This window comes from Nostoc sp. 106C (assembly GCF_002154725.1).
In the GTDB taxonomy this organism is placed as follows: Bacteria; Cyanobacteriota; Cyanobacteriia; order Cyanobacteriales; family Nostocaceae; genus Aulosira.
Genome location: NZ_MTAW01000045.1, coordinates 1 through 94,258, shown reverse-complemented (window position 1 = coordinate 94,258; position 94,258 = coordinate 1). Strand labels below are relative to the sequence as shown.

The window sequence follows — 94,258 nt, the reverse complement described above, 5'->3', positions numbered from 1 at the left end:
TCTCGCAACCCTTGCTATGCATTGCACACGAATTTTGTCAAAGGGGGAAGTTCAGTTTAAGAGCCTCTATTTTGATTTTTGTAGAGATATCAGAGCAATATCTTCTTCATTTTTATATGAGCAATACCTGCTTCTATAAAGATTTCTCCTTCTTGTACGAAACCCATTTTTTTGTATAAAGCTTTTATATATTCTTGGGCATGAATTACAACTTCTGGAATATTTTTGGAGGCTATAACTTCCAGTGCTTTTTCCATAATTTGCTGACCTATTCCGTTTCCTCTAGCCGTAGACAAGACAGCAAGTCTTTCTACTTTTGCAGTTTTATTATCTAAATATCTAATTCTGGCAGTACCGACAGCTTCTTGTTTTAAATAAGCAATTAAATGTTGACATATTTCATCTTTGCCATCAAATTCTAAAGCTGTAGCTACTCCTTGTTCTTTCTGAAAAACGGCTATTCTAATTGCTTTAATCGCAGCAAATTCTTCAGGAAGCTCAACGATTTTAATGATTAAATCTCTGCTCACAATTTTTCTGCATTCTCTGCGGTTCAATGTCAAATTAAGGTGGGCAATGCCCACCCTACTTTGTATACTTTAATCTGCACCTTCAATTGGTGCAAAACCTTGGCGCTGAATATTTTCTGTGATCGTGCGCGGTTCTAGGAATTGAAGCAGGTAATCAGGGCCTCCTGCTTTAGAACCAACGCCAGAAAGATTGAATCCACCAAATGGTTGACGTGCAACGATCGCACCTGTAATTGTACGGTTAATGTACAAATTCCCAACTTCAAATTCTTGTTGTGCTTGCTGGATGTGGGATGGTGTTCTTGAGTAAAGTCCCCCAGTTAAAGCGAAGTTAGTACCGTTAGCGACTGCTAATGCTTCCTCAAAATCCTTCACTGGAATTACCGCCAGTACAGGGCCAAAAATTTCTTGTTGGGCAATTATGGCATTCGATGGTACTTCGCTAAAAATGACTGGGCCGATAAAATATCCTTGTTCTGGTGCTGGTAACTCTAGCGCTAATTGTGCTTCTGCTTTACCTTTTTCAATATACTCACGAATGCGATCGCGGGCATTGGCATCAATTACCGGGCCGACTTGGGTGCTAGGTAACTCTGCTTCTCCAATGTTCAAGGATTTTGTGGCTTCTACCAAGCGTTCCACAAAGGTATCATAAATCGATTGCAGCACAATTACCCTGGAACAAGCAGAACATTTTTGTCCGCTGTAACCAAATGCTGACTGCACTACTCCCACAACTGCTTGGTCTAAATCAGAACTTTCATCTACGATGATGGCATTCTTACCACCCATCTCTGCAATTACTCGCTTCATGTGCCTTTGTAAAGGTTTCAGTGTAGATGCTTCTGCGTAAATCTTACAACCTACTTCCTGAGAGCCAGTAAAAGCAATCACATGAGTATCAGGATGACTTACTAAGTAAGCACCAACTTGGGAACCTTTACCAGGTACATATTGGAAGACACCTTTAGGAATACCAGCCTCTACCAGAATTTCTGTGAGTTTTGCTGTAATTACAGAGGACGTTTCCGCAGGTTTGAGGAGAGTACAATTACCAGTAACCAACGCTGCAACAGTCATACCACAAGCGATCGCCAAAGGAAAATTCCAAGGAGAAATGACGACAGCAATACCTCGCGGCTGGTAAATATAACGGTTTGTCTCTCCAGCAACATCGTAATTTACACCTTTATCTAGCCGTTCCATTTCATCAGCGTAGTAGCGACAGAAGTCTATCGCCTCAGAAACTTCTGCATCTGCTTCCTTAACTGGCTTTCCAACTTCCAACACTATCCAAGCCGACAGTTCAGCGCGGCGTTGTTCCATCAAATCCCCAGCTTTCCGCAAAATGTCAGCGCGTTGTTTAACTGGTGTTTTCCGCCAAGCTGGAAAAGCCGCCTTCGCCACTTTCATCGCTTGTTCAGCTTGTTCAACACTGATGAGTCCAACCTTACCAATTACCTGACTGAAATTAGAAGGATTGAGAGAATCAATCACCTCTTGGGTATTCACATACTCACCATTAATCAGCGGTAAATAAGTCCTCCCCAGTTGTTGATGAACAGATTGAAAAGCTTGATGAGATTTCCTTCTCTCTTCCTCCTCCGCATAATCCGTATCCGCCACACCCACAAAACCTCTATTTTCCTCTCTGCGCCTCTGCGCCTCTGCGTGAGATAATTCCACAACCGGCGGCGCTAACAATTCCTCAATTGGCCTATTCTCCAAATTCTGTCGTAAAAACGAACTATTAGCCGTATTTTCCAACAAGCGACGAATTAAATAAGCCATTCCCGGCAATAATTCACCGTAGGGACAGTAAACCCGCACTCGGTAACCCCTATCCACCAACGCTTTCGCCAGTTTATCGCCCATACCGTAGAGAACTTGCATTTCAAACCGACGGCGAGGAACTTTTAAGCTTTCTGCAATAGCTATCGCCTTAGCTTGCGATCGCACGTTATGGCTACCAATGGCAGCATACACATATTGATGATTCTCTAGCAATAATTGAGTTATAGTTTCAAAGTTGGCATCGCTGGCTGCTTTGTCGTTGTAAACAGGCTGCGGCCAATGTTTCTGCGCTGCTTTGATAGTTTCCTGATCCCAATATGCGCCTTTGACTAAGCGGATTGTTAAAGGATAACCACGTTGCTTCAACCAAGAAATTACATCTTTGGCATCTTGCTCACTATCTCGCAGATATGCTTGAATTGTGATCCCAATGTCTGTACGTTGTCTAAATTCGTCTTCAGTTAATAATTTTTTAAGGATATTCAAAGTTATGTCTTTATAGGCATACTGTTCCATATCAAAATGCACAGCTGCGCTTAATTGTTGAGCATGACGCAACAAAGTACGAATGCGATCGCTAACTCTTTCCTCACTACCCTGAGCATCTAATGGGTCAAATTGGGAATAAAACGCCGTTAATTTCACAGAAACTTGCACTTTTGGTAGCTGTTCGCCATCTGCTTCGTCAATCGCAGGGATAGCTTTCCAATTCTTAGATGCTGCAACCAATTGCTGCATTAATTCTAAATAGCGTTCTAAGTAAGATTGTGCTTCTGCTTCTGTAATTACCGCCTCACCAAGTAAGTCAATGGTGAAAGCCATTTTTTCCTTACGTAGGCGTTCAACTGTTTTGATGACTTGTGTAATATTTTCCCCAGAAATATATTTATGAGCAAGAGTTTCAACTGCTGTCGCCACGGTTGTGGCTGCCACTTGTCCCGGCATAGAATCAGGGTTAGCAAAGTTGAGCATTCCCTTCAAAGTCGCGGGTAATTCTACAGATTCATCCCCGAGATATTCTTGTAAATGTGCGGCAATTTCTGATTTACTGCGTAAAGCGGGTAGTGTATCGATAAAGCGAAATAATTGCACCCGTAATCCAGGATTGCTCATCGCCCAAGCTAGTAATTTATCATCCCAGCGCATTTGATCGCGTAGAGAAGCAAAAAATGAGCGATTTTCTTGGGTTACTTCTAGAAGTTGTTTAGCAATTTCTTGAGTTTTAGCTTCGTAGGTGCTTGTTTGTACTTGTAATACCACTGATAGTAAACTCCTAATTCCAGGTAAGACTGCGATGCCTACGGCAACCCCTGTGGGGAACGCCAGCCTCTGTCTTCTATTTTGACTCTTTCATTTTGCTGCCACCATATTTTAAGAGTTCAAAATTCACAATCCCTGACGAAAAGCTGCCTACAGAAACGGTAGAGAGATAGGATATCCAATGATGGTAAAAATTGGTGATATTTTTAGCAAAATTATATGATTGACGACTACACAGTATAATTACCTTATTTTGACCAGTTATTTCAGGATTTAGAGCAAGACAACACTGAAGTAATTAAAGCTTTTAGTCTGCATTACATTAGAGCTATTGAGCTTTATAGATGAGCTTGCATCAGCAACAGAAAATTTAATCAGACGAGTATGTGATGCAGGTAAAGCCGCTGATGCACAAAGTATTTTGGATTTTGATTGTGAATTCGGTGGCACGATTGCCAGTTTAAGCGATCGCTTCAGCAATATGCTGATATATTCTAAACTTGATCAGACAGATATCGCAGCACAGGAGATTAGCTCAGTTATAAAATTTTCACAAGCATAGTACTAACGAATAATGCTTAAAATGGAATTTTGCCTTACAAGCTGAAAGATAAGAAATGCCTACACAAAACCTCATCGATATCTTATTATGGCGCTGGCAACAAACACTCCAATCTTTTAGCATTGATCAATTAGCTGCCGATCGGGCCTTTAATCACCTGGTTGAAGCTTATTCTAGCCTTGGTCGTTACTACCACACACTAAAACATATACACCACGTTCTTAGCACAATTGAGGTTTTAGAAGGTTATACCCAAGACTTAATTTCTGTGCAACTTGCGGCTTGGCTTCATGATATAGTTTATGACACTCAAGCTCAAGATAACGAAGAAAAAAGCGCGGAATATGCTTATGAGTTGTTGAGTAATTTAAAAATTCCACTTAATAATATTGTTACTGTTAACCGTCTAATTCTAAATACAAAACAGCATCAATCTGCTGCGGATGATTTTAATAGCCAAGTACTACTTGATGCAGATTTAGCAATTTTGGCTGTTCACCCAATTCAGTATCAGGAATATGCTAATGCAATTCGCCAAGAATATGCCTGGGTGCCAAAAGCAAAATATATTGCAGGTCGTCAGCAAATTTTAGAGCGATTTTTGCAGCGGCAACGCATTTATTTTACACCTTTGATGTTCGAGATGGCTGAAGAATCTGCTAGAGCTAATCTCAAAGCAGAAATTCAACTTCTTAACAAGCAAGAAACTCATGGTTAATACAAAAAACTATAATTATTTCTAACTAAATTGTGCATTGTAGATCAATACGGTTCAGTTAAGGTGATAAGACTTCTCATCTGTCGGACAAAAACCAAGATTTGGGGGAGAATCCCCCAAACCCCCGATTGGGGGACGGTTGCGTCCCCCAAGCCCCCTCCAAAATAATTGTTCGGTTTTTTGTTTAGTAAGTAGCTCAACATAATTAAACATCAAATGTCATTACGAGCGAAACGCAGTGTAGCGAAGTAATCGCAAGAAATCTATTTTACGTTTTTCAAAGTTGACCTACTTAATTATTTGTGAGGTTTGTTGTCAATAAATTTTCTTAACTGAACTGTATTGCATTGTAGATAGAAATTGCCGACCAGTTAGTGGGTATTTGGTATGAATACTTTTTCGGTTAAAAATAAGCAGCATAATCTTAAATACTGATATCAATGCTAGACAATAAATCTGTCAATATAACTGACATACAAGCAGCCCAAAAACGACTGTTGGGTATTGCTCACCAGACACCTGTGCTAACTTCTAGAACAGTTAATGAACTGACTCATAGCCAAGTGTTTTTTAAATGCGAAAATTTTCAACGCACAGGGGCGTTCAAGTTTAGAGGCGCTTACAATGCATTGGCACAACTACCTGAAGCACAAAAACAAAAAGGCGTTCTCACCTATTCATCGGGGAATCATGCCCAAGCGATCGCTCTAGCTGGACAATTACTAAATATCTCTACAACTATTGTCATGCCTGATGATGCGCCCGCAGTCAAGCAAACGGCTACTCGCAGTTATGGCGCTGAGATAATTCTATATAACCGACAGACGACAAACCGAGAACAACTAGCCCAAACTTTAGCAAGCGATCGCAGCCTGACACTGATTCCGCCTTACGATCATCCCCATGTAGTAGCTGGACAAGGTACAGCCGCTTTAGAACTCATCGAAGAAGTTGGCGAACTCGACTTTTTGTTAGTTCCTTGTGGTGGTGGCGGATTAATTTCTGGTTGTGCGATCGCAACTAAAGCCCTTTTACCAAACTGTCGGGTGATTGGCGTTGAACCAGAACTAGCCGACGATGCTACCCGTTCTTTTCACAGCAAAAATCTACAAACTGTCCACAATCCTAATACGATTGCCGATGGCGCTCGTACTCCCAGCCTGGGGAAAATTACCTTCCCTTTAGTACTGCATTATGTTGATGATATGGTGACAGTATCAGAGTCAGCAATTCTACGCACCATGTTTTTCTTATGGGAACGCCTAAAAATTGTTGTTGAACCTACAGGAGTAATAGCCGCCGCCGCTTTATTAGACAATGTGGTGATAGCACCAGTAGCGAGGATTGGTGTGATCGTTAGTGGTGGAAATGTAGATTTAGCACAAGTTGGTAAATTATTTTCTCTAGGCTGAAGTTTATATTTAGACTTCTTGCAAAAATCCGAATCAAAATAAAAAACCATAGATAAGTATCGGTGTTTATCTGTGGTTTGATTTTCCAAACATCGACTTATACAAAAAGTCTATTTTATACAAAAGCTTTCTTTGTGCTTGTTCCTGGTATTTTTTTCAGAAACCTATGATGCGCTGAACTTGGACGGTTACATCAGGAAAGGCTACGGGGGCAATAGTACCTGTGGTTAGTATCAATTCAGTTGTATATTGCCCATTTTTTAAGTCCTTAAATACTTGCAACTGCAAAAACTTCAGGTTAACAACCCAATATTCAGCAATACCTGCTTCTGCGTAGATATCTTTTTTTTCACCTAAGTCTTTGCTCAGGGTGGACTTGGAGAATTCGATCACAAAGAAGATATCTTCAGCATAGGGATGGTGCTTTAGGTAGATTTCCCCTAAAGGTTTGACAATTGCGATATCTGGGGCAGGTTCAGAGTCGTTGGGTAGGGTTATGGGTTTGGCATCGCGGATTTTTGCCCGTTCACCAAGCAGTATGCGAAGATAATCGGCTGCTTCAGTATTGTAGTAGGCATGAGGTTCTCGTTCTGGGGGCATAACGATGAGGTCGCCGCGTAATAGTTCAATGGACTGGTCATCAAAGATGCCTGCTTCTACTGCCCGGTGATAGCGTTCAATTGTCCACTTATAGGTAGTTACTGTCATGAGACTTGATTTAAACCTTTGTTCTACGCTGAGGCAAGAGGTTTAGTTTGATTTTAGTCTTTGGGGGAAGTTTGCGGTTAAATTGTGCGGGGTTTTATGTAACATCAGCTTGTACAGGAATTGCGATCGCAATTCCTGTACATAGAGGTTTTGCTAATATTGGTTACATAATTTAACATTATGTTTTTCATTTGGGCGCATACTTTAGCATGACTCCTATGCAAACTGTAATCAAATCCAATCAAGAACAAATCACGCGATTGTTTTCTAAGCTGGAATTTGATGGCAAGCAGCTAACTCATCAACCTGGCAGTGTTTTAGGAAGCACAGCACTGGTTGCAGGTACGACGGTTGGTGCGGGAATTCTGGCGTTACCTGCGGTAACTTTGCCATCTGGCGTTGTCCCATCTACAGTCTTGCTAATTGCTGTCTGGTTATACGCTTTAGTTTCAGGTTTATTGATTGCAGAAGCAACCTTGAACACCATGCGATTGGCAGGGCGTCCGAGTGTGGGGATGTTGGCCATGATTGAGAACACCCTTGGGTTTGTGGGTGCGCGAATTGCTGGCGGTACTTACCTGTTCTTACACTATGCCCTGCTGGTAGCATACACTGCCCAAGGAGGAGAAATTTTAGGATCTGCGATCGCCAATTTATTAGGTGTGCAAAACGCGATACCTGCATGGATGGGTACAACAATATTCACCCTCTTATTTGGCGGCATTATGTATTTTGGGCGAGACAAGTTTATCGAAAGACTCAATAGTGTTTTTGTCGCAATTGTCTTAGCGTCATTTGTCGGACTATTGTTACTGGCAGGAGGGCAGGTTCAGACTACACAATTTTTATTTCAAGATTGGAGTGCTGTCAGCAGTGCCGTATCGGTGATGTCTGTAGCGCTGTTTTACCATAACGTTGTGCCAGTAGTGGTGACTCAGCTAGAAGGTGACACCCGCAAAATTCGCCAGTCCATTTTTATTGGTTCTGTAATTCCCCTGATCATGTTTCTGGCGTGGAATGCCGTGATTTTGGGAAGTGTCAGTCCGGAGATAATTCAAAATACTGCTGATGGTAAAACTATATTTGATCCTCTGCAAATTCTGCGATCGGGTGGCGCGGGAGAATGGTTAGGAGTGCTAGTCTCAATTTTTTCAGAGTTTGCGATCGCGACATCATTCATCGGATTTGTCTATGGATTGCTAGATTTCTTCCAAGAGATTTTCTTCGTTACGCAAGTAAAATTTTCTAGTCGCCTACCGCTTTATTCGATAATTCTTTTACCTCCTATGAGTTTCGGCGTAGTAAATCCCAACATCTTCTTTACTGCCCTAGATTATGCTGGAACGTTCAGTATCTCAGTTTTAGGAGGCATCATTCCAGCGTTGATGACTTGGAAACAACGACAAGGACAGGAACACGCCAATAAAATTCATCAACCATTAGTCCCAGGTGGTAAAGCAACACTCATTGTGATGATTTGCCTTGCATTAGCCATCATCGGAAAACAGATTTGGTCAACAATAATTACTAATTCGTAATTCGTAATTCGTAGTTTGTAATTAAACCCAGGATCGTAATAAATGACAACTGACACGCGAAGCGCAGTAAAAGATATGGATAATCGCTTAATTAAAATCAGCAAATACCTGAGCAAACATCTCCGCCACCAACCAGATCGCATTGGTATTAAACTATCTCCTGGTGGCTGGGTGAATGTTCAAGAACTTCTCGCCGCCTGTGCCAATAACCAATTTCCCATCACTCTGGAGGAATTACAGGAAGTAGTCGCTACTAGTGATAAACAACGCTTTTCCTTCGACTCCACAGACACTCTCATTCGTGCTAACCAAGGACATAGTGTAAAAGTTGATTTGCAGTTGCAACCAGTTATTCCCCCACAGATGCTTTATCACGGTACAGGACAAAAGTCTGTTGAGTCTATTATGCAAACAGGACTTGCGAAAATGTCGCGTCACCATGTCCATTTATCACTGGATATTGCCACAGCCCAAACTGTCGGCGCAAGACATGGAAAACCCGTAGTTTTAGCTGTGAATGCTGCGGCGATGCATCAAGCAGGTTACCAGTTCTACTGTTCGGATAATGGTGTTTGGTTAGTCGATGCTGTACCCCCTGAATATCTGCAAAAGATTTGAATATTGCTCAGAGAACCAGCTTATATCTGTTTGCAAGGGGAACAACACAGACAACTGAATCTTGACTCTTACCCAATGACAAATGACAAATGACAAAAAAATTCATGATGTCTACTTATGAATCAAGTTACAAATAGCCGCACAGGTTTGGTTTGAAGTTGAGGAACAATCAATTTCACTCGCTCAACAACAGAAATCATATATTGATAATCCGGTATGTTCCCATTGGGTATGTACCCTACTTCTTGGGCTAAACTTGAAGGAAACTCACTCATGACTTTACGGATGTACTCTTGACGGTTCCGTTCGATATTCGGCCCAATCAAAACTACACCTGGTGGGACATAGTGTGGATCTGTGTAGAGTACGCGAAACTGGGTCTGCTGTAACTGGGAACTGTAGAGATTAAATTCGGCGATCGAGACAGCACCAGCAGTAGCTTTACCTACAGCTACCCATTCCATTACTGTTTTCGGTGTAGGTGCAGAAATTACCTCAGCTACTGTCAGACCATAAAGATTGAAGAGTGGAAAATAATATCCTGTTGCTGAACCTGCTTGACCTAACGCAACTGTTTGACCTTGTAACTGTTTCAATTCCAAAATTGGGCTATCTTTGCGAACTACAAAAATTGAGCGCAAATTACTCACACCCACTAAAGGAAAAAGTGGAACGTATTGATAACGTGCGATCGCAATTGCTGCTAAACCTGGTGGTGCAAATACCAAAGCCCACGCCCGAGCTTCCAGTCGTTCAATTGCTTTATTTTCATTAAAAGCAGGCTCTAGCCTAATGTGTGATTTGGTTTTTTCAGCTAAATAGCGATTGAATTTCGCGTATTGGGTAATGATTTCTTCTCCGCCACCATAGCTGATACTACCAATGGTTAATTCGCCATCAAACTGAGACTTTGGTTGGCAACCATTCCCCGCCCAAAACAGCATTTGTAACAGAAAAAAACGACGAGATAATTTCCAAGACATTAGTAATTTTATTTATCTAAAATAATCTGGATCTTATGCTTAAATATGGTAGAGACGATTAATATCGAACTAGTAAATTAATATTTGTTTACTTTTGAACTATCTGCTATAAACCAGCTATAAGTAAAATTAGCTAGGTTAAATTTTAGCGATTTTCTGTAAAGTTTTGTCTAGAGACAAGAATTATGCTTAAGAATTTAAAAGACTTTAAAATTGGTACTAAGTTTAACTTGCTTTTGATCGTAGTTTTCATCATTAGCATTGTAGTCAGTGGTACTGCATTATCAAGTGTACTCCAGCGGAGAGCGCAAAATGAAGTAGCGGACAAAGCACTGATTCTGATTAAGACTATGAGCGCAGTGCGAAAATATACACAAAATAACGTAAATCCCCGACTAGCACCTCAGTTGGAAAGCGAACCAGTATTTATCCCAGAAACAATACCAGCATTCTCAGCGACAGAAGTGTTTGAAAATTTGCGCAAGGATGATGAGTATAAAAACTTTCTTTACAAAGAGGCAACCCTGAATCCTACCAACTTAAGGGATAAAGCTGATAATTTTGAAACGCAAATTGTGGAGCGATTTCGTAACAATTCCAAGCTTCAAGAAATTACAGATTTTCGTGATGTTCCTGAAGGAAAAGTATTTTATATTGCCCGACCCTTGGCTGTTACACAAGAGAAATGTCTGCGCTGTCATTCCACCCCAGATCAAGCTCCTAAAAGCCAATTAACAACTTATGGCTCAAATAATGGTTTCGGCTGGAAATTCAATGAGATTGTTGCAGCTCAAATTATCTCCGTTCCTTCTGAAGAGGTTTTTAATAGTGCGCAAAAGACTTGGATTTTGATCATGGGACTGTTAATTGCTATCTTTGCGATTGTAGTTATTTTAATTAACTTTTTAATCAAGAAAACTGTAATTGAGCGTATTAAGAGAATAGAAAAAATAGCTCAACAAGTCAGTACAGGAGATATGGAAGCTAACTTTCATGATGATTATAAAGATGAGATTGGTGGATTAGCTGCAGCTTTTAATCGCATGAAGTATAGTTTAAGAATAGCTATGGATATGCTAAATCAGCAGGGTCAGTAAAAATTTAATTATTTGCAACTCTAAGAAAGTAGACGTTGCTGAAATTGCAAAGCTTTCTGAGGATCTGGAATTTGTGATGACAACAGCTTGACAAGCTCTGGATGAGAAATTTGGGGAAAAGATTTTATTGCTTTTTGAACTAGGAATGTACCAATTGGACCAATCAAATTAACTAATTCTTGCTCACATCGACGTACAAAGCTATCACTAATAGCTGGGGTTTCTGTCGTTGGTACAATATTTGGCTTAGATTCAGGTTGACTAGTAGTTTCTCGGAAAATTAACATTGACTTCTCCTGAAACTCAGTTCTTTGGTTCCCAGCAAGATGCTGTGTCAAATTATCTATTACATCTTGGTAATTACTTGCTGATGTTGCTATTTTTCTTAATAAAGTTGGTGCTAAAGGCCCTACTAGTTCCAAAAGCATCTTTTCTAAATGCTTGTACTGTTCTGGACTAAGGATAGAAGCTGTAGACTGCCCGGTAGTATTTTGTTGGGGTAATGTAGCTTGGGGTAACTGAATAACAGATAATGGGGGCTGAGTAAATTGATTGTCTATTTCAGTATCAATATCAATACTTTGTAAGGCCTCTAATACCTCTGTGGCAGACTGGTAGCGTTCTTTAAAATGGTAGAGCACCATCTTAGACAGTACAGATGCTAAACAAGGACTGATATTAGCTTCATGTTGCCAAAAAATTTCTCCTGTATTGGGATCTTCCTGAAGTTGTCTAGGATGCAAGCCTGTTAATGCTTGGATACCAATAATGCCTAAAGAATAAATATCACTGTTAGGGCGGGGTTTACCTTGCCCCTGTTCTGTGGCCATATAGCCAGGGGTGCCAATGGCAATCGTAGTTTCTATATGCCCTGAAATAGCTGTTCTTAGTTGAGTTTGGATTTGCTTGACTGCTCCAAAGTCAATCAATACTAACTTGCAGTCATGTTGTCTTCTAATAATATTGTCTGGCTTGATATCTCGATGGATAACTTTGTGGCTGTGAACAAATTCCAAGATACCCAAGACTTGTTGCAGTAGTTGAACAACTTGCTCTTCTGTCCAACGTCTACCTGGTAATAATTCCGCCTTCAGAGAATATCCTTGAATGAACTCTTGTACCAAGAAAAACTCTTGGTTTTCTTCAAAGTAAGCTAAAAGGCGAGGAATTTGGTCATGGTTACCCAACTTTTCTAGTGTTTCTGCCTCGCTAGTAAATAACCGTCTGGCGGTTGAGAGGAATTCAGGGTTTTGAGTGAAGGGTTTAAGATGCTTGACAACACACCTGGGGGAACCTGGTCGGTGAGTGTCTTGGGCAATGTATGTTTGACCAAATCCTCCTCCTCCGAGGACTTGGAGGACTTGATAACGCCCGTCTAGTAAACTTCCTAACATAGTATTACTCGTCTAAGTCCTCACCTTAATCTTTACATATGTACTAGCATTGGTAGATCCTCTTGAGTAACCAGCCCCAGATAAAATGAATTTGATGTTTAATTTTGGTTACCATTTCGTTAGTTGTCTTGCTAGTACCACAGCACGGCGTAAATCAAGATCCCATCAGTTGGGTTGAGCAATCTTCCTTGTAACTTCTCTTCCTTGTCCTGTCTCACCTTTCGCATTTACAAAACAGTACAAAAGCCCAGAATAAAGGTCTTTTGATTACTAGTTGTTTGAAGACAGGAAACGCAATAACCCAGTGATTTCACGAAGCAATACTACTTTTGACTTACTCGGTCGCAGTACTAGTGTTTTTTTGATTTCACTGATGACGCGCATTCATACCATGAGTACAAATAAAAACAAGCTGCCAGATGCAACGTCAATATCAATCATCTTAACCTCAATAATTTTAGATTGCGTTAGCTGAAAGCTTTGGCAGAGCCATCGCGTATTTTCCGAAAGTCATCAATTGTAGTGCTTAAAGCTCACTTGGCATTTGGAAACAAATAGCTAATTTTACGCATCTTATTCTATAAGGTAAAAGCTAGAAGCTATCAATTTAGTAACTAAAATAAATATTACTATTAACATTTAAATATGCTGAAAAATCACTACCAGTTTGAAATTGCTTCAGTCTTTTTTTAGGAAAATGTGCAGTCGTTGTTATATTGACTCAACAATTATAGTTACAAGCTAATTTATAAAAGTATATGCCTCCTTAACTGAGATATCAATTTATGCACGTACTATTAATGAAGCGTAGTTAAGAGTCAGCATTGCCCCTAGGCGGTTGGCTGGCTACAATGGTAAAGAATAGCCCTCTATAGCTATGGGTTACTTTTACAAGGGATACCTTTGATTGGAAACAACTCAAGACGACTAAGGATGCTGATAAGTTGAAGCATTGATTACATCAGGTACTCTGATTGAGAATAACTGAGCACGCTTAATTATGACATCAAGCTAAATGTCATCTTCTAGAGCTATATATTTAGCAATATTGGAGGTTAGTATCAGTTTTAATAGATAAAGAAATACGATACTATTACTAATAGATTATACATTTCAACATTATTTATGGCATACACAAATAGCAGTTCGCCTAAATAATATTTTTTGACTTTTTTCTGTATTGATAGTCTATTTTTAGGCTATAGCCAATTATTAAAGAAAAGAGTATCTTAACTTACAAAATTAAACCATTTGTTTCACACAAATAGTTTAGCTGATAAATTTTCCATAAAACGCCTCTGGAATTAGCATTCCAGAAATTAGCTTGCTATATTGTATTAAATAACTATTCTGGTGAGGTGGGGAAAACTGTGCGGGATGATTTACAAGGCTTGGAGATTAGTCCAAAAGATCTACAAAACCTGACTAATCTGCCAGTTAAAGATGAACTCGTAAATATTATTAATCCTCTGGGAATTTTTGTAAAACAAGTTATAGAAAAAATTAAAGGAACTGAAGGCGCCACCGTAGTTTTTATCAGTTTTTCTCTCTTAGTTGCTGCCTATCTAATATTTGATTTCATTCTCAAGCTATTTGATCTATGGTTAACAGTTCCTTCCTGGCTGGTGTTGATAGTTTTAGGCTTGTGGGCTGGGGGAGTTATACAAATAGGTTTATATTTAGCTTGGAAAAAACGCAGTAAGATCCTCAAAGCAAATATGACAAATTCTTTGCGGATTCTCATAAATGATGTTGATAGGTATAATGCAATTATCAAAGCAATAGATATTAACGATCAAATAGAAGATGCAGGTAACTCAGGTGTAAGTATTCGTGAACGACACAGAGTAATTGAAGCTCTTAAACTTACTAGAAATGATTTAATACGTGCTTTGAAAACAGAAAAAATATTGAGAGAAAATAAAAATTTTATTATCAGTAATAGCGAATTTTTTGCCAATAATTTAGCCACTTTAACAGCAATGCAAGTTACCGAACAGGCTACCGAGCATGGACGTATACTCAATGAAGCATTGCAAATTGCCTTAGATGTGCAACACGAAATGAAAAGGTTGCAGAGTCAATCTTAAAACTAGTACATCAAGGCAGTTCCAATGAAAAAACTTTCATTCTCATCTATGAAAAAGGGACAAGGTGAGACAGCGCTACTTGCTCTGGGCGTCTCAAGTCGGGGAACCGCAAGGGCGCAGTGGCTCCTCCGCAGGCGACTGCGTTAGCGAAGCGGTAGCGAGTCTTCGAGCGTCAGCAGTAGCGAGGAATGAGCGTCACCTGAAGGGAAGATAACAGAGCAGGAGAAGAAAGCTTTTGCATAAAATACTCCAGTACTGCGATCCTCGGTCTAACATAAAGATGTGTTAATTAAGCGATCGCCTATCGGCATGGACTGGAAAGAAATTCGAGGCAACTGGGTACTTATTCCCCGAAATCCCATCGGTATCATCCATTTCCTAGGAGGTGCATTCGTAGCTACTGCACCCCATCTTACTTACCGTTGGGTATTAGAACAACTGGCAACTAAAGGGTATGTTGTGATTGCCACTCCTTTTGTCAATACGCTGGATCATATCGCGATCGCTAAATCTGTACTGCTAAACTTTGAGCGCACTCTAGAGCGTCTACACGACTCTTTAGCATTACGCAAGCTCTACCTTCCTGTGTACGGTTTAGGACACAGCATGGGTTGCAAACTCCACTTACTAATTGGAAGCGTCTTTGACGTAGAACGTGCAGGTAATATTTTGATATCTTTCAACAACTACGCTGCTAGAGATGCTATTCCTTTAGTAGAACAGTTAAATTCTGCTATAGCAATAGAGTTTACCCCTACTCCACTGGAAACCAACAAGCTGGTGCAAGAACGGTACAATGTCCGTCGCAACTTATTGATAAGATTTAGCAATGATACCCTTGATCAATCCAGGGCTTTAAGCCAAATCTTACAAGAACGCTTTCCAGAAATGGTGACGGTACAGACCTTGCCAGGAACTCATACTACGCCTTTAGGGCAAGACATTAAATGGCAAACTGGAGCATCTTTTACTCCTTTTGATGCTTTTGGGCAATGGTTTAAGCAAGAAGCATATCGTGACTTGAACCAACTTAAAACTGCCATGCTCTTGTGGCTGAATCCTCTTTCGCCACCATAATATTTTATGGTTATCACAAAGGAATGAAGTCTGTAGACAGGAAATGGGTTAGTAGGATTGCATCAGCAAGCTTACTAACCCATTACTACTCCTTACCATATTTTTATTGCTGATTTATAGCAATTACTACCTAGTATTCCGCGCCGTTCCCTATGTTTAAAATTCTAGTAATTGATGACGATCTTTCAATATTAATACTCCTGAAAAGGATGTTACAAAAACAAGGTTATGAGGTAGTCACTGCTACTAACGGTGAGGAAGGAATTACTCAGGTACTAGCTTGCCATCCAGCACTAATTATTTGTGATTGGATCATGCCAGGGTTAAATGGTTTAGAAGTCTGTCATCTAATTAAAACAGATCCCAAATTATCTACAATTTTCTTTATTTTATTAACTTCTTTGGATTCAGTCGCCGATCGCGTCAAGGGTTTGGATGCTGGTGCAGATGATTTTATCTCTAAACCTATCGAACAGAACGAATTGCAAGCACGGGTAAGAGCAGGATTGCGCCTACACATTTTAAGCCGAGATTTGCAAACCCAAAAGCAGCTTCTAGAAGCCGAATTAGCAGAAGCCGCAGAATATGTGCGATCACTTCTACCTCTTCCTATCACCGAACCCTTGAGCATCAATTACCGATTTCTTCCTTCGCGACAACTCGGTGGCGATTGTTTTGATTACTACTGGCTCGATGCCGATTGTTTGGCAATTTACCTACTAGATACCGCCGGACACGGACTCAAAGCGACTCTTCCTTCGATTTCAGTGTTAAATTTACTGCGATCGCGTGCTCTTGGTAGCTTAAATTACTATCAACCAAGCGATGTCTTGAAAGCTTTGAATGATACTTTTCAGATTAATTATCAAAATGATAAATACTTTACTATCTGGTACGGAGTATATAACAGAGTTAAGCGCCAGTTAATTTATGCTAGTGCCGGACATCCACCAGCAATATTATTATCTAGTGAAAATTTGAAGAATACTGAAGTTGAAATGTTGAGAACCCCCGGTATGCCAGTTGGGATGTTTCCCGAGGCAAAATATATTGATGGGTTTTGTAATATTAAAACATGCAGTACTCTTTATATTTTTAGTGACGGCGCTTACGAAATCACTAAATCAGACGGCATAATTTGGAGCTTAGATGCTTTTATTCAGCTAATTTTAAGTTTACAGAATAAAGTTGATTTCCGTCTTGACCAAATCTTAAACTACCTAATGGCTTTGAATTCCCAAGAAGCTTTTGACGATGATGTCTCCATTCTTGAAATTAAATTTGATTAATTAAGCCTTAGAGAGTACTGTTTGGTAAAAATCATCTTGACTAGAAAATATTTCAAACACTTTATCCATACTAGTCAATTCAAATAATATCCTTACTTGCTCATTAATTGAGCAAAGTACAAGCTTGCTATTTGCCGCCCTCAAGGTTTTAAAAGCTAACACTAAAGCTCCTAACCCAGAACTATCCATAAACGTCACATCTTTAAAATCAACTAAAACGATTCTTGGGCTTTTTTCTATTAATTCAGCGAGTCTTTGACGTAATTCATGGGAAGTATCGGAGTTGATAATTCCACTCAGTTTAATAACTTGTACTTCTGTTTGTGACATAAAATTCCTTAAAATGTGTCAAAAATGATGTTTCTGAATATTGGCGTATTATATATCAATCCTTATTCATTTGAGAAATCATAGAGTCATGACAATTTATGAACTCTTAATCCTGACTGATGAGTTATAGATTATGAATGATGTATATCATTAAAATCTGAATCCATAACTACCAATTATTAACTAATAAATAACTTAGCTGGGCACAATAACTTTCCATCATCGGCTCTGGAAATCCGGCATGGAATAACATATAGCACTTCTTAGGTACGTAAATTACACTTTACTAAAGCAAAAGTCTTATTTTCTAGTACCTAAAGTTGTGTATACTAGCCAGATGAAATCTGCTGTAGTTAAGTTGACTATGTTTGATAAATAGCTTACAGCAGTTTTAATGCCTACTGAAGACATAGAACTCGCTTTTCTATGTCTTTTGCTTGTTGGTCTACCTGAAATTTGCCTGAGTTCGGCTGGTGTATTTTCTATGAAGGTTAAAGGGAGCTTTGAGCAACTTGCCACAGGCTAGGGGAACTGTCCCAAAGGTAGAAATAACATGTTAACAAAAGTTTTGCGTCAGTCCTGTCCATGCCTAAATTCCTGTTTATAGGGTTTTTAGATCAGAAACTCTTTGAGGGAGATAGCCTTTCATGTTAATAGAGTTCCCAAATCTTAGGGATCTTTTAACACCTGTGATAGAAATTACTAGATCTTGTCTCACCCTATTCCCCCTGCTCAAATCGGACCCACTTTAGCTCGATACAATAGCTTTTCTCCTTGTCGATAGCCAATGTAACGTACCTTAACTATGTCACCTGGTTGTGAATTCCCTTCCATTAATTGGTGCCACTGGGGATCGTAGGGTAGTTCTGCTCCCACAGGTGCGATCGCTTCTACTCCCCACCCCTGTAATAGTTTTTCTAAAGGCTTTTGCACCAACGGCAATATTTTAATGGCTGGTAGCTGCGGATTTTCCTGGGCTTTCTGCGCTGCTGTTGGCCATTGCAATAACAACGACTCTAAAAGTTGCAAACTCGTCTGCTGGAACTCTTGTTGTAATACCTCTCGCTGCTGTTCTAGTGCTAGCCGCGATCGCTCATATTCTGTTTTTAAATTCGCAACTTCTTGTAATAATTCTTGCTCATTAATTTTAAGGGCTGAGTGCTGCTGTTTTTCTAGCTTTGCCTTTTTTATCTCTCCGTCAGAACTCATACCTGAAAAAGTTGCTACTAATTCATCCAAATTTATCTGTAGCACTTGCGACAGCTTGAGTAGTATATCCACTCTCATCTGCTCTACCTTTCCCTGCCGGAGTCGCAAAATTTGACGCTCTGAGACGCCAGTAGCACGACTCAGCGCTCTAAAACTTGAAATACCCACTTGTCGCATTAAGTCTTGCAACAAGTGGGTGAAATTATGATTGGGCATGGAGCATGGGGAATTGGGCATAGGGCAAAACAGTTCTGAGTTGCGAGTTCTGAGTCAAGAAGTGAGTAACTCAGTACTGGGTACTCAGCACTCTTGAGGAGCAATAGTCAATAGTCAAGAGTCAAAAGGCAATAGTTATTTCTTTTACCCCCTACTTTTTCTACCTTGTCCCATTTCTCTCCACCCTCTCCCACACTTCCCACACTTCCTACTCTCCTCTATTCTTCCAGCAAACTTCTCAACATCCAAGCGGTCTTTTCATGTACCTGCATCCGTTGAGTCAACAAATCGGCTGTAGGTTCGTCGTTTACCTCGTCTACCACAGGAAAGACAGACCGTGCAGTTCGGACTACGGACTCTTGCCCTTCCACTAGTAGGCGAATCATTTCCGTAGCTTTAGGAACTCCTGGAGTTTCAGAAATTGAACTCAGTTTGGCATATTCGCTATAGGTTCCCGGTGCTGGATAACCAAGTGCTCTAATTCGTTCAGCGATTAAATCAACTGCTAGAGCTAGTTCTGTATACTGCGTCTCGAACATCAAATGCAAAGTTTGGAACATTGGCCCAGTCACATTCCAATGGAAATTATGAGTTTTGAGATACAGCGTATAGGTATCAGCTAACAACCGAGATAGCCCTTCAGCAATTTTAGTTCTACTGGCATCATCAATACCGATATTCAACGCTAGACTTTCTGGTTTAGATGGCATAATTTTCTCCTAATCAGTTATTTATTTAGTTGTCTGTTGTCGGTAATTGCTTTTTACATTAACTATTGACATTAACTCATGCTAAGTGCATCTTGAGAACGCTACGAGGAGCTTTGCGGACTCTAGCTAAGATTGTTTCTTTACCTAGACGTTGACATGCTTCATACCGATGGCAACCAGAAAAGCCATAATACAGTCCTTCTACTTCTAGGACATCAATCGGTTCTTGCTGCCCGATCGCCGCAATCGATTCCATTAAAGCCTGTACTTTATTCGGATCGTTTGTCCGGGGCAACGGCCGCTTAATCTGATTGAGTGGAATTTCTTGGATTTTAACCATAAGGGTTTCCTAACTAATTCCCTTTTTTGACCATATATAAATCATAGTCGTTATGACTTTATTTTGCAACTCTTGGGGCAAAACTGCTAATGGTATCATTGGAGCACTCATGCGACAAAACCACTACGCTACAAAGCAATTGGAGAATCCGCCCCAACGCCGCGCCCAGGGGCAGAATCAAGTTTCTCGAAAAATGTCGGACTGGAATTTTTCCCGGACTCTACTGACGGCATTCTGTCTATTAGGACTAACTGCTGCATCAGGCCCTGAGAGCAAAACTAAGGATGTGGTATTAAAAATTGGGATTGTACAAAGATTTGGGGAACAACCCACAGCCAAGCTGCAATTGGAACCAAGCAAAGGCGATCGCTTAAAGCTGAGATTTAAGACAGGTAATCGAGAGCAAACCCTAGTCACTCAGAACCCCCTGAAGCTGGAAATAGCCATGCAGGCTTTACCCCAACCAGCAGTTGATGAGGTGTTAGTTTTAGGTACTTACCGTACCTTTGAAACTGCCGAGGATAGTGCCCAACATTGGCGTTCTCAGGGAATAGAGGTAGAAATAGCCCAACCAGAACGCTGGCAAGTGTGGGCAAAACGAGATGTTTACAACACTCCTCTACTGCGGAGACTACTATTGCAGGGCTTACAAGGTTCTAGTCAGAATACGGCATACCTGGATACAAAAATTTCGCCAAAATTGCCGCGAGTCAGTTGGGTAATCAATGGTAAACACTACAGTCGGAATAATGTCAAAATTAGCACTGACAAAAACTTGATTCGGGTAAATAAAACCGACAAACCAGAGAATGCTCGTCTTTACGCGGGTCAGATGAACTTACAGCCCAATGCTTATGGTACGTATACTTTAGTTAATGAAGTGCCATTAGAAACTTACTTACGAGGGGTTGTACCTTACGAAATTGGTACGAATGCACCTACGGCATCTGTTGAAGCACAGGCTATTCTCGCCCGCACCTATGTATTAAGAAATGTACGTAGATTTGCTGTAGATAACTATCAGCTATGTGCTGATACTCACTGCCAGGTTTATTATGGGCTAAATGGCGTTGCTCCCAATACAGATCGGGCGATCGCGGCAACCAAAGGCATGGTATTAACTTATCAAAACCAGTTAGTAGATGCGCTTTATTCCTCAACCAATGGCGGTGTGACTGCTTCCTTCAGCGATATTTGGAATGGTGAGGATCGCCCCTATCTCAAGCCAGTAGTCGATGCTTCTATTAATATCTGGGACTTGTCTAGACAAAATTTAGCTGATGAAAATAACTTTCAGAAGTTTATCAGCTTACAAAAAGGATTTAATGAAAGCGACTGGGATCTTTTCCGTTGGCGGAAAGAAACCAGCATAGAAGATATTACTAAGGGCTTGCAAAAATTTTTGCAGGTGAAAAAAAGTCCTTACAGTAAATTTAAAACCATTCAAGCTATGGCCGTACTCAAGCGGTCTGATAGCGGACGTATTCTTGAACTAGCTGTAAAAACAGATATTGGTGTCTTTACTTTACACAAAGATGAAGTTCGTAGCGCCTTTGCTGCTCCCATCAGCACGCTATTTTATATCCAACCCCTCAACAAAGGAAAATCAAGTCTGTGGGGATACGCCTTTATTGGTGGGGGATTCGGACATGGAGTTGGCTTGAGTCAAACGGGTGCACAAAATTTAGCGAAGCTAGGTTGGTCAAGTCCAAAAATTCTGCAATTCTACTATCCTGGGACTCAAATCAAAATTCTTAGCAACGAAATTCAGCCTTAGCAAAAAGAGACAAGGGAGAAATAATGAATCTCAATAACCCTTGACCCAGAACTATTTGAAGACAGAAACGGGGGAATTATAAAGATATTAATTTGAGAAAATCATTAATGGTACTAGCACCACCACATAAATTCACTAATAAAGCAGGAACACACAATTGGCAGTGTTCCTGTTTTCAAGTCAAATTAGACTTTTTGCCAAATTAGTTTTAAAGAACACACAGTAAAGGAAAATTTTTTCCTTTACTGTGCTGCTTTGCTGTTATACACCATCAGTAACTCTTGCAAGAGATTTTATGATTGAGGTGCCTAATTCTTAGTAGAGTTCTTCTTCTTTGTGAGTTTCGATGGTCACATCAGAGGTGGGATAGGCAACGCAAGTCAGCACATATCCAGCTTCGATTTGATCGTCGTCTAAGAAAGACTGGTCAGATTGGTCAACGGAACCAGATACGAGTTTACCTGCACAGGTAGAACAAGCACCAGCGCGGCAAGAGTAGGGTAAGTCAAGGCCAGCTTCTTCAGCAGCGTCTAGAATATAAGTATCATCTTCAACGTCAATTGTTTGGTTTAGCCCTTCAGCCTCGTTGACTAATGTTACTTTGTAAGTTGCCATCTCAGTAATCCTCTCTTTTGCGAACGGCAGTATAAGTTATCCTAAAGCAAAGGTAGGCAAAGACCACGGCTACTCTTATGAGATTAGCCGCTGTTTCAAATTTGCTTCAATTCTGATACTACGAGAAAAACTAAAGGATGTAACTGGAAATCGGTCGCGATTAGTAATGAAATTTAGTTATTTAATACTAATAAGTTTTACTTATGTTTATGGTAGTTTATTAAGCCTGTTATTTGAAAAAGTTATAGAAAATTGCATTAAACATGAATAAGTGAATAAAACATTGTGATTTCAGATTTTTGTGCAATTCGCTTTTGAAGCCCGCCAAACCCCAGGGTATGGTATGTTTATTTCCGCGCCCGCTATAGTTAAGAATCTCTGTACGTAATGGCGTTCTGGGCTGAATGATTCCAGCACTCCTTGGGAGTACCCAAAGTGTAGGGTAGTAAGTGTCGCTTGTGGCATCTATAGCCTTAGCAGAGCGCTGTACAGTATAAGCAATTGGCTTTGCCCACACAGAAAACCTACAAACAGAACTAGAAACTGTCATGTATAATTCCGAGGCAACTTTAGAAACAGCAAAAGTGCGGGTGGGGTTGGTTGGTACTGGGTATGCGGCAAAGTTTCGGACTGAAGCATTGCTGCATGATGAGCGATCGCAGTTAGTAGCGATCGCGGGGCATACACTTGAAAATACGCAAGCCTTTGCCAAAGATTACCAAGCTGAGGCGATAAGTTCTTGGCAACAGCTAGTAGAGCGAGAAGATATTGATCTAGTGATTATCTCCACTATTAATCGAGATCATGGTGCGATCGCTCGTGCTGCACTTACACATGGCAAACACGTAATTGTCGAATATCCCCTGGCTTTAGATGTGGAAGAAGCAAAGGAAATCATCGCTTTGGCGAAAGCCCAAAATAAACTACTACACGTCGAACACATTGAAATCTTAGGCGGATTGCATCAAGCGTTGAAGCAACACATAGAAAAAGTAGGTGATATTTTTTATGTCCGTTACAGCACAATTTCACCCAGGTATCCTGCACCCCGTAAGTGGACTTACAACCATGAGTTATTCGGGTTTCCGTTAATGGGTGCGCTGTCGCGATTACATCGTCTGACTGATTTGTTTGGTGAAGTCTTTACAGTTAACTGCCATCAACGATTTTGGCAAATAGAACCGGAATACTATCAAACCTGCTTCTGTCTTACTCAATTATGCTTTACTAGTGGATTGTTAGCACAAGTTGTCTATGGCAAAGGCGAAACCCTCTGGCAGCAAGAACGCAAGTTTGAAGTTCATGGTGAAAAAGGTGGATTAATATTTGATGGCAATCAAGGATTTTTCATGCAAGCTGAGGAAACAACACCGATAGAAGTCGGTACTCGCAGGGGTTTATTTGCCAAAGACACTACTATGGTGTTAGATCGTATTTTTGATGGCAGTCCCTTGTATGTCACTCCAGAAGCAAGCTTATACACTTTGAAAGTTGCTGAAGCTGCCAAAAGAGCCGCTGAAACAGGCTTAACTATATTTATGAAAGATATTTAAGAGATAAATAAAAGTTTATGAAAACCGACACAATCGTTATTTTATCCCAACGAGAATTAGACAAGATGCGTAAGGCGGGACGGCTAGCAGCCCAACTCTTGCAGCATTTAGAATCAATGGTAAAGCCAGGGGTAAATACACTGCAACTCAATGATGAAGCCGAACGTTGGACTCAAGCACATGGAGCAAAAAGCGCACCTCTCGGCTACAAGGGTTTTCCGAAATCGATTTGCACTAGTGTAAATGAGGTAGTTTGTCACGGTATTCCTAATGCCAAACAAATTCTCAGGGATGGTGACATCATTAATATTGATGTAACGCCGATTGTTGATGGCTACCACGGCGATACATCCAAGACATTTTTGGTTGGTTCTCCTTCGCCAAAAGCGAAAAAGTTGGTAGAGGTGACCCAGGAGTGTCTGCGGCGAGGGATTGCTGAAGTTAAACCAGGTGCCCGCATTGGCGACATTGGTGCAGCCATTCAAGAGTATGCCGAGTCTCAAGGCTTTTCTGTGGTACGAGATTTTGTTGGACACGGCGTTAGTAATATTTTTCACACTGCACCAGATATTCCTCACTACGGTACACGCGGTAAAGGGAAGCGTTTGCGGCCGGGAATGGTGTTTACAATTGAGCCAATGATCAACGAAGGTACTTGGGAAGTAGAAGTTCTCAGCGATGGTTGGACTGCTTTAACGCGCGATCGCAAACTTTCGGCTCAATTTGAGCATACCTTAGCTGTAACTGAAGATGGCGTGGAGATCCTTACCCAAGCTGAAGGTGACTTTTCCCCTTAAGTCTGAAAACATCGAAATAGTAAGGGTTTTAAGCCACAATAAATTCTCAACAACTTATATTTAATGATAGTAGGCAATGAGAAAATAAGATTTTGGTATAGGAGTATCGTAAGCGATCGCTCCGCCAAAAAGATACCGGAGAACTCAGAAGCTGAAGGTGATTAAGATTCAAGGGAACTTAACTTATGGTTTACACTCTTGCTGCGGAAAAGATCACACTTGAGCAATTGATATTGCTTTATGGACTAGAGTTAGTTGATACGGAAGAATTCTTTCGAGAGTGGCAAGAGGACTTACCAGAACTGACAAATATTGAAAAGCAGCTATTAGATCAAATCAAGGCTGGTTACATCAATTTACGAAACTATCCACCGTTATTAGAAAATACAGTTAACACGATTGTTTTATCGCCATTGCTATTTATTGGTAAGTTTTATTTACCGCCTTTTCACATCAAAGTAGAACAATCTATCGAAATTGAAACACAAGATAAACAAACCATCATCAAAGGACGAATTGATTTCTTATTACTGAATCAAAAATTTTGGGTAACAGTCATTGAGTCAAAACAGGTTGCTTATTCTGTAGAGGCAGGACTTGACCAAATTTTGGCGTATATGCTCGCTGCTCCCCAATTACAAGATGTAGTATTTGGCATGATTACTTCTGGCGGCAGCTTTATGTTTATTAAACTGCTCAAAGGTAATCCTCCTCGCTATGCCACTTCCGATATTTTTGATGTCCGTAATCGTGGCAATGAGTTATATCATGTCCTCAGAATTTTGAAACATATTAGTCAATTGACAGCGAGCAATTGAATATATAGCGATCGCATATAAGTTGTGAACAAGGTTTTATTTTCATGAACCGCCAAGAACCCCAATATAGTTCTCCCTGGCAACGCCCACTATAGCAACTGCCTGATTATCTCCCCAATTTATTAGGAATACCTTCACAGCCACCAGGAATAGTACCTCTAGTTTTTTCCCCGCCCCAAGCACAGCAGTAATAACGCGCTGACTCAGACATACGTTGTACATCGGTAAAATCAGCATTTTCAACCACAGCACCAGTATGTTCACCAGTTTGATAGTTTGGTGGTGCAGTGCGGCTGCGGGGTGATGCTTTTTCCGCTGCACCATAAAATAGACGAACTCCATTAAGATCGGCGGTGCCGAGTTTGGCATCATAAAGGATGGTGCGGGAAAGGTTGGCTTTTACCAAGTCACAACCACTGAGATCGGCGCGGACAAGATTAGCTTCGCTGAGGTCAGTCCAACGCAAATCTGTGCCAGCCAGGTCGGCGCCAGCTAGCATCACGCCTAAATCGATGACACGCACACCTTCGAGGCGATCTTCGGCATAACCGCCTACACCGTTGAGAATCGCTCTTCCCAAACGGCGATCGCGTTTGAGGGGTGTGAGTAATTTAGAACGGGAAAGAAAGCGGAGAATCTTTGCTTTCCCGCTACCATCGACACTGCTCAAAATTGCTGCTGTGCGTCCTTCTGCAATCGACCGTTCTTGGGGCCAGTCTTCTAATAGTCCTTCTTCATCTAATACCAAGTCTGAAATGCCTTGGAAATAAGAATCTATTGTCTGCTGCTGGGTAATAATATTTTGTTGGACTGTTAGCAGATTTTGCTGAATTGTCAAGTCTTTAGAAATAACGTATTGTCGCCAAGCCACGTAAACAGCAATGATGGCGATCAGAATTTGCCCCAAAGCGCCAAACCACTCCGCCAATGTCCCAGAAGCATCCCAATTAATCTTGAGTCCCCAAGCAGACAAGCGATCGCCCAAACCGGAAAATTTCACTAAGCCGATAATGCCTACTAATAATCCTACAAAGGCAATTAACAGTGTTCTATCTTGGGGTGAAAACCATTCTCTGATTACAGTTTGCAACCAAGGCAATAGCATCGCCAGAGACAAAATTAAAGTTACTAAGGTGCCAAAAATGCCAATTAGCCAGTTATTTAGGGCAAGTCCGATGATTGTGATGGCGATCGCTAATAAAGTAATCAGCAATGCCCTGGGCTTTACCGTAACTACATTAATTATTGGTGATTTGAAGAAAGAACGGGCTTGTTTCAGAGTTGCTGTATTTTGTGGAGATTGCAAAGCAGCAATCGCAGCTAAGGCTTGTTGTGTAGCCAGCCCGTCTGGTGTTAGATTATGCTCACCTGTCCCACCATCAAAATCATCTGGTTGCGAGTCTTCTTCCGAGATGGGATCTGGGGTTGGTGAATTGGAGGAGTTGGATTCAATCGTCATTCTTTATATTGTGCCCCAGCATACTCAGTTCAACAGCTGTTTTATGTTAACTGCTAGAGGGTAGGCTAAGGCAATATGGCAATTCTATTCAAGTTGGGAAAATCATTGTTTTTCGAGGAAACAGCATTAGTATGCCCCTTTTTGGAGGATATGACGTTAAGGAAAATCAATAACTTCTCTCAGCAGGAGTTTATTTGGTTGGAGAACAATTTGGCAGGTCTCGTGTTAAATTGCCAACTCTGATATAAAAATAGGTGAAACTTAACATTGCTTGCCTTCAACAGCTTTTTTTTAAACACTCATCTCATAGTTTTAGTTTTTTGTTTTCTGATTGTTAACCAAAATTTATTAAGTCTAAAATTTCTGCAAATTGAAAACATAATATGCCTTTAGCAATCTACTTCTTAAGGTAGTTGGCGAATATAGTATGACCATTTTTTGGTGAGTATAGATATTAAACTAACGAATTTACTTGCCTTGTTAAAGCTTATTATGTTATCGTTTTATTATCTTTATGCAAAAATCAAAACTTAAAAAATCAAAGAAAAAATTGATAAAAATAGTGTAGTTTGATACTATTTTTTAAGAGAAATAAGTCTTAGCATCGTATTATGATTTCTGTAGGTACAGCATGGTCTTGTGGCGCTGCTTGATTGCCTCTAGCTTTATCACTTTCTCGACATTTGGCTGTAGTGATTGGGCAAATTCAACGGCAGAAAATACCAAACAAGTTGTACAGCAAAGTAATGTTGCCCAGCTTCTAATAAAAGCAAAATCACCGCAAAAGGCAGAGGATTTCTTAAATCAAGGTAATAACCTGCTAGATGCTCATCGCTACCAAGATGCGATCGCAGCATACGATAAAGCGCTCGCTCTTAAACCTAAAATTGCCGAAGCGTGGATTAACCGAGGCAATGCCTTAACGTCTCTACAACGCTACAAAGAGGCGATTACATCCTACGATCAAGCAATTAGCATCAAGCCTGATAAGGATATAACTTGGTATAATCGCGGCAATGCGTTAACATCTTTGCGAAGCTATCAAGAGGCGATAGTAGCATACGATAAAGCGATCGCTCTTAAACCTAGCAAGTACGAAGCCTGGATTAACCGAGGTATTGCTCTTACAAAACTGCAACGCTATCCTGAAGCATTGAAATCCTACGATACAGCGATCGCAATTAAGCCAGATAAGCATGAAGCATATTACAATAAAGCTTGTTCTTATGCTTTACAGCACAATGTAGAATTAGCAATTATAAACTTGAATAAGGCAATCAAACTAGCTCCTGGTAGATATCAGAAATTAGCAAAAACCGATTCAGATTTTAATAAAGTACGTAGCGATAAAAGATTTCAAAACTTGATTCAATAATTTAGCACTCCTATTTGATTTGTAAACTTACTCGTAGGTGTAGGAAACACACAGAAATTAGTAGGTTTGGCAGCGCTCTCCTATTACTGTATTCATATGTTTAAAAAATTGAATATAAATCTTCTATCAGGATACTATATTGTCTAGTTTATCTAGAAATAGAGCGTTTTTAAATAGATATGAAAAGATTATTAATTACTGGAGCCAGTGGTTTTTTAGGATGGCATATTTGCCAGATAGTAAAGCCAGAATGGGAAGTTTACGGTACTTATTTTTCTCATTCTCTAGAAATACCTAGCGTCAATACGATAAAAGTCAACTTGACTGATTTTCAAGAATTAAAAGATATATTTAATCAGATTAATCCCGCAGCAGTTATTCATACTGCTGCTCATTCTCAACCTAACTTTTGTCAAACTCATCCCCAAGAATCATACAAAATTAATGTGACAGCATCTTGCAATATAGCCGGACTCTGTGCCGACCGTGCAATTCCCTGCGCGTTTACATCAACTGACTTAGTTTTTGATGGCTTAAATGCTCCTTATAAAGAGACAGATTTAGTTTGTCCTGTAAGTATTTATGGTGAGCAAAAAGTTAAAGCTGAAACAGGTATGTTAGAAAGATATCCCAATACAGCAGTCTGTCGGATGCCATTAATGTTTGGTACAGCTACACCCACTGCTAAAAGCTTTATCCAGCCATTTATTGAAACCTTACAAGCAGGGAAAGAACTAAATTTATTTATAGATGAATTCCGCACACCAGTAAGCGGTACAACTGCCGCCAAAGGACTATTATTAGCGTTAGAAAAAGTGCAAGGATTGATTCACTTAGGTGGTAAAGAAAGAATTTCGCGTTACGATTTTGGTCAGCTACTAGTAGAGGTATTTCAAATTACTGGTGCTAAACTTCAAGGTTGCCGACAACAAGATATAAAAATGGCAGCACCTAGACCAGCAGATGTTTCTTTAGATAGTTCTAAAGCTTTTGCGTTAGGGTATGAACCTTTATCTGTTCAAGAGGAATTAGCGGCATTAGCTACTAGTCAAGATCATGATTCCAAAAATTAAACAGTAGCATTTTGAAACTGATCGTTTTTATTCTAGAAATGGGAAAGATATTAAATAAGTTGATATAGAAGACATATTTTACGGTAAATATGGTGTTAACCAATGTACTTGACCTCGCCAAACAAGGCAATGCAGATGCGATCGCAAGTCTCATTAGTTATCAAATGCAATCTCAAGGCATAACTGCCAAGGTTACTTTACAAGATAATTGCATATACGTGCTGTTAGAATCAGCCACAGTACCTGATCAAAAAACGGTAGCACAATAAGGTGTAGTTTGAGTAAGGAAACCCAACATTTGCGAAGCTTAATTTTAATTTTTGCAAGCAGTCTAATAAATAATACCAATTTGAAAAAAGAATGCGACAGACTGTAGGGGCACGGCACTGTCCATACGTGTCAACTTAATGTGAAACCCTTGTTATAAGGTGATTTTGTATTCACTCACCTACCATTACGATCCTCGTCACCCCACCCCAGTTTTGTCTAAAGCCAAAACTTCCCCTCCCCGCCTGCGGAGAGAAGTTGCGTGCGGGGGTTCCCCCCCGTTGAGCAAACTTCGGGGGAGGGGATTAAGGGGTGGGGTAAAACGTATGTGGGATAAGCGTTGAGCTTAAGTTGACACCAATGGGCACTGCCGTGACCTCTAGAATATATTGATGTGTCGCAAACATTATTTGAATTGGTATAAAATCACGCAAAAGCACAAAGTCTTTGCGTGATATTTAAATAGATATTATTTAGCAATACCTATTGCTGTGAATAAGCCTCCATTGGCAGACAAGAACAAACAAAATTTCTGTCACCAAAAGCAGCATCAATACGACCAACAGCAGGCCAGAATTTATGTTCGCGAGTCCAAGGTGCAGGGTAGGCAGCTTGTTCACGAGAATATGGATGATGCCATTCTCCAGTGATCAGGCTTTCGGCAGTGTGGGGTGCATTTTTCAAGACATTATCTTGTGCATCCACCTTACCTGATTCAATTTCGGCAATTTCTTGGCGAATCGCAATCAAAGTTTCACAGAAACGATCTAATTCTTCTTTAGATTCGCTTTCTGTTGGTTCTACCATGATTGTACCTGCTACAGGCCAAGAGACAGTTGGCGCGTGGAAGCCGTAGTCTATCAGCCGCTTGGCAACATCATCAATTTCGATACCCGCAGATTTTTTGAGCGATCGCAGATCTAAAATGCATTCATGGGCAACCAGACCATTTTTCCCTTGATACAAAACGGGATAATATTGCTCAAGTCGCTTGGCGATATAGTTGGCATTCAAGATTGCCACTTTAGTTGCTTCTGTCAAACCAGCTGCACCCATCATGGCAATGTACATCCAAGAAATTACCAAGATGCTGGCACTACCCCAAGGTGCAGCGGCTACCGCGCCAATGTGGGAGTGCTGAGTTGATTTATTGATGGAGACAACAGGATGTCCAGGCAGAAATGGTACAAGATGAGAAGCTACGCCAATTGGCCCCATACCAGGGCCACCGCCACCATGAGGGATACAGAAGGTTTTGTGTAGGTTTAAGTGGCAAACATCTGCGCCAATATCTCCGGGACGGCAAATCCCGACTTGGGCGTTCATATTCGCCCCATCCATGTAAACCTGTCCACCGTGTTCATGAACTACAGCACAGATTTCTTGGATTGCTTCCTCGAAGACACCATGAGTTGAGGGATATGTCACCATCAAGGCAGCGAGTTCATGACTATGTTTTTCTGCCTTTGCTTTGAGGTCATCGAGGTCAACATTACCTTGGGAATCACAAGCAACTGCTACAACCTTCATGCCGCACATCACCGCACTAGCTGGGTTGGTTCCATGTGCTGAGGTAGGAATCAAACAGACGTTGCGGTGTGCTTCTCCACGACTTTCGTGATACTGATGAATCACCAAAAGTCCGGCGTATTCACCTTGAGAACCAGCATTCGGTTGTAGGGAAATGCCCGCAAACCCAGTAATTTCCGCTAACCATGCCTCAAGTTGCTGGAACAAGATTTGATAACCCAGCGTTTGGGATGAAGGCGCAAATGGATGAATCTTGCCAAATTCCTCCCAGGTGACTGGTATCATCTCCGCTGTAGCATTCAACTTCATCGTGCAAGATCCCAAAGGAATCATCGATGTAGTTAAAGACAAGTCCTTAGTTTCTAGCTTGTGCAGATAACGTAGTAACTCGGTTTCTGAGTGATAGCGGTTAAAGACGGGATGAGTGAGGTAACTGCTGGTACGGGCAAAGGTTGAGTTTTGTAATGGTGATTGGCGCTGTGCTGCAATCAAGTCTCCAATTTCTTGAAAACTGAAATAAAGGGGATCGGAACCCGCAAAAATCTGCCAAAGTTCTACAACATCATCTACTGTGGTTGTCTCATCTAATGAGATACCAACGGCAGTTTCATCAAAAATTCGTAAATTAACATTTCGTGCTTGGCAACCTTCAAGAATTGTTTCTAGGTTGTGTGTTCCCAACTCTATCCGCAACGTATCAAAGAAAGGTTCAGAACTGATGCTGTAACCCAGACGCTTTAATCCTGCTGCCAACATTAAAGTTAGCTGATGGATATTCTCGGCAATATTCTTGAGTCCATCTGGGCCGTGATAAACCGCGTACATACTCGCCATCACAGCCAACAGTACCTGTGCAGTGCAAATATTACTTGTGGCTTTTTCTCGACGGATGTGTTGTTCGCGGGTTTGTAAGGCCAGGCGCAATGCAGGCTTACCCTGAGCATCTTTTGATACACCGACAATTCGCCCTGGAACTTGCCGCTTATACTCTTCTTTCGTAGCAAAATATGCTGCATGAGGCCCCCCAAATCCCAAGGGAATCCCGAAGCGCTGAGTACTGCCAATAGCAATATCAGCACCAAATTCACCAGGAGGTGTCAGTAAAGTTAAGCTTAAAGGGTCTGCCGCTACCGTCACCAATGCACCCTCAGCATGGGCTTTTTCTATAAAAGCGCGGTAGTTGTAAATAGTGCCGTCACTGGCAGGGTATTGCAAAATTGCCCCAAAAATCGGCTGAGTAAAATCAAAGCTTTGATGATCGCCAATAATAATCTCAATTCCCAGAGGTTTAGCCCGTGTTTGCAGGACATCAATGGTTTGGGGATGGCAATCACGAGAGACAAAATAGGCATTTGCTTTATTTTTGCAAACACCGTAGCTCAAACTCATTGCTTCTGCTGCTGCTGTGGCTTCATCAAGTAATGAAGCATTAGCGATTTCCAAACCTGTTAAGTCAATAATTAGGGTCTGGAAATTAAGCAGCGCTTCCAAGCGTCCTTGAGCAATTTCTGGCTGATAGGGGGTGTAAGCAGTATACCAACCGGGGTTTTCTAGGATATTCCGTTGGATCACAGGTGGCGTGATGCAATCGTAATATCCCATACCTATGAAGGATCGGAAAACCTGATTTTTCTCAGCAATTTTTTTTAATTGGCCCAGTGCGGCATACTCAGTTTGTGCATCTGGTAATTTTAGTGATCCTTTAAACCGAATTGTCTGAGGTACTGTTTTGTCGATCAGGGTATCAAGGCTAGAAAGACCTAAGACCCCAAGCATTTGCTGGATGTCATCAGAGTTAGGCCCAATATGCCTTTGTATAAAATTATTTAAATTTTGCTTCTTTTCACCCAGCACTTGGCGATCGCTAAACTTAAGAATAGGGGCTTTTACCACAAATTGCTCTCCCAATGGAACTATTTAATATTTTGCAATAAATATAAGGTATTGGGCATTGGGTATTGGGTAAGAAGGCAATAGGCAAAATGTATTAGTTATATCTCCTTTGTCCTCCTTTTCCCCTTCCCCATCCCCTACTCCCTGCTACTCCCCTTCCACCTGGGCGCGATATTCATCTGCACTCAAGGCATCAATTATTTCATCAGGGTCATTGACGCGAACTTTGAGAAACCACGCCTCGCCGTAGGGGTCTTCTGCGACTTGTTCTGGAGACTCAATCAATTCATCATTGCGTTCGATAACTGTGCCAGTAACTGGCGAATTCAGGTCTTCAACGGCTTTTACTGATTCAATCGAGCCAAAGGTATCTCCCTTGGTAATAGCATCACCAATTTCTGGCAATTCCAAGAACACAACATCACCTAATTGATCTACGGCAAACTCGGTAATGCCAATGGTAGCAATTTCACCTTCTAAGCGCACGTATTCATGAGTATCCAGGTATTTCAGATCCTGAGGATATTCAAAAGACATATGATTTCCCTCTCCACATCAAAAAATTATTTGCCTCAAGATTAATCCAAGGCATATTTGGTAATTAATCATACTTTGACACTTCTTCAGCTAAAGCACGAAGGATTCTAGCGGTTCGTTTTCACCCTCCAGCTTTAAACACGGAGGCTCTCAACGATGTATTTAGTAGATTAATTCACTCACAACACATCATTCCTCAAAAACCTTAGCAGTTATTAATTAGTAACGCGATTTTTTGAACGATAAAATGGTCTTTTAACCACAGATGTTGGGTAAGCTTTACCGCGAATTTCCACTTCTAGTTGCTGACCGACAGCAGCTAGCTGGGAAGGGACGTAAGCTAAGGCAATGGGATAACCGAGGGTAGGTGAGAGTGTACCGCTGGTAACTTCCCCTACTACTTTACCTGAAGATAATACTTGGTAACCATGACGGGCGATATTCCTGCCTGGCATTTGTAAACCTATCAACCGACGCTGCAATCCGGCTGCTTTTTGCTGTTCCAAAACTGCACGACCAATAAAATCGCCTTTGGTATCTAAGTGAACTAGCCATCCCAAACCGGCTTCTAAGGGGGTGGTGCTGTCATCGATATCTTGCCCGTAAAGTGCCATTGCTGCTTCTAGCCTCAGGGTATCTCTAGCACCTAGACCGCAGGGAACCACACCAGCATCATAAAGACGTTGCCACAATTCTCTGCCCACTTCTGGATCGACCATGACTTCAAATCCATCTTCGCCGGTGTAACCTGTACGGGCGAGGAAGCCTGTTTTTCCTAGTATTGGTGCTTGGAGATGACCAAAGGCTTTAATTGGGCTTAAATCTGCTTCTACAAAAGGCTGGAGATAGTTAATGGCTTTTGGCCCTTGTACAGCAATTAAAACTTTGTCTGGTGATATGTCTTGAAATTCCACTGCATTCAGGTCAAGGTATTGCAATAGCCAAGCTTTATCTTTACCTGTAGTTGCCGCATTGACAATAATCGCTGCCTTTTGTTTCCCAGTGGAGTCTTCACCTTGGTAATAAACAATAATGTCGTCAATAATTCCGCCCTGAGGATTTAGCAATACTGTGTATTGCGCTTGACCAGGTTTTAAGCGGTTTAAGTCTGAGGGAACTAAAACCTGAAGTTGAGAAATCAGGTTTTGACCTTGGAGAGTAAATTTACCCATGTGGGAAATATCGAACATTCCTGCTGCATTTCTTACAGCTTCATGTTCGCGGCTAATGCCACTAAACTGCACTGGCATTTCCCAACCACCAAAGCTAGTGAGGCGTGCTCTGAGTTCCACACCCAATTGATATAAAGGAGTCCGCGCCAAAGATTGGGCGATTTCTGATTCTTGATTAGCCACAGCTATTTTTGCTTTTGCGATCGCACTTTAACATTTATCTATCCTACGAGATGGCTAGAAAAGGATGAAGGCTAAAAATTTCATACTTCATCCTTCAGTGCAGTGAGGTTTAATAATTAATGGCACAAGTGTTGAGATTTATTAAGCAAAAATTATGAAATATTGGCAACTACTAGCTAGCTTTGTCTTAGCTATGGTTCTTTTTTTGTTTCCCCTATCAGCGCAAGCTGCAAGTTCTTCTAGTATTACCCGTTCTGCTGGCGACGAACTCAAAGGTAAGGATTACTCTGGTCAAAATCTCATTGGGACTGAGTTTACCAACGTCAATTTAGATAACGCTAACTTTACCAATGCTGACTTACGTGGCGGCGTGTTTAACGGTACAGTTTTGCAGGGAGTCAATCTGCATGGTGCCGATTTTAGTAATGGTATCGCCTATTTGGCAAAGTTTAGGGGTGCTGATTTAAGCGGTGCAATTTTAACAGATGCAATGATGTTACGTTCCACTTTTGATGATGTTGACATCACAGGTGCAGACTTTACAAATGCAGTCTTAGATGGGCCACAGGTTAAGAAACTTTGCGCTCAAGCCAGCGGCGTTAATCCTAAAACTGGTGTGGATACTCGCGAGTCTTTAGGTTGTAAGTAAAAAATTGCAAAGGCAGAGGGCAGAAGGCAGGAGGCAGAAGGGAAATACAAGACAAAACTTCTTCCTTATCTCCCTTGTGCCCCTCATCCCCCTAATCTTTCCCTACTCCCCCTGCTCTTTGCTCCCTTCCTCAAACCCCCCTGTTCCCCCCACAACAAGGGTTTTTACTAAGTATTTTTTCCTACTAATGGGGTGGTTTCGAGGGAAACAATCACCCCTAAAACACAAAAAATCCTGAAATCTATATAAATTAATGGTTTCATATATCCACATCAGGCTACAACACCTTAGAATGATTCATTGAAAAGTCGAGCCGATGGGATTTGCAGCCATTTTGAGTAAAAATGCTCCCAAAGGATGACTTTTGTATTCCTACAAACAGAGATTTCCGTAAGGATGCATCAGGGTGCATCTGTAGCGAATCTCAAGTAAACCTCAAGGAGTTTGACATGAACAAAGGTGAATTGGTTGATGCTGTAGCTGAAAAGGCTAGTGTTACCAAAAAGCAAGCAGACGCAGTTCTAACTGCTGCTTTAGAAACGATCATTGAAGCTGTCTCCTCTGGCGATAAGGTAACGCTGGTAGGATTTGGTTCGTTTGAATCACGGGAACGTAAAGCTCGTGAAGGTCGTAACCCCAAAACCAATGAAAAGATGGAAATTCCTGCTACCAAGGTTCCTGCTTTCTCTGCTGGGAAGTTGTTTAGAGAAAAGGTTGCACCCCCAAAATCATAGGTTCTGCCTCTAGGAACCTTTTTTTGATGCGGCAAAGAGCACATGGGGGCAATTTAGCTTGGGCAGCAGCACTAGCTGGCTGTCCCCCTGCTGCTATTCTGGATTTTTCTGCCAGTATTAGCCCATTGGGACCGCCAAATAGCGCGATCGCAGCTATTCAATCCCAAATTGGTAATCTTAGGCACTATCCAGATCCTAATTACAGTGAACTGAGGTTCGCTCTCAGTCACTTCCATCAACTGCCGTCTGAGTGGATTCTGCCGGGCAATGGCTCAGCAGAATTACTTACTTTAGTTGGTCGAGAATTAGCGCAATTAGCCGCAACAGTTGTAATGACTCCAGCGTTTGGCGACTACTACCGGACTCTCGCGGCGTATAACGCTCAATTACTGGAGTTTCCTGTTGATTTGGGATTTGAAGGTGATTTGTCATTAATCGTTGACAAAGCAGAAAACCTCAAAGACATTGGACTTTTGCTGAACAACCCTCATAACCCAACAGGAAAGCTTTGTTTACGGGAATCAATTCTCCCCTACCTGGAGCAGTTTGCCTTGGTAGTGGTAGATGAAGCGTTTATGGACTTTTTGCCTCCCGATGAGGAACAAAGTCTGATTGCGCTGGTACAGGAATATGACAATTTAGTAGTGTTGCGATCGCTCACAAAATTTTACAGTCTGCCTGGGCTGAGGCTGGGATATGCGATCGCTCATCCCGACCGCCTATCTAGGTGGCAGTTATGGCGTGACCCCTGGCCTGTCAATACGTTGGCGGCGGCGGCGGCGATTGCTGCAATCCAGGATAAGGAATTTCAAGAGCAAACCTGGTTATGGCTACCATCTGCAAGAACTCAACTCCTTCAGGGGTTGGCTGCAATTCCAGGATTAAAACCAAAAAACAGCGCTGCTAATTTTTTACTGATAGAGTCAAAACAGTCTATTTTGCAGTTGCAGCAGCAGTTACTAAAGGATCACCAAATTTTAATTCGCGATTGCCTGAGTTTTAAAGAACTAGGCGATCGCTTTTTCCGGGTTGCTGTACGTACTCAAGTCGATAACCAACGCTTACTCACAGCGTTACACTCAGTGATAAGTGCTGAGTGATGAGTGCTGAGTTCTGTGTCAGTTGTTAGTGGCCAGTTATTTTTGATTTCAATTGGCCACTAACTAATAACTTAATGACTAATAAGTAATGACCAATGACTAAGTAAATAATGACTAATGACTACGATATTGTGATTATTGGTGGCAGTCTTGCTGGACGTTACGCAGCCTTAGCGGCTACTCAACTTAGAGCTAAAGTTGCCTTGGTGGAACCCAAAATTAACTATGAGTTTCTGTATCACCACGCTATTAGCGAAATCGGCAACCTAGCGCACCATCTGCATGATGCAGTTGGTCTGAGTATTCATCCCTCACAGGTTGATAATCCAGAAAAATCACCAATATCTGTGGTATTGCCAGAGGCGATGCTATATGCTCAAGGCGTTGTCTCCAATGTGGAAGCACAGCATTCTGCCGCTAACCTAGCCGCCTTAGGAGTGGATGTCATTTTTGACAATGGTCAATTTCAATCTTCGCCCCATCTAGCATTTGCCGTTAGCGAACGTTTACTTAAGTCCCGTACCTATTTGCTAGCCAGTGGTTCACGTCCAGCAATTCCAGAGATTGATGGATTGTCAGCCACTGGCTACCTTACCCTATCTAACATTTGGCAATTCCTGTACGGGCGGGGCAAATCCATGCCAACACTACCTAAAAATTGGGTGATTCTTGGTGGTGTCCCTCAAAGCATTGAAATAGCTCAAACCTTGGCGCGGTTAGGTTGCGATGTGACACTCGTCGTTAAGCGTTCCCAGATTTTGGCTGATATTGATCCTGAAATATCCCAGTTACTTCAAGCACAGTTGGAGATAGAAGGTGTGCGTGTTATCACGCAAACACCAGTAACTCAGGTCATGCGAATTGAAGATAAAAAGTGGATTCAAGCAGGAGATAAAGCCATTGAAACTGATGAAATTTTAGTGGCAACTGGACAGCGGCCTAACGTTGAATCTTTAAATTTAGCAGCAGTAGACGTGAAATGGTATCGGCGTCATCTAGTAGTGAATCATAAACTACAAACCACCAATCCTCGTATTTATGCTTGTGGTGACGTTATTGGTGGCTATGACTTTACCAACGTCGCTAATTATGAAGCGAGAATAGCGTTAAACAATGCCCTATTTTTTCCGAGGTTACGAGTTAATTATCGGTGCATTCCTTTAGCGATATTTTCTCAGCCAATGTTAGGGCAAGTAGGTCTCACAGAGAAAAAGGCAAAACGCCGATACAATCATCAAGAAATTATAGTAGTAAAGCAGTATTTTAAAACAGTAGCAGCCGCCCAAATTCGCAGTGAAAATACAGGTATTTGTAAATTAATTTTGTTACGCAATGGCGAAATTTTAGGAGCCGAGATATTTGGCGCAGCATCTGGGGAGTTAATTAATTTGATTGCTTTGGCAATGTCCCAAAACATTAAAATTCAGCAGCTAGAAAACTTATCGCCTGTCTATCCTAGTTTTTCAGAAATTTTAGAACAATGTGTAAGAGAGTGGCACAAGCAAAAGTTAAATAGCAACATTGCTTGGCAAGAATTTCTGGAAAGTTTCTTCCAGTTCCGCCGCGATTGGAATATATGAAAATCTAATTATATAGCGTTTCTCGGTCTACCATATCCGGGTTTTGGTGGGCAATGCCTACAGATACTACTGAACCGTATTGATATATAAACATTTAATTACGAATTACGAATTATTAATTAAAACCCATACTACTCCTGCTGTCACTAGCGGAACGCTGAGGTTATCTGTACCATGAGGCGAAACTCCCTCAGCCAGCGTTGCCAAAGCACCACTAACAACAGCCGCCAACATTGCTCTATCAACACCATAAGATACTGCTAAAGGACTGAGCGATGAACCAGGTAGTAACAGTAACACGAAAAAAATGGCTGTCGTACTTGCTAGAAACATTGCTGATGAACCTTCCCAGGAACGAACAGAATTTCCTACCTGGTATTTATGTTTACCGAAACGTCTACCAATTAATGCCGCCAGTGCATCTCCCCAAGTCATGGCCATAACTCCAGCTACAGCAATAGGTACACTATCTACTGGGCCAGATGGTCGCCACAGCAACCCAAACAGCAGTGTTACAGAAATTGCAAAATAGACCGTACCTGGTGAACTGTCATCGGTATCCATTGCAGCGATAACTCGGTAACGGTAGAGCAAGTAGTTGACAGCAATAAAGCTAGCAAAAGGCACAATGCCAATTTCCCAGTGCTTAAAAAGCAGAAGTACGCCAAATACCCACATTCCTGCACCAACATGGATAATCTTACGAGTCAGGTTTGGCTTGACATGAAATAGCCGACCTAGCCCTTCACCAAATATCAGTAAACCAATGGCATAAACATAGGATGCTGCCAATCCAATAAAATCGCTATAGCCGATCCAGTCATTACTCATTGCCTAATGCCTTGATTTTATTTTGATTCAGTTGAAATCAATCAACAAAACACTTGATTACTTTCTCAAAATTGTATATTGCTTACTCAAAATGCCTTATTGCTTTCTCATTAAGGCATAATGCTTTCTCATTTTGGTGTTTTCCGCAAGTAAACAGGTAAATTGCCTTATCAATATAATTGAATGCTTCCTTATTCAATAAATTTACATGTTCATGACCGAATAGTGGTTTCAGGGTATAAAGATGTAGAGTGTAAGAAGAAGGGATGTAATAGCATCTCTATTCCCTGCTCCCTGTTCCCTTATTGTTCTTACGTTTCAGATTTTTTTCTGTTAACGAAACACTCCCAATTCCTTGGAGAATCCCGCGGCCAATTAAACCCAGACCACGACCGATGACTTGGGTGAGAATGAAAACAATCCCACTCCCAAAAATAGCTAATAGTGATTGTATTCGCGGTGCGATCGCATCGCGGAATTCTAGGAGTAAAGTCACTACCAGCGGTAGATTCGATAGTTGTGTTAACTCCTGAGCGCGAGGAGCATAAATTGACGTTTTAGCAATTCCACGAGGTGCAAAGACAAATATTTCATAACGGCTTTCAAAAATTGCCTTTGGCTCATTTATATAATTATTTAAACGGTATTTCCAAGATAAATTATTTCTAAAGCGTTCAATTTCCCTAGTTGAAATCAAACTCCGATCGTAATAACCTTGCTTAATCATTTCTAAATCTGCTAAGGAATTAAGTAGCGGCTGAACTACTCCATTCGCTAGCTGAATCAACAAGTTTTCTAAAATCATTAGTGCTTGTGACTGAGCTTCTGAGCTACCTGCTGGGTAAGAGGTGTTATCAACTTGCAAATCTGTTTGAAATAATAAATGTACAAACAACTCTATAATTAAAGGAATTTTATTAAGAATTTCTGTTTGGACTATTTGAAAATTTTGTAGTAATAATCTGACAATTTCTATTTGGCTATCGCCTACTTGTAACCGCGAAAATTTTCCGAAAAAATCTGTAACTGTCACTTGCCATAAATCATGTAATATTGGATTTTTTAAATCATATAAATGATTAATTGGAATTTGAGCAACCCGCAGTTCATCTAATTGTTGAGCCAGCTTTTGCAGAATTAGATAAAGCAATTCTCGCTTTTTATCTTCGCGCAAGATGTCAATTTCTAAAGGGATATCTGTGACATTTTCTAGAGGATATTGCAACTTAGTAATACAAGCTGCAAATAAATTAGATTGCAATGACCTTGGGCTAAGTAAAGGTGGTGAATTTTGTAGCTGTTGTAAGTCTGACGTGGCAATGGCAGTACTTGGGGAAGGAATTGTCGGTGGTAGTAATTCTACAAAAGCTGGCATAAATTGCTGCTGTTCTTGATGCCTTTCTTGTGGTAAAGCCAACATTCGATTTAGTAGCCAACGCGCTGCTAAGAGTTCTCGTTGCCGTCCAGCGAGAATTGCCCTATCCATTACTGGTAGTCCAGGCAGTTGCAATTGTGCCATTACTGAGCGGAGGGTGGCTTCAATGTAAGTAATTCCTGACAAACGCAAATTATTTCTTAGCCTAGCGAAGGGGAGTCTTGATTCTTGAGTCCTGAGAGCTGAGTCTTGAGCTTTGAGTGTTGAGTTCTGAGTGCTTATCTCCCCAAACCAAGCGGAACCACCTTGAGCTACTTCTTGCATAGCTGCAACCAATTCAGAAACTGAAGTTCCTTTGGGGCAGTAACCATCTATCCCAGCCACTCTTGCTGCTAAAAGTAGCCCTGGTTCTGTAACGGAACTGAGGAGCAGTACGGGCAGATGGGGGTATAAAGCTTTCAGTTGCCCGCAGAGTTGTAATCCTTGCTGTTGCAGCTTGGGGGAACGATTATTTCCTAATTCCAAAACCACTAAATTGATTTGATTAGGGTCTTGTTTGGCTAGTTCTGCTAAAACTTGTAAAGCAGCAGTATCTGTTTCTACCTCTGCTACTATGAGCAAATTAGGAATTTCTGCCAATGCTACCCGCAGTCCTAAGCGGAAAATCGGGTCTTGGTCAACTAACAATAATCGTAGAGGGCGATCGCTCATAGTTTGCTCAAAAACAGAAACCCTGTTCTTCCCCAGCTAGAAAAAAACTTTGATACTCTTCATTGTGACTTCTTTGCGCAACCTGAAAAATGGAGCATAATTGCCATAGACAGCCATTAACCTATGTAATTAAATGAACCTTCATATTCGGCATTGGTTAGCGGAAAACTGTATCGAAATACACAGTCTTAGTGGATTGTCAGTGGGGCAAATGGCAGGTGTTGCCTACCGTCTTATTCAGGACATGGAAGTTAAAAGCCTGATGCCATTTGATATTTGTACCCTAACAGAGGTATTTGAACTACCTCTAAAAGCTATTTGGCAAGAAATTACCGTTATTGCTCATTTGACTGAAAATCTACTGCGTTATCTCAGCCAAAAAAAACCCTTAAAACGTAATGAGGGTACATGGCTAGTATTTCAAATTGCCTATCTTCATGGTTTGCAACAAGTTCTAGATCAAGAAATCAGCCTGCAAAAACCTTGGTTAGATCGAGCAATTATTAATAATCAGGGTGCAACACAAAAAGCAGAATCTCTCCTCCAAAGCGCTCACCTGCATGAGTTGTTGAAAACTCTCAATCCAGGAAAACTAACTGACACTCAAGCAGAACAAGCACTTTCTTTGGTAGCAGACTCATTTTTGGTACAACAAATCAATAGTGTGGCTATAGGTTGGTTTGTTGCTAATGGTGCAGAGGAGGTTGAGGCGAAACTATTAACTCAGCGTTTGGCACACGCACTTCCTGGTTATTTACTGAAAGTTATTGCGGAGAATCCTGCGCCCCTAGCCCAACTACAAAAATTTGTCCGTTTAGGAAATTCCTTCCCATCCAATTCTGTCATCCTCGAAGCTGAAATAGTAGAAAGCTCTCCCAGCCCTACAATAGATGACAAAATTGATGCTTATAGAGAAAGTTACCGAGTTGATTTACTTCAAAGCCTCGGTCAACCGTTATTTATGGAATCCTTTGCTCTCAAGGATATCTATGTTCCCCTTAAAGGTTTGCCAATAGAGGAGGAAAGTAGTTTTGAGCAAGGTCAAAAAATTGGCTCTTCTATTGATTTACAAGCATGGGCGCAGCAGCAACTAGCTGATTTAGAAACTATTGCGGTAATTGAATCGGAACTTGGTTATGGTAAAACTAGTTTCTGCCAAATCTGGGCAGCAAAGGTAGCATGGGAACTTTACCCTACCTGGATGCCGATTCTCATTCGGCTGCGAGACATAATATACGGTCAAAGTTTAGTAGCAACCCTCAATTCAGTTTTTCCCCGGGATTTCCGGCTAAATTTTGCTAACTGGTTAAAGCAAGATCATCCTCGGTGTCTTTTGCTGCTTGATGGTTTAGATGAACTACCGCCAACAAAGCAGGGTAATAGGGCAAAAGAGCTTTTTATTCAAGAGTTGCTGAACTTGCAGTTGCAAGGACGACATAAGATTTTGTTGACGAGTCGGACAGAAACTTTACAGCAAATTGCTCCTGCATTACCGCAGCAATTGAAAAGAATTACCATCCAACCCTTGGATGTGGAGGATTTAAGATACTGGTTTCAGCAATGGACAACAGTACAATCTTTGCCCGTAGCTCAAAACTACTTTACGTTTTTAAAACAGGCAGGATTATTTCTCAGGAAATCAAAGTTACCACAACTCTCAGCCTTAGTCCGCCAACCTCTGATGCTGTATTTGTTAGGTGTGCTACACCGTGACGGATTGTTGGACGAGGAAATATTACAATTAGCTGCTAACACCCAACAAGGTACAAGCGCACCTCTGTTATGGGAAATTTACCATCGCCTCAATCGATGGTTATTGGGCTATCCACTAACAAGCGGTACAAAAACAATGCTACTGCGGTCTGGGTCGGCGCATATCCACCGTACACCAGAAGCGATCGCCAATTTACTCTCTAATCGCCATCCCCAAGATTTACTTGAACAAATGCAGGCGATCGCTCTCCAGATTTTACATAGCGATCGCCCAAAAATAAATTTATCTAAAGAATTACCTATTCAGACTCTACCGACTTTTTATTTTAGAACTCAGCACCCACTCAGTACTGAATTCACTCACCCTAATTTAGGGGAATACCTTTGTGCTGAAGCTATTGCTACCCAATTAAAAATCCTCACTCAGCGTCAAGAACCCGCTGATAGTAGATCTACATTCATTCTTGACTCTCCCTCTATTGTTGCCCAGCACCTTTACAACTTACTCGGTTACGGTATTCTCACTCAGGAAATAGAAGCACTCGCGATCGAAGGATTGCGCCGTCAGCAAAAGTGGCAGTTTTCCTTTGAAGTGTTGTTTCAACGTCTTGAGTCTTTCTGGCGTGACTATTGTCAAGGTCGTTGGTTAGAGGAAGGTATAGCACACAAAGCTTTAACTTATTTCCAGGCTCTGCAAAACCCTATCAATATCGAGCAGGTGAATGCAGTGGTAGGACTCAATGTATTTTTATTACTTTGTGCTTGCGATCGCCTAGCTAAAGTCTCTTTTTCACCTTGTGGAAATCATAAAAATTTAGCAGAATTTAATCCCCAAGCGCTGTTCATGCTAATTGGGAGAACAGGCGTTTTATCCATAAATGCTTTTGCAAAACGAGTCAGATCCCAATCCCTGGCTGGTATCAACTTATCAGGAGCATTTTTGTTACACGTGATGTTAGCTAGGGTAAATCTGAGACAAACTAATTTCGTGGAAGCAGCATTGATGGGTGCGAATTTAGCTGGTGCAAACCTTATAGACGCAAATCTAGCAAGTGCAAACCTCATCGGTGCGAATTTAAGTGGTGCAAACCTGACTGGCGCAAACCTCACAAGTGCAAACCTGACAGGCGCAAACCTGACTGGCGCAAACCTCACAAGTGCAAACTTCACCTACACCTGTTTATGTGATTCTCTTGTGTCGGAAGTGCAGAAAGAATATGCAATGTTAAATGGTGCTATTTTCTCTTTAGAAGAGTTTCAACGCTTGAAACGGTTCGTGTCAGAGAACTCTCCCCTAAGTAGCTTTAATTCTGCGGCAAACACAGATATTTATGGGGAAAATATTCTTAATATCGGGTTAATTGGAAGCCAAGAAGATGAACCGACTGTGCCTGTAGATTTACCTTAATTGTTTTTGCAATCAGCTTTCTTGCGCATGGCGGTAACCATAAAAATTAATACTGTAATCAGTAATCCGTACTCCTGTTTGCTGTTCAACTTGGCGGATAAATTCTTCTGGTAGTTCTATATGAACGTCGAGAATTTGATTGGTATCAACACAGTTGACATGACTATGAGAATCACTGATGTTACCGTATAAACGCCCGTCACAGCGTTCAATACACTCAATGATACCTTGACTAGATAATGCTTCTAAATTTTGATAGACAGAAGTATGACCGATATCTTTACCTTGCTGGTTCAAGCGATCGTAAATCTCTCTAGCAGAAAGATGTTCATTTGCTTGCCAAAGCAGTTCTAGAATAAAGCGACGCTGACGGCTGACACGCATTCCTAACAGTTGACACTGCTCAAGAGCATCTTCTAAAGAACGAATTGGTTTTGTAGTTATTGCTTGTTTTTGCATATTTTTAAGTTTGTTAATTGTTGAGGCAATTTTCCCAATTTTAGATTAATTGATTATTCTTACTTATATGTGAGGATATTACTACTATTAGCCCCAACCTGCGTTATTGCTTGCGATCACTGCGGGAATTACAGGTTAAGGTAAAGATTTTTTTGTTGAGGTCGTTTTGCTACTTCTTAATCTAAAACAAACTCATTACAACTTTAGCTTAAATTAGTTGGTAATGTCCACCTCAAAGCAGGTGTGTTCCATGTCCGAATGAAGCGGCTATTATCCAGTTACTTAAGTTGGGAATCCTTTCAGATGTAGTTGATGGGAAGTTACTGCATTGGGCAGATCTGCTGTGCTGAACTGACAGTCTTACCTCATCATTGCAATAACTTCTCAAGGTTTTCCTCATGTAATCTACCTTTTTCCCTTACTTGCATATCAGTTCGGTTGGCTAAAGGAAGCAAATATTGTGTTTAATAAATTACACATAAAATGATATAAATACTGTAAGTTAGAGTAGCAATTTATTTCCAACACCTGCAAAACGGAAAACCAATTAATTTATTAAGTAAACCTTAAGTAAATAATTTAGCGAGCGTTTGCTGCTCCGGACTAATTTCAAATTTTTTTAATATTTTGCAAAATCGGAAATTTACACAAAAAAATCTGAATATCTACTAATTTTTCTTTGCTTATTTTCCCCTGCTAGCCATTTGTAGTTACTTATCCGTCCAGATGTATAATTCATTCTCCGAATTTAATTAATCTAGAAAAAGAAAATAAGATTTTCTATCTAGCATCATCAAGCAAAAATCGTAATGGAATTAACACGGAAATCATTGCCAAAACCAGGGAAAATTCAGCATATTCACGTATTAACATACCGTCCGCAAATTTACATAATGTCTAACAGGGAAATACAGAAAGCTGAAAATTAAATTGATATTTATTAGAGCCAAATAAGATTTAGTTCAGTTTCAGTATTTACTGTGTAATTTTTACGGAGTAGGTAACTAGAGCAAACAAATTTACAAAGGATAAGTATATACAAAGCACAGAGTTTATACCTTTAGGTATGAACTATGAATGCATAAATGTTAATGGCATACGCTATAAGGGAAATACAAAGCGAAGGTGGCAAGATGCCATTCTTAGCCGTAGACTACCTAACTTTTCAACAGGAGGTCTAGAGGTGAAATGAATGCCAATAACTTTTAAGCAAATGAATTTCCTTTAAATTTCGGCAAATAGACAAAGACGTTATAGGGCGCGATTAATATCGCGTCTTTAATTTTGCCCGTTAGCAAGGAAGCAAATTCCGGGCAAATCTAGCGTCGCTTCCTGAAAGCTGCTACTGTGAATTGTCAAGCCTAGAGTTGAGCATAAAGAAAGTGGCTGCTGAGTCAATGACAATCACAATCGCAATCAATACTGACTCCATTAACAATCTGGATCTGTCGCCCGCCTCAACGGTGATTGAGAAATTGCACGAGGAAGCGATCGCATCCCACGAACAGCAACTGCGCTTTGATATCAAGTATGACCTAGAACCAGGGGACCCAAGGGAACTCTCAGAGGTTCCTGAAGTGCGGCTGTGGTTTGTCCGTCTAGATGCCAAATATCCTTGGCTACCATTTTTATTAGATTGGAAAGCTGGAGAATTTGCTCGTTATACTGCCATGCTTGTACCGCACCAGTTTAGTGCTAAAGAAGGCATTCAATTTAATCCTGAAGCCTTAGAAATATTTTTGATGCAAAAAATCTTTATTTTAAGTGATTGGCTAAAACAGCAGGGGCTACCTACTCAATCACGACTAAAATCTCTGGCACAAATACTAGGTTACGAATTAGATGACGCTTTCTTTGAAACTTTTTAAGTATTTCATGAGTAATGGAAATATTTAAAACTAGGTCATTTTAATTTTCCATTACTCCAAACCAATCTCATAAGTATTTTTGATATTACTTAAGGCGGCATATCAAGCTTAATGCGGTATTAAAAGCAAATTCCACTGCTTTCGATTTACTGGGTAAAGCAGCCTGCCATATACGATAATCGTTATATGCAATAATTAAGTTAGCTATATCATCAATTTGAATTTTATTGAGCACATCATATTGGGCAGATTCAAAATCTTTTGCTGTACCATTTTTGACTAAAATCTCTCGTGCTACTTGAATAAATCCATCTAAAGTTGCTTGCATATATTTTTTGCCCACATCTTCTGCAAACACAGATGAAGTTTTGAATGCTTTTACTTCCTCAAGCAGCAGATCGGCAATTTCTCTTCCTAATTGATTATTCCAATCATCAGGAAGCTGAATATCTAAATATTCGCATTCGTTATCTTTATATTTAAGATATTCATCAATATTTACAGCGACTTGAGGCAGCCGAAAACCAGCTAATAGTAGTTGCAAAGAATTTGTATTTTTATTACTAAAGGCATCACGGAATATTATTTCTTTGCCTTCTAGACATTCATATACAAGATAAGTCCAAATACCTGGCTCACAAGCTTCGTCTTTTTTCGCTTGATAGAAAGTTATAGTTCCGTCTGCTTCACACTCATAATAAGCATTATGAACATCGGCAAATTCGCAGCGATGTAAGCACTGGAAGTGTAAAATTCTTTTGAAAATTGCAGTTATATGATGAGGCTGGCTTTCAATCTGAATGAAACGCTTGGGACTGCTAAGAAAGCCATGCAATCGAATCGCCATTTATTTTTCCTTTTGATAGATCAACATAACTCACGGCAAATGCACCTGCCTAAAGACAATAGGCTAACTAAGAAATACTAATCGGGGGGTTAGATTCACTTATAGGCTGAACAAATTCGGTGATTTTAATAACATGCGATCGCCCAAAAGCCGAGTCTCCTCAGTCATTAAGCCTGAGGTTGTTAGTTTTTGTTTTAACTTAAATCTTTGACTGTGGTTAATTGATTTTCTAACAGCCTTACAAATTCCTTGTTTAAAGCAAATGTACCTCCAGGTTCAAAAGTTTGAGTAAAGTACAGATCATTGGAGCAATCCAAGTTGTATTTTTCCCAAAACTTTGGCGAAACTAACGATTTTTCGCAAAATAAATCTACTTTTTCTAAAAACTTTTTTCAGTAAATAAACTTAAATCCGCTAAGTAGCGGATTTAATAGTACAAAGGCGTAAGTTGTTTTGGCTGAGAGTTTTCTATATTTTGATCTCATAGTGAGATTGGCAGCCCAATGCATTCAGTAAAAAAGCGTTCAAGTCTAGTTTGTCGCTTATCCTGGCTGCACGGGTTTATGAAGATATATTAATACCAATTTGAAAAATGATTGCGACATATGGAAATCTGAAACGCTTATCCAATAGATGTTTCACAATCACGCCACTTGCTACAACGCGGCGGCACTTCCTACCCTGCGGGAAGCCACCCTCCGGGTGTCTACAAGTCGGCGGAGCCGCCCAACGGAGTGCCTTGGGAACCCGCGCAACGCAGTGGCTCCAAAATCTGTCTTGAAAAATTTGCTCAAGTCGGGAAACCCTTTCGGCAATTGCTCATGGGGGACTCGGGGTCCCCTCTGGGGATTGGGGGCGAACCCCCAAGACCGCATTGCCTCACCACGCAACGCCAGTTGCTTTAAGCCGGGAAACCCGTAAGGGCGCACTGGCTCAACTTTTCGCAAAGTCTAAAATCCAAAATGGTATAAGTAGGGGAACTCACCTACAAGGGTAGCTTCCCCTACTCAGAAACCGCAGAAGATTCGTAGGGTTTGGTTCTGTAGGCTTACAGAACAGTGCAAAAGCTCATAATAAATGCCTTTTGTCTGTAACCTTTTGCGTGGCTGCCGATTTATACCTTTTCTCTAAAATCTGGCTACAAATGAATCTTGCTGTCTTCCCGTCTCCGCGTCCCCGCGTCATTCATCATCTGTTGTCTACTTTTAGAGAATTGTTATTAGCCACCCCAGATTTTCTCTAAAACTACTTTGGGTGAAATATCTGCCAATTTACCTGTAGGAGATTTGATCGCCAAGAATTTCTCGCTGTTGGGCAATAACTGCGCTGGCTCTGTGGCTCCAAATAAGGCAATGGTATAAGTTTGAACTGCAACGCTAACTTGCAGGGCGACACTGTTAGTAGTCAAGATCAAACTTGCACCGCCAACGATCGCAGCCAACTTGCCGATATTATCTGGGGAAGTCACCTTAATATTTGGACAGGACTCCAAAAGCGATCGCACAATCTGTTCATCCTCAGGTTCTTGAACGAGTACTACAGGCAAATCTGGCTGCTTTTGTTGAAAGTCTTGAATAATTTGCCGCCAGTTTTTCGCAGGATAAATTTTATCTAAACCTTTAGCTAGGGATGATTGGCTAGAGCCAGGATAAATTAAGACATAACCTGTTTCATCGACTCCTAAGCGCTTTTGTTCCTTCTGTGCCCACTCAATATCTGGTTTTGGCACATTCACTGCTAATTCTGGGCAAGGGGAGTTAATGCCCAACTGTTGCAGCAAATCATGGTACACCGCTGCCAAATACTGGGAAGGTTTAAAAGCTATAGTTTGAGTGAGAAACACTGCTCCTTTACCTTGATAGCCAACGCGTGTGGGAATTCCCGTCAACCAGAGCAAAAGACCTACTAACCAGCTTTGTCCAACAGCAATGGCGACATCGTATTCGCGATCGCGAATCATGCCCACCAAATTACCCCAATCTGCCAAACTGTTACGATCTTTGTAATCAAAGGTCAGTACCTCGTTAATTGACTTGCTGACCCGGTAGGCAGCCTTTGACCGGGGTTCCACTATGACATCGATCTGAGCCTTTGGGTAATTAAGCTTCAGGTCGTCTAAAGTCGGAAACAAAAGAATTTGGTCGCCAATTCCGCCAGGTACAAGGGCTACTACTCGCATAATATTTATTGACGCTTACTCGCTCCCTATTTTAGGGGAAAATATATAGCCAAAAGATTGAAGAATTCTGTGTATTTACTAATTCCAGCTGCGGGTATAGGACGAAGAATGGGGAGTGACCGCAATAAACTCCTACTAACAGTGCGATCGCAACCAATTATTACTTGGACGCTCAAAGCCGCAGAAGCGGCAAATAGCATCAGTTGGATTGGGATTATTTCCCAACCTACTGACTGGGATGACTTAAGGGCAATTCTGGATAACTTAAAGCTGACTAAACCAGTGGAATTAATTCGTGGTGGCTCCACTAGGCAAGAATCTGTTTACAATGGCTTGCAGGCGCTGCCAACCGCCGCCGAGCAAGTTTTGATTCACGATGGCGCTAGATGCCTAGCCACACCAGATTTACTCAATTCCTGTGCGCAAGCCATTCGCCACTGTTCAGGTTTGATTGCCGCGGTACCCGTCAAAGACACGATCAAAGTCGTTGATGAACATGGCATAATCCAAAGTACGCCTGACCGAAGCCAATTATGGGCTGCCCAAACTCCTCAAGGATTTGATGTGAAATTATTGAAACAGTGTCACGCCGAAGGTGTGCGTCAAGGTTGGGAAGTAACTGACGATGCGGCTTTGTTTGAAAAGTGTGGTATCGAAGTCCGAATTGTCCAAGGTGAGGAGACAAATCTCAAAGTTACAACTCCCCAAGATTTAGCGATCGCAGAATTTATCCTCAAAAGCAGAGGTTTGTAACCTAAAAATCGGCGAGGGACGAGCCACAAAGGAAACTAGCAAGGTTCAATCAACCTTGACGTATTTAAATAAATATGATAATATCCCACACACTTGGAACTCGTCTTTCGTCAGGTGTCAGTTGTCAAATACAGATGACTAATGACTAATGACTAATGACTAATGACTAACGATTCATGAATACAGCCACAGCGACGAAGATAGAAGCAATTCTCTATTTAAAGGGTAAGCCCTTGTCGCTCGGTGAAATCGCCGAGTATGCCGCGTGCGATCGCGCTACGGTTGAGGAAGGCATCATTGAACTAATTGACGACTATGCCCGCCGAGATAGCGCCCTAGAAGTCGTAGAGACACCAAATGGTTATAGTTTGCAACTGCGGTCTGATTTTCACGACTTAGTGCAAACACTAATCCCTGTAGAATTAGGTTTAGGTGCATTGCGGACTTTAGCCGCGATCGCCCTCAATAGCCCCATACTCCAAAGCGACTTGATTAACCTGCGGGGTTCGGGAGTGTATCAACACGTTCCCGAACTTGTAGAACTCGGTTTTGTGAGAAAACGCCGAGACAGTGACTCTCGATCTTACTCGCTACAAGTAACACCGAAATTTCATCAGTATTTTCAAATCGAGCAGCTTCCTCAGATATTAGCTACAAATCAAAAAGAACAACAACTAGAGCTGGATTTAGAACTTAACGCCGAAGCAACAGCAGAAGAAATTGTGGGGTTGTAAGCTATTTTTTTTATAAAAAAAATAGCATTCGTACTTATAAAGTAAACAAAAGCCTTTCAACCCCGCTCAAGTCATGAGATCGTTACCTGACTACACAATCAAGCAAAGCTCTGCTAGCAGTGCTACTGAAGTATTTACTAAAATCAACACCAAGGCTAGCCAGTAAAGTTGAGCCTAAAAATCCTGATAAATGAGACTTTCTCTACTGTAAATCAGGTAGCAGCCTTCCCCAGGATAGAGTTCATGCCTTATACCAGTGGGGAATGCATTACCCTTGTACTATGGTTTAGAGTAGAATCAGCAACTAAGCTACAAAACACTGCCAATGGAGTTTAATCCTGACTTTCTCAATGACAACTCTGAAGAACAAGCCAACCAGCTTCTAAACGACTACTTTGAGGAAAATCCCAATCAGTTGCTCAAATATCTACAGCACCAGTCGCCTGAAGTTTTAGCTCGCGTTGCCCAGTCCGTAAGCCCTGAAATTAAGCAAATTATTTCGCAAAACGTCCAAGGGCTGGTGGGAATGCTGCCTCCAGAAAATTTCAACGTGCAAATCACAACGGATAGGGAAAATCTAGCGGGTCTTTTGGCTTCAGCGATGATGACGGGCTATTTCCTGCGCCAGATGGAACAGAGAATGCAGTTAGATCATTTATCGAGTCAATAGTCAATTCCTACCCAAAATTTTGGGGCATAGGTTCATTACTTACAACGATGAACTACTTCTTCGGAGGATAAGCCCCTGATTGCACTTTGAATATTTGGGTTTTGCTGTTGCGGCTGACTTCGATTTCTAATATGTCTCCAACTGAACTAGACTCTACTAGCCTCTGTACTTGGGCTGAGGTTTTGACTGGCTTGCGGTTAATTTTTTGAATCACGTCTCCGGGAAGCAGTCCTGCCCGTTTTGCTGGCGAATTGTCCAGGATACCCTTAATCACAACACCAGCATCCTGCTGGATATTGAGCTGATTTTCTTGATTAATCTGCTGTTTTTTAGCTGGAGAAAGATCTGTCATTTCCACGCCCAGAAAAGGATGTTCTACACGCCCTTTGGTAAATAGTTCATTTGCAATTCGAGCAGCAGTTTCAATGGGGATCGCAAACCCAAGACCTTGAGCATCAGCACGAATAGCAGTATTTACACCAATAACTTCGCCTTGGGCGTTTAACAAAGGTCCGCCAGAGTTACCGGGGTTAATTGCAGCATCAGTTTGGATAAAGCTAACTCGCTTTTCTGGAACGCCAACTTGAGCGCTAGTGCGATCGGTAGCGCTGATAATGCCAATAGTGACAGTATTATCTAAACCCAAAGGATTACCAATAGCGATCGCCCACTGACCGGGAATTAAGTTTTGCGAATTGCCCAGCTTTACCGTAGGCAATTTGTTCGCTGGAATTTTAACTACTGCCACATCTGTGATAGCATCCACTCCTAAAACCTTTCCCTCAAAAGTCCGACCATCCTTAAGGGTTACTTGTACTGTGTCTGTATCTGCGACCACATGAGCATTAGTTAGTAATTCTCCATTAGCGCTTAATATGAATCCTGACCCTGTACCGCGTTCAATTCGCTCTTCTGGAATTGGTTGCTCATCTTCACCGAAGAACCGACGCAGTAGAGGGTTTTTTAACGCGTCAGAGATTGGATTTGCTACTTTGCGGGTGGCATTAATTCGCACTACAGCCGGGCCGACTTTTTGCACAGCAGTAGCAATAAAATTCACATTATCGCCCCCAGTCGCGCCAACAGGGCCACTCACCGGATTGGAAGCTACGGATTCTGGAGGCAAAGCAGCTGTAACATTTTTTAGTTCCTGAAATGAATAACGTTTTGGCAGGAGATAGCGACTACCTAACCAACCTGCACCGCCACCAATTATCAGTAAAGATATATAGACGGCCAGTTGCTTTAAAGATAACTTCATAATAATTCCGCTTTAATGACAGCAATGCAGTTGCTAATTTCTAAGTTTAGTCAAGCAAACAGCAAGTGGACAGATCAATTTGACAGAACAGTCAAGAAAAACTGAAAAAGATTAAGTAATTCTTCTTTCTCTTCATAGCGCTTAAGCATACTTAGAGGGAACTACTAGCCCCCAGTCCGCTTCTACTCTCCAATACCCAATTTAAAATCTAGAATTAACGCTCTCTTTACTGGTACACATGACTCGTCCCTACCGTCTAGTGTTTATCTGTGGTTTAGTCAGCGCTTTGGGGCTAGGATTCATACTCCCAGACTTACAAAGTGCCAATGCTGCTGTAGAGAGTTGCCCGACTCCTCCTGCCCTATCTCGTTTCCAGCGCCATATAGTTGCTCGTGGCGAAACGCTAGAGAGTATAGCGCAACTCTATAATCTCAATCCTGCAACTATTATTAGCATGAATCCTGCTGTGAAAAACGGCACAGTGACTGTTGGCAGCGAACTTCAGATTCCTCCCTACAATGGAATTGTTGTAGAAGTGCCCCAGGGTCAAACGTGGCGACAAGTAGCAGCCAAGTATAAAGTTCGTGCTGATGCAATGTTTGAAGTGAATGGCTGTCAGCAAAACCCCAGAGTTGTGTTTGTTCCTGGGGTAAATGGCTTACCAAATCGTCCTTTAGCTGCGTCTCGCACCCCAACTCCATCGACTACTCAAATCAGTGGCTATCCTTTGCCAGCAGTTACAACTGTAGGCTTACCTTATGGCTGGCAAATTCATCCCACCACAGGTGAAGTCTTCTTTCATAGTGGGGTAGATTTGCTAGCAGCTGTAGGCACACCTGTGCAAGCGATCGCACCTGGAACTGTAGCCTTTGCCAGCGAACAAGGTACTTATGGCAAGTTAGTCATCATCAATCACGGTGGTGGGCTCCAAACCCGCTACGCCCATCTTGACAGTATCAAGGTGAGTGTTGGTCAGCAAGTGAAAAAAGGAGATTTGCTGGGAACAGTCGGCACTACTGGACAACCTGCTGCCAAACAATCACATCTTCATTTTGAAGTCCGTTCTACCTCATCTCTGGGTTGGGCTGCCCAAGATCCAAAGAGTTATCTCACCAAATAAGACTTATTTTAAAACGCAGAGTTTCGCAGAACAATCTCTGTGTTCCTCTGCGAAAACTTTGCGTTCCTCTGCGTTAAAAAAATGATTAGATAAAATCGGTAGATTTTATAATATGCATTCCTGCTGCTGCGAATCTGGCAAAGGCTGCATCTGCCTGTTCTGTGTAGTCAACAACGCCAGGAACAACAACAGCAGAGGTACAATCTTCTAACAGATAAACTTTTTTAGCCAAGTTGGCATCTATCTGTTTAATTTCTGTTAATAAATCGTCAATTGTCCAAGCTACACAATGACTTTTAGCTTGACCGCCAATAATTACAGCATCAAACTCTAAAAGTTGCTGAATTAAACGCGTGTTTTTTTGAGCAAGTGGATTTTGATCAAAACCTATTAATACCTCTGGGCGTAATACAGAATAATTCTCGGTTAAGGGATTATCACCTTTAATTTCAAATTGTGTTAAACTCTGGCGCGCAATGCAGTGGAAAAATATTGCTTCTTCTACTGATGAAACTAAAGCATGACCAATCCCGCCTAACATTGAATGGTAAGGCCAAACAGTGAGAGGGTATTTCCCGTCTTGACTTAGTTGCTTAACGTAATGATAAGCATGTTTTTCCAATAATTCATAATCGCCCTTAGTAATACTATTAGCAACTGCTGGGTTAACTTTCCAGATTCCTTGTTCTAGATCTGTTGGGGTAATGCTTGTAGCTGCTGGTGTCGGGTGCTCTCCAGCGGCATTTATCCAAAAAATAGGATGAAAAATTTGCATTGCTGTGTGAGTATCCATCGTTGGCGCAATTGTTGTAATTACTCCTAAATTACGATAAATAAATTCACACAAACGCTGATTATCTTCTACTGCACCCGTGCCAGATTTTCCACCTACAAATAATTCAAATCCAGGAATACAGAAAGTATTTTGGACATCAATTAAAAGTAAACAAATACGGCGTTTATCAAAAGCTGCTGGTTGAATATTGAGTTTTTGTGCCCATGCTTCAGCTGCCAATGCATGTTCTTGATAGGGGACGCGCCAGACTTCGCCCACTTTTTCCAAGTTGAAGTGTGGGGGAATTGGGAGTTGAGTTGTAGTTTGATTATTCATATAAAGTCAGTCCTTTATTTTTTAAATTAGTTCTTCAAATTCAATTTTGATTTATTTAAATTTCACGATAATCTAGAGTCAATAATAATATTTCTTCCTCTCCTAACTCTGGATTAACAACAAACTTAAATAAAATCCTAGTATTATAATTAATCGAGCATGACCATCTCCCTAATAAATCATCTTTTAGTTTATGACTACCTAAACTTTGTTGAAATGGATCTTCAACTATTTGCTCCAAGATTTCCTCAAGTTGAAATCGAAATTCAGGATTTTTATTAACAACATATTTAAAAGTACGAACAAATGTTTTACTCCAAACTAAATTTTTCACTCATCCAACTCCGCAATTAAATCTGCAATTGAACCACGCCGAACATTACCTTGAGCGTAATCATTCTCTGCTTGGGCAATTTGTTTTAATAAATTATCTCGTCTTTGCTTTTTAAGACGCTTTTGAATGATATCTACAAGCATAGCTTGAGCTTCAGGATCTAGTGCTTCTACCGCTTCTAAAGCTTTTTGGAATATTAATGTTTGTTCTAGCATAGGCATCAGACAATTTAGTAACAGATATAATAGCTTGATTGTGAGGGCGATCGCCTCTCATTCCTGTTACCCGTACATATTCTCAATAGTATATTTGTATTAATAAAATCCAGATTTAGCGATCGCCCTGATGAACCGGGATGAATTACTCAAACTTTACACAGCAAGCGAAAGAGATTTTTCTAGTGTTGACCTCAGCGATTTCAAACTAGATAGTATTGAGTTAATAAGTTGAAGAAATTTTTCAGCATTTGGACAAAGATAAAGAAGAGATAGTTAATTTTATGAAAGAATATAATTACTCTATATTAGATGACATAGATATTGATATTTTAATTATTAATGATGATAAAGAATAATTTATTCCTTTATTTCAGCCTTACCGATGGAGTTGGTTAATTATATACTCCTGAAATACCGTAGTAATCAAAGCCGCTCCTTGATGCATCTAATCGAGAAAAAGTATGAAAGCTGATTTCATAAAATAATTGGCGATAATGATAGCATTTGTCACTCAGTAACAGCGCGATCGCTACTTGGTAGCAAAAGCTAGTAAATCGTCTATTTTCGGTCAAGAGAAAAATCGATAAATCTCCTTTATTTCTGCTTTTTTCTCACTTTATGTTTTTTTTACTCCCTCATTGACTAAAATCGCCCCAGCTGTGGCAATCTGAGAAACAGAGATTTTGAAATTTGATATTTTCGCTACAGCAAATTTACCTAATGAGGTTATGCAAACTCTGCCCACAGTTACAACTGTAAACACCACATCTAGCGAACCTACCTTTGATACAACAATTAAGCGGCGTAAAACCCGTCCGGTAAAAGTAGGAGATGTCACCATTGGCGGTGGCTACCCTGTGGTGGTGCAGTCAATGATTAATGAAGACACGCTAAATATCGATGGATCTGTGGCAGCTATTCGTCGTCTGCACGAGGTTGGCTGCGAAATTGTCCGCGTCACTGTGCCAAGTATGGCTCATGCCAAAGCTTTAGCGGAAATTAAACAAAAACTCATTAAAACCTACCGAGACGTGCCCATCGTTGCTGATGTGCATCACAACGGCATGAAAATCGCTTTGGAAGTTGCCAAGCATATCGAGAAAGTACGGATTAATCCTGGTTTGTATGTGTTTGAAAAGCCAAATACTAATAGAAATGAATATACCAAAGCTGAATTTGATGAAATTGGCGAAAAAATCCGCGAAACCCTAGAACCATTGGTTGTATCTTTACGAGATCAAGGTAAAGCCATGCGCATTGGAGTAAATCATGGTTCTCTGGCTGAGAGAATGCTATTTACCTATGGTGATACCCCAGAAGGAATGGTGGAATCTGCTTTAGAGTTCATTCGCATTTGTGAATCTCTAAACTTTCACAATTTGGTAATTTCGATGAAGGCCTCGCGAGTACCAGTCATGGTAGCTGCTTATCGTCTGATCGCCAAGCGCATGGATGAGTTGGGAATGAATTATCCCTTGCATTTGGGTGTCACAGAAGCTGGTGATGGGGAATACGGGCGAATAAAATCTACAGCTGGCATTGCTACACTGCTGGCTGATGGCATTGGCGATACAATTCGAGTCTCGCTTACAGAAGCACCAGAAAAAGAAATTCCCGTTTGTTATAGCATTCTGCAAGCTTTGGGTTTGCGGAAAACTATGGTAGAATATGTCGCTTGTCCTTCCTGTGGACGTACTTTATTTAACCTAGAGGAAGTACTGCACAAAGTCCGGCAAGCAACCAAACATTTAACAGGGCTAGACATAGCAGTTATGGGTTGTATTGTAAATGGACCCGGAGAAATGGCAGATGCTGACTATGGTTACGTAGGCAAGACTCCTGGTTATATTTCTTTATATCGTGGCAGAGAAGAAATTAAAAAAGTCCCAGAAGATAAAGGTGTAGAGGAATTAATTAACCTCATCAAGGCAGATGGACGCTGGGTAGAACCTTAAAGTTTTAGTAACGGCGACCCTTATGGTCGCCGGATTGCCAAGTATTTTGTTGTAATAAGAATACATGCTCGTCTGTTACAGTGATACCCTGTGTTAGATTGAGCATACTGACTATACAAAATTTCTCCTCTGGCGCAGCTGTCATTATGGTGATTACAAAAAGTAAGCTGGTTTTGGGTGCTACGGCAGTGACGCTCTCAACTATTGCTATTACAAGCCTTGGCATTCACTCACGAGGTCAGGCTTTAAATAACAGTCCCAAGGAATTGATAGACGAAGTTTGGCAAGTTGTTCAGCGTCAATACGTAGACGGTACTTTTAATCAGGTAGATTGGCAGGCTGTACGGAAGGAATATCTAAGTAAGTCTTACAGTAATAAAGAGGAAGCTTATAAGTCCATCCGGGAAATGCTGAAAAAGCTAGATGATCCCTATACCCGGTTCATGAACCCAGAGGAATTCAAAAATATGCAAGTTGATACCTCTGGCGAGCTAACAGGTATTGGTATCACAATCAGTCAGGATGAAAAAACGAAACAGCTCGTTGTGATTGCCCCCATTGAGGATACTCCTGCATTTAAGGCTGGGATTTTAGCCAAGGATGAAATTCTCAAAATCGACGGTAACAGTACTGAGGGAATGGATACTAACAAGGCAGTATCCCTAATTCGTGGTGCAGCCGGAACGAAGGTAAAACTAACTATTCGGCGTAGTGGTCAAACCAAAGATTTTGAAATTCAACGGGCACGCATTGAAATTCACCCAGTTAAGTACTCGCAAAAACAAACCCCATCTGGGAATCTGGGCTATATCCGTCTGAACCAGTTCAGCGCTAATGCTGGCAAGGAAATGCAAAATGCCATCAAAAATTTAGAAACCAAACAAGTTGTTGGTTATGTTTTGGATTTGCGTGGCAATCCTGGTGGTCTACTATTCTCCAGTGTGGAAATTGCGCGGATGTGGCTGAATACAGGTACCATCGTCTCCACTATTGACCGCCAAGGTGAGCAAGAGCGAGAAATAGCAAATGGACGTGCTTTAACAAATAAGCCATTAGTGGTGTTGGTAGATAAAGGCTCAGCCAGTGCTAGTGAGATCCTCTCTGGAGCTTTGCAGGACAACAAACGTGCTACTTTAGTGGGAACTCAAACATTTGGTAAGGGCTTGGTACAGTCAGTGCGCCCCCTAGAAGATGGCTCAGGATTAGCCGTGACAATTGCTAAATACCATACCCCAAGTGGTAAAGATATTAATAAGCATGGGATTGATCCAGATGTGAAGGTGGATTTGACCGATGCACAAAGGCAAGAGTTGTGGCTAAACGAGCGTGACAAACTTGCTACTCTACAAGATCCTCAATTTGCTAAAGCAGTAGAAGTGTTAGGCAAACAAATTACTGCTAGGGGCACCACAACTACAGGTAAAAATTAAAAATTATAAATTTTCTAATTTATTGGGGTTGGCATTTGCCAGCCCTAATCAATCCGACACGACGGGCGATCGCCTCGTCTTGAGAAGTAAAAGGTCCCCACTGTTCTATGATGTCTGGATTAGCTTCCCCAGAAACTACATTAGCGACTATCTCGCAAGAACCAGCAGGACGCTTGACCACATACCAAATTTCTCTTGACTCAGTCATTGAACTAAAAATAAATTCAACAATTTACATGAATCATAGCAACCGACTGTAAGTCAGTATCTTCCATATAGCCCAATACAGTTCGGATAAGCACTTTTCATTTCCCTTGTAGTTTGGGCAAAGGGTAAGGGAAAAAGGGTTAAGGGTGAATTTAAACCTTTCCGCTTTTCCCTTTTCCCCTTAACCGAACCGTATTGCCATATAGCCACTATAGTTTCAATAATCTACTAAGTAAGATTTCTTCGCAAAAGACTTTATTCTCAGCTAGTTATAGAAGTGGGTCAGTATATTAAAAAGTTTATAATTATACCACAAAATGTTTTTAAATTACAAGCTTAAACCCGCTAAATCAGAATGTAATGCTCATCAGGTAGAGCTTGTAGCCCTAAGCATGTTGTAAAATAAACATAGAAGGATTCGGGGGACCATTTAACTGGTTAGAAACGCCTATAGAGACTATCTATGGAAATCTCCAAGGATTAAAGTCCAGCCAGCTGAAGCAACTACAGCGGCTATATCACCAGCGCATACCGGGCGATCGCATCAGTACGACCGAGTTTTCGCAGCGTCTGGCAGCAATTAGTACAGAAATCAATCAGCCTGTGTGTGCCTACCTCAACCGTCGCGGACAAGTGATTCGTGTAGGGGTAGGCACACCGCGTCAAACGCAAATTCCACCGTTAGAATTGCCCCGTTATGGTGCAGAAAGACTTAGTGGCATTCGTTGTATAGCCACTCATTTGAAGCCAGAACCGCCTAATGAGGCGGCACTAACAGCTATGGCACTGCAACGGTTAGACGCTTTGGTTGTACTCAATATTACGGGAACAGGATTTACACGCCGAGGAGGCGGCGCTGCTGGGTACGTCAAAGAAACGTATTTAGCTCACTTAACACCCCAAGAGTCTCACGCTTTGCTTGCCAGTGCAGCTTTATCTCAAGTCGGGTCGAGTGCTGTCCAATCTCCAAGCTGGAGTGTATCGTCACCTCTCAGTTTGGATGAACTGACACAGCAAGATTTTTTAGATTTAGTTGAAAATCTAGAAGCAGAATTTCAGCGAGAATTTGTCGCCCAGCAAGTAGATATTGACCACGATCGCGTGCTCATTGTGGGAGTGATGACAGATGAGATGACTCCCCTAGCATTCCACGATACCTTGGCGGAATTAGCACGCTTGGTAGATACAGCTGGGGGCGATGTATTGCAGACAGTACAACAAAAGCGATCGCGTATTCATCCCCAGACAGTAGTCGGTGAAGGTAAAGTGCAAGAAGTTGCCCTAACTGCCCAAACCTTAGGGGCAAATCTTGTCGTATTTGACCGTGACCTCTCACCCGCCCAAGTCCGCAACCTAGAAGCGCAGATTGGTTTACGGGTAGTTGATCGTACCGAAGTAATTTTGGATATATTTGCTCAACGCGCTCAGTCCCGCGCTGGTAAGTTACAAGTAGAACTGGCACAGCTAGAGTATATGTTGCCGCGGTTGACTGGTAGAGGTCAAGCAATGTCCCGGTTAGGTGGTGGTATCGGTACTCGTGGTCCTGGTGAAACAAAACTCGAAACTGAACGCCGTGCCATTCAGCGGCGCATTTCTCGATTGCAACAAGAAGTTAACCAGTTGCAAGCACATCGTTCCCGCTTACGCCAGCGCCGACAGCATCGGGAAGTTCCCTCAGTGGCTTTGGTTGGTTATACCAACGCCGGCAAATCCACCTTGTTGAATGCCCTAACTAATGCCGAAGTTTACACAGCAGACCAGCTCTTTGCCACTCTTGACCCCACTACACGGCGCTTGGTAATTCCCCATACGGAGACAGGTGAACCCCAAGAGATTCTACTGACAGATACAGTAGGATTTATACACGAATTGCCTGCTTCATTAATGGACGCTTTCCGCGCTACCTTGGAGGAAGTCACAGAAGCTGATGCTTTACTACATTTGGTCGATTTGTCTCATCCAGCTTGGTTGAGCCATATTCGCGCAGTTAGAGAAATCTTGGCCCAAATGCCAGTAACTCCAGGACCAGCATTGGTTGCTTTTAACAAGATAGATCAAGTCAATAGCGAAACCCTAGCTCTAGCTCGGGAAGAATTTCCTCTAGCAGTGTTTATTTCTGCTAGCGAGCGCTTAGGATTAGAAACCCTCCGCCATCGCTTAACCCAACTGATTCAATACGCTGTTGACTCTCGGTAAATACTAAAAAATAAAGTTTTGTGTTCTAGTTAAAATGCCGTAGTAAATATCACTACGGCATTTGCTATTAAAGGTAAAGAATATTTCTACTTCAATAGGACTTACGCACTCGTGACGAAAAACTAAGCCTTTGCGATTACTTCGCTTCGCTCGTAATGACGTAAAATCGTAGTCCTTGCGTAAGTCCTGTTCAATAAACTCAAGCTATCCCGTTCTCAATCCTAGTTAAAAATGATGACTACAGAACCTCAAATTTCAGTACAGCAAATAGAAGCAGTTCAACTTGCAAATATCGATGTTTTATCTTCTGAGTATCTACAAATAGATAACTTTTTAACATCAGATGAACATCAGCAGCTACTCAACTATGTTCTTGGAAAAGAAGCAGATTTTGTGTCTACCAGTACTTCCACTAACGCGATGAATTATCGTCAATCAATGGTACTCTACTCATTTCCTGAGTTCTCCCAATCGATTTTAAAGCGAATAGAAGCGATTGTACCTGATGTAATTACTAAATTAGGGCTATTGTCATTTCCTATAAGTTATATTGAAAGCCAACTAACCGCACATAATGATGGCAACTATTATAAAATTCATAATGATAATGGTAGTCCAGAAACTGTTCTTAGAGAAATCACTTACGTTTATTACTTTTATCGAGAACCTAAGCATTTCTCTGGTGGTGAATTGCTGATATACGATAGTCAAATTTCCCATAACTTTTATATAAATTCAGATTCCTTCAAAACAGTTGAGCCTCGTAATAACAGCATTGTCTTCTTCCTTAGCCGCTGTATGCACGAAGTCCTTCCTGTTAATTGCCCCTCTAAAGTTTTTGCAGATAGCCGCTTTACTATTAACGGCTGGGTTAATCGAAAAGCAAATTAAGTGTAAATACTATAAGTAGTTTGACTTTAAAAAAGTAATATATTTTCTTTGAAAGCAGAAAACAGAAAAATTTTACTCCACAATAAATCTTAGGTTAAATAAAGCTTACCTACTTAAATGAGTCTCTGAGTATTTAACTAGAAATGATTAAGCTATCTTTTTATAAGACATATCTTTGAAGATAAATTAATTAAGTTCAAAATAAATTCATCAAAAACAACAGCGAGATTTTACTGAGGTTTCAGAGTTGTATACTCACCGTGAAAATACCAAAATCTCAGCAATACACTATAACAAAACTAATATTTATTGCCCAATTAAATTTTAAATGAAGTTCTAGAATAACCGTAGACTGACTCAAATTTTTGTGCCAATTTATATTCAGAATTAGTTGTGCATCAAAACCAACTTTGAAAGATTTTAATACCCTCAAGCTACAACACAAAGGTTAAATCCGAATGTCTCAACCATATTCCAAGCAATTATTAGGTTATTTAACCTACTTCGTATCAGCATTAGCTGTGGTTACTGCTGGGCAAATACCCAAAGCAAATGCTGCCACTATGACTTTTTCAGCAACAGGAACTAACTCAAATTCAGGTGGAACTACTAACGCTCTGGGCGCAAAAGTTGTCTTTGATGACTCACTGATTAGTCAAGGTAAATTGCAAGTCACCTTAACTAATACAGGTCCAGGTGCTACAGTACCTTCTGATATTCTGACAGCCCTGTTCTGGGATATTACAGGGAATCCCACAGGTTTATCCTTGTCTTCAGCAATAGCTCCAAAAGTAGTTGCCGACAATGGTGCTAGCACTACAACTAATGTGGATCTTAAGAGTCTTGATGAATGGAAATTGCCAAATACTGGTAATGGCTCAGCAGCGCTCCCTGGGATAACTCAAAACTACGGTATAGGTACTGCTGGCTTGGGTATTTTCCAAGGGGGTGGGGGACAGCAATTCAATTACGGTATTATCAGTGGTTACGATAGTCCAAATCCAGCCGTAGCAGGGGGGACGTTCGTCAAAGATTCTGCCACATTTGTTTTATCAGGTCTGTCTACTAACTTTAACATCCAAAACATTAACAACGTTCGTTTCCAGTACGGTACGGCTTTGAATGAGCCTAGTATTACAAAAAACCAAGGTACTTACTATACTTCACCACCACCTCCACCTCAACAAGTGCCTGAACCTGCTACAAATGCTGCTCTTGGTTTATTGGCAGTGAGCGCACTGAAAGTCTTGAAAAAAAAGGCGCTAGTACAAGTTTAAATTCTACTCTCTTACAGAGAGACACTATGAAGCACCGGATATAGGAGAGTCTTTAACATAAATTCATAACATGTTGAGCCACCTTATCCGGTGCATGTTGCTAAATTTTGGAAATAATCATCCATTAAGTTGATAAAACTAATTTTTTGAATAACTAATAATATAACAAGAATCCTGCTTGCCTTGGTACGTTGGAAAGAAGCAAGCTATACCTTTTACGGTTAGCTAATTCCATTGTTAGTAGCGGTTAATACTTAAGCATAATTTGAGAGCAGAGTAATCACCGTATAGTTGCTGAGGCTACAAGTATTTAAACTGGAATAATATCAGTTGATTAAGGAACCTGGTGCAAACATAACATTAGTCAAGAGTCTATAGCTAAAAGTCTATCGACTATTGACTAACCTTTATTTGTGCAGATCTGTTAGGGTACTTTTGAAATTTAACCCAAAATTTAATAAAGCAACTACAGCCAGTGCCAACGTTCTAAAATTAAGAATATTAAATCAAGTTGAGGACGTTATGGCAGCTAAAGTAGAAATTTATACCTGGAGGACTTGCCCATTTTGTATCCGGGCGAAAAATTTGCTGAATAATAAGGGAGTAAAATTTATCGAATACAGCATCGACGGAGATGAGACAGCGCGGGCTAAAATGGCTCAACGAGCACATGGAAGACGCTCTTTACCACAAATTTTTATCAATGACAATCATATTGGTGGTTGTGATGATATTCATGCTTTAGAAAGCCAAGGCAAGCTAGATGAGCTACTAACTTCTAGCAATAGTGTATAGAAGGACAAATTATTAGAATTACGCTTTTTGACAATAGAAGTAATTGTAAATCAGCTGAAACATCAGGGGATAATCTAAATTGAATAACGTTAATTTTCCTGGTGATTGAGGCAAAAAGCGTGAAACTAGCTTTTATCATTGATCCCATCCATCAGCTTGATCCATGCCATGATACTAGTGTTGCCCTAATGGAAGCAGCGCAAATACTAGGACACGAAGTTTGGGTAACGCAGGCCAATCTGCTGAGTGTAGTAGAGGGCAAAGCCTGGGCTATTTTACAGCGAATAGAACTTATACCAGTGCAGTTGGTTGAGGGACGCTATTTTGCAGTTAATCCTTGGTACAAGTTGAGCGACGCCCAACGTTCTTTAACTTGCCTAGAAACAATGGATGCTGTATTTATGCGGACAGATCCACCAGTCAACGATTCCTACCTCTATGCAACCTACATTTTGGATTACATCGACCAAAACAAAACCTTAGTAATTAACAGTCCAAAGGGTATCCGAGGTGCAAACGAAAAAATGTATGCCCTCCAATTTACCAATGTAATTCCAGAAACCATAGTGAGTGCTGATAAGCAGGTTATCAGGAAATTTGTGGAAGCAAAAGGGGCAACAGTTCTTAAACCATTAGGCAACAAAGCTGGGGAAGGGATTTTATTTTTACAATCAAGCGATCGCAATTTCAACTCCATTGTTGAACTTAGTACTTTTCAAGGACGAGTACCAGTTATGGTACAAACCTACTTACCAGAGGCAAAAGACGGAGATAAAAGAATTATCTTACTTAATGGCGAACCGATTGGTGCCCTCAATCGCCTGTCTAGTGGCAGTGACTTTCGCAATAATATGGCAGCTGGTGGTACAGTTGCTCAAACTGAAATTACCTCAAGAGAGCATGAAATTTGTAACCAAATAGCCGAAAACTTACGCCACGACGGTTTAATTTTTGTAGGTATTGACGTTATCGGCGGCTACCTTACCGAAGTCAACGTAACCAGTCCAACTGGAGTTCGCGAGATCGACAGATTAAATGGTACTAGCCTTGGTCGTCGTGTCCTGGTATGGGTTGAGCAGACTCTACAAAGTAAAAAATAAAAATTATTTACCTTTTCTAATTTCTTTGCCTTCTACCTAAGGGAAGCCTACACCTAGTGTAATGTTCCTAACACCCTCGCCAACTTAAATAAGCAAGTGCAGCCTTCGCTGGGTTAGTCTTCCCATTTTTAAGACAAATGCTAACAGGAGTAAAAAAGCAATGGTATTATTCAAAACCTCGATCCTCACAGTTTTGTCCCAAACGCACCAGAGGACATCTGAGTTCAAAAGACTCCTGCCCAAGTTCATGAGGTTTTGTTTTTAGTGTTGAAGAGTTTCGTCAGTGATTAGCTATATCAGCGATGAATCCGGAATTGCTGACTCCTGCCCTGAAGAAACTCAATACCCAGCAGTTTGTATACAGCGCTCAACCAGATCTGAAAATTCCATCTCAAATCCACAATTCTGGCACCACTTAATTTTTTGGTGGGGTACGCCGCCGTTGGAGAAAATCAGGAATATCTAATACAGGTTTTTCTTTTGGCTCTGCAATTGGTGTTGGAGGGCTAGCAGCAGGTGGCTGTGATACAGGACGCTTTGGTGGGGGTGCTGTAACTCTTGTATTCGCTACAGTTTGTTGTGGTGCTGCTTGTAGCTCACCTGTAAACCCAGTTGCAATTACAGTAATCCGTACTTCACCCTGAAGCCTGTCATCAATCACCGCACCAAAAATAATATTGGCGTTGGGATCAACCACTTCATAGATTGTTTCTGCGGCAGCGTTCACTTCATGCAGGGTAAGGTCACTACCACCAGTAATATTAAAAACAACTCCTCTGGCTCCTTCAATAGAACATTCTAATAAAGGTGAAGAAATGGCCGCGATCGCGGCTTCTCTGGCTCTTGATTTCCCAGAACTAACTCCTATTCCCATTAATGCTGATCCCGCATCTGCCATTACCGCTCTGACATCGGCAAAGTCAACGTTGACCAAACCAGGGATTGTGATGATGTCAGAAATACCTTGCACCCCTTGGCGCAGTACATCATCCGCATAGCGAAACGCTTCTTGCACAGGCGTTTGCTCCGGTATCACTTCCAAAAGTTTATTGTTAGGAATAATAATCAGCGTATCCACCCTACTTTTTAACCCTTCAATGCCTTGCTCTGCTTGACTAGTACGACGGCGTCCCTCGAATACGAATGGACGTGTCACAACACCTACAGTGAGAGCACCCATTTCTTTTGCTACTTCTGCAACAATTGGGGCTGCACCAGTTCCCGTGCCACCTCCCATACCAGCGGTAATAAATACCAAGTCAGCACCTTCCAAAGCTGTAGCAATTTCATCTCGTGATTCCTCAGCTGCCTTTTGGCCAATAGCAGGATTACCACCTGCACCTAAACCGCGAGTCAGTTTCTGCCCTATTTGTAACCGACTAGGAGCACCTGCTAGAGTTAAAGCTTGAGCATCAGTATTAATTGACCAAAACTCCACTCCACTGACATCTGACTCAATCATGCGGTTAACGGCATTACCACCACCGCCACCCACTCCAATCACTTTAATGTTGGCAACTCGACCCGGAACAATCTCGCCAATTCTGTTACTTTCAGCAGTAATCTTCTTACCATCATGATTTTGTCCGAAATTAAGCCCAGAGTGATTAAAAGGATTACTCGAGTTAACAGCCAGTGAGAATCCTGACTGTCCCACAGATTGGGAATTTTTGTAGGTAAGCCCTTGGTTATTATCAAGTGTCATTGGATTTGTGAAAGGTAGATAAACGACTTTTTCAGGTGTTATTCACCTAAGAGTCAACTATAGTGTGACACTGCCATAGATAATGACAGTGTTCTTTATTGTTCTCACTACTTCCAACCCTAACAGGATTGTCAGTGCAAAATTTCGCTACAGCATCAGCCAAGAAGGCAGCCGATCGTACAACTAGTTCTAGAGAAGTATACCTATATTTACTTAAAAATGATCTGTATAACCTCAACCAAATATTAATAGCTTCACTATTAGGCTGTCGATTTAGCTTGAGTTTTATTTGGCATTTCCAATGTTCTTCCTCTGTTATTACTAATGATTTAGATTGGTCACTAATTTTACAACTAACAGTATTGATTTTTTTTGCTTTTCTCGCCACTCTTAGAATGTTAATTTTGTATATTTTATAATTTTCCTCCAAAGAAAAATCCTGTAGATTGAAATTATTGGTAATACTAAATCTGGCTTCACGGCAAAGCTTTACGTGCTTAAATATACATTTACCTACAGTACAAGTAACTCTACACCCAAAATTACACTCAGATTGCACAATTTGTAAAGACGCGTTACGACGCGTCTTGTTTACTGCTTTCAGAATATGGTTAATGGGTTTCACTAATGGATATGGTCGCACCTTATTACACAAAATTTGCCCTCTACTTACCTATCTGTAGGTTTGGGTCAGAAAGAATTTGCTTGTGGATTTATACAACAACCCTAATTAATGAGCTGTTTGGTTCGCCTTAACGGAACATTGGTTGGACAAATATTCTACCCTATAGAAATCTGTACTGGTGTCGCTGCAATACACAGACGGGTTACAGTCAACAAAGAACAATGCTAACCTTCCAGAAGCAATGCTTACCGAAAATATGGCAAAATTCCTCGTTATGCCAAGGAACTTTTGCAACCTGTCTTTGGAATTATCCTCGACACACTATTGATAAGATTACTAAGCATTCATCTTACAGCAAGCTAAGATTTGGCTCTCTACACCAGTATGCTTGTTTTATAAGTTAGATATTAAAGAGAAACTCACCATTTTTTGTTTTACTATCTGGGTTAGGTTGAAAATTGCTTACGCAAAGAGCGTTTCCAGACTAGAAGACATCATTAGGTTTTCTAAAAGCTTGCACCCTATCATTAAATGTAGAGTAAAAACTGAGCTTCTCTTACTTAATTTAAAGGAAATTTTGTAAAAAATCCCTTAATTTTAGCCAGAAGTTAACGCCTATTTTAGTATTGAGTACTGAAAAACTAAAAAAATAATAAATATATTTAGTAGCATAAACTTCTTAAATTGCTAAGACTTTTGGATACATTAAGCCTGCTGGACCTTTCTAGGGAGTTCGAAGATTAACTTTAATTTTTTTTTGGTTCAATTGTACTAAGGGATTTTCAGGATTTTGAAGATCAATATATTCTATTTGGCTAGAATTTAATTTGCTGGGTAAATGGCGCATTTGAGCCAGGATCTTCATTTGTTCAGATAATTGAGAACTTGGTGGACCAAGATGGACATTGCCTAGTTCCGTTTTCAAAATTAAATTGGTTGGATCTTGGCAATCAATTTCCATTACTTTTACGTAACTTTGGCTCACTGATAGGTACAGTTGAGTCCAATAAGGTAGGTATTGCTCTGGCGACCCAATTACTTTAAGAGTGGGCAATTTTCCAGTAGGATTCAGTGATATATATTTTTCTAGAGGCATCCAAACTCCACTTGCATCTACTAAACCCATAGATACTTGTTTACTCATACCGTCTGTATTCCCACCTTTAGGAAGTTGAACAATCGCTACAGGTACTCTTTCCTTGATTTCAATAATTAATCCAGGCGGAAATAGACGACGAGTAACGCTCGCCTGTGCAATCATTGGTTGTCGCTTTAAAGAGTCAGCGATAATCGACGGTTGAATCCGCCATAAAGACTGGGGATAGGATAACATTAACAGTGACTGAATCGTCTCATCTGAGAGTAATTGGTTACCTGATTTCATTACAATTTGTTTGGGAGCATTTAGCACCCACATTGGTTGGATTGCCACCCAAAACAAACATCCTGCCAGACTACTAATAGCAAAGGTGCGCCAGAGAGCCTGAATAATTTTCATCTGTTGCTGTCTCCGTAATTTTCTACGGCGTTTGGCTAAATCCGTGCGGGAAACTGATAGTAGTCCAGCCATTTACACCTCTTTCTGATTTCAGTTCAAGTTGTTGTTACCCTCGGCTCGTTAAATAATTTCAGTAAACTATGTCGGGATCTTCTAAACTCTCTTCTCAATACTATTTTCAGTTTTTAGTAATCACTTTACAGCAAGTACACCAGGATTGTGGCGCCAGGAAGTTTCGATGAAAAGTTAGCGATGTCTATTGTAGACCGTATGTAAAATTTTATAGTAGCCTGACAGCCATTATTAGCCACAAAAGCTACATTGAATGACTTAAAAAATACAGTTATTTACGTATATTGAGCTTAAATATGGCATAGTACTTATACAGTTATAACTTGGGAGCGATAATTGTATCTTTGCAAGATCTGAATCATAGCAAAATTAAATATTTTGCCAAGGATCAAACCTGAGTGCTCCGAAGATAAACCAACATAGGAATAAAAATCAGCAAGAAAAATTTGTCTAAAAAACTTTATAATGCTTTGTTTGGCGGTTTTTGTGTCTAACTCAATCTTTAATTCAGTGCCATTTCTCTAAACATCTCCAAGTGTCATTTACAACAGACAGACATTTGAGTTTTTTGCATATAATTACAAAATATTAATTAAAATATAAATTTTTTACTATTTTTTGACAAAAACCAACTTAAGTGTTATGCATAGCATCTATGATGAAATTCTAAATCTAGACTAAATAGTAACTTTTTTTACACATAAACTCAGCATTAGGCTTTTTGCTACATCAAGTAGAAACTATAGATTGTCAAAAGCTTCACAGCAGCTGTAAAAAGGACAGATACACTTAACGTATAAGGAAGAACTGGCTCTCTACCATTCTACTGACTGCTACTTGCAGCGCTCCCGCTTTGAGATCTCTATCGTGTAAAACCTAATTGTGAATGAGTGAATTCCGCGCCTCTATATTATCTAAAGATTTTGCATAGCAAAAGATACAAAAAAAACCGCATCTAAATTTACATCTGCATCTACATGAGAACGACACTAAATTTGTCACGTTTTTATAAAGCATGTAACCCAAGCTACACACTAAATATGGGTGAAGTACTGGATAAGCAGTACTATATAGATTTCTCTGATGTACGTGGTTGCAAGATTGTTGAAGAATTACAACGTACTATCAGCCGTATTTCTCCAGATGAGCCAACCTGCCAATTATTTACGGGTCATATTGGTTGTGGTAAATCCACAGAGTTGCAACGTCTCAAAGCAGAGCTGGAAGTAGCAGGATTTCATGTAGTTTATTTTGAATCCAGCCAAGACTTAGATATGGCAGATATCGATATCAGTGATATTTTGCTGAGTGTAGCTCGTCAAGTCAGTGTCAGTTTAGAAGGGATCGGTGTAAAACTCAAACCTGGCTACTTTAACAATTTGTTTAAAGAAATCGGGGATTTTTTGCAGACCCCTATAGAGTTATCAGGACAAGCAGAATTATCCTTAGGCATTGCCAAAATTACTGCCAAAACTAAAGATAGTGCTCAGATGCGCAATCAATTGAGACAATATCTGGAGCCACGTACTAATAGTATTTTGCAAGCAATTAACGAGGAGATATTAGAAAAAGCTGTTGAACAGCTCAAGCAACGTGGTCAAAAAGGATTAGTAGTAATTGTAGATAACTTAGATCGGGTTGATATGCGGCCTGTAGCATCTGGGCGCACGCAACCAGAGTATCTTTTTATCGATCGAGGTGAGCAGTTACGCCGACTTAAATGCCACTTAGTATACACAATTCCCTTAGCCTTAATATTTTCTAATGAGTATGAAACTCTAAAAAATCGCTTAGGAGGAGGAATTGCGCCGAAAGTATTGCCGATGGTTTTAGTGCGGCAAAGAGATGGTGAAGACTATGAACCGGGGATGTCGCTATTGCGCCAGCTAGTCTTAGCAAGAGCTTTTCCAGAAATTCCCTGGAATGAGAGACCTTTATTAATTACAGATTTATTCGATCATCCAGACACCTTAGGTCGTATATGCCGTGTCAGTGGCGGTCATATTCGTAATTTATTAGGTTTGCTTTATAGTTGCTTACAACGCCAAGATCCGCCTTTCTCTAGAGAATGCTTAGAAGCCGTAATCAAGGACTACCGGGATGACCTGCTACTAGCTATTGATGAATACCAATGGAAATTACTGTTTGAAGTAGTCCAGCAGCAAAGTGTTAAAGGCGAGTCCGACTACCAGAGCTTACTGCGAAGTATGTATTTATTTGAATACCGCGATCCTCAAGGACGCTGGTTTGGCATTAGTCCAGCATTAGCAGAAACAGAAAAAGTCCTGACTTGGCAACAAAACAAATAACAATTCAAAATTGTTTTTGAAAAGGTTGCTATTTCATGAAAAGTTCCCCACTTTCTCTAACTCGGGTACTCTATGCCAGATGAAAAGAAGCAGCTACGCGTCTACAAGCAAGGCAAGTTTTTTAGCGTCTTTGATGAAAATAACCGCAGCACTTGCTATCTTTTGAGTTTTCGCAGAGCCACCCAACGCATTAGCTCCCCAGAATCTTAGCGGTGGCGCTCATGCCTCGCTACTGCCAGCCATCAACGTAGTGGCTTCTCTTGGAAACTGTTTGCAAAATGTAAAACCAAGTATCGGCAAGTATTCTGGTTGCTGCTTGATGTGTAATTTTTTATTCTTCCTTTCTCTAGCCCGGTTCTTACTTATGACAAAGTGGCAATTCACAGCAGCTATCGTCAATGAAAATCAGCATGCTCTGCAAAGGATGATTCGGGCAATCAAGCTCTCCAAAGGCCAATTTGCTTTGATTTTAGTCCGATGTAACTATGGGCAATTACGTGAGCAAATGTTGGGTAATCTCCGCTTACTCACCAAAGACATAAATATCCGGGAGATATTTCTTCAGCCATCAACGAATGCTTTACACACTCAAATAATCACAGAACTATTTTTAGATCATCCTGTGGTTGTTAAGGACACTATGCCATCGGCTGTGATGGTTTTTGGGCTAGAGTCTATTATCGCTCTTGATAATTTTCTGGCTGGTGCTAACCAAGCAAGAGATATCTATGCTGCTACTTTTCCTTTTCCATTAATTTTTTGGCTACAAGATGAAGTGGCATCAATGCTTTCTAGGTTAGCGCCCGATTTTAAAAGCTGGGCTGCAACTACAATTAAATTTGAATTAGCAAAAGAGTATTTAATTGCATTGATTCGGCAAGAAACAGAATCTTTGTTTGCTAGGGTTTTAGAAGCAGGTGCTGATAGATTTTTATCTAATGATGCACTTGATTTAGCTCCCAAGTCGCAAAATCGCCGTGAAATTGAGTCGGCTCGTAGTGATTTGTTGCGCTTATATGGTGTCAAACTAGATCCAGAATTAGAAGCAAGTTTAGAATTTGTCTTAGGGCGTGATGAATATGCTAACGATCAAGTTAATGATGCTTTAGTTCACTATCAAAGAAGCTTAGAACTTTGGCAGCAGGTGGGTTCAGAAGAGAGTGGATTTAGGGGTTTAGAAGAGAATTTAGAAGTATATTCCCCTCATCCGCCAATGTTGCCATCTCCACCACTTCTTCGGCAGGCAGTAGTTATATTTCACCTGGGACTTTGTTACCGTCGGATGGCAGATTTATACCAAGGTGCTGATAGCAAGTATTGGCAAGATGCTCTTTTGTGGTTTAGGAAATGTCTAGAAATTTTAGAGGAGGCACAACGACAAGACTTAGTTGCCAAATTTATATTACCTGCTTGCGAAATGCTGCAACGCTTACAAAATTGGGAAGAATTAGAAGAATTAGCCCAAAAGTCCTTGAGGTTGCACGAAACTTATGGTGATCCTGCTCAGGTTGCCCAGGATTATGGCTTTCTAGCAGATGTGGCAGCTTCTGAGTCAAATTGGATACTAGCCCATGAATTAGCGAATACGGCACTTTCTATTGCAGAACTGGCGACAGAAGTTTCACGCCGACAGGAAAGCTGGTATCTTTTGTTGCTGGCGCGTACACAACGTCATTTGGGTGAGTGGGAAGAAGCCATCAATAACTTAGAATGGGCAAGAGTGGTTTGTGAATTACAGTATGAACCATCGCTTTATTTAGAAATTTTAGAAGAGTTGCGATCGCTTTACTTTGTTGAGCGTCATAACTATACAGAAGCCTTTAGCCTAAAACAAGAAAAAATTCAAATAGAACATCAGTACGGCTTTCGCGCCTTCATTGGAGCCAGTCAATTGCAGCCACAACGCTACAGGATCAACCCGGTACTGGAGCCGCAAAAAATACCCTTTATTCCTGAGGAAGTGGCTCAGGAAATAGCTGCTTCTGGACGGCAACAAGATGTCAAGCGTTTGATTGAAAGAATTACTCGTGCCGACTACAAACTTACGGTAATTCATGGACCATCAGGTGTAGGTAAAAGTTCAATTCTCAAAGCTGGTTTAGTACCAGCTTTGAAAGGAAAAGTTATTGGTGAACGTATTCCTTTACTAATTGTTTTATCTGTTTATACAGATTGGGTCACAGCATTGGGGCGCAATGTTAATCAAGTAATGGCACAGACAGAAATGTCAGCTAATGTGGAAATTACCCCAACTATACTGATTGAAAAACTCCGTTTAGCCTCTGAACGCAATCATACAGTAATTATTATTTTTGACCAATTTGAAGAATTTTTCTTTATTAGTACCTCTCCTGAAAAAAAAGTCCAATTTTATAAGTTTTTTAGCGAATGTTTAAATATTCCTTATGTCAAAATAATTTTAGCTATTCGTGAAGATTATTTACATTATTTATTAGAGTTTGAGCGTTTAAGTAAAGAAAATAGTGATGGTTTATATGATTTAGGTGTAATTAACAAAAATATCTTAGATAAGGATATTCGCTACTACTTAGGAAATTTTGACCGTGATGATGCAATCAATATCATCCAGAGTCTGACTAAACGTTCACATTATGAAATAACTGATGAGTTAATTAACCAATTAGTAAAGGATTTAGCAGGAGAATTGGATAAAGTACATCCAATTGAGCTACAGATAGTTGGTGCTCAACTGCAAGCAGAAAATATTACTACGCTCGCACAATACAAGCTGTGTGGCAGCTCAGCAAAACTGGTTGAACGGTGGCTTGAGGAAGTTATCAAAGATTGTGGGCAGGAAAACGAAGAGCGTAGTTGGAAATTATTGTTGGAATTAACTGATGAAAAAGGCACAAGACCTTTAAAAACAAAAGCTGATTTAGCTGTTGCTCTAGGGAATAATTTTGCTGCAATATCTGATTTTGACTCGTCTTGGGAATTTATTTTAGAAATTTTGGTGGGGTCGGGATTAGTATTACGAGAGCCAGAAGAGTTAGGCGATCGCTACCAGCTCGTTCACGATTACTTAGTTGAACCGATTCGCCAAAAAAACAATTATGGCATGGTCGCTGAATTAGAAAAAGTCAGATTTGAAAAAGATAGAGCTGAAGTAGCGCAAAAGCTCTCTCAAGAGCAACTTAATTTGGTTTTGCAACGGCGACTGCGAGAAGCGCGCATAGCAGGCGGCGCACTGGCAATGATGGCCGGAGCAATAGCAGTATTATGGTGGCAAGCTGACTTACAGAGAAGAGCCGCAATTCGCCAAACTCTGAGAGCAGAACGTAGCGAAACTAATTTTAAAATCAGTGCTATTACTGCCGCAAGCGAGGCCCTGTTTGCGTCCAATAAAGAGTTTGATGCCCTATTAGAAAGTTTGCGGGCTTGGAAAAGATTAAAACAGGCAGATGGAGTGCAAGCAGAAACGAAAATGCGAGTGGTGACAGCCTTGCAACAAGCCGTTTATGGTATTAAAGAGCAAAATCGCTTAGAAGGGCACAGTGATATTGTCTGGGGTGTTACTTTCAGTCCTGATGGTCAGTTATTGGCTTCAGGCAGTACAGATAAGACGGTAAAACTGTGGCGTCCTGACGGGACTTTGCTACAAACTCTCAAAGGTCATAGCGATGCTGTCACTAGCGTGAGTTTTAGTCCTGATGGTCAAACATTAGCTTCTGCCAGCCTCGATAAAAGTGTGCAAATTTGGCACAAAAATGCAATTACAGGTGAATTTAACCCACAGCCATACACAACCCTTGAAGGGCATGGAGATTGGGTTTACAGTGTCAATTTCAGTCCTGACGGCGAATTGTTAGCGACTGGGAGTAAGGATGCGACCATTAAACTCTGGCGTAAGGATGGTAGTTTGGTCAAAGTCCTCAGGGGACATCAAGGATGGGTTAACTGGGTAACCTTCAGCCCTGATGGACAATTTATTGCCTCAGCTAGTGAAGATAAAACAGTAAAAATCTGGCGGCGAGATGGCTCTTTAGTAACCACCTTACAGGGACATCGGCAAGGTGTAACTGCTGTAGCTTTTAGCCCGAATGGTCAACTACTTGCATCTGGAGGTAGAGATAAAATAATCCAACTTTGGCGCAGAGAGCGCAATAGTAGTAAAAACAGCTTTAATTTTCGTCCTAGCAAAACCTTACAGCAGCATAACAATATAATTTGGAGCCTCAATTTCAGTTCTGATAGTCAACTTCTGGCATCCGGAAGTAATGATAATACTATTAATCTCTGGAGCACCACGGGCACCTTACTGAACACTTTTAAAGGACACAGTGATGCTGTTGCTAGCGTAGCTTTCAGCCCAGATAACAAACTTCTAGCATCAGCAAGTTATGACAAAAGCGTCAAATTGTGGCGTCTAGATGCTCCAATACTACCTATTCTCAAAGGGCATAAGAGTAGAGTTTTGAGCGTAGCTTGGAGTCCCGATGGTCAGATGCTAGCTTCTGGCAGTCGCGATCGCACAGTGAAACTCTGGCAGCGAGATACCAGAAGCAATGATATGAAAACCCGACTCTACAAGACTTTGCAGGGGCATCTCGATAAAGTCCCAAGTGTGAGTTTTGATCCCAAGGGTGAGATGCTGGCCTCAGCAAGTTATGACAAAACGGTGAAACTGTGGCGGCGTGATGGCACTTTATTGAAAACACTCCTTGGGCATAGCGATAGCGTCATGAGCGTGAGTTTCAGTTCCGATGGTGAGTTATTAGCCTCCGCCAGTAAAGATAAAACAGTAAAACTTTGGAACCGTGATGGTCGCTTGCTCACAACTTTGGTCGGGCATAATGGTTGGGTAAATAGCGTCAACTTTAGTCCCGATGGTCAGCTTTTAGCTTCTGCGAGTGACGATCAAACTATAAAACTGTGGCGGCGGGATGGTACCTTGCTAAAAACTTTCTCACCTCAAGATAGTTGGGTGTTAGGTGTGAGCTTTAGTCCCACTGACCAGTTGTTGGCTTCTGCCAGTTGGGACAACACCGTGAAGTTATGGCGGCGGGACGGTACGTTGTTAAAAACCTTGTTAAAAGGGTATAGCGACAGCGTTAACGCTGTCACTTTCAGCCCTAATGGTGAATTGCTTGCAGCTGCAAGTTGGGACCGTACAGTCAAACTCTGGAGCCGTGAGGGCAAACTGATTAAAACCCTCACTGGGCATCAGGGGGCAGTATTAAGTGTCAGTTTTAGTCCAGATGGTCAAACATTGGCTTCGGCTGGTGATGACAACACAATCATTCTGTGGAACTTAGATATTGATGATCTACTGCTGCGTGGTTGCAACTGGGTTGATGATTATCTCAAACACAACCCTAATGTTGACCAACGCGATCGCCTTCTTTGTGAGACTATTACCCACAAGCCCTAGTATTGCAGCAAAGAATTCCAAATTCGGCAATCATTTAATAATGAGTGTGAGGCGCGAAGAGTAATTTATTACTAACTCACCAGCTACAGGAGCGATCGCTGTTAACTACATTTTCACTACCATCACTATTGTCTTCGGTGGCATCTTGTAGCAATTGTGCTAAAAAGGCTTGCAACTTCATGCGCTCGATATAAGGCCAGCCACCCTCAGACTCAATATCTTTCAGTAATGAGTAAAGTTGCTGACGGTTATCAGGCAAAGTTTCTTGAAAATATCCATCGCGGATATCTCGGTGTAACTGCTCCAACTGCCTTAGTAGAGCCAAAAGAGCTATCGAATCTCCTTGGCAACTTTGTGCTACATCATTGACTGTAATTGCGATCATTTCTAATTTAGAAGTCAACTTCTCGGATTCCAAGCTTCTATCGTTGTTCATGCCAGCTTTTTCGTATAAATTAAGGTCTACTCAAATTTACCCAAGATTTTTGGCTTTCATTGGCTGCCAAGCGTGTAATAGCATTTCACTTTCAGCACTTTATAAATGGCTACTGAGGAAACCAACAAGTTGCTTGGTTCCAAAGTTGTAGTGACTGGCGTGACAAGAGTGCGTATTTTCAAAAGAATAGATTCAACTTCTCGTAGAGTCGGGGAAAATTTTTACTCTGCTGTCTCCTGATTGGCTTGTGTTAATTCTCTAGCATTGACTGCCCTTTCTCCGGCAGAGTATAGCCCGATTAATATCTCGATCCAAAACAATTGCGATCGCTTCTAAAACATAGCAGTAACCTTAAATAGAGCCTAGACCCGAGCTAAATGGGATCAAGGTATTCTTGGTTAAAACTAAAGTGCTTTGATTTTGAGTTTCAAAAAATCGTATGATCTGGCTGATTTACTTTTTAAAACAAAGGGCTGTATGTAGTGGGGACACATACATAATACAGAATGTCTTAGGCGATGCCACTTTTGCCATACGCTAGAGGAAAGTACGAAGAGAATCTCGCTCTTCGTGCCCTTAAAGGGTAAAGGCTTATGCCACTCTCTGTCTGGGCACACTCATCTATGCGCCCAGACTCTAACAGATGCTGACAATACTAAAACTGCTGGTTTTTGCCCTTATTGGGTCACACATCCAAAGCGGATGCGGTGTACTGGCAAGCCTGGGGTTTCATTCCCAGAATTAAACAGAGCGACACGTTTAACGTTTAGCAAAGATCAGTTTGAGCGGTGGTGATTCTAGCCTATCCTAGCCTGCGGCAAGCCGCGCTTCGCGGGTCTATGAGAATGCTAAAGGCGAACGGCAACCCCTTTAGGAACACTTAAAGGCAAACGCCTTAAATGCCCTCACACTAGGGCTGCTTCTCATCAGAGATCAAAACTTTGGTGCAGTTTTACAACGTTAGATATTAATTTTTGAAATTGAGGTTGACCATGAGGTATCGCGCTTTAATTGTTGCATTTTTGGCTTTGTGCCTGGGGCTAATAACTGCTTGTAGTGATGGACCATCTTCTAGCAGTAGAGATGTGCTCACGTACGAACAAATTCGCGGCACTGGCTTGGCTAACAAATGCCCCCAACTAGCAGAAACAAGCCGAGGTTCAATTCCCTTAAATTCTAGCCAGTCCTATACCATTAAAGAACTTTGCTTGGAACCAACTAATTTCTTCGTCAAAGAAGAACCCGCTAATAAACGGCAACAAGCAGAATTTGTTGCTGGCAAGTTGTTAACCAGGTATACCTCCACCATTGACCAAGTGCAAGGCGATCTGAAAATTAATCCAGACAATAGTCTGACATTTGAGGAAAAAGATGGTCTTGACTTCCAAGCCATCACTGTGCAGCTCCCTGGTGGTGAGCGAGTACCTTTCCTGTTCACAATCAAAAACTTAGTTGCTCAAACACAACCTGGTTTGAACAGTGTTAATACCTCCACAGATTTTGAAGGTACTTTCAAAGTACCTTCATATCGTGGTGCCGCCTTTTTAGATCCCAAAGGTCGGGGTGTGGTTACTGGCTATGATAATGCTGTGGCTCTCCCTGCTCAAGCAGATGATGAAGAACTTACCCGCACTAACGTTAAGCGCGCTGAAAGTCTTAGCGGTAAAATTTCCCTGCAAGTAGCAAAAATAGATAGTGCTAGTGGTGAAATTGCAGGTACTTTCGAGAGCGAACAGCCATCTGATACCGATTTAGGTGCTGGCGAACCTAAGGAAGTCAAGATTCGTGGTTTGTTCTACGCTCGGGTGGAACCATCTCAAGGCTAACTTCTCTTAAGTACCGCAATCAGCAAAAAATTCCATATGCATTAAGCTTGGAATGCAAAATTTAACTCACATACACCCCTGCATAAAGGGTGTATGTGTTTTTTTATAAGTAGAAAAAGAGATCTCTTACCCTTTATCTTTTGTATAAGCTTGCTTAAATAATTCAAATATTTTTACGATTTCTACAGGAATACCAGATTTGTAAAAGTAAAATTTTATACCTTTAATTTTCAGATCGCTATCAAGAATTAGTAAGGATGCTGAGGTATAGTCCAGAATAAATTGTCATTTTAATTTAGGCAATAAGTATTACTCATTTAATTTGCATTAAGCCAATTACTATTATAATTGCCAATAGAAAATTTACTGTTTTGAAGTTTAAATTCTTAGTTAATCATCATAAGTTATAACTCTATAAAATCATCTTCCTGGCTAATGGGTAGTTTAGAGTTCTATTTACTATAAATCACTGAATAATAGTAGATATCTAAGTAAGTTTAAGGCAATATATTTATTAATTTTAAAATTGCTATAAATTTCTGGTGATTAGTGCCGTATTTTTACTGATTACAAACTTTATTTAGTAATTAGCATTATTTTTATAAAAACACTTTCTTATTTAAGGCTTTAACTCATAATTAATAATATAAATTAGGTACAATCTCGGTTTCAAATTCAGTAATAAATTTTATATTTTGGCTGTATACAGTTTTTTAGCTCCAGGTAATACCAAAGCTAAATAGCTAACAAAATACTAGTTTCGCTTGTTTAAGCTCGGCTCGATTGCCAACCTACTATGGTTTTTTTAACAAATAAGATAGTTATGTGCCATAGGTTTTATTGGCTAATATAAGGTGATATTTACTTTGATATCGCTTAATCGCACCGTAGTTTACAAACGATTACTTAACGCTTTATTTGCTCTGCTTAATAAACGCGGTGCTATGCCTACCACAGTCACCAATGAACTGAAGCATGAAACTTGGCAGTTATTGCGAGAATATCAGCAATCCCGCTCAGAAACCGTTCGCAATCAACTGGTCAAACTTAATTTTGGACTAGTGAGAAGAGAAGCTCACTACTGGATGAATCAATGCCATGAAAACTACGAAGACTTGCTTCAAGTCGGTTGTTTAGGTCTAATTAGAGCTATCGAAAAATTTGAAATTTCTAAAGGATATGCCTTTAGTTCTTTTACTATTCCCTATATTCGTGGTGAAATTCAGCACTACTTGCGAGATAAAGGTGTCACGGTACGTATTCCCCGGCGCTACTTAGCGCTGCAACAGCAGGCAATAGGAGTTTCGCGTTCTTTGCGCGCACAATATAACCGTCAACCTACTGACTCTGAAGTAGCAGCAGCACTCGAAATTTCTCCTGATGAATGGCAAGAAATTAAATTAGCTTGGATTAATCGTGCACCTTTAAGCCTGGATCTACCAATACAAGATGGGGAAGAGGGTGCTACAAGCTTAGGAGAACTAGTTCCAGATCCCCACTACCGTAGTTTTCAACTAGCGCAAGAAGACCAAATTCGCTTACAACAGGCATTGGTGCAATTGGAACAGCGCACCCGTGAAGTTTTGGAATGCGTATTTTTACATGATTTGACACAAAAACAAGTAGCAGAACACTTAGGAATTAGTGTAGTTACGGTTTCTCGTAGGGTCAAGAAAGGATTAGATTTGTTGAAAAATCTCATGGGTGTGGTTGAAGATTAACCTCAATCAGCTCACTCCGCAGTTATGCTAGGCTTGCAGTGCTTAAAATAACCATTGCAATGCCAAAAATTAGGTTATAAAAGGAACAGACTTAGCCTTAAATACAAATTTTAGGCATGTTAATGTCCCAAACAAATTTTCCTATGGCTTTTGAGAACGGCTAATGGGCAGAAGAAATTCAACAATTGCAAGTGCAGCTATTTTAATTTTGGCGATCGCTGGTTGTAGCTCAGAAGAAACACCGCAAGCTAGTAATCCTAGTCCGACCGCGGCCAATCTTCCCCCAACTGCAACACCAGCAGCTAAGTCGCCGCCAGCTACTCAATCTTTTAATAATCCAGTAGTGCCTGGCAAAAAGGTATCAAAAGTTGCAGCGGCAACTTACAGCCCGTCGTCTAATTTGATTCAACCGACCAATACTACAGAGCGCTTAGTTTTGGTAGCAAAAGGGCGAACTGACCCGTTTGCACAAATTATAGGACAGACCATTTCTGGAATTCCCACCAATACTGCTAAACCTGTTCCTCAGTTACCTTCCTTGCCGATTGCTAAACCCGCGGTAGTAACCACAGTAGTAAAAGGACCAGTACGGAGTGCGGTAAAAGCAGCTAATTTAATTTCCCAAAAAACAAACATCAACAAAGGTGTAAATGCTCCTCCTAAGTTGACTCCCGTGTTACCTAAAGTTTTGCCTCCAGTTGTTCCTAGCCCAAATCTAGTATCTGTACTACCACAACCTCCACAACCTGAGTTAGCAAGATCAGTTCTTGTGACTGGTGTAGTTTTAATTGGTAAACAACTCCAGGCGATTATTAAAGTTCCAAATGAGCCGACGAGTCGCTATGTGCAGGCGGGACAGCGGCTGGCAAACGGTCTTTTGATTAAACGTATTGAAATGAATGAAGGCTCCAATCCTATTGTTATTGTGGAACAATACGGTATTGAAGTTGCCAGAATGGTAGGGGATAGTCCTACCAACTCAGCAACACCAAATACGAATTCTGGCAGAAATCCTGTTTCTTGGATAATGCCAACTCAAAATATTGTTGCTGTTGGAGCTTCATAACAATGGAGACTAAGGAAAAAATTGAATTTGCTGGCTTGCCATTAGCAGTCTATCGAGAGATAGCGGCTCATTTGCGTCAAATTGAAGGTTTAGAAGTGGGTTTAATTCCTCAGTCATCCCAACAATTTGATTATCATCAGAGTCAAATCGAAGGCTTGTGGATTAGCTGGGTATCGAATCATACATCAACAGGGCGGCAACTTGTTCAGCAAATTTTGGCTTACTACCAAAATCGCTATGGTATCTGAAGCTTGAGTTAATCTCAAGTAGCATGACTATACCTAAAGGTGAGATATTACCTATTCCTGCTGTGTCTCGCACTCAGGTTTAGTTCAATTTCAAAAATTTTGATACCTTTTGTCGAGATGTTTGCCACAGATAATTCCTCCAACTGCTCTAATTAACGAGGGCATTTGGGGGTATTTTAATATGCTTTAAAAATCCAGCGTTGCTGAAACAAGGGATAAAATTTTGGGATCAAGATCTCAAAACCGTCATTCTTTCCCTGTCTGTGTGGCTCTGCGTGATCATATAAACAACTAACAACTGACAAATAACAACTGGCACAAGCAGCACAGTTAAATTTAGCTAGTTTTGAAATGAAATCATTGTTTAAGATTATGCAATTGTAAATTGCTGAGGTAAACTTGCAAGCAAGTAATGCAAAATATTACTCAGCTGGTCTTCGGTCTGGGCATCACTCACAATGGAACATTGGCAATTTCTGATACAAAGACAGGGCGATCGCGCTTGGCATACCCTGGAATCGCCAAAAGTAGAAATTTTGGAGGGTCGGTATAGAGTTTTAGCTCGTTCTAACCGCCCTAATACAGATGTGGAAGTACGGGTAACTCACTCTTCTACCCAAGAAATACCACCAAAGCGGCGAGTTCAGAAGCGATCTCGTCGCACTAATTCAGAAGGTTTAATGGCGGTAATTCCCTATACTTATTTCAAACCGGGAATTTGGGAGTTGCAATGCTCTGGTGACTTGATGTCAGATATTCTCGGTAAATCTTGGCAGTACAATGCCTATCTGCGAGTTTTACCTCAGTATGCAGATGGGGAGGTAAAAACATCGGGAGATGGGGACAATGTAGAATCAGATTTATCCTATGACCTAGATACTATTTCTGATGGTGAGTTGGCATTTGCCGCCCCAGTAGAATCCACAACAGCACTAGAAACAACTGTTACCGAAAATTCCAAACTAGCAATTGTGGCTCACAGTAGCTCTACTACCACTAAAGCGCTAGTTGATGTTTTAGAAGAAGAGATTATCGATCAGCCTGTCAGCCCAGTATGGGTTAAAGGTGAGACGGCAGAGCAAATTTTACAAAATTTAATAGATTTAGCTTTACCTACTTCTGAACCCCTACTGGATGATGAAATGCTGGAAAATCCTCCAGCAACTCAGGCATTACCACCACTATTACTCAACCTAGATCGGGAAACTTATGTTGCTCAGTGGGGACAGGCGCTTACTATTAATGGGCGAGTAGAACTCCAACCAAAAGCGGATCTGGAAGTTGAGATACCTTACCTTGAAAGTCTTTATTCTCTAGAATTAAGACTTTCTCTGCGCTCACCTCTAGAATCAGAAATCTTGAACCAGGTGAGGCAACCCTTATCTAATGAGATACTGCCTTTTACTATCAAATCTTCAATTGATATTCCTGCTGACTGTGAATCTAAGTTAATTTTGGCGGATATTAGTTTGTATGGGTCACTTACTGATGTTGGTGAAGTAACACTATTAGCTAGCCATTCTTTCACAATTACAGCAGATGTCAGCGAATTACTGGCAATCAGAGCCGCAATAACATCGAATACACCAGAACTGGTGGATAACCAGAGCACAACAATGACCTCAGATACGCCTCAAGCACCTGAGTCATCGGGTATCCTCGATTTGTCACTTTTAAATTTAGTCAAAGCCGTCAAACCAGACCAGTCTCTGCTTCTGAGTCCATCGGAAAATAAATTCCTTCCACCACAAATTAAACCGCGATCGCGTAAAAAATCATTAGATAGCCATCGTGCGCTAGACTTGCCAAATATGCCACCGCTCCCAGTTAAGACGACTGCTACTGCGCTTTTGGCAGAATCTTCTACATTGGAGCCTACCACAGCAGAACTGGCTACACAGGAAGAGGGTTTAGAGAAGGTTGAAACTTTAGCCGCCATTGACATGGATCAACTTGTCATTAAAAATCGGCGAGTACCGATGATTAGCAGTACATTTCCATACTTAAAACCGTTAACTGACTTGCCAAGCGATGGCGAAGCAGTAAACAGTGATCTCTTAGATGCATCCGACGACTCTCATATTCCAGACAACTTAAAGGCGTTGGATATAAATTTAGGTGGGCTTGACAATACAAATGAATTGTTGATACGCAATTTACAATCTCAGGATAATTCTGTTATAGAAGTAACTGTCTCCCCTCGTTCAAAATTAATAGATGCCTATATTGCAGAAGTAGCTACTCCATCTAGTCCGGAGTTAATTGATGAGTCTGTTGCACCAACAGCTACCTCACCTAGTCCGGAATTAATTGATGAACCTGTTGCAACAACAGCTACTCCGCCTCATCCACAATTAATCGTAGAAGGAAACCCATACTCATCCCCGCTGATTACAAAATGGTTGCAGAATCAAGGATTCTCCTTACCTGAACCCATTCATCTGCAAGACCAAGACTACGATACTGATGTTGTAGCGCATCAGACAATTCCCAATCAGCAGGCTCGTGTTGCTCTTAATCCTGAAACTTCCTCTGTTGAACTACACTTGCCGTTAAACTTAGATGCTGAGATGGAGATACCAACAGATTGGTTGGCGATCGCTCAACAGGAGTTAGAGACAGCAGAAAATCTCTCAAAAGAATATTCCACTCCATCACTTCCAGAACCGCCACCCCCGCCTCCGCGTTATCCTAAGATACCGCTACCGAGGTTTGCGGAAGAAATTGTTGTAGATGATATATATATTGAACCTGAGGTAGACATACCTGAGAGTCTGACCGTGGAAGAGGAAGTACCAGCAGTACCGATTGTGGCAGAGCCATCGCGTTTACAACTGATGAATGCGGCAATTGTCGAACCATTACCAACTCCAAAACTGCATGTGCCAGAAGGCGAACTAATAGCAGGTACATCTGTGAGGGTGCGTGTGGAACTACCTCAGGTATCCTCAGAAGTTGCGATCAAGCTATGGATTGAAGATTGCCAAACGCGCTGGTTGATGGATGGTCCCCATTTGCTGAAAAATTTGCAGATGAATTCCTTGGGAGAGCTAGAAGTGACTACGCAATTACATGTTCCTTTTGGCTGCTTAGAAATGCGCGTTGAGGCGATCGCTCTTGATCCCCAGACCCAACAGGAAAGTCACAAAGTCACCATCACGCGAACTGTGATTCCTCCCGACTTGCCGACTTTACAGCTAGATGAACTTTTAGGTATTTAAACATCCCTAGCAACTGCTGCTGTGTTAAAAATCTTTAGAATTTAAAAATTGAGGCAGAATTTGCAGTAAGCTCATCTTGAATTGTAGTGTCATTTAACAGGAATATTTGCGATGTCAACTGCATTTTTGCCTTCTATCTTGGCATATTCCACTTTCTTGCCTTCTATCTTTGTTCCCATAATTGGTTGGGTTTTGCCAATTGCAATTTTCGCGTTTTTGTTTCTGTACATTGAACGTGAGGATGCTGTTTAATCGGATAATGCGTAATAAGTTCCTTCACTTTTTACCAATTACCCAGAGGCAATTATTTAGCTCCTTGTCTAGCTAATAAATACTTAAATACCGCCTATCTCAGTGAGACAGGCGGTTTTTTAATAATGTTGATTTCTAAACAAGTGCTAGAGAATCCACACTACTTATGCTATTGGGCTACAGCTAATATTAAAGCGATGAACCGATTCCGGCATAGGCTCCATAAAAGAAAATGCCTAAAACGGTAATTACACCTAATCCTGCGATCGTAGCGACGACCCACAGGGGAATTCTCCCACTTCCAGACACAGCTTTTCTCCTCCCTTAACAACAAATCAACACAAGTTCAATAAACAAATGATTAACAAAGATTTTGCCAGTTAGTTAAAGAAGTAACTGGAAAACAGAATACCCAGAACAAAAACCAGTAGTAGTCCCAGGTACAGTGAAGTCCGGTTTAGTTCAACCGGCTGATTATTGGGATTGGGCGTTCTTTCCATGAGTTGCTCCTAGCGTTGAATAAACTGCATTGCGGCGATCGCGCCCAAAAAGAAGACAGTTGGCACACCTAAAGTGTGAACTGCAAGCCATCTAACCGTAAAAATTGGATAGGTAACTGGTTGATTGATGTTATTGCCGCTAGTCATGATTTCAAACTACTTTCCGATATATTTTTCTACTTGCTGTTTAGCTTCAAAGCGATTGTTCACAATTGGCACTTCCTGCCGTACTTCTGTGAAATACTCATTTGGGCGGGGTGTGCCAAAAACATCATATGCCAGTCCGGTGCTGACGAATAACCAGCCGGCAATAAATAATGCTGGTATGGTGATGCTGTGAATTACCCAGTAACGAACGCTGGTAATAATGTCCGAAAACGGACGTTCTCCAGTGGTACCTGACATTTAATTTCCTACCTTCACAAAGACTGTTATTGAGTTTATTATCCTACAAAGTTTAGAAAGAGTTACAAGTTGCAACGTCGTTCTCAGAAATCTGGATAAATACATAAACCAATGTTGCCCTAAGCTGCCTCTGCTGGGGAAGCTGTTTCAGCTTTGGGGTTATATTTCAGCAATACGCCGCGATCGCCAATGATAAATCCCTTTTCTGGCTCTAAAAAAACAATTTTGTAAAAGTTAGCAGCAACTGTTTCCACATCCCGGTCTTTTTCCCAAGTTTTGCCACCATCTGCACTGTGCAGCAAATTACCACTACCTCCACTTACCCAAATGTCATTAGGTGTGCGATAGGCTAAATCCAGTAAACCCCAACTGGTGGATAATTCTGGATTTTGTGCTTCTTGCCACTCTTCTGGTTTTACTGGGTCGCTAAACTGCACCTGACCCCCTCGTGCTAGCATCCACATTTGCCCATTGTCAGCAAAGCCCATGTTCTCTACCCGGCGAGAACTATTGCGGTTGTGGGGTACCCAAGCATTTTGTCCTGGTTCCCAAGTAGAGTAAAAGCTACCTTTAGCCGAAACAGCAACGTATTTGCCGTCAGCAGAACGCTCTAGGTTACGCACTACACCAACTGCTGCTTCCACTTGGGCTTTCCAGTTTTTGCCGCCGTCTTTGGTTTGATATATCGCTCCCACATCAGTAGCCATCTCAGCTGCATTTGGTCCCAAAGCACTGATCCGAATAGGACTACCAGGTAATTTTTCACTCAGGGGAATGCGTGACCAAGAACGACCTTCATCAGTAGTATGCAGCAGCAAAGCAGGCTCTCCGACAATCCACCCTTCTTTACCAGCAAAACTAATAGAATCAAAGCGATACCTTGAATCATCCAGTGCTAGGGTTAAGGGTTTCCAAGTCTCACCACCATCATTAGTTTCTAAAATGGTGGCGTTGCTACCTACTAAGTAGCCATGCTGAGAATTATCAGTAAAAGCAATATCTAACAGCTTCGCTTCTGTGGGGACAGAAATGATTGCCCAAGGGTTATAGCTGGTAGAGGGGACTTTGCTACAACCTATACACATCAGGACAACTATCAACAAGGCAAATATTCGTTGCCAACTTTTTAAGATTGCGTGCATCAGTATTTCTTAGTTGTTTCTAAATTTGTGTACGGGTTCTTTAAAAGGTTTACCTTAAAGGCAACGGGCACTCTACGGACTGGAAAAAAGATCGCGGGTATTATTGTAAGCCGTAGAGACTGAGAAAAAACAAGAAGCCAAGCGCTAAAGCACCAAAAATCAAGATATTTTTTTGGGTTGGCGTCAAAGTGTTGACCCCTAAACCATAACCAAGATTTTCTCGAAAACCGGATACTTGTCCCGCAGGACCAATGTTAGTGAAAGCTTGTTTCTTTGCACTACACACCGGACAACGCCAAGTGAATGGCAGTTCTGCGAAAGATGTTCCTGAGGAAATGTCATGCTTGTCATCTCCCTTCTCAGGTTCATAAACGTAACCGCAGGCGCGACACTCGTAGCGGTCTAACTCTTGATTTTCAACAGTTTGTTCGCTTTGTTCGCTCATGGCTTAGGCCTCGCAGAGGGGCAAATATTAAATATACGTTAAAAATTATGACATAACTGTTAGACTTTTCTATCACAACTAAAAACGAATCAAATACCCTCAGCGCGTCTGTTTCCCAGATTTCAGAAAGGGCTAAAAGATATAATGTAAAAGAAAGTTACAGCGTTATTTACACCATAAGCGGTAGATATCAATTGTGTTTGTTCTCAGCGGTTACGAGTACCTTCTAGGCTTCTTAATTATCTGTAGCCTAGTGCCTGCCCTGGCGCTCTCAGCGTCCAAGCTTCTACGGCCTAGCGGCAAAAGTGCGGAACGGCGCACCACCTATGAATCAGGCATGGAACCCATCGGCGGAGCCTGGATTCAGTTCAACATTCGCTACTATATGTTTGCGCTGGTCTTTGTCGTCTTTGATGTGGAGACTGTGTTCTTGTATCCTTGGGCGGTTGCTTTCCACCGTCTAGGGCTATTGGCATTCATTGAAGCGCTAATTTTTATTGCAATTCTTGTAATCGCCTTAGTTTACGCATGGCGTAAAGGAGCTTTGGAATGGTCTTGAATTCTAACTTAAAAACCCAGGACAAAGAGCGAATCATCAACCCGATTGAGCGTCCCTCAGTCACTCAAGACCTTTCAGAAAACGTCATTCTGACTACGGTTGATGACCTTTACAACTGGGCGCGGCTTTCTAGTTTGTGGCCGTTGCTATTTGGTACGGCTTGCTGCTTTATTGAGTTTGCAGCTTTAATCGGCTCTCGCTTTGACTTTGACCGCTTTGGGCTAATTCCTCGTTCCAGCCCCCGCCAAGCTGATTTAATTATTACAGCTGGGACAATCACTATGAAGATGGCACCTCAACTCGTGCGTCTTTATGAACAAATGCCTGAGCCGAAGTATGTAATTGCAATGGGAGCTTGTACAATTACAGGCGGGATGTTCAGCGTTGATTCTCCTACTGCTGTGCGTGGAGTTGATAAACTCATTCCTGTAGATGTGTACTTGCCTGGTTGTCCGCCGCGTCCAGAAGCGATTATTGATGCAATCATTAAGCTGCGGAAGAAGATAGCTAACGATTCCATCCAAGAACGGGATCAAATCAAGCAAACCCACCGTTATTACAGCACAACTCATAACCTCAAGCCAGTAGAGGAAATTTTAACTGGTAAGTATTTGCAGTCAGATACTCGCTTTACACCACCGAAGGAATTGGCGGAAGCGATTGGTTTACCAGTTCCACCTGCTTTACTGACATCCCAGAAACAAAAGGAGGAAACAAACCGTGGCTGATGAAGAATCTAAGCCAGTACCAGCAGCGGAAGAATCTTTGGTAAAAGCCGGAAAAGTTTCCCAATGGTTGACTGAAAATGGCTTTGACCATGAGGTTTTGCCAGCAGATGTCAACGGGGTAGAGATAATTAAGGTAGAGCCAGATTTCTTACTACCTACCGCTACAGCCCTATATGCTTATGGGTTTAATTATCTCCAGTTTCAAGGTGGTGTTGACCTTGGCCCTGGACAAGACTTGGCGAGTGTATATCACTTGATTAAAGTAGGTGATAATAGCGATCGCCCCGAAGAAATCCGATTAAAAGTGTTCTTACCACGGGAAAACCCCAGAGTACCTTCAGTCTACTGGATTTGGAAAACCGCAGACTGGCAAGAACGCGAGTCTTATGATATGTTCGGCATTGTCTATGAAGGACACCCTAATCTGAAGCGGATTTTGATGCCAGAAGATTGGGTAGGTTGGCCTTTGCGCAAGGATTACATCTCGCCTGATTTCTACGAGTTGCAAGACGCTTATTAGACGGTGCTGAGTGCTGAGTTTCAGCAGTGAGTATTTTGATATCTCATCCCTAACCCTTCTCCGGCGGTGGAGGAGGGTATTGTTTTTAACGCAACGGCACGCGGCAGAGGGAAGAAAGAAGCGCTGATTTATACTGGACTTCCCCCATACAAATGTACTAAAATCTCTAAAAACTATACCAATTAAAGGTTTCAATTGTTGACTTAAAAAACTGTACCCATGTCTAAGCAATAGCCGTTTTGGTGATCGCGCAGAACATTGTAGATTCAATATAATTGGCGATCGCTTGAAGGCGTGAATGACCTACATGGCTACAGAAATTTTGCTCAACAATTTAAACCCATGCAATGATAGGCTTTTGAGCCTGTGTAGGTATATTTGCTGGGGGAAGTCCAGTTTATACTTCTGCAAGAATGGGCGATGATATTAAAAGTTAAAACTATATACTGCAATATCTCATGTCTGACAAACTATTAAAATCATTCCAGCAAGCTTATAAAAATTTGGAATTGTTACCACTCCTAGAGCAAAAAGAATTAGATCAATTTCGAGTGAATTATGGTGATGAAGTAATTGAAGAATTAGAGCAATTAGTTGAAGATAGCCCTAATGGTGATGGCAAGATTATCTTTACAGGACATCGGGGTTGTGGCAAGTCTACATTGCTGGCTGAATTTAGCCGGAGATTGCACGATCATTATTTTGTAGTTTTATTTTCTATCTCAGACACTATAGAAATGTCTGATGTTAACCACATCAACATTCTATTTGCGATCGCAGTTAATTTAATGTACGAGGCGGAAGCACGCCGAGTTGAAATTCCTAATTCTACTAAAAACGCTTTATATAACTGGTTTGCTACTCGTACTAAGACTGAAGAAATAAAAATTGGGGCGGAAGCATCCGGCGGTTTTGACTTGTTAAAGCTGATTAGTACGAAGTTAAAAGCTGATGCTGCTGTTCGTTATGAAATTAAACAAGAATTTGAGCGAAAAGTATCAGATTTAGTGGCTCGCATTAATGAAATCGCTGCGTTGATTCAGGTTGCCACTAAAAAAGATATTTTAGTACTTATTGATGATTTAGATAAACTAGAACTGAGTAGAGTTAATGATATTTATCGAGATAATATCAAAGCTCTATGCCTACCTAACTTTAGAATTATTTATACTATACCTATTGCTGTTTTACGAGACAAGTTTCTCAGACCACTTATTGAAACTGAAACTAATGACCAAGTTGTAGTTATGCCTGTCTTAAAGTTATTCGAGAAGGGGAAGAGTCGGCAGCCTAACTCACAGCCTCGCTCGGAAGCTCAAGACGTTTTGTGTGAAATATTAAAAAAGCGGATTGCAAATGAGCTTATACAACAAAAAACCGCAGAACAAATTGTTTTAAATAGCGGTGGTGTGCTGCGAGAGTTAATTAGAATTGCTAATGAATGTTGTCGAATTTGTCTGCGCTTAATCCGGCGAAAACCAGGACACCCGGTGATTATTGATGATGATATTTTAGATACAGCTATTAATAGCATTCGTAATGATTTTGCTGTTCCTTTAGGCAAGCTAGATTATGAAATATTGCACATTACTTATCAAAATTTTATTCCTGATGACCCCAAAGATCCAGAGTTTTTAGATTTACTGCATGGGCTTTATGTTTTGGAATACCGCAATCGTCAGAATTGGTACGATGTTCACCCGATTGTTGTAGAACTCTTGAAACAGCAAGGGTTAATATAATGGCAGCTAAAGAATTATTCGAGCCTGATGAAGAAAATCTGAATGCTTATGATGATTTAATTGTGAGTATTCAAGCTAAAGAACACGGTTTGAGCCTGCTAATAGCTGTTTGTGATGACCTAAATTTCCGAGAGCAAATAATTGCCCAGTACGAAGCAGAATTACAACCTGAATTTCATCCCTATCGAGTGGCTTTAGCGCGGGGTGAACCGAGTCTTAGATCTGCTATTGCTCAACTGGTAGAAAGTGAAGAAGATTTGCGTCAGGGAGGACAAGCAGTCATTACCGTAACGGGTGCAGAACAACTTTATTTTCTCAAACTTGGGAAGGAGCGATCGGAACAAGAGATTTTTTTTGGTTACTTACAATGGACAAGGGAAGCATTACGGGAGTTTCCTTTTGCGATCGTGCTGTGGGTAACTAATCAAATGTTAGTTAATTTGATTAAAAAAGCCCCTGATTTTTGGAGTTGGCGCAACGGTGTTTTCCGATTTGTGTCTAGAAAGAAAAATGCTGTTTCTAGCAATGAGTTAGAACCCATACGTTTTGCATTTACTGACAGCGAAGTATCGGAATTCGATGATGACAACCCTTATTTTTTGCCTATTGAAGACTTAAGAGAGTTAATTCAGCAGACAGAACAGCAGAGGGGCAAAAAAGATCCAAAGTTGGCTACATTATATTCAAGGATGGCAGATATTTATAAAGGTAGGTTAGATCAAGGAGAGTTTCAGGATTATAAAACAGAATTAGACTTAGCAATTGAGTATTTGCGTAAGGCTGTGGAACTGCAAAAAGAGTTAGGTTTAGAAAAAGACTTAGCCACTAGCCTGAACAATCTGGCATATCTCTACAAATCCCAAGGAAGATACAGCGAAGCTGAACCCTTGTACCTGCAAGCTTTGTCACTCAGGCGACGCTTGCTGGGTGAAGAACATCCAGATGTCGCTACTAGCCTCAACAATCTGGCTGTTCTCTACGAATCCCAAGGAAGATACAGCGAAGCTGAACCCCTGTATCTGCAAGCTTTAGAACTAACGCGACGCTTGCTAGGTGAACAACATCCACTCGTTGCTACTAGCCTGAACAATCTGGCTGGACTATACGAATCCCAAGGAAGATACAGCGAAGCTGAACCCCTGTACCTGCAAGCTTTGTCACTCAGCCAACGCTTGCTGGGTGAAGAACATCCAGATGTCGCTACTAGCCTCAACAATCTGGCGTTACTCTACTGTTCCCAAGGAAGATACAGCGAAGCTGAACCCCTGTACCTGCAAGCTTTGTCACTCAGCCGACGCTTGCTGGGTGAAAAACATCCAGATGTTGCACAAAGCCTGAACAATCTGGCGGGACTCTACGATTCCCAAGGCAGATACAGCGAAGCCGAACCCCTGTACCTGCAAGCTCTGTCACTCA

82 protein-coding genes are annotated in these 94,258 nt (G+C 41.1%); 48 read left to right on the top strand and 34 right to left on the bottom strand.

Annotation, left to right across the window (positions count from 1 at the left end):
- Window positions 1-89: 89 nt before the first annotated feature.
- Together BV375_RS03225 and pruA are read right to left on the bottom strand one after the other, a co-directional pair.
- Complete coding sequence (locus tag BV375_RS03225; RefSeq protein WP_086757201.1) at window positions 90-530, bottom strand: GNAT family N-acetyltransferase; 441 nt, start codon at window positions 528-530, stop codon at window positions 90-92.
- Between the two features lie 69 nt (window positions 531-599).
- Entirely contained in the window at window positions 600-3,584 is a 2,985-nt protein-coding gene (pruA, locus tag BV375_RS03220; RefSeq protein WP_086757199.1) for an L-glutamate gamma-semialdehyde dehydrogenase, read from the bottom strand.
- Window positions 3,585-3,915: 331 nt separating this feature from the next.
- Here pruA and BV375_RS03215 point away from each other — a divergent pair, with 331 nt between their 5' ends.
- From BV375_RS03215 to BV375_RS03205, 3 genes are all read left to right on the top strand, one after another.
- Window positions 3,916-4,146, top strand: a complete 231-nt coding sequence (locus BV375_RS03215; protein ID WP_086757197.1) for a hypothetical protein — start codon at window positions 3,916-3,918, stop codon at window positions 4,144-4,146.
- A gap of 55 nt (window positions 4,147-4,201) precedes the next feature.
- On the top strand, window positions 4,202-4,864 hold the full coding sequence (locus tag BV375_RS03210; RefSeq protein WP_086757195.1) for a hypothetical protein: 663 nt from the start codon (window positions 4,202-4,204) through the stop codon (window positions 4,862-4,864).
- 440 nt (window positions 4,865-5,304) lie between these two features.
- Window positions 5,305-6,276 carry a threo-3-hydroxy-L-aspartate ammonia-lyase gene (locus BV375_RS03205; protein ID WP_086757194.1) on the top strand — a complete coding sequence of 324 codons (972 nt, stop codon included), beginning with the start codon at window positions 5,305-5,307 and terminating at the stop codon, window positions 6,274-6,276.
- A 156-nt stretch (window positions 6,277-6,432) separates the two neighbouring features.
- Here the strand turns inward: BV375_RS03205 and BV375_RS03200 are convergent, their stop codons facing one another.
- Window positions 6,433-6,984 carry a Uma2 family endonuclease gene (locus BV375_RS03200; protein WP_086757192.1) on the bottom strand — a complete coding sequence of 184 codons (552 nt, stop codon included), beginning with the start codon at window positions 6,982-6,984 and terminating at the stop codon, window positions 6,433-6,435.
- 47 nt (window positions 6,985-7,031) lie between these two features.
- On the opposite strand from BV375_RS03200, the gene BV375_RS38605 reads away from it, so the two are divergent.
- From BV375_RS38605 to BV375_RS03190, 3 genes are all read left to right on the top strand, one after another.
- Window positions 7,032-7,160 (top strand): hypothetical protein, encoded by a 129-nt coding sequence (locus BV375_RS38605; RefSeq protein WP_279432894.1) that lies wholly within the window; start codon window positions 7,032-7,034, stop codon window positions 7,158-7,160.
- Window positions 7,161-7,193: 33 nt separating this feature from the next.
- Window positions 7,194-8,522: an aromatic amino acid transport family protein gene (locus BV375_RS03195; RefSeq protein WP_086757190.1), complete on the top strand. Its 1,329-nt coding sequence runs from the start codon at window positions 7,194-7,196 to the stop codon at window positions 8,520-8,522.
- Between the two features lie 75 nt (window positions 8,523-8,597).
- The gene (locus BV375_RS03190) at window positions 8,598-9,140 is read left to right on the top strand and encodes an RNA 2'-phosphotransferase (protein ID WP_086757211.1); all 543 of its coding nucleotides are present in this window, start codon (window positions 8,598-8,600) and stop codon (window positions 9,138-9,140) included.
- A gap of 122 nt (window positions 9,141-9,262) precedes the next feature.
- Here the strand turns inward: BV375_RS03190 and BV375_RS03185 are convergent, their stop codons facing one another.
- Window positions 9,263-10,123 carry a PhnD/SsuA/transferrin family substrate-binding protein gene (locus tag BV375_RS03185; RefSeq protein WP_086757187.1) on the bottom strand — a complete coding sequence of 287 codons (861 nt, stop codon included), beginning with the start codon at window positions 10,121-10,123 and terminating at the stop codon, window positions 9,263-9,265.
- 185 nt (window positions 10,124-10,308) lie between these two features.
- On the opposite strand from BV375_RS03185, the gene BV375_RS03180 reads away from it, so the two are divergent.
- Window positions 10,309-11,220: a DUF3365 domain-containing protein gene (locus tag BV375_RS03180; RefSeq protein ID WP_086757184.1), complete on the top strand. Its 912-nt coding sequence runs from the start codon at window positions 10,309-10,311 to the stop codon at window positions 11,218-11,220.
- A gap of 20 nt (window positions 11,221-11,240) precedes the next feature.
- Here the strand turns inward: BV375_RS03180 and BV375_RS03175 are convergent, their stop codons facing one another.
- Window positions 11,241-12,614 (bottom strand): serine/threonine-protein kinase, encoded by a 1,374-nt coding sequence (locus tag BV375_RS03175; RefSeq protein WP_086757182.1) that lies wholly within the window; start codon window positions 12,612-12,614, stop codon window positions 11,241-11,243.
- Window positions 12,615-13,984: 1,370 nt separating this feature from the next.
- Here BV375_RS03175 and BV375_RS03170 point away from each other — a divergent pair.
- The 3 genes from BV375_RS03170 to BV375_RS03160 all read left to right on the top strand — a co-directional run bounded on the left by BV375_RS03170 (window position 13,985) and on the right by BV375_RS03160 (window position 17,070).
- Window positions 13,985-14,704 carry a hypothetical protein gene (locus BV375_RS03170; protein WP_243713830.1) on the top strand — a complete coding sequence of 240 codons (720 nt, stop codon included), beginning with the start codon at window positions 13,985-13,987 and terminating at the stop codon, window positions 14,702-14,704.
- 309 nt (window positions 14,705-15,013) lie between these two features.
- Window positions 15,014-15,781, top strand: a complete 768-nt coding sequence (locus BV375_RS03165) for a DUF1350 family protein (RefSeq protein ID WP_086757178.1) — start codon at window positions 15,014-15,016, stop codon at window positions 15,779-15,781.
- Window positions 15,782-15,933: 152 nt separating this feature from the next.
- Entirely contained in the window at window positions 15,934-17,070 is a 1,137-nt protein-coding gene (locus tag BV375_RS03160; RefSeq protein ID WP_086757176.1) for a SpoIIE family protein phosphatase, read from the top strand.
- Here the strand turns inward: BV375_RS03160 and BV375_RS03155 are convergent, their stop codons facing one another.
- From BV375_RS03155 to BV375_RS03140, 4 genes are all read right to left on the bottom strand, one after another.
- Window positions 17,071-17,400, bottom strand: a complete 330-nt coding sequence (locus BV375_RS03155; protein ID WP_086757174.1) for an STAS domain-containing protein — start codon at window positions 17,398-17,400, stop codon at window positions 17,071-17,073.
- Window positions 17,401-18,132: 732 nt separating this feature from the next.
- Window positions 18,133-18,825: a nucleotide exchange factor GrpE gene (grpE, locus tag BV375_RS03150; RefSeq protein ID WP_086757173.1), complete on the bottom strand. Its 693-nt coding sequence runs from the start codon at window positions 18,823-18,825 to the stop codon at window positions 18,133-18,135.
- Between the two features lie 218 nt (window positions 18,826-19,043).
- Window positions 19,044-19,535: a Dps family protein gene (locus BV375_RS03145; RefSeq protein WP_086757171.1), complete on the bottom strand. Its 492-nt coding sequence runs from the start codon at window positions 19,533-19,535 to the stop codon at window positions 19,044-19,046.
- A 76-nt stretch (window positions 19,536-19,611) separates the two neighbouring features.
- Window positions 19,612-19,875: a sulfiredoxin gene (locus tag BV375_RS03140; RefSeq protein WP_086757169.1), complete on the bottom strand. Its 264-nt coding sequence runs from the start codon at window positions 19,873-19,875 to the stop codon at window positions 19,612-19,614.
- A gap of 109 nt (window positions 19,876-19,984) precedes the next feature.
- Between BV375_RS03140 and BV375_RS03135 the strand changes: the two genes are divergently transcribed.
- Complete coding sequence (locus BV375_RS03135; RefSeq protein WP_086757209.1) at window positions 19,985-21,652, top strand: SpoIID/LytB domain-containing protein; 1,668 nt, start codon at window positions 19,985-19,987, stop codon at window positions 21,650-21,652.
- Between the two features lie 315 nt (window positions 21,653-21,967).
- Here BV375_RS03135 and BV375_RS03130 read toward each other — a convergent pair whose 3' ends face one another.
- The gene (locus BV375_RS03130; protein WP_086757167.1) at window positions 21,968-22,267 is read right to left on the bottom strand and encodes a ferredoxin; all 300 of its coding nucleotides are present in this window, start codon (window positions 22,265-22,267) and stop codon (window positions 21,968-21,970) included.
- Window positions 22,268-22,815: 548 nt separating this feature from the next.
- Here BV375_RS03130 and BV375_RS03120 point away from each other — a divergent pair.
- From BV375_RS03120 to BV375_RS03110, 3 genes are all read left to right on the top strand, one after another.
- Entirely contained in the window at window positions 22,816-23,820 is a 1,005-nt protein-coding gene (locus tag BV375_RS03120) for a Gfo/Idh/MocA family oxidoreductase (protein ID WP_086757163.1), read from the top strand.
- A 17-nt stretch (window positions 23,821-23,837) separates the two neighbouring features.
- Window positions 23,838-24,617, top strand: a complete 780-nt coding sequence (gene map / locus BV375_RS03115; protein ID WP_086757161.1) for a type I methionyl aminopeptidase — start codon at window positions 23,838-23,840, stop codon at window positions 24,615-24,617.
- Between the two features lie 185 nt (window positions 24,618-24,802).
- Complete coding sequence (locus BV375_RS03110) at window positions 24,803-25,435, top strand: restriction endonuclease subunit R (protein WP_086757159.1); 633 nt, start codon at window positions 24,803-24,805, stop codon at window positions 25,433-25,435.
- A 106-nt stretch (window positions 25,436-25,541) separates the two neighbouring features.
- Here the strand turns inward: BV375_RS03110 and BV375_RS03105 are convergent, their stop codons facing one another.
- Window positions 25,542-26,894, bottom strand: coding sequence for a pentapeptide repeat-containing protein (locus BV375_RS03105; protein WP_086757157.1), 1,353 nt, complete (start codon window positions 26,892-26,894; stop codon window positions 25,542-25,544).
- A gap of 631 nt (window positions 26,895-27,525) precedes the next feature.
- On the opposite strand from BV375_RS03105, the gene BV375_RS03100 reads away from it, so the two are divergent.
- The 3 genes from BV375_RS03100 (at window position 27,526) to BV375_RS03090 (ending at window position 29,611) form a co-directional block, all read left to right on the top strand.
- A complete protein-coding gene (locus tag BV375_RS03100) occupies window positions 27,526-28,269 on the top strand; it encodes a tetratricopeptide repeat protein (protein WP_086757155.1) in 744 nt (247 codons plus the stop codon).
- 179 nt (window positions 28,270-28,448) lie between these two features.
- Window positions 28,449-29,342 (top strand): NAD(P)-dependent oxidoreductase, encoded by an 894-nt coding sequence (locus tag BV375_RS03095; protein WP_086757154.1) that lies wholly within the window; start codon window positions 28,449-28,451, stop codon window positions 29,340-29,342.
- Between the two features lie 89 nt (window positions 29,343-29,431).
- A complete protein-coding gene (locus BV375_RS03090; protein ID WP_086757152.1) occupies window positions 29,432-29,611 on the top strand; it encodes a hypothetical protein in 180 nt (59 codons plus the stop codon).
- 481 nt (window positions 29,612-30,092) lie between these two features.
- Here the strand turns inward: BV375_RS03090 and gcvP are convergent, their stop codons facing one another.
- From gcvP to gcvT, 3 genes are all read right to left on the bottom strand, one after another.
- The gene (gene gcvP / locus BV375_RS03085; protein WP_086757207.1) at window positions 30,093-33,032 is read right to left on the bottom strand and encodes an aminomethyl-transferring glycine dehydrogenase; all 2,940 of its coding nucleotides are present in this window, start codon (window positions 33,030-33,032) and stop codon (window positions 30,093-30,095) included.
- A gap of 147 nt (window positions 33,033-33,179) precedes the next feature.
- Complete coding sequence (gcvH, locus tag BV375_RS03080) at window positions 33,180-33,569, bottom strand: glycine cleavage system protein GcvH (protein ID WP_086757150.1); 390 nt, start codon at window positions 33,567-33,569, stop codon at window positions 33,180-33,182.
- Window positions 33,570-33,784: 215 nt separating this feature from the next.
- Window positions 33,785-34,924: a glycine cleavage system aminomethyltransferase GcvT gene (gene gcvT / locus BV375_RS03075; protein ID WP_086757148.1), complete on the bottom strand. Its 1,140-nt coding sequence runs from the start codon at window positions 34,922-34,924 to the stop codon at window positions 33,785-33,787.
- A 154-nt stretch (window positions 34,925-35,078) separates the two neighbouring features.
- Between gcvT and BV375_RS03070 the strand changes: the two genes are divergently transcribed.
- From BV375_RS03070 to BV375_RS03055, 4 genes are all read left to right on the top strand, one after another.
- Window positions 35,079-35,573: a pentapeptide repeat-containing protein gene (locus BV375_RS03070; protein WP_086757146.1), complete on the top strand. Its 495-nt coding sequence runs from the start codon at window positions 35,079-35,081 to the stop codon at window positions 35,571-35,573.
- A 449-nt stretch (window positions 35,574-36,022) separates the two neighbouring features.
- A complete protein-coding gene (locus BV375_RS03065; protein ID WP_009457351.1) occupies window positions 36,023-36,307 on the top strand; it encodes an HU family DNA-binding protein in 285 nt (94 codons plus the stop codon).
- Between the two features lie 26 nt (window positions 36,308-36,333).
- Window positions 36,334-37,407, top strand: a complete 1,074-nt coding sequence (gene cobD / locus BV375_RS03060; RefSeq protein WP_086757144.1) for a threonine-phosphate decarboxylase CobD — start codon at window positions 36,334-36,336, stop codon at window positions 37,405-37,407.
- Window positions 37,408-37,517: 110 nt separating this feature from the next.
- Window positions 37,518-38,987, top strand: a complete 1,470-nt coding sequence (locus BV375_RS03055; RefSeq protein ID WP_086757142.1) for an NAD(P)/FAD-dependent oxidoreductase — start codon at window positions 37,518-37,520, stop codon at window positions 38,985-38,987.
- Between the two features lie 105 nt (window positions 38,988-39,092).
- On the opposite strand, the gene BV375_RS03050 is transcribed toward BV375_RS03055, so the two are convergent.
- Both BV375_RS03050 and BV375_RS03045 read right to left on the bottom strand, forming a co-directional pair.
- Window positions 39,093-39,818 (bottom strand): phosphatidate cytidylyltransferase, encoded by a 726-nt coding sequence (locus tag BV375_RS03050; protein WP_086757140.1) that lies wholly within the window; start codon window positions 39,816-39,818, stop codon window positions 39,093-39,095.
- A gap of 280 nt (window positions 39,819-40,098) precedes the next feature.
- Complete coding sequence (locus BV375_RS03045; protein WP_086757138.1) at window positions 40,099-41,904, bottom strand: DUF3685 domain-containing protein; 1,806 nt, start codon at window positions 41,902-41,904, stop codon at window positions 40,099-40,101.
- 133 nt (window positions 41,905-42,037) lie between these two features.
- On the opposite strand from BV375_RS03045, the gene BV375_RS03040 reads away from it, so the two are divergent.
- Window positions 42,038-45,025 carry a pentapeptide repeat-containing protein gene (locus BV375_RS03040; protein ID WP_086757136.1) on the top strand — a complete coding sequence of 996 codons (2,988 nt, stop codon included), beginning with the start codon at window positions 42,038-42,040 and terminating at the stop codon, window positions 45,023-45,025.
- 12 nt (window positions 45,026-45,037) lie between these two features.
- Here the strand turns inward: BV375_RS03040 and BV375_RS03035 are convergent, their stop codons facing one another.
- On the bottom strand, window positions 45,038-45,484 hold the full coding sequence (locus tag BV375_RS03035; protein WP_086690079.1) for a Fur family transcriptional regulator: 447 nt from the start codon (window positions 45,482-45,484) through the stop codon (window positions 45,038-45,040).
- Window positions 45,485-46,881: 1,397 nt separating this feature from the next.
- Between BV375_RS03035 and BV375_RS03030 the strand changes: the two genes are divergently transcribed.
- Window positions 46,882-47,352 (top strand): CRR6 family NdhI maturation factor, encoded by a 471-nt coding sequence (locus tag BV375_RS03030; protein ID WP_086757134.1) that lies wholly within the window; start codon window positions 46,882-46,884, stop codon window positions 47,350-47,352.
- Between the two features lie 85 nt (window positions 47,353-47,437).
- Here BV375_RS03030 and BV375_RS03025 read toward each other — a convergent pair whose 3' ends face one another.
- Both BV375_RS03025 and BV375_RS03020 read right to left on the bottom strand, forming a co-directional pair.
- On the bottom strand, window positions 47,438-48,199 hold the full coding sequence (locus tag BV375_RS03025; protein WP_086757132.1) for a hypothetical protein: 762 nt from the start codon (window positions 48,197-48,199) through the stop codon (window positions 47,438-47,440).
- A gap of 1,219 nt (window positions 48,200-49,418) precedes the next feature.
- Window positions 49,419-50,378: a glycosyltransferase family 9 protein gene (locus BV375_RS03020; protein ID WP_086757130.1), complete on the bottom strand. Its 960-nt coding sequence runs from the start codon at window positions 50,376-50,378 to the stop codon at window positions 49,419-49,421.
- A 69-nt stretch (window positions 50,379-50,447) separates the two neighbouring features.
- On the opposite strand from BV375_RS03020, the gene ispD reads away from it, so the two are divergent.
- From ispD to BV375_RS03005, 3 genes are all read left to right on the top strand, one after another.
- A complete protein-coding gene (ispD, locus tag BV375_RS03015) occupies window positions 50,448-51,131 on the top strand; it encodes a 2-C-methyl-D-erythritol 4-phosphate cytidylyltransferase (protein ID WP_086757129.1) in 684 nt (227 codons plus the stop codon).
- Between the two features lie 176 nt (window positions 51,132-51,307).
- Window positions 51,308-51,865 carry an SMC-Scp complex subunit ScpB gene (gene scpB / locus BV375_RS03010; RefSeq protein ID WP_086757127.1) on the top strand — a complete coding sequence of 186 codons (558 nt, stop codon included), beginning with the start codon at window positions 51,308-51,310 and terminating at the stop codon, window positions 51,863-51,865.
- Between the two features lie 325 nt (window positions 51,866-52,190).
- Window positions 52,191-52,535 carry a DUF760 domain-containing protein gene (locus BV375_RS03005; protein WP_086757124.1) on the top strand — a complete coding sequence of 115 codons (345 nt, stop codon included), beginning with the start codon at window positions 52,191-52,193 and terminating at the stop codon, window positions 52,533-52,535.
- Between the two features lie 52 nt (window positions 52,536-52,587).
- Here the strand turns inward: BV375_RS03005 and BV375_RS03000 are convergent, their stop codons facing one another.
- Window positions 52,588-53,796 carry an HhoA/HhoB/HtrA family serine endopeptidase gene (locus tag BV375_RS03000; RefSeq protein ID WP_086757121.1) on the bottom strand — a complete coding sequence of 403 codons (1,209 nt, stop codon included), beginning with the start codon at window positions 53,794-53,796 and terminating at the stop codon, window positions 52,588-52,590.
- Window positions 53,797-54,034: 238 nt separating this feature from the next.
- Between BV375_RS03000 and BV375_RS02995 the strand changes: the two genes are divergently transcribed.
- Window positions 54,035-54,916: a M23 family metallopeptidase gene (locus tag BV375_RS02995; RefSeq protein WP_086757118.1), complete on the top strand. Its 882-nt coding sequence runs from the start codon at window positions 54,035-54,037 to the stop codon at window positions 54,914-54,916.
- Between the two features lie 85 nt (window positions 54,917-55,001).
- On the opposite strand, the gene BV375_RS02990 is transcribed toward BV375_RS02995, so the two are convergent.
- From BV375_RS02990 to BV375_RS02980, 3 genes are read right to left on the bottom strand one after another with little or no spacing between them, the layout of a single operon-like run.
- Entirely contained in the window at window positions 55,002-56,027 is a 1,026-nt protein-coding gene (locus BV375_RS02990; protein ID WP_086757115.1) for a cysteine hydrolase family protein, read from the bottom strand.
- Window positions 56,028-56,082: 55 nt separating this feature from the next.
- Complete coding sequence (locus tag BV375_RS02985; protein ID WP_086757112.1) at window positions 56,083-56,361, bottom strand: type II toxin-antitoxin system YoeB family toxin; 279 nt, start codon at window positions 56,359-56,361, stop codon at window positions 56,083-56,085.
- On the bottom strand, window positions 56,358-56,582 hold the full coding sequence (locus BV375_RS02980) for a hypothetical protein (protein WP_243713829.1): 225 nt from the start codon (window positions 56,580-56,582) through the stop codon (window positions 56,358-56,360). The genes BV375_RS02985 and BV375_RS02980 overlap by 4 nt, the downstream gene beginning before the upstream one ends.
- Before the next feature lie 725 nt (window positions 56,583-57,307).
- On the opposite strand from BV375_RS02980, the gene ispG reads away from it, so the two are divergent.
- Window positions 57,308-58,534 carry a (E)-4-hydroxy-3-methylbut-2-enyl-diphosphate synthase gene (gene ispG / locus BV375_RS02975; RefSeq protein ID WP_086757205.1) on the top strand — a complete coding sequence of 409 codons (1,227 nt, stop codon included), beginning with the start codon at window positions 57,308-57,310 and terminating at the stop codon, window positions 58,532-58,534.
- A 4-nt stretch (window positions 58,535-58,538) separates the two neighbouring features.
- On the opposite strand, the gene BV375_RS36485 is transcribed toward ispG, so the two are convergent.
- Window positions 58,539-58,679 carry a hypothetical protein gene (locus BV375_RS36485; protein ID WP_166507356.1) on the bottom strand — a complete coding sequence of 47 codons (141 nt, stop codon included), beginning with the start codon at window positions 58,677-58,679 and terminating at the stop codon, window positions 58,539-58,541.
- 1 nt (window position 58,680) lies between these two features.
- Between BV375_RS36485 and ctpC the strand changes: the two genes are divergently transcribed.
- Window positions 58,681-59,964: a carboxyl-terminal processing protease CtpC gene (ctpC, locus tag BV375_RS02970; RefSeq protein ID WP_086757107.1), complete on the top strand. Its 1,284-nt coding sequence runs from the start codon at window positions 58,681-58,683 to the stop codon at window positions 59,962-59,964.
- Window positions 59,965-59,983: 19 nt separating this feature from the next.
- Here the strand turns inward: ctpC and BV375_RS02965 are convergent, their stop codons facing one another.
- The gene (locus BV375_RS02965) at window positions 59,984-60,172 is read right to left on the bottom strand and encodes a DDE transposase family protein (protein WP_086757104.1); all 189 of its coding nucleotides are present in this window, start codon (window positions 60,170-60,172) and stop codon (window positions 59,984-59,986) included.
- A 449-nt stretch (window positions 60,173-60,621) separates the two neighbouring features.
- On the opposite strand from BV375_RS02965, the gene hflX reads away from it, so the two are divergent.
- From hflX to gshB, 5 genes are all read left to right on the top strand, one after another.
- Window positions 60,622-62,367 (top strand): GTPase HflX, encoded by a 1,746-nt coding sequence (gene hflX, locus BV375_RS02960; protein WP_208099039.1) that lies wholly within the window; start codon window positions 60,622-60,624, stop codon window positions 62,365-62,367.
- Window positions 62,368-62,598: 231 nt separating this feature from the next.
- Entirely contained in the window at window positions 62,599-63,258 is a 660-nt protein-coding gene (locus tag BV375_RS02955) for a 2OG-Fe(II) oxygenase (protein WP_086757098.1), read from the top strand.
- A 458-nt stretch (window positions 63,259-63,716) separates the two neighbouring features.
- On the top strand, window positions 63,717-64,535 hold the full coding sequence (locus BV375_RS02950) for an XDD4 family exosortase-dependent surface protein (protein WP_086757096.1): 819 nt from the start codon (window positions 63,717-63,719) through the stop codon (window positions 64,533-64,535).
- A 522-nt stretch (window positions 64,536-65,057) separates the two neighbouring features.
- Window positions 65,058-65,330: a glutaredoxin 3 gene (gene grxC / locus BV375_RS02945; protein ID WP_086757093.1), complete on the top strand. Its 273-nt coding sequence runs from the start codon at window positions 65,058-65,060 to the stop codon at window positions 65,328-65,330.
- Window positions 65,331-65,449: 119 nt separating this feature from the next.
- Complete coding sequence (gshB, locus tag BV375_RS02940) at window positions 65,450-66,430, top strand: glutathione synthase (RefSeq protein WP_086757203.1); 981 nt, start codon at window positions 65,450-65,452, stop codon at window positions 66,428-66,430.
- Window positions 66,431-66,845: 415 nt separating this feature from the next.
- On the opposite strand, the gene ftsZ is transcribed toward gshB, so the two are convergent.
- Both ftsZ and BV375_RS02925 read right to left on the bottom strand, forming a co-directional pair.
- Complete coding sequence (gene ftsZ, locus BV375_RS02935) at window positions 66,846-68,135, bottom strand: cell division protein FtsZ (RefSeq protein ID WP_086757091.1); 1,290 nt, start codon at window positions 68,133-68,135, stop codon at window positions 66,846-66,848.
- A gap of 1,349 nt (window positions 68,136-69,484) precedes the next feature.
- A complete protein-coding gene (locus BV375_RS02925) occupies window positions 69,485-70,330 on the bottom strand; it encodes an FtsQ-type POTRA domain-containing protein (RefSeq protein WP_086757088.1) in 846 nt (281 codons plus the stop codon).
- A gap of 977 nt (window positions 70,331-71,307) precedes the next feature.
- Here BV375_RS02925 and BV375_RS02920 point away from each other — a divergent pair.
- The 3 genes from BV375_RS02920 to BV375_RS02915 all read left to right on the top strand — a co-directional run bounded on the left by BV375_RS02920 (window position 71,308) and on the right by BV375_RS02915 (window position 78,031).
- Window positions 71,308-72,639, top strand: a complete 1,332-nt coding sequence (locus BV375_RS02920) for an ATP-binding protein (RefSeq protein WP_086690046.1) — start codon at window positions 71,308-71,310, stop codon at window positions 72,637-72,639.
- 72 nt (window positions 72,640-72,711) lie between these two features.
- A complete protein-coding gene (locus BV375_RS36480; protein WP_166507355.1) occupies window positions 72,712-72,849 on the top strand; it encodes a hypothetical protein in 138 nt (45 codons plus the stop codon).
- A gap of 154 nt (window positions 72,850-73,003) precedes the next feature.
- Window positions 73,004-78,031: a hypothetical protein gene (locus BV375_RS02915; RefSeq protein ID WP_086757085.1), complete on the top strand. Its 5,028-nt coding sequence runs from the start codon at window positions 73,004-73,006 to the stop codon at window positions 78,029-78,031.
- Window positions 78,032-78,107: 76 nt separating this feature from the next.
- Here BV375_RS02915 and BV375_RS02910 read toward each other — a convergent pair whose 3' ends face one another.
- Window positions 78,108-78,467: a hypothetical protein gene (locus tag BV375_RS02910; RefSeq protein ID WP_086757083.1), complete on the bottom strand. Its 360-nt coding sequence runs from the start codon at window positions 78,465-78,467 to the stop codon at window positions 78,108-78,110.
- A 992-nt stretch (window positions 78,468-79,459) separates the two neighbouring features.
- Here BV375_RS02910 and BV375_RS02905 point away from each other — a divergent pair.
- The 6 genes from BV375_RS02905 (at window position 79,460) to psaI (ending at window position 86,801) form a co-directional block, all read left to right on the top strand.
- Window positions 79,460-80,293, top strand: coding sequence for a photosystem II manganese-stabilizing polypeptide (locus BV375_RS02905; protein ID WP_086757081.1), 834 nt, complete (start codon window positions 79,460-79,462; stop codon window positions 80,291-80,293).
- Window positions 80,294-81,237: 944 nt separating this feature from the next.
- Window positions 81,238-82,014, top strand: coding sequence for an RNA polymerase sigma factor SigF (locus BV375_RS02900; RefSeq protein WP_086757079.1), 777 nt, complete (start codon window positions 81,238-81,240; stop codon window positions 82,012-82,014).
- Between the two features lie 163 nt (window positions 82,015-82,177).
- Window positions 82,178-83,080 (top strand): hypothetical protein, encoded by a 903-nt coding sequence (locus tag BV375_RS02895; RefSeq protein ID WP_086757077.1) that lies wholly within the window; start codon window positions 82,178-82,180, stop codon window positions 83,078-83,080.
- Between the two features lie 2 nt (window positions 83,081-83,082).
- Window positions 83,083-83,328 carry a hypothetical protein gene (locus BV375_RS02890; protein ID WP_086757075.1) on the top strand — a complete coding sequence of 82 codons (246 nt, stop codon included), beginning with the start codon at window positions 83,083-83,085 and terminating at the stop codon, window positions 83,326-83,328.
- A 458-nt stretch (window positions 83,329-83,786) separates the two neighbouring features.
- On the top strand, window positions 83,787-86,549 hold the full coding sequence (locus tag BV375_RS02885; protein ID WP_086757073.1) for a hypothetical protein: 2,763 nt from the start codon (window positions 83,787-83,789) through the stop codon (window positions 86,547-86,549).
- Between the two features lie 111 nt (window positions 86,550-86,660).
- The gene (gene psaI / locus BV375_RS02880) at window positions 86,661-86,801 is read left to right on the top strand and encodes a photosystem I reaction center subunit VIII (protein WP_086757071.1); all 141 of its coding nucleotides are present in this window, start codon (window positions 86,661-86,663) and stop codon (window positions 86,799-86,801) included.
- Between the two features lie 189 nt (window positions 86,802-86,990).
- Here the strand turns inward: psaI and BV375_RS02875 are convergent, their stop codons facing one another.
- The 6 genes from BV375_RS02875 to BV375_RS02850 form a co-directional block, all read right to left on the bottom strand.
- Window positions 86,991-87,110 (bottom strand): photosystem II reaction center protein J, encoded by a 120-nt coding sequence (locus BV375_RS02875; protein ID WP_086690030.1) that lies wholly within the window; start codon window positions 87,108-87,110, stop codon window positions 86,991-86,993.
- Between the two features lie 71 nt (window positions 87,111-87,181).
- Window positions 87,182-87,301, bottom strand: coding sequence for a photosystem II reaction center protein L (locus BV375_RS02870; RefSeq protein WP_010997988.1), 120 nt, complete (start codon window positions 87,299-87,301; stop codon window positions 87,182-87,184).
- 9 nt (window positions 87,302-87,310) lie between these two features.
- Window positions 87,311-87,448: a cytochrome b559 subunit beta gene (gene psbF, locus BV375_RS02865; RefSeq protein WP_015115279.1), complete on the bottom strand. Its 138-nt coding sequence runs from the start codon at window positions 87,446-87,448 to the stop codon at window positions 87,311-87,313.
- A gap of 9 nt (window positions 87,449-87,457) precedes the next feature.
- Window positions 87,458-87,706 (bottom strand): cytochrome b559 subunit alpha, encoded by a 249-nt coding sequence (psbE, locus tag BV375_RS02860; RefSeq protein ID WP_086690029.1) that lies wholly within the window; start codon window positions 87,704-87,706, stop codon window positions 87,458-87,460.
- A gap of 119 nt (window positions 87,707-87,825) precedes the next feature.
- Entirely contained in the window at window positions 87,826-88,848 is a 1,023-nt protein-coding gene (locus BV375_RS02855) for a photosynthesis system II assembly factor Ycf48 (protein WP_086757069.1), read from the bottom strand.
- 100 nt (window positions 88,849-88,948) lie between these two features.
- Complete coding sequence (locus BV375_RS02850) at window positions 88,949-89,293, bottom strand: rubredoxin (RefSeq protein ID WP_086757067.1); 345 nt, start codon at window positions 89,291-89,293, stop codon at window positions 88,949-88,951.
- Window positions 89,294-89,489: 196 nt separating this feature from the next.
- On the opposite strand from BV375_RS02850, the gene ndhC reads away from it, so the two are divergent.
- From ndhC to BV375_RS02825, 5 genes are all read left to right on the top strand, one after another.
- Entirely contained in the window at window positions 89,490-89,852 is a 363-nt protein-coding gene (gene ndhC / locus BV375_RS02845) for a photosynthetic/respiratory NAD(P)H-quinone oxidoreductase subunit C (RefSeq protein ID WP_045872960.1), read from the top strand.
- A complete protein-coding gene (gene ndhK, locus BV375_RS02840) occupies window positions 89,843-90,580 on the top strand; it encodes a photosynthetic/respiratory NAD(P)H-quinone oxidoreductase subunit K (RefSeq protein ID WP_086757066.1) in 738 nt (245 codons plus the stop codon). Before ndhC ends, ndhK begins: the two co-directional genes overlap by 10 nt.
- The gene (locus BV375_RS02835) at window positions 90,573-91,100 is read left to right on the top strand and encodes an NAD(P)H-quinone oxidoreductase subunit J (RefSeq protein WP_086757064.1); all 528 of its coding nucleotides are present in this window, start codon (window positions 90,573-90,575) and stop codon (window positions 91,098-91,100) included. The genes ndhK and BV375_RS02835 overlap by 8 nt, the downstream gene beginning before the upstream one ends.
- Window positions 91,101-91,558: 458 nt before the next feature.
- Window positions 91,559-92,842 (top strand): ATP-binding protein, encoded by a 1,284-nt coding sequence (locus BV375_RS02830; RefSeq protein ID WP_086757062.1) that lies wholly within the window; start codon window positions 91,559-91,561, stop codon window positions 92,840-92,842.
- Window positions 92,842-94,258, top strand: a 1,417-nt coding sequence (locus BV375_RS02825; RefSeq protein ID WP_086757060.1) for a tetratricopeptide repeat protein, incomplete at its 3' end; no start/stop codon positions are given. The genes BV375_RS02830 and BV375_RS02825, both read left to right, overlap by 1 nt.

Coding starts and splice junctions, on each gene's coding strand:
- BV375_RS03210 (WP_086757195.1), top strand. CDS start 4,202: ATGCCTACACAAAACCTCATCGATATCTTATTATGGCGCTGGCAACAA.
- BV375_RS03205 (WP_086757194.1), top strand. CDS start 5,305: ATGCTAGACAATAAATCTGTCAATATAACTGACATACAAGCAGCCCAA.
- BV375_RS03200 (WP_086757192.1), bottom strand. CDS start 6,984: ATGACAGTAACTACCTATAAGTGGACAATTGAACGCTATCACCGGGCA.
- BV375_RS03195 (WP_086757190.1), top strand. CDS start 7,194: ATGACTCCTATGCAAACTGTAATCAAATCCAATCAAGAACAAATCACG.
- BV375_RS03190 (WP_086757211.1), top strand. CDS start 8,598: ATGGATAATCGCTTAATTAAAATCAGCAAATACCTGAGCAAACATCTC.
- BV375_RS03185 (WP_086757187.1), bottom strand. CDS start 10,123: ATGTCTTGGAAATTATCTCGTCGTTTTTTTCTGTTACAAATGCTGTTT.
- BV375_RS03180 (WP_086757184.1), top strand. CDS start 10,309: ATGCTTAAGAATTTAAAAGACTTTAAAATTGGTACTAAGTTTAACTTG.
- BV375_RS03175 (WP_086757182.1), bottom strand. CDS start 12,614: ATGTTAGGAAGTTTACTAGACGGGCGTTATCAAGTCCTCCAAGTCCTC.
- BV375_RS03165 (WP_086757178.1), top strand. CDS start 15,014: ATGGACTGGAAAGAAATTCGAGGCAACTGGGTACTTATTCCCCGAAAT.
- BV375_RS03160 (WP_086757176.1), top strand. CDS start 15,934: ATGTTTAAAATTCTAGTAATTGATGACGATCTTTCAATATTAATACTC.
- BV375_RS03155 (WP_086757174.1), bottom strand. CDS start 17,400: ATGTCACAAACAGAAGTACAAGTTATTAAACTGAGTGGAATTATCAAC.
- grpE (WP_086757173.1), bottom strand. CDS start 18,825: ATGCCCAATCATAATTTCACCCACTTGTTGCAAGACTTAATGCGACAA.
- BV375_RS03145 (WP_086757171.1), bottom strand. CDS start 19,535: ATGCCATCTAAACCAGAAAGTCTAGCGTTGAATATCGGTATTGATGAT.
- BV375_RS03140 (WP_086757169.1), bottom strand. CDS start 19,875: ATGGTTAAAATCCAAGAAATTCCACTCAATCAGATTAAGCGGCCGTTG.
- BV375_RS03135 (WP_086757209.1), top strand. CDS start 19,985: ATGCGACAAAACCACTACGCTACAAAGCAATTGGAGAATCCGCCCCAA.
- BV375_RS03130 (WP_086757167.1), bottom strand. CDS start 22,267: ATGGCAACTTACAAAGTAACATTAGTCAACGAGGCTGAAGGGCTAAAC.
- BV375_RS03120 (WP_086757163.1), top strand. CDS start 22,816: ATGTATAATTCCGAGGCAACTTTAGAAACAGCAAAAGTGCGGGTGGGG.
- map (WP_086757161.1), top strand. CDS start 23,838: ATGAAAACCGACACAATCGTTATTTTATCCCAACGAGAATTAGACAAG.
- BV375_RS03110 (WP_086757159.1), top strand. CDS start 24,803: ATGGTTTACACTCTTGCTGCGGAAAAGATCACACTTGAGCAATTGATA.
- BV375_RS03105 (WP_086757157.1), bottom strand. CDS start 26,894: ATGACGATTGAATCCAACTCCTCCAATTCACCAACCCCAGATCCCATC.
- BV375_RS03100 (WP_086757155.1), top strand. CDS start 27,526: ATGGTCTTGTGGCGCTGCTTGATTGCCTCTAGCTTTATCACTTTCTCG.
- BV375_RS03095 (WP_086757154.1), top strand. CDS start 28,449: ATGAAAAGATTATTAATTACTGGAGCCAGTGGTTTTTTAGGATGGCAT.
- BV375_RS03090 (WP_086757152.1), top strand. CDS start 29,432: ATGGTGTTAACCAATGTACTTGACCTCGCCAAACAAGGCAATGCAGAT.
- gcvH (WP_086757150.1), bottom strand. CDS start 33,569: ATGTCTTTTGAATATCCTCAGGATCTGAAATACCTGGATACTCATGAA.
- BV375_RS03070 (WP_086757146.1), top strand. CDS start 35,079: ATGAAATATTGGCAACTACTAGCTAGCTTTGTCTTAGCTATGGTTCTT.
- BV375_RS03065 (WP_009457351.1), top strand. CDS start 36,023: ATGAACAAAGGTGAATTGGTTGATGCTGTAGCTGAAAAGGCTAGTGTT.
- cobD (WP_086757144.1), top strand. CDS start 36,334: ATGCGGCAAAGAGCACATGGGGGCAATTTAGCTTGGGCAGCAGCACTA.
- BV375_RS03055 (WP_086757142.1), top strand. CDS start 37,518: ATGACTAATGACTACGATATTGTGATTATTGGTGGCAGTCTTGCTGGA.
- BV375_RS03050 (WP_086757140.1), bottom strand. CDS start 39,818: ATGAGTAATGACTGGATCGGCTATAGCGATTTTATTGGATTGGCAGCA.
- BV375_RS03045 (WP_086757138.1), bottom strand. CDS start 41,904: ATGAGCGATCGCCCTCTACGATTATTGTTAGTTGACCAAGACCCGATT.
- BV375_RS03040 (WP_086757136.1), top strand. CDS start 42,038: ATGAACCTTCATATTCGGCATTGGTTAGCGGAAAACTGTATCGAAATA.
- BV375_RS03035 (WP_086690079.1), bottom strand. CDS start 45,484: ATGCAAAAACAAGCAATAACTACAAAACCAATTCGTTCTTTAGAAGAT.
- BV375_RS03030 (WP_086757134.1), top strand. CDS start 46,882: ATGACAATCACAATCGCAATCAATACTGACTCCATTAACAATCTGGAT.
- BV375_RS03025 (WP_086757132.1), bottom strand. CDS start 48,199: ATGGCGATTCGATTGCATGGCTTTCTTAGCAGTCCCAAGCGTTTCATT.
- BV375_RS03020 (WP_086757130.1), bottom strand. CDS start 50,378: ATGCGAGTAGTAGCCCTTGTACCTGGCGGAATTGGCGACCAAATTCTT.
- scpB (WP_086757127.1), top strand. CDS start 51,308: ATGAATACAGCCACAGCGACGAAGATAGAAGCAATTCTCTATTTAAAG.
- BV375_RS03005 (WP_086757124.1), top strand. CDS start 52,191: ATGGAGTTTAATCCTGACTTTCTCAATGACAACTCTGAAGAACAAGCC.
- BV375_RS03000 (WP_086757121.1), bottom strand. CDS start 53,796: ATGAAGTTATCTTTAAAGCAACTGGCCGTCTATATATCTTTACTGATA.
- BV375_RS02995 (WP_086757118.1), top strand. CDS start 54,035: ATGACTCGTCCCTACCGTCTAGTGTTTATCTGTGGTTTAGTCAGCGCT.
- BV375_RS02990 (WP_086757115.1), bottom strand. CDS start 56,027: ATGAATAATCAAACTACAACTCAACTCCCAATTCCCCCACACTTCAAC.
- BV375_RS02980 (WP_243713829.1), bottom strand. CDS start 56,582: ATGCCTATGCTAGAACAAACATTAATATTCCAAAAAGCTTTAGAAGCG.
- ispG (WP_086757205.1), top strand. CDS start 57,308: ATGCAAACTCTGCCCACAGTTACAACTGTAAACACCACATCTAGCGAA.
- BV375_RS36485 (WP_166507356.1), bottom strand. CDS start 58,679: ATGACAGCTGCGCCAGAGGAGAAATTTTGTATAGTCAGTATGCTCAAT.
- ctpC (WP_086757107.1), top strand. CDS start 58,681: ATGGTGATTACAAAAAGTAAGCTGGTTTTGGGTGCTACGGCAGTGACG.
- BV375_RS02965 (WP_086757104.1), bottom strand. CDS start 60,172: ATGACTGAGTCAAGAGAAATTTGGTATGTGGTCAAGCGTCCTGCTGGT.
- BV375_RS02955 (WP_086757098.1), top strand. CDS start 62,599: ATGATGACTACAGAACCTCAAATTTCAGTACAGCAAATAGAAGCAGTT.
- BV375_RS02950 (WP_086757096.1), top strand. CDS start 63,717: ATGTCTCAACCATATTCCAAGCAATTATTAGGTTATTTAACCTACTTC.
- grxC (WP_086757093.1), top strand. CDS start 65,058: ATGGCAGCTAAAGTAGAAATTTATACCTGGAGGACTTGCCCATTTTGT.
- ftsZ (WP_086757091.1), bottom strand. CDS start 68,135: ATGACACTTGATAATAACCAAGGGCTTACCTACAAAAATTCCCAATCT.
- BV375_RS02925 (WP_086757088.1), bottom strand. CDS start 70,330: ATGGCTGGACTACTATCAGTTTCCCGCACGGATTTAGCCAAACGCCGT.
- BV375_RS02920 (WP_086690046.1), top strand. CDS start 71,308: ATGAGAACGACACTAAATTTGTCACGTTTTTATAAAGCATGTAACCCA.
- BV375_RS36480 (WP_166507355.1), top strand. CDS start 72,712: ATGCCAGATGAAAAGAAGCAGCTACGCGTCTACAAGCAAGGCAAGTTT.
- BV375_RS02915 (WP_086757085.1), top strand. CDS start 73,004: ATGACAAAGTGGCAATTCACAGCAGCTATCGTCAATGAAAATCAGCAT.
- BV375_RS02910 (WP_086757083.1), bottom strand. CDS start 78,467: ATGAACAACGATAGAAGCTTGGAATCCGAGAAGTTGACTTCTAAATTA.
- BV375_RS02905 (WP_086757081.1), top strand. CDS start 79,460: ATGAGGTATCGCGCTTTAATTGTTGCATTTTTGGCTTTGTGCCTGGGG.
- BV375_RS02900 (WP_086757079.1), top strand. CDS start 81,238: ATGCCTACCACAGTCACCAATGAACTGAAGCATGAAACTTGGCAGTTA.
- BV375_RS02895 (WP_086757077.1), top strand. CDS start 82,178: ATGGGCAGAAGAAATTCAACAATTGCAAGTGCAGCTATTTTAATTTTG.
- BV375_RS02890 (WP_086757075.1), top strand. CDS start 83,083: ATGGAGACTAAGGAAAAAATTGAATTTGCTGGCTTGCCATTAGCAGTC.
- BV375_RS02885 (WP_086757073.1), top strand. CDS start 83,787: ATGGAACATTGGCAATTTCTGATACAAAGACAGGGCGATCGCGCTTGG.
- psaI (WP_086757071.1), top strand. CDS start 86,661: ATGTCAACTGCATTTTTGCCTTCTATCTTGGCATATTCCACTTTCTTG.
- BV375_RS02870 (WP_010997988.1), bottom strand. CDS start 87,301: ATGGAAAGAACGCCCAATCCCAATAATCAGCCGGTTGAACTAAACCGG.
- psbF (WP_015115279.1), bottom strand. CDS start 87,448: ATGACTAGCGGCAATAACATCAATCAACCAGTTACCTATCCAATTTTT.
- psbE (WP_086690029.1), bottom strand. CDS start 87,706: ATGTCAGGTACCACTGGAGAACGTCCGTTTTCGGACATTATTACCAGC.
- BV375_RS02855 (WP_086757069.1), bottom strand. CDS start 88,848: ATGCACGCAATCTTAAAAAGTTGGCAACGAATATTTGCCTTGTTGATA.
- BV375_RS02850 (WP_086757067.1), bottom strand. CDS start 89,293: ATGAGCGAACAAAGCGAACAAACTGTTGAAAATCAAGAGTTAGACCGC.
- ndhK (WP_086757066.1), top strand. CDS start 89,843: ATGGTCTTGAATTCTAACTTAAAAACCCAGGACAAAGAGCGAATCATC.
- BV375_RS02830 (WP_086757062.1), top strand. CDS start 91,559: ATGTCTGACAAACTATTAAAATCATTCCAGCAAGCTTATAAAAATTTG.